The sequence below is a fragment of the Pseudomonas rhizophila genome (genome assembly GCF_003033885.1).
Taxonomy (GTDB): Bacteria; Pseudomonadota; Gammaproteobacteria; order Pseudomonadales; family Pseudomonadaceae; genus Aquipseudomonas; species Aquipseudomonas rhizophila.
On the sequence record NZ_CP024081.1, the window covers coordinates 4,700,376 to 4,815,718 of the forward strand.

Consider the following 115,343-nt stretch of genomic DNA (forward strand, 5'->3'; position numbering starts at 1 on the left):
GGATAAGGGTACTCGTGAGCAGAAAATTTCAGCATGGCAAAGACTCTTCAACACAAGGATTCATTGGCGGGACTCAGGGCGAACACCCTGGAACGGTCATAACACGCGACTGAGGAAAGCCCGAGTTCGCGGGTGCGTGGGATGGCTGAAGATCTGCTCCGGCGGGCCTTGCTCAATGAGTTCACCTTGGTCCAGCACCACCACACGGTCTGCCACTTCGCGGGCAAAGCCCATTTCATGGGTGACCACGACCATGGTCATGCCCTCCTCTGCCAGCGCTTTCATGACTTGCAGCACCTCGCCAACGGTTTCCGGGTCGAGGGCGCTGGTGGGTTCATCGAACAGCATGGCCTGGGGTTTCATCGCCAGCGCCCGGGCAATCGCCACCCGTTGCTGCTGGCCGCCGGAGAGCATCGACGGGTAGTGGTTGGCCTTGTCCGCCAGACCGACCCGCTCCAGCAGGTTGCGCGCCTCTTCCAGCGCTGCGGTGCGCGGTATCCCGAGCACCTGGATCGGCGCCTCGATGATGTTCTCCAGGGCCGTCATGTGGGGGAACAGGTTGAAGCGCTGAAACACCATGCCGATGTCCCGGCGCTGGCGGGCGATGTTGCGCTCCGACTCACGCACCAGGCTGCCGTCAGCCCGCTCGCGATAGCCCATGGCCCGGCCATTGACGCGGATGCGCCCACCCTGGATGTCTTCCAGCAGATTGATGCAGCGGATAAAGGTGGTCTTGCCCGAGCCGGAGGCACCGATCAGCACCACCACTTCGCCGCGCCGTACTTGCAGGGATATGCCCTTGAGGATCTGCAGCTCGCCAAAGGACTTGTGCACATCCAGCGCCTCGATGATCAGCTCTTCACTTTTGTGCGCCATGGCTAACGTGCCCTCAACAGGTTCAGGGTGCTGCGACCGAACATCCGCGTCGACGCCGGCGGTGGTGACGAGGGTCGGTCCGATTGGCCGAAACGGGCTTCCAGCCAGCGCTGGAAAAAGCCCCAGAGAGTGGTCAACAAGAGGAAATAGATCGCCACCACCAGGTACAACTCGAACACCCGGAACGTCGCCGACGTGACCATCTGGGTACTGAGCAACAGTTCCTGTACGCCGATCACGCTGACCAACGTGGTGTTCTTGAGCATCACGTTGAACTCGTTGCCCAGTGGCGGGACGATGACCCGGAACGCCTGGGGCAAGACAATGCGGCGCATCAGCTTGGCGAACGTCATGCCCAGGGAACGCCCGGCTTCGTACTGGCCCTTGTCCACCGCGCCGATGCCGGCCCGGATGATCTCGGCCATATAGGCACCTTCGTTGAGCCCCAGGGCAATGATCGCCGCCTGGATATTGCCGGGAATCACCAGGCCGAACAGATCGATGTCTTCGAAGCGGAAAATCCCCCCTGCCGCCAGTGCTGTATAGAGAAAGACAATCTGCACCAGCAACGGCGTGCCGCGCATCAGCCACACATAAAAACGCACCGGTAAATGCAGCAACGGATTGCTCGACAACCGTAGCAACGCCGCGGCCAGTCCCAGGAAGCAGCCCAGCAGCATCGCCAACACACTGATCACGCAGGTCAGCCAGAGCCCGGTGAGGTAAACATCACTGGGCTGCAACAGGTACTGCCAAAACACATCCCAATTGAAGTTCATCAACGCTCACCCCAATCAAGAGTGTCACTGGCGACATGCCATTTGCTGAGCAGTTGGCTGTAGCTGCCATCACTGCGCATGTCGTTGATCACCTGCTGCACTGCGGCGCTCAGTTGCGTGTCGTCCTTGCGAATACCCAGTCCGGTAAGAATCCGGCTGAAGGCAGGCACCCCTTCCTCAAACAAATCGGAGGCCATGGTGGCGTAATAACCGGCGGTTTCCACCGTGGTGCCGTAGGCATCGACCTGGCTGATGCGCAAGGCCTGGAATGCATCGGTGTCGGTGTTGTAGACCACCAGTTTCATTCCAGGCTTGCCAGCCTTGATCAGCGCTTCATTCTCGGCGTCGAGCAGCGTCTTGATGGTGGAGCCATTGAGCACCGCAACTTTATGCCCGGACAGGTCCGACAGCGTCTTGATTGCCTTCGGATTACCCTTGGGCACGACCACCGCCTGGCTGGAGTACATGTAGTTGACGATATCGATCACCTCACGGCGCTCGGGCTTGTCAAACAACTGGTCGACGATCATGTCGCACTGCTTGGCGAGCAAAGCCGGGAGCAGCCCGGAAAAGGGAATCACCCGCCACTCGACTTTCTTGTCGCCCACCCGCTTGGCGATTTCCAGGCCCAGGTCAACGGTCAAGCCCCTGGGTTTCTGCGCTTCATCGAAGGACACCAGGGGCGGCGAATCCATGCCTGAGCAATAGACGAGTTTTTCGACCTTGAGCAAGCGCTCCGGAACAACGGGCGCGGCAACCGCCCACTGAGCACAGAATCCCAAGGATAGGGCGGCAACCAACAGGCGAGGCTTATGCATGACCAGACACTCCAGTTCAGTTAGTAACGGGCAGTACTCAAAGTCAAAACAACGGCAGGCTCGGGGCCCGCACTGGTTATTTTTTCGATTGCAGAAATTGGATCAACTCAGGAACGGTGCCTTCGATGTGCGCACGCACCACTGCCTCGGCCTTATCGGCGTCGCCAGTACGAATCGCCTCGAGAATCACCGCGTGTTCCTGGCGCGCACTCAGCGGTTTTTCCACGTGCTCAAGCCATAGGCGCATGGGCGCCTCGATCAAGGAATAGAGGGCACTGATCTGCTTCAGCAACCGGGGACGACCGCTGAGGCTGCACAGGTATTCATGAAAGGCGCGATGCCGGCTGACCCACTCGGCGCTTTCCTCGCGGTAATCGTCCATCTCGTCCAGCAGACGCTCCAAGGCTGCCAATTGGCGCTCGCCTATCCTGGCTACCGCGACACGGATCGCCAGGCCTTCGAGGACGCTGCGCATCTCGAAGACTTCGTGCAGCTCATCGATATCCAGGCCACTGACAACGGCCCCGCGATTGGGTCTAAGGGTCACCAGGCCCTGGGCGTCCAATCGACGGAACGCCTCGCGCACCGGCATCCGGCTCATACCGATCTCGCTGGCGATGTCTTCAGCGATCAGCCGGTCACCCTTGCGCAATCGTCCCCCGCAAATGGCGTCCAGCAGGAAGTTGTAAGCCTCCTCCTCGGCCGTCATCGACGGGCGCCCAACGTAACTCGGAGCGAATTGCATGGCAGCACCTTTTGAATTTTTGTATCCAATTATCCATAAATTCAAAAAGCAGAATGCGTGCCAACTGAATGGATCGATGTGCAAGTGATTGATTTGAAGGAAAGGGTCTTGCTATGGGGCGTGCATGGGCCCGGCGTCAATTGGGTAGACGTGCTACCAAATGGCTCAAGCGACGCCCATTAGTGTGCACAGTGGTAGCCAGGTAACACTCAATCAGCCAGCCCTGGGAGTGTCCGAAGGTGACTCACCAAACAGCGCTCGGTAATGACCTTCCAAAACGGCCATAACCTACTAAGGTTTTAATCGCCTGCTGAATCGGCGCGATTGCGCCCCCAGATGACCACCGTGCGACTTCCAGGGAAGGAGAAACCGTATGAATGCCAGATCGGACCCGGGCGGTGACGGCATCGTCCTTATACTGGGGGCCACCGAAAGCGTCGACAGTGTGGCCTACGCCTACGGGCATGCGCGCGAGACACTCTGGGATCACCCGCGCAATGCCGATCTGCGCCGTCAACACCCGGACGGGACGGCGCTCGCGGCGGGTGATTCGTTGTTCGTCCCGCCGCGTGTGAAAGCGACCTTCGAACAGAACGCCACCGGGCAAAGACACACCTTCCGCGTACTGAACACCCCTGCCATGCTCAGGTTTCGCCCTTATGCCCTCGCCGGACAGGGCCTGGCCCGGCACTTTCAGGTACTGCGCGGTGACACGCTGCTGGGCAGTGGCGAAGCCGAAGCCAACGGCGATATCGTCTGGCCTCTGGAGCCCACCGCCGACGACATCACCGTGCGCGTAACCTTTGACGGCTTCTCCCGCGACTATCATCTGAGGCTGCGCGCGCTCGACCCGATCAGTACCCTCAAAGGCGTGCAGCAGCGTCTGCGTGGCCTTGGCTACTTCAACGGCGACTGCGATGGTCAGATGGATGACGCGACCCGTGTGGCCATCGGTGCGTTCAAGATGCAGGCCGGATTGCCCGACGACAATGAGTTACTCAGCGATGCCGTACGCACCGCGCTCCACGGCTACCACGGCGAGGCCCCCGTATGATCAGGGTTCGCAAAACGCCTACGGCCCCTCCCGCGCTACAGCGCTCGCACGATGCCATGAAAAACAACGTCCTGCAGGCTGTCCAGGCTGGCGCTTCGGTGGTCCTCTGCACCAAAGGCACCAACACCGCCAAAACAAAAAGTGTTCCCAAAGGCTCGGTGAAGGTCGTCATCGATGACGACCAATACAAACCGCCCCACGCCAAAGCGCTGCTCAAGGTCGACCAATATGGCAAGTGCGCCTTTTGCGAGGCACGCTTCATGGACACCGCAGGCGGGGATGTTGAACATTTCCGGCCGAAAAAACGCCACGACGGTTTCGTTCCAGTGAACGACAAGGCAATGGATAACCTCGGTTATTTTCAGTACGTGTACGACTGGAGCAACCACTTGTGGTCATGCAAGGAGTGCAACGAGACCTACAAGAAGAACTACTTTGACGTGATACCGGACAATCTGGCGCAACCGCCGCCGAGACTGGAAGACTTCAACACCGAGGATGAGTTCTGGGACGCCATTGGCGAATGGGGCCGGTTCAGGCCACCGCGCCACGACGCGTGGGACGACCCGCACAACGCCGAGAAACCGGTGTTGATCAATCCTGTCACCGAGAATCCCCGCGAGCACATCAACTTCAATTGCGCGACAGGACTGGCCATCCCCGCCCCTCTGAATGACCTCAACCAACAAATGCAGCCCACCAGCGACAGGGGTGGCAAGAATATCCTTGTGCTCGGTCTGAACCGCAAGGAGCTTGTGTTCGCCCGCATGCGGCATCTGACAATGTTGCGAGGGGTTTTTCTGGAGATGACCCACAGCCTCGACCTGACAATCGAATTCCTGAAATGGCAACGTGGAGAAGAGTGGTTCAAGACCTTGCAGGAACCGACATTGCGCCACCTGGTGAAATACCCCGACGCTTATCAGGTATCGGACAATCCAACGCGCTGCGCTATCGAGTTTTTGTTCTATTCGACAACGCCCCAGGCACCGTTCTCTGGATTGGCAATGGACGCCTTTGCCTGCTGGAGCCTGGAACTGGCCCGGCACGTGATGCAGTTGCGCGAGCACATCACTCAACTGCAGGCCGCACAAAGCGGGATAGCCCCGGCCACCCGCAGCGTCCACGAACTCCCCCGGCTCAGTCTGCATGCGACCATCCTCGCTACCTACAAGGCGGACATGAAGGCGCTGCAAGCATTGCGCGACACCCTTGAGGTGTATGCTCCGCTATGGAATGCCGGCTTTGAGCAAACGCACATCGAATACGTCTGCCGGGATCGCCTGGAAAAAGTCATGGCTGAACACGCCCAATTTTTCCTGTGGCAAAAGAACTATACCCGTTACGACCCGGCTTTCGTCGCCGGCTATCTGACCCACGAACGCAACTTCCTGGATGTCTACAACGCCCTGGAAACCTATGAGTGCGACAAGAGTACATGGAGCAATGCGATAGACGCGATGAGGCGAAACCTCAATAGATACGGGCCGGATCTCGCAGAAGACCTCACGCCCCATTGCAATCAGGTCGTCGCCCGACTCAAGGTGGTGACGCAAGCGTTCGACCAGGATCGAAACCTGACTCAGACAGCGCCCTGGTGCAACGAAGTGGTCAAGATAGGACAGGATGCTGAACAGCTTACCGCTGAGCTCGACCGCCGTTGCCAAGCCTGTGGGAACGAAGATGCCAGCAACAGCACCACTGAAATGCGCACCACGCTGACGAAAATCGCCAACGCCGTCGCCAAGCTGAAAGCGGGCGACATTCCCCGAGAAGTGACGCCACTTGAATTGCCAGCCCCGCCGAAGCCCTGGATCACGCCAAAGGCCACCGGGCTGCGCAAGCGCGCCGGCATGCCCCAAGACCTGGACGCCGCGTGGAAGCACATTCGTTTGCGATCCAATTCATGAGCCGCGGCATCGCTCGACGGCACGCTGATCGAGTTTGGGAAACGTCACCTGACAGTTGCCGGGATCAACCCCTTCCGCTCTCGCCCGGCCGAGTTCGTCAAGCACACCGCTGCGCTGGGTCCCATTGGGCAGCACAATGACGTAGGGCTCCCCGCTGACGGGCTGCCCCTGCATATCCAGTAACTCGATCTCCACAAAGGTCAGCGCAACCGGCTCAAGTGGATTGACGGACTCGGACGAGGCTTTTACCTGCGCACGCTTGTGAGCCGCGGCGGACACCGGTGCAACAACCGCTTCCACAGCGCCCGAGGCCGGTAGGCGAACGGGCATCGGTCGTTGATGTGGAGACACGTAAGCACACAACTCGCCACTCGACAGCTTGCCCGCGACCTGACGGCGAATCTCGTCATCGTCCAGCAGATGGACCAGAATCCCCTGGGCGGACAATAGCGCGCGCAGACGGGCTACTTCACCGCTCCCGGCAAAATGTCGGCGAATAAAGCGCTCTGCCTGCCACGGTTCACGCACATCGATCCTGGTCGCCGGGCTTGCCTCTCGCAGCGCGGACTGGCCATCAGCAAGGTTGGATCGAGTACCCAGCTCGATGCGATCGGCCCCGTCAAAAAAACAAATCCGCATAGGCTGCCAGTCCCGGGCAGGAGGATGAAAAGGCAGTGTAGATGATCCAGGCATCCCAACTCAGGGTGTGTTGCGAAACCCGGCGACCATTCGGAATGCCGCGCCAACCGGACAGGAGTTCCGGTCCAGGATGGCGCGCACCTTTGTACTGATCTTTTTCCGATAGATGTCCAGTAAACCGCTGCGAGATACAGCCGCTTATTTTCCCCCCTCGCAATTGACCATCCAGGCAATCCCGAAACGGTCTTCGAACATCGCAAAACGTTCCGCCCAAAAGGTCTTCGCCAGGGGCATCTGCACGGTGCCACCTGCACTCAAGCCATTGAACAGCCGTTCGGCCTCTTCCACGCTGTCGACGTTGAGGGAAACCGACACGCCTTGCGGTTGGCGATACGGCTGGCCTGGCGGGCAGTCGGAAGCCATCAGGCTGAAATTGCCCACGGTCAGGCAGGTGTGCATGATCAGGTCGGCGTCCTTGGGCATGCCGACGTCCTCCGGCGCCTCGGCAAAGGACATGGAAAACAGCTCGCCGCCAAGTACGTCCTTGTACAACGCAAAGGCTTCCTTGCAGCGGCCGTTGAAGGTCAGGTAAGGGATGATTTTCATGCTCGCAACTCCTGTAGTCGGCTCACGATTGATTGGACAACTGCGCCCGCAGACGCTCTTCCTGCTCGCGCAACTCGGGGGTAAAGCTCTCGCCAAAATCCTCGGCTTCGAAGATCTGGCGGATCTCGATTTCACTGTCACTGATCATCGGGTTCGGGCAGCGTTTGACCCAGTCGATGGCTTCCTGCAGCGACTGGACCTGGAAGATCCAGAAGCCGGCAATCAATTCCCTGGTTTGCGCAAAAGGCCCCTCGACGACGGTCCGGTTCTTGCCGGAAAACTGCACACGCACACCCTTGGCACTGGGATGCAGCCCCTCCCCGGCGAGCATCACCCCGGCCTTGAGCAATTCTTCATTGTAGGCGCCCATGGCGGCGAGCAATTCTTCGCTGGGCATCTGTCCGGCTTCCGATTCCGGGCTGGCTTTGACGATCACCATAAATCGCATGCGCTTGTCTCCTGAGAGTGGATGGATTAAGCCGCCCTTGTGGTGGCTCTGCGGACTAATCGAATGGCAAGGGTCGAAATCGACAGCCTGACGCAATTATTTTTTTGGCAGGCCGTTGCGGCTTCAGCCATGGATCACTCGGAGCAACGGCGCAGCCTTTCACACCATCCGAATGAACACTGCAAACCGCAGAAACGCTTAAACAGCCGTCATGCCCGACGATAGATGCTGGGCGTGACCCCCACTTCGCGGCGAAACACCTGGGAAAAATGGCTGGGGCTCGAATAGCCGACCTCCAACCCGACATCGATGATGCTTCGGTCCGTCTCCAGCAGCAGATGCCGGGCGCGGCTCATGCGCAAGCGAATGAAGTACTGCGAGGGTGAAAGCCCGGTGGCGCGTTTGAACATGCGGCTGAAGTGGTACTCGCTCAGTTGCGCAACCCGAGCAAGGTTCGCGAGGCTGAAATCGGCGGCAAGCCCCTCGGTCATTGCCTCGATAACGCGGCGCAGTTTGTAGGCCTGCAACGCGTTGTTGCGCCGGGCACTGCGGTTTGGGTCAAGGTAGCGCCGCACCAAATGCACGGCCAGCGCCTGAGCCAGGCTGTGGGCAAACAAGGGGCTGGGCTGGCGCTCGTCGATGAGTTCCTGGCGCAGTTGCTCCAACAGGAAACTGATTCGTTCATCCCGGTCACCGGAAACATCGAGGAAGCTGACCGGGTCGGCGTGTTCGCCCAGTACCTCGCGCGCGGCTTGATCAATCAATGGCAGGCCGAGATACAGGTGCATCACTTCAAAAGCGCCGCAGCCTTGGGTCTGCCAGCGCATCTCGTAGGGTTCGCCAGTGTTGGTGAGAAAGAAGTCGCCGGTCTTGACGTCGGACGCTACCCATTCCCCACCCAGAACGCGCTCCTCGACCCGAGCCGCGCCCGCCAGCACCCACACCAGCAGAGGCTCGACCACCGCAGGCACCAGGATGGGCTCGACGATGCTGTGATGGCTGAACCGCAACATCACCACGTCCTGCATCTGCGGGCGCGGCGGTAACGTCTGCGGCGTTCCCGGCAAATAGTGCAGCATCGATTCGCCCGTAATGCGTTGAGCATCGCTGGCGAGGTTTTGCGGATCGGGTTGGTGCACAGGATGCTCCATCGACAAAGCCCTCTGACGAGGGCTGGTGCCAACAGGATAACGCGGCGGCGGCCATGAGCAAGGTTGCGCGACAGACCGTGTGCGCCGGAGCCTCGCATGCTGGAGCAAAACCCCAACAGTCCAGGCAAGCCTGCGAAAGCCCGAACATGCACATTGAGAGACAGTGAAGCCGTCGATAACGACAGCGCCTCACGGGCGCGGAGCCGGCGAATGTCTCCTCGGCTCGCAACGCAGGAGAGCATCATGACTGATATCACCTACAGCATCCCCCACGAAGTCGCAGGCAAAGTCGCGCTGGTCACCGGCGCGGCCAGTGGCATCGGCAAAGCCATCGCACTGTTGCTGCACGCTCGTGGCGCCAAGGTCGTTGCTGAAGACCTGAACCCCGCCGTCGAAGAGCTCGCCCGTCCCGGGCTGGTGCCGCTGGTGGCGGACATCAGCGAAGACGGAGCCGCCGAGCGCGCGGTCGGCCTAGCCGTCGAGCAGTTCGGCCGGCTGGATATCCTGGTCAACAACGCCGGGATCATCATCAACAAGCTTGTCATCGACATGACCCGTGAAGACTGGGAGCGCATTCAGGCAGTCAACGCCACCGCGGCCTTCATGCATTGCCGCGAGGCGGTGAAAGCGATGATTCCCAACAGATCCGGGGCAATCGTCAACATCGCCTCTTACGCATCCTACTTTGCCTTTGCGACGATCGCGGCCTACACCGCGTCCAAGGGCGCGCTGGCCCAGTTGACCCGCACGCTGGCGCTCGAAGTGATCGAGCATGGCATCCGCGTCAATGCCATCGGCGTCGGAGATGTGGTGACCAACATCCTCAATGACGTGGTCGACGACGGCCCCGGCTTTCTGGCCAAGCACGGCGAAGCGGCACCCATCGGCCGCGCTGCGCAGCCGGAGGAAATTGCCGAAATCGTCGCCTTCCTCGCCTCGGACCGCGCGAGTTTCATGGTCGGCTCGGTGGTTATGGCCGATGGCGGCATGACCGTCACCGCGGGCTAATGCGGCGTTGTCGCTGCACACCCCGGGGCAAGGATGCCCTCGGCCGGCGTCTGTTGACTTTGGTCTTGATCGATAAGCCGGTTCGGTGTCGGTTACGCCATACAGGATCAGGCAAACCCGCGACATTTTTGACATAACGGCCAAGCGGATCCACTCCCTAATCTGGACTCACGAAACGGATGACACCGGACGGCCCGGACAGGGCCATCCGAACTCGCTGTTCAAATGTGAGGGCAGAACATGAAAAGCATCAGCCGATTGTTGATCGGTACCGCTTTGAGCGCCGTTGTCGTCTCGGCTGATCTAACCGCAGAAGGAGAATGGAACATGCGACGTATTCAACCTACTACCGCCAGTCACCCCTACACCGGCATGTGGATCACCGCTGATGGGAATATTCGCCATGAGCTGTTGCCAAATGGGCGCTACGACGAGGCTCGCGGAAATCGCGAAAGTGCTTATCAGGGGCGTTACGAGGTGGAAGGCGATTACATCCGCTACTGGGACGACACGGGCTTCACTGCCGATGGAACGTTTCGGGACGGCGTCCTCTACCACGCCGGGATGGTCCTCTATCGCAAGTAACAGAGACGCCCGGCTCCTTTTGGCCGGGCGTTTCTCGTCTCGCCAGCATGAAGGATGCATAAAACCACCCTCGAGCGGAGACTGGTCGTCCGTTTCATCGCCAGCGTTGCACCACCGGCTAAGAACGAAACGCATCAACCTTGAGCCCATACCGACTCATCTTGTTGTACAACCCCCCACGCGACACATTCAGCCGTTGAGCCGCCAGGCGGATGTTTCCGCGCGTGTCTGTGAGGGCGGCAATGATTGCATTCATTTCATGGGTGCCAAGGTCCGGCGCCGTCCGAGGTTCAGGGACGCTCGCCCACGTCGATAGTCGCCCTCGCTGCCTGATCTCCAGCGCAAGATCGCTCGGCTGGATCAGTTCGCTCATCGCCAGGTTGGTCGCCCGCTCAATGACGTTTTCCAGCTCGCGAACATTGCCCGGCCAATCGTAGGCGCCAAGCATATCCAGTGCCACGGGAGAAAGGTCCTGCGTCGATTTGCGGAGCGACCGGGCACAACGCGCGAGAAAATGCCGCGCCAGCAACGGCACGTCTTCGCGGCGCATCCGCAGTGGCGGCACGGTCAGGTTCAGGACGTTGAGCCGGTAGTAAAGGTCCTCACGAAAGGCGCCCTCGGCCACCGCCTGGCTCAGGTTGCGGTGAGTGGCGGCAATGATGCGAACGTTGACCCGCAACGATTTTTTTGCCCCCACCCGTGTCACCTCGCCTTCCTGCAGGACGCGCAGCAAGCTGACCTGGGCATCAAAGGACATGTCACCGATTTCGTCGAGGAAGATCGTCCCGCCATCGGCCAATTCGAACTTGCCTGCCGAGCCACCGCGAGCCGATCCGGTGAAAGCGCCTTCGACATGACCGAACAGTTCGCTCTGCACTAGGTCACGGGGAATGGCGCCGCAATTGACCGCCACGAAAGGACCGCGACAACGGTCGCTGGCATTATGGATCGCCTGAGCGAACAGCTCCTTGCCTGTGCCGCTCTCGCCGAGGATCAGCGTGGTCGAATCACTGCGACTGGCAATCCGTGCCAGGTGCACTGCATCCTGAATCGCCCGTGAATGGCCCAGGATGGTTTCGAAGGTGTAGCTGGCCTGGGTGCCCATGATCCGCCGGGTGATTTCCCGAATGCGTCGGTTTTCGCGCAACGAAACAATCCGCCCGCCTTGTTCCAGCGGGCAGACCGACACCAGGCATGCCAGATGGCTACGGTCGTGCAGTTCAAAGGTGCAGTCCAGGTCCCGTACGCCCTCCCCGCTGGCAAGCAGGACGGCATCGGTCAGCTCACTTTGTCCCAGGCTCTTGAACGGACTGCCGAGCAGGTCATGGCCCACTCGGAACAACTGACGAGCGTAATGGTTGAGCGCCTTGATGCAGCCCTGCTCATCCAATACCACCAAGCCCTCGTTGAGCACTTCAAGCACGGTTTGTTGCTCTTCCAGCAAGGTTTGCAGCGCCATCTGCCTCGAGACCGCCTCGGCCGCGGCCTGGACGGTGCCCAGCGTATGGAAGTGAAACCAGCCTGGTTCTGCCGTCAAGGTCAACATACCCAAGGTTCGGCCCTGGGCATCCCGGATAGGCGCGGCGGCGCAATGCATGCGGCGCTGGCGCAGGCCAAGCCCGAAGTTCTCCTCGGCCAGCACATAGACCAAACGGTCTTCGACGATCGCCAGCCCGGTGCAATTGGTGCCCTGTACCGACTCCAGCAGGCGACTGCCTATGGGGGTGAGATCCAGGCCACAAAAGTACAGAGTCGTGCCTTGGGTATCGGTCAGATTGATATGGCCCTTGGGGTTGTAGGCGAGCAAACCGCGCATGACCTGCGCCGCTGCGGCGATCAGCACCCGGTTGGCTGCCAGTGTCGCGGCGAGGTCGTCGGGCGCGACAAAACGGTACGCACCGTCTTCCGGATCAAGGCCGGCATGGACGCTGCGCAACCAGGACTCCCAAATCACCCGCCTGATTCCGGCAGGGCGAGCGATTACCCCCTGCAAGCACGCTCGCCAGGCCTCATCCAGCGCAGTGCTGGGCCCTTCGTTCAATGACGCCGGGCCAAGCGCGGTGAGGTAATCGCGGTCTTCGGCGCTCAAGGCGGCAGGTTGCTGATTCATTATTCGGCCATATGTTCATATTTTCGACATGTCAGTATAGACATGTAATCAAAATGAACATCAATGCAAACGACAATGAATAAAACCTGTTTAATATCAATGAGTTGATTATTGGCACAGCGCTTGCTCCCTGCTTATCCAGACGAGGACATTCTTAGCGCCGAGTCGTAAAAACAATAAAGGGAGTCATGCTCGTGAGTACATCCAGGATCATCCGCCTTGGCCTTATCGGCGCCGGCCGCATGGGCAGTTTCCACGGCCTCACCGCCGCCCGTCACATCCCCGGCGCGTGCCTCGCTGCCATCGCCGACCCTACTCCCGGCCAGGCCGCGCGCCTGGCGGCAGAACTGGACGTGCAGAAGGTCTATGCCGATCCACAGCAACTGCTCGATGACCCGGACATCGACGCCGTGCTGATTGCCGCCCCGGCGCGCAGCCATGCCGAACTGGTGATCAGTGCGGCCCGGGCCGGCAAAAGTGTGTACTGTGAAAAACCGATGGCGATCACCCTGGACGAAGCCGATCGCGCCATAGCTGCGGCTGCCGATGCACGGGTGACACTCCAGGTCGGCTTCAACCGGCGCTTTGCCAGAAGTTTCCGCACCGCTCATCTGGACGTGGTTGCCGGCCGGATCGGTACGCCACAACTGCTGCGCTCGCTGACCCGCGACCCGGCGCTGAACAACCCCGCCGCGTCACCGCAATGGGTGATCTTCCTCGAAACCCTGATCCATGACTTCGATACCCTGCGCTACCTGAATCCGGGCGCCGAGGCGGTTGAAGTTTTTGTGATGGCCGATGCCCTGATCGCACCGGCCTACAAAGACAAAGGATTTCTCGACACCGCGGTGGTCACGATCCGTTTCGACAACGGGGCCATCGCCACGGCCGAAGCGAATTTCCAGGCGGTCTATGGCTACGATGTCCGCGGCGAAGTGTTCGGCAGCGCTGGCATGCTGACCATGGGCAACGTCAACGACTCCGACCTGCTGCGGTACCTGGCCAATGGGGTTCAGGCCGACACCCAGCGCATGGACACCGACTTGCTGCGTGATGCCTATGTGGCTGAGCTCAACCACTTTGTCAGTTGCGTACGCAGTGGCGAAAAACCTCTGGCCAGCGGTGAAGACGCCCGGGCGGCACTGGCCATTGCTCGCGCTTGTATCGAGTCCTTCCAACTGGGCAAACCGGTGCGCGTACAAGGAGCTCATTCATGAGTTTCATACCGTTCAAACTGGCGATCAGCGCCGAGATGGTCTTTCTCGACCTGCCCTTTACCGAGCGGGTCAAACGCATCCACGCGCTGGGCTTCAGCGTCGAGATATGGAACTGGACGACCAAAGACATCCAGGCTCTCGTCGCGACTGGCGCGGATTTCACCTCCATGACCGGCTACATCTCGGGCAACCTGACCGATCCCGAGGATATCCAGCAATTGCTCGACAGCGCCCAGGAATCTCTAGCCGTCGCAGCCCAATTGGGTTGCCCGAGCCTGAACCTGCACGGCACCGGCCTGGGTGATCAAGGATTGCCAGTCAAACCCGTTGCCCAGACCACCGGCCGCATGTGGTTGAGCGCCTGCAAGACACTGGAAAAAATAGCCCGCCTGGGCGAAGACGCGGGCCGGGTATTCCTGCTGGAAAACCTCAACACTGAAGTCGACCACCCGGGCACGCCTTTCGCCCGCGCTGACGATACCCTGGCACTGATCGAGGCCGTGGGCAGCCCGCACCTGAAGATGAACCTGGACCTCTATCACGCACAGATCGGTGAAGGAAACCTGATCGAACTGATCCAGCGCGCCGGCAACGCCATCGGCGAAATCCAGGTCGCCGACGTTCCTGGCCGCATGGAGCCCGGCACCGGCGAAATCCACTATCGCGCCATTGCCAGGGCCTTGTTCGGCATGGGATACAGCGGTGTCGTCGGCCTCGAAGGCTGGGCCAGCGGTGACAGCGAAGTCGCGCTTGAGCGTTTCCGGCAGGCCTTCACGCTTGATGGATGAAGCCCGCGCCGAACTCAATACGTGCGGCAGATTTTCAGCTCTTGGTGACGTACCACTCATAACAACAAAAGGAAAACCATCATGCGTCGTTGCACACTGCTTTTCGCCACCCTGCTATTGCTCTTGAGCCAATGGGCCAGCGCCGACTATCGCATCGGCGTCAGCATCGCCAGGGTCGACGACAACTTCATGACCTACGTGCGTAACGGCCTGGACGAGGCCGCGAAAAAGGAAAACGTGCAGATTCAATTCGAGGACGCCCAAGGCGATGTAGTGCGCCAACTCAACCAAGTCCAGGGCTTTATCAACCAGAAAGTGGATGCAGTCATTGTCCTGCCGGTGGACACCTCCGCCACAGCCAACATCACCCGCGCCGCGGTCGAAGCGAAGACGCCGCTGGTCTACGTCAACCGCCACCCGGACGAGCGCACCCTGCCCAAAGGCGTTGTCACCGTGGCGTCCAATGACATTGAGGCCGGACAACTGCAGATGCGTTACCTGGCCGAAAAGCTCGGGGGCAAGGGCAACCTGGCGATCATCATGGGCGACCTGGCGCAAAACGCCACCCACGACCGCACCGAAGGCGTCAAACAGGTGCTCAAGGATTATCCCGGGATCAAGATTGTCGAGCAGCAAAGTGCCGAGTGGCAGCGCAGCAAAGGGATGGACCTGACCAGCAACTGGTTGCTGGCTGGGAGCCGTTTCGATGCCATCGTCGCCAACAATGACGAGATGGCCATCGGTGCGGCCATGGCACTGCAACAGGCCGGCAAAGCCAAGGGCGAGATCGCGATTGTCGGCATCGACGGCTTGCCTGACGGCCTGGCGGCAATCAAGCGCGGGATGCTGGTCGCCTCGGTATTCCAGGACCCCAAGGCCCAAGCGACCAGCGCGGTGCAAGCAGCACTCAAGATGATCAAGGGAGAGCCGGTGGAAACGGACGTCTGGGTACCCTTTCAGTTGATCAAGCCTGAGCAATTGGCGGTGTTTGAACAACATTACAAGTAGCGAAAAGCTCAACACTTCGCCGCGATCCCGGCAAGGGATCAGCGGCGATTCACAACCCCAAACCCTATTGAGCAACACAGCGCGTCATATAAAACCCGCCGAGTCACTGCCCCACCCTGGCCCAGAATTCTTCGGCAGATGGACTGAGTGGCGCTACTGGACGGGTCAGATGAATTTCCAGCGGTATATCCCAGCTTTCGTCGAGCGCTCTGACCAGGCGCCCATCCAGTATTTCTTGCTCGGTGAGGCTCCTGGGCAACCAGGCCACGCCTTTGCTTTCCAGGGCCATGGACATTAGCACCGCTGCAAGGTGGCTGCTAAAAAGTGGTTTGAGGTGAAGGTAATCTTCTTTGCCACGCAGTCTGTGCGCGACGATACGCCCCAAACCGGATTCATGGGTGTAAGCGAGGTACGGCAATGCCGCAGGCGAGGTGCCGAAGTTAGCGCAGGCACTCGCAAGAGGAACGAGAACATCTTCACCCACCTTCTTGCCGATGAACTGATCAGGGGCCAGTAGCGGTGGAACATCGGGATGGCGGTGGCAGAGCAGAAACTGAACCTGGCCATGTATCAGCATCTGCTCACAGGCAGCCATGCTGTCTGAGTGCAGTTGCACAGCCTCAATGGGGGCACCGTTCTCTGAGCTTCGCAGCCACTTGGGAAAAAATGTAAACGACAGGGAGTGAGTTGCCGCGAATTGAAGCGACTTGGCGGCCATTCCAGCAACCTCTTGAGCCTCGTTGCGCATTCTGTACAAGCGCCTGGCAGCCTCTTGGGCACTTGGCAAAATTTGCCTGCCAGCTTCAGTAAGCGTCGCTCCTTGAGGCGTTCGAACGAACAACTGCACCCCCATCCAACTCTCTAACGAGCGCACTCTGCGGCTGAATGCCGGCTGGGTAACGTGCCGCGCTTCAGCCGCCCGAACAAAGCTGCCGTACTCCGCAAGCGCTGAAAAATCTTCAAGCCAGACGAGTTCCAAGGGCCATGCCTCCTGTGCATAGGGTGCGGCATTAATAGCATTGGGCGGGTGCCATCGCAAAGCCTAACGTGGGCCTACAAACAACAAGAGGACCCCGTCATGCGCATCGTAGACATTCGTGAAAAAACTGTTTCCATTGCCTCCCCAATCGCTAACGCCTACATCGATTTTTCGAAAATGACCTGCTCGGTTGTCGCGGTCATCACTGATGTAATTCGTGATGGGAAGCCTGTCATTGGCTACGGTTTCAACTCCAATGGTCGCTATGGCCAGGGCGCACTGATGCGTGATCGTTTCCTGGCGCGTATCACGCAAGCGGATCCAGACACGCTCGTCGACCATGAAAACAACAACCTGGATCCGTTCGCCATCTGGAAAACCTTGATGACCAACGAAAAGCCAGGCGGCCATGGCGAGCGCTCTGTCGCCGTTGGCACCATCGACATGGCGGTATGGGATGCCGTCGCCAAGATTGAAGGCAAACCGCTGTATCGCCTGCTGGCCGACCGTTACCGTAACGGCGTGGCCGATGACAAGGTCTGGGTCTATGCAGCGGGCGGCTACTACTACCCTGGCAAAGACCAGACCAAGCTCAAGGTAGAAATGCAGAGCTATCTGGATCGTGGCTACGACGTCGTCAAGATGAAGATTGGTGCGGTACCGCTGGACGAAGATATCCGTCGCATCGAAGCGGTACTTGAAGTGGTTGGCGACGGCCGTCGGTTGGCGGTCGACGCCAATGGTCGTTTCGATCTTCAGACCGGTATTGCGTACGCTGAAGCCATCAAGAAGTACAACCTCTTCTGGTACGAAGAGGTTGGCGATCCGCTGGATTACGCACTCCAGGCCGAGCTTGCCAATCACTATGAACTGCCCATGGCTACCGGTGAAAACCTGTTCTCTCACCAGGATGCCCGTAACCTGCTGCGCCACGGTGGCATGCGCCCCGATCGCGACTACCTCCAGTTCGACTGTGCTCTGTCCTACGGGCTCGTGGAGTACATGCGCACCCTGAAGGTGATGGAAGAAATGGGTTGGTCTTCCCGCCGCGTAGTGCCCCATGGCGGTCACCAGATGTCCCTGAACATCGCAGCGGGTCTGCACCTGGGCGGCAACGAATCTTACCCGGATGTGTTCCAGCCGTTCGGCGGCTTCGCTGACGGCATCCGCGTGGAAAACGGCTATGTCGGTCTGCCGGATATTCCAGGTGTTGGCTTCGAGGCCAAGTCCGCTTTGTACGCAGTGATGCGTGAGTTGGGCGAAGGCTGATCAACCTCGATCTGCGGTCTCTTTGAAAGAGGCCGCAGCCCCCGGCGTCACCCACTGACGCCGAGCCACATGCCCATCACAACAATAAAATGAGGTGCTTCCGTGGAAATCTCCAAGTCCCGCTGGTATGGCCAGCTGTATGTGCAAGTGCTGATCGGCATCGTGATCGGTGCAGCAATCGGTTACTTCGTGCCTGATATCGGAGCCAAGCTGCAACCCTTTGCCGATGGCTTCATCAAACTGATCAAAATGCTGTTGGCGCCCATTATTTTCGGTACGGTCGTTGTGGGTATCGCAAAGATGGGCAATATCAAAGAAGTCGGCCGGATTGGCGTGAAAGCGCTGATCTACTTCGAGATTCTTTCAACCATCGCCCTGGTCGTCGGCCTCATTGTGGTCAACATCGTGAAGCCTGGCGTCGGTATGAACATCAACGCCAGCGCGCTTGATGGAGGTGCCATTAGCAAATACAGCCAAGCTGCCAGTGAGCAAGGCGGCACCATTGATTTCTTTCTCAATATCATCCCGCAAACCTTCATCGGCGCATTCTCCAATGGCGTCATGCTTCAGGTCATCCTGCTTTCGGTATTGATGGGTGTCGCCCTGGTTCAAATGGGTGAAACCAGCAAGCCACTGATCAACACCCTTGACCTGTTCCTGCAAGGCCTGTTCAAGATCGTTGCAATGGTCATGCGCTTGGCGCCGATTGGCGCGGGTGCCGGCATGGCTTTCACGATCGGCAAATACGGGATTGGCACCTTGCTGTCACTCGGCCAGTTGCTGGTCGCGCTCTACATCACGACCTTGTTTTTCATCGTGGTCGTGCTGGGTACGGTTGCTCGATGGTCGGGCATGCCGCTTCTGCAATTTCTTCGTTATTTCAAAGATGAAATCCTCATCACCCTTGGCACCTGCTCAACCGAAGCCGTGCTGCCACGAATGATGGTGAAACTTGAAAAGCTTGGCTGCAAAAAATCGGTAGTGGGCATGGTGTTGCCTACGGGGTACACCTTCAATGCGGACGGCACCTGTATCTATCTCACCATGGCCGCCATCTTCATCGCACAGGCGACCAATACGCCACTGACCTTTGTGGATCAGATGATTCTGCTAGGCGTGTTCCTGCTGACTTCAAAAGGCTCGGCTGGGGTGGCGGGTGCGGGGTTTGTGACACTGGCTGCAACGCTCACAACCATTCACTCCATTCCTCTGGTCGGCCTCGTTTTGCTCCTGGGCATTGACCGGTTCCTCAACGAAGCGCGAGCCGTGACCAACCTGATCGGTAACGGTATCGGCACCATCGCCATTGCCAAGTGGGACAACTCGTTCGATGTCGAGGCCTGCGAGCGTGAGATCGCCGCCATGAAACACCAAAAGGCGACAAGAAAGGCATTGCTGGCGCAAAAATAATCCGTAAGGCGCTCCGGTCATTCCGTTTAAACCACGGCATGACCGGTAGTGGTTTGCGTTTGGACGAAAGCTACACGTTATTCTTCAGGCTTTCAGGGCTACCTGCGCATAGACCATCCATCACCAAGTCCATCAATCTGGCGAGACGTGGGCGCCATTCGCTCTGGGAATCTATTTGCCATATTCCAGCAGTGGCTAGAAAAAAGTCGTCGTGGGTAACCCCGCTACGAATCGTTCCGGCCTTTTCATTAGCCCTCAAAAGCAACTCGGCGGCTGCCTGGACCGGCGCGTATCCCGACTTCCCAGGAAATTCGTAAGTAGAGGCTGCTTGCCGTATCGCGGTCGCAAGTCCCGCCTTGGTCATTGCATATTCAACGAGGCAGTCCATCCACTCTCGGAGGGCCTCCTTAGGGGGTTTTGTGGCGAGCAGCTGTTCGGCCAACGAGGCCACTTGCTGCATTTCGAATTGGTAGACCTCGAATACCAGCGCCTCTCTGTTGGCGAAATGGCGATAGAACGTGCCCTGTCCCACTCCAGCCTTCTTCGCAATCGCACTCAGCGGGACCGCAGGATCGAGCGTCAGCTCTGCCACAGCGACCTTCAGAATTCGTTCTCGATTTTTCTTGGCGTCAGAACGCATCGCCACTTCGTCATTCCTGGGCAAAGTTATTTCCTTCGCTGCATTGCAAAGCGGACAGTTGTCCGGTAATTTTTAACACAAGTGGACAGCTGTCCGCTTTTGTTCTCTTACTGGAGTTTACTATGAACAGCACGGGCAACACGATTCTGGTTACCGGCAGCACCTCAGGCATAGGCCTTGGTCTGGCGCTAAGGCTTCACCAGGCGGGAAACAACGTAATCATCGCGGGACGGCGCAAGGCTCTGCTCGACAAGATCGTGTCGGAACATCCAGGCATTGAATCGGTAGTGCTGGACGTCTGCGATCCACAATCCATCCAGCGCACCAGCGAAGCGCTTGCGATCAGTCACCCAAACCTGAACGTGCTCATAAACAACGCGGGCATCATGCACTGGGAGGATCTGACTGATTCCCAATACCTGAGCACAGCCGAAGATATCGTGACAACGAACTTGCTTGGCACGATTCGCATGGTGTACGCCTTGACTCCCCAACTGATCAAGCAGCCCAGTGCAACGATCATCAATGTCAGCTCGGCTTTGGCATTCGTCCCGCTGCCTGCGACACCGACCTACAGCGCAACCAAAGCGGCAGTTCATTCATTCACTCAAAGTCTTCGAGTGCAGCTGGAGAACTCATCAGTCGAGGTCATCGAGCTTGCGCCACCGGGAGTGCGTACCACTTTGCTTGGACAGGAAAATGACGAACACGCCATGCCCTTGGACGAGTTCCTGAATGAAATCTTCGCACTGCTCGAGATCGCTCCGACCCCACAAGAACTGGTCGTCGAGCGCGCCAAGCCACTACGGTTTGCTGAAGCGAGCGGTTCACATGCTGAGGTACTCGAAATGCTTGCGGGATACAAACCACCGGCAGAATGATCTCAACCGTGCGGATGACACCTGAAGTATTGCTGGATCTTCGCCACACGCTTACTTCGTTCGCACCCCCAGGCAACGGTAATTGAATATTGTTTGTATGCGAGGAGGTTATTGACATGAAAATCGGAATTATCGGCGCGGGCAACATTGGGGCTACTCTTGCCCGTAAGCTCGCTGCATGCGGCCATGAAGTGAAACTGGCCAACTCGAAGAGCCCTCAGAGTATTCAGGACCTCGCCAACGAAATCGGTGTACGGGCGGTGACCAAGGAAGACGCTGTGTCGGATGTGGATGCGGTTATCCTCTCGATCCCCTTCGCGAAGTACCCCGATCTGCGCCAAACGTTAAGTCATGTTCCCGAGAAGGTCGTCGTCATTGACACGTCCAATTACTATCCGGGACGAGACGGGGCGATCAAGGAGGTAGACGACGGCAAGCCCGAGAGCATCTGGGTAAGCGAGCAGATTGGTCGCCCGGTCGTCAAGGCATGGAACGCCGTTCTCGCAGCGACTCTTGCCGACAAAGGCCAACCAGCCGGGTCTTCAACACGCATCGCCTTACCCGTGGCTGGGGATGACCCCTATGCCGAGGCAATCGCGCAGGATCTTGTCGAGGATACCGGGTTCACCGCGCTTGCCGCTGGCAGCCTTGAAAGTTCATGGCATCAGCAACCAGGCACGCCTGCATACTGCACCGAACTAACCCTGCCGGAGCTAAAATCGGCCTTGTGTGCGGCTGATAAAATCAGGGCGCCTCAAAACCGGGACGCACTTCTGGCCAGATTCATGGCTCCCGGTGGTCAGTTTACACATGAGCAAATTGTTGCCACAAATCGTGCAATGACAGCCTGACTATCGAACTGCTGAATCGCGCGGCCACCGCCAGATTAGGCGGTAGCCGTCGCTCAATCTCAACGCCGGCAAAGCACAATCCGTTACGGCGGGCGCGCATCGGCGGATCAAATGATTATTGCGCGGAGCCTTCGCTGAGCATGCTTGCTGCCTGAAACAGGATCTGCCCCACAAAATCGATCTCCTGCTCAGTGATGATCAGCGGCGGCAAGAAGCGCACCGTCGCCCCATGGCGCCCACCAAGCTCGACGATCAAGCCGTGCTTCAGGCAAGCCTGCTGGAAGGCCTTGGCCCGGGCTGTGTCCACCGGCGGATGGCCCTGTACATCAAGGGTGCCCTGCGGGTCGACGATTTCCATCCCGAGCATCAGGCCGCGACCCCGCACATCGCCGATCCAGGCGAACTCGTTTTGCAGCGCCTGCAGTTGTTTTTGCAGGTAAGCGCCGACCTTTTCAGCGTGCTGGACCAGACCTTCATCGCGGATGAAACGCAAGGTCGCGGTACCGGCCGCCATCGCCAACTGATTGCCGCGGAATGTGCCGGCGTGGGCACCCGGCTGCCAGACGTCCAGCGACTCGTGGTAGACCATGACCGACAGCGGCAACCCGCCACCGATGGCTTTGGAGAGGGTGATGACATCCGGCGTGATCCCCGATTGCTCGAAGCCAAACATCCGGCCACTGCGGGCAATGCCGCACTGGATCTCGTCGACGATCAGCGGGATGCCGTGGGCCTGGGTCAATCGGCGCAGTTCCTGCAGCCAGCGGTCCGGCGCGGCAATGACCCCACCCTCCCCTTGAATCGGCTCCAGGATCAGCGCCGCCGGTGCGGTCACCCCGCTTTCCGGGTCGTTGAGCAAGTGCTCCAGGTAACGCACGTTCAACGTGACTGCCTGATCGCCGGCCACCCCGAACGGGCAACGATAGTCGTGCGGGAACGGCAGGCGCTGCACACCTGGCATCAATGCGCCGAGGGCATTTTTCGGTGACAGGTTGCCGCTGATGGCCAGCGTACCCAGGGTCATCCCGTGATAGGCCCCTTCGAACGCCAGGACTGAATGCCGCCCCGTGGCGGTGCGGGTCAGCTTGAGCGCGGCCTCGACCGCATCGGCCCCACTCGGGCCGCAGAACTGGATGCGTGCATGGCGAGCGAACTCGCTAGGCAGGCAAGCGAAAATCTCTTGGACGAATGCGTCCTTCACGGGGGTCATGAGGTCCAGGGTGTGCATCGGCACACCGGCTGCCATGACCTGAGTGATGGCTTCGATAATCACCGGATGGTTGTGGCCCAGCGCCAGGGTGCCGGCACCGGCCAGGCAATCGACAAACACTTGCCCCCGGCTGTCCTGCACATAAATGCCATGGGCCCTCTCAAGCACCAGCGGAATGCGTCGCGGGTAACTGCGGGCGTTGGATTCCTGCTGTTGCTGACGTTCCAGCAGTGGGGTCGAATCGAGGCAGTAAGGACTCGACAGGCCGGTGTGCAACAGGCGCAGCTGTTGCGCGCCACCCGCTGTGACATTCGAAAAAGCACTCATGATTTCCTCCATGGAGGCTGGGTTTGGAAGGGAACGAACAGCCTGGAAACAAACATCCGATACGTTGCAGGACAGGCGCGAGGAGATTGCCTCCCCGCGCCTTTGGGTTTACATGTCGTCGCTTACATATCGTAACGAAGGCTCATGCCCACCGTGCGCGGTGCGCCGACGTCGATGATGTCGTCGTTACGATTGTTGGTGACGTATTCCTTGTCGAAGGCGTTTTTGACGTAAGCGGACACAGCGACGTTCTTGGTGACTTTGTACTCGGTGTTGAAGTTCACCAGCACATAGGCGTCGCTCTTACGCTCACCAGTGACTTTGCCGTTTGAATCGAACTCATACTCCGAAGGCGCGGTGCCCTGATAGACAACGTCCGTGCCGAATATCAGACGGTCGTCGAAGCGATAGACACCCCCCACAGAGGCCTTGTATTTAGGCGAGAAGAGGAACGACTCACCACTCCTGTCCTGACCGCTGTCAGAGACGAAGTCCTTGTATTTGCTATCGGTCACGGCCGCGCCGACGTTCAGGGTCAGTTGCTCGGTGATGTCTTTTTCGACGAAGACTTCCAGGCCCTTGATGTCACTGCGACCGGCGTTGTAGATATCAATGACCGCGCTACCGTTCTGCCGCACGCTGACCTGCTGGTCTTTCCAGTCGGTGTAGTACAGGTTGGCGCGGGTACGCAGAGTTTTGTCGAAGAACGAACCACGATAAGACAGCTCGTAGTTGGTGGTGTATTCCGGGTCGTAGGCCTGGTGACCACTACCGGAGCGCAGGTTGACGCCGCCACCGCGATAGCCCTTCTGCACCATGAAACCGAGGTACTGGTCCGTTGCCAGTTCATAGTCGATGCCGAGTTTCGGCAGCACGGCATCAAACGACTTCTTGATTTTCTCGGGAACGAAGCGGCCGTCCTCTTCGATATCGGTATCGTTCGTCTCATGGTCGTAACGCAGACCGGTGATCAACGTCCAGCGCGGTGCGAACGTCCAGTTGACTTCACCGAACACCGCCTTGTTTTCAATCTTGGTATCACCTTTGACCGTACGAACCAGCACGTCATCGAAAAACAACCGGTCGTGGAAAGCGTTGGTGTTGTGGCCATAGTACGCACCCACAAAACTCTTCACTGTGTCTGAGGCGTAATTCAGGCGCAGCTCCTGACTGAACAGGTTACCGTCTTGCTTACGCAGCACGACCTCGTCAGCCAACGCCGTCTGGTCAAAGTCCAGACGGTTGCTGTAGTCGGTGCTGGTATTGGCGGTCATGCTCGTCAGCGACCAGGCATCGTTCAGACGATAATCCACCTTGGCGCTGAGGGTGTCCTGCTTGAGGTTGTCGAAAGCCTTGGTGTTGGACGCGATATCGTAATAGCTCGGCTTGCCGTTGACGCGCATGGTCGAACGGTCGCCCTGGCGGTGTTCGCTATGGGCGTAGGTCAGCAAGACATCGGTGTCGTCATTGGGCAGGATCAGCAATTTGCCGCGGGTGTTGCTGGTGCGACGCGGGTTGGCGTCGTCATTGAGCGTGGTGTTGCGGATGTAGCCGTCACCTTCGCCATAGTCCACAGCGATACGCCCGGCGATCTTGTCGTCGACGATGGAACCACCACCGGCCACCGCCGCCCCGCGCTCGCCGTAATTGCCCACATTGGTTTGTGCCGAGAAGCTCGGTTCGAAAGTTGGGTTCTTGGTCCGGATAACCACCGCGCCGGCCAGGGAGTTACGGCCCTGGGTGGTGGATTGCGGGCCAAGGAATACTTCGACCTGCTCGGCATCCCAGAGCGGGACCGGGCTGAGGGTCAGCGCACGGTTGGGCTGCACGGCACCGTCGACATACACCGATACCGCACCATTGAGGGCCGCCGGGCCCTGATCGTCAAAACCGGACACCGGAACACCACGGATACCCCAGTTCTCATTGCCGGCCTGGCTATAGACGCCAGGTGTGCGGGCAAACACATCCACCAGGTCCTTGTCGCCGTGCTCACGCAGATTCTTGTCGGTGACGACCACGACGCTGGACTGGGTCTGCTCAAGCGTGCGGTCGATTTTTTCACCTGTCACGGTGATCGGAGCAATCTCCATCGTGCCGGCTTCTTCGGCCGCCCATGCAGCGTTGCTCAGGCCTATGGCCGACCCTACAGCCAACGCAATTGTGTTCTTTTTGAAATTCACGCCCCGCTCCCCTGCGACAGATATTTTTAGGTTTTTTGAGCTGGCCGAAGGCTGTGTGGCGCCAGCGGAGCGGAGTCTAATCCAAAAAAAAAATTAAATAAATAGTATTGATAATCCATCTCATTTGTACCTAGTATGACGTCTTGTATTGATTTGAATACATTACAGACGAGTCCTACACAACCGACCGCTGCCCTGCTTTCAAGGTCTTGTGACTGGTCGAAGAAGACAAAAGAGGATGTACAAGGATGACCTCAATCGAACACCTGAACGGGCGTTCCGAGCTTTTTTCCATGGCGCCCACGGATGCAAGCGCCCAGTCGCTACCCCTGCTGGTGCAGGGGGCATCGGGACAGTCGATCCACGATCTGGACGCCTCGATTCGCGACAGCCTGGCTCATGCCCTGACCACGGTTGGCGGCGTGTTGTTTCGCGGTTTCACGGTCGCCACGCCCATCGATTTCAAGCGCTTCGCCGCCAGCTTCGGTACACCGCTGGCCAGTTACGAATTCGGCTCCACGCCACGCAGCAAGGTCTTCGCCGGGGTCTATAGCTCCACGGAATACCCGGCCCATCAATTCATACCCTTGCACAACGAGCAGGCCTACACCCGCCCTTGGCCTTCGCGCATCTGGTTTCACTGCATCAAGGCCAGTGAAACCGGCGGCGAGACCCCGATTGCCGACAGCCGCCTGATCTACCAGCGCATGCCCGCCGAGATCCGCGAGCTGTTCGCCAGCCGCGAGTTGCTCTATGTACGCAACTACAGCGGCGCCCTGGACCTGCCTTGGGAAAAAGTCTTCAACACCCAGGACCGTGCCCAGGTCGAACGCTACTGCCGGGACAATGACATCGAGTGGGAATGGAAAGCCGATGGCGACCTGCGCACCCGCCAGCGTTGCGCCGCCGTGCAGCAGCATCCCGATACCGGTGAATGGGTCTGGTTCAACCAGGCGCACCTGTTCCATGTCTCGGCCATCGAACCGAGCGTACGCGCCAGCCTGCTGGCAGCGGTGGGTGAAGAGAACCTGCCGCGCCATGTCTATTTCGGCGACGGCTCGGCCATTGCCGACGACATGCTCGACACCGTGCGCGAGGTTTACCGCGAGACTGCCATCAGTTTCCCCTGGCAACCGGGCGATATCCTGATGCTCGACAACCGACTGGTGGCACACGGTCGCAATCCTTTCACCGGTGACCGCAAAGTCATCGTGGCCATGGCGTGAATTGCACATGTTTTCATTCAAACATTGGATCGAGGTGCTGGAAGCCAACGCCCAGCACTTCCCTCAGCGTGCTGCCCTGCATTTCTTGCCGGACGGTGTAAACATCGGCGAAACCCTGACCTTTGCCCAACTGCACGAGCAGTCCCAGTCCCTGGCGGCCGCGCTGCAAGCGCGTTATGCGCCGGGTGATCGCGTGCTGTTGATGCTGCCCAGCAGCCTCGACTACGCCCGCGCCTTCTGTGCCTGCCTATATGCGGGCCTGATTGCCGTGCCGTTGTTTCCGCCACCGTCGCGCAAACCGCGCCACCTCGACCGCGTCCGCAACGTGGTAGTGGATGCCGAGCCGGCGCTGATTCTGGCACCGGCGGATCATTGCGAAAGCCTGCAGGAACTGGTGGAGGGCCGCGTCGATGTGCTGACCGTCCAGCACCTGGGCACACCACCGGCCAGCCAGTGGCAACGCCCGGCTATCGACGGTTCGACCGTAGCCTTCCTGCAATACACCTCGGGCTCGACCGGCTCGCCAAAAGGCGTCGAGGTGCGTCAGCGCAACCTGATCGCCAACGTCGAACTGATGCGCCAGGCGTACGATTTCGACGAGCACGGCGCCATGGTCAACTGGCTGCCGCTGTATCACGACATGGGCCTGATCGGCGGCATGTTGGCTCCGCTCTACAGCGGCATGCCGTGCTACCTGATGGCTTCCCAGACCTTCGTCAATGCGCCGTCGACCTGGCTGCAGGCATTGAGTCGCTACCGGGCCACCGCCAGCTTCGCCCCCAACTTCGCCTATGCCCTGTGCAACCGCGTGGTCAGCGACAACCTGATCGCACAGCTGGACCTGAGCAACTGGAAACACGCCATCAACGGCGCAGAGCCGATCCATCCCGGCACCCTGGAAGCCTTCGCCCAGCGTTTTGCCGCCTGCGGCCTGAACCCGTTGGCCATCAGCCCCGGTTATGGCCAGGCCGAAGCAACGCTGTGCGTCAGCGCCACGCCGGCCGATGCGCTGCCGGTGGTGCTGCGCCTGGACAAAGCCGTGCTGGAGAGCGGTCGCGTGGCCCTGGCCGCTGCCGATGCCGCCGCGGTGGAGTTCGTCGCCTGCGGTTATCCGCAAGCCTTGCACAGCATCGCCATCGTCGACCCGCACACCTTCGAACGCTGCGCCGCCGATCACATCGGCGAAGTCTGGCTCAAGGGTCCGAGCAACGCCGAATCCTACTGGAACAATCCCGAGGCCACTCGTGAAGCCTTTGAGGCACGGATAGTCGGCTCATCGGAACATTACCTGCGCTCCGGCGACCTGGGCTTCATGCACGAAGGCCAGGTGGTGATCTGCGGGCGGCTCAAGGACCTGTTGATTCTCAATGGGCGCAACCTTTACCCCCACGACATCGAATTCGCCATTACCGACGCCGAGCCGGGCATCCGTACCGGACGCATCGCCGCCTTCGCGCAAATGGACCCGGCACTGGGCCGCGAGAAACTGGTGATTGTCGCCGAGCCGCAACGCAAGTTCGTCGACCCGGCGCATCATCCGGCGCTGTTCGCGTCGATGCAAAACGCTGTGCGCGAAGCCGCCGACTGCGGCATCGACCAGATTGTGCTGGTGCAAGCCGGCACCATCCCGATGACCACCAGCGGCAAGATCGCCCGCCAAGGTGCGCGCAAACAACTGGCCGCCGGCACGTTGAGCATCATCGCCCAGAGCGGTGGAACGCTGGCCTCGAACGACGAGCCCCTTGACCTTGCCCAGCTCAAAAGCCTGGCGACCGAAACGTCGCAACAGGCCCAAGCCGCCTGCCGCCAATGGCTGGAACAGACGCTGCACGCGGTCAATCCGTATTTTTCCGCCGACTTCGACCTCAGCCTGATCGGCCAGGGCCTGGATTCCATCGGCGTGGCCGACTTTGCCGCGCGCCTGCACAGGGACCTGGGTTGGAACCTCGATACCCAAAGCCTGTTCGGGGAAACCACCCTGGGGCAATGGGCGCTGGACCTGCACGCTTTCCTCAATGATCCAACGCCAACGGCCGATGCTCCCACCGAGCAGACCAACCCCAGTCAGGGGCATCAGTCGTTCGCCCAGCGTCGCTTGTGGTTCCTGCGCCAACTGAACCCGGATGACACCCGCCACAACCTGGTACTGCACCTGCGCCTGCAAGGTCCGCTGGACATCGAGACGTTGGCCCTGCGACTGAACACGCTGGTCGAGCGTCACGGCGTGTTGCGCACGGTGTACCGCGACAGTGTCGATGGCCCGCAACAACAGGTGTTGCCGGCCACGGCTGTGGCGCTGGTCCATCATGATGTGCGTGAGCAGAACCAAGCGCAGCAACAGCAGACGTTGGACGAACGCCTGGCCCAAGAACACGCCACCCCGGTCGATCTGCAAGCCGGCCCAGTGCTGCGAGCGCAGTTGCTCAGCCGCCATGACCAACAGCATGACCTACTGTTGACGCTGCACCACATCGCCTTCGACGGACGCTCGGCGCAAATATTGTTGGCAGAACTGGCGGGTTCGGCGGACGCCGCGCTGCCGGGGCAATACCTGGCTTTCGCCCAATGGGAAGCCCTGCACTGGAGCGAACAGCGAATCGCCACCGAGCAAGGCTTCTGGCGCGAACACCTGGCCGGCATGCCGCAAACGTTGGAACTGGGTGGCAGCGGCCAGGCCCCGGGCGAATACAGCCTGGACTTCAACGTGCCGCAGACCGGCTGTGAGCGCTTGGCAGCGCTGGCCCGTGAACAAGGCATGACGTTGTTCATGTTGTTGCTGGCCAGCTACCAACTGGTCCTCAAGCAACTGGGCGGCCAGCCGCAGTTCCTGTTGGGCACCGACGTCAGCGGCCGACCGCTGGCAGAGCACAACGACGTCATCGGTTTCTTCGTCAACCAGTTGACCCTGCGCTGTGACTTGCGCGGCGAAGCGACCCTGGCCGGTTTCCTTGAGCAGGTTCGCGATGAGTCGCGCCTGGCCTATGCCCATCAAGGCCTGCCTTTTGATCTGGTGGTCTCGGCACTCGCGCCGCAGCGCCGCCCCGGTCACTCGCCGCTGTTCCAGGTCAAGCTCAACTATCAACCGTCACGGGTGACCCCGACCGCCATCGCTGGCGCGCAGTTGTCCGCGCTGGAGGTGGCCCAGGCACCGGGGGATTTCCACCTGGTGCTCGACCTGGTGCACGGCGACGAAGGCCTCGCCGCGACCCTCAAGTATCGCGGCGAATACTTCGACCGGGACCGTGCCTTGCGCCTGCGACACCTGTGGACGCGCCTGCTGGAGCAGATGCACAGCCTGCTGGACGAGCCGTTGCCGGCAGTGGCCGAGCGCATCGACAGCTGGGATCAGGCCTTTACCCGGGAGCGACAGCAGTCCCAGGCGCTGGCCGGTCGCAGCCAGATGATGCAAGCCAAACGTCGCTCCTTGTCCCTTTAACCGAGTCGGATGCCGTTATGTCTATCGTGCCCCCATCGCCACGTGCCCTTGGCGCCGTGCGTCGCAAAGCCATGAACGTCTCGGAACAACAGTTGGTCACCGAGCGCCTGCTCAGTCCAGACCACGCGCTGCCCCTGGTGATCGAACCGGCGGTCAGCGGCGTTGACCTGATCGCCTGGGCCGCCCGGGAACGCGAGTCGCTGGAAAAGAAACTGCTGCAGTACGGCGCCCTGCTGTTTCGCGGCTTCAACGTCGCGTCTGTCGAGCAGTTCGACCAGGTGATCGCCGCCCTCTCCCCCGGAGCGCTGGAATACATGTTCCGCGCGTCCCCCCGGACACGGGTCGGCGGCAACATCTACACCTCGACCGACTACCCGGCCGACCAGATGATTTTCCCCCACAACGAGCACTCCTACTCGCCGCGCTTCCCGCTGCGGTTGTTCTTCTACTGCCAACTGCCGTCCGAGACCGGCGGTGAAACACCGATCGGCTCGACCCGCGCCGTAAAGGCCAGGATCAGCCCGCAGATCGAAGCGCGGTTCCGGGAAAAAGGCGTGCTGTACGTTCGCAACTACGGCGACGGTTTCGGCCTGCCGTGGCAGAGCGTGTTCCAGTCCGAAGACCGCCGCGAAGTGGAAGCCTACTGCGCCAGCGTCGGCATCGAAGTGGAATGGAAAGACAACAATCGCCTGCGCACCCGCCAACGCGGGCCGGCCGTGGTGCGCCACCCGCGCACCGGCGAAGAGGTCTGGTTCAACCACGCCACGTTCTTCCACATCAGCACCCTGCCCGAGCGAATCCGCGATTCGCTGCAAAGCAACTTCAACGACCTCGACCTGCCCACCAACACCTTTTACGGCGATGGCGAACCGATCGAGCCGCAGGTCCTGGAATCGCTACGCGCGGCCTACCTCGACTCGCTGGTGCGCTTCAGCTGGCAGCAGGGGGACGTGTTGTTCATCGACAACATGCTCGCTGTGCACGGTCGCGAACCCTTTACCGGCAAGCGCGCCATCATGACCGGCATGGCTGAAGCCCTGCTGTCGAGCGACGTTGCCGTCTGACATTCAACGGGTCCACCCGCCGTTCGCAGGCGGCTTGCCTGACACGAGTCCAGCAAGCCCCGACGTCTGTGCGGTGATCCAGGCTCAAGCCCTTTTCCAGTCGAGATGAACATGAGCGGACTTCAAGGTTTTCGTATTTCCCCGCAACAGGCATCGGTTTACCCCCACACCCACGGCGCAGCGCAGCACCCGTTCAGCTGTCATTTGCAATGGTCGCTGTCACAACCGCTGGACGTCGATGCACTGAACAACCGCCTGCAGGCACTGGTGGCCGGCAGCGAGATCCTGCGCACACGCCTGATGCCCGTGCCAGGCCTGCGCCACCCGGTGCAGGTGATTGACGAAGCCGGCTCACTGGCGGTGAACCTCCAGGACCTGCGCCAGCACAGCCGCGCCGACCAGGACGCCGCACTGGCTCAGCTCGCCACCCAGCCCCGTGACTGGACAACCCCGCTGTGGGTGACCCTGGTGCGCCTGTCCGATGAGCAAGGCGTGCTGGACCTCGCGGCGGCCAGCAGCCACTTCGACCTCGCCAGCCTGAAATGGCTGGCCGCTGCATTGCTGCAAGACACTGCCACGGACCTGTCCGAAACCCTGCAGTACGCCGATTACGCCGAATGGCGCTGGAGCCTGGTGGAAGACGCACCGGATCATCCGGGCGTGAGCTTCTGGAAACCTGCGGGCGACACCGAACAGGCCACCTTGCAGCTGCCGCTGGAATCGCCCCTCGATGGTGGATTTGCGCCGACCCGACTGGAGCTGACGCTGCCGGCCGACCTCGCCCGTCACCCGGCCCTGACCCCGGAACTGCTGCTGGCGGCATGGGCAGCGGTCCTGGGACGACTGGCCGGCCAGCAACAGGTGCCACTCACTCTGATCCATGAAAGTCGCGGCGCGGAACTGGAGAACACCCTGGGCCTGTTCGAACAGTGCCTGCCCGTGAGCATCGAACTGGATGCCCAGGCGACTCTGCTGGAGCAAAGCACGCAAGTGGCCGCCACCCTGGAACGGCTGATTGGCTGGCAAGACTATTACACCGGCGACCACCACGCCGGATACGCTTTTGCCTGGCGCTCCGGCGATGCCCGGGAGCGCCACGCCAGTGCGGTCATGAACCCGTTGAAGGCTTGCCTGAACGTCCGCCAGTTGCCCGACAGCCTGCACGCGCAGGTTGTCTACGACCGCCATGTCCTCAGCGCCGACGCTGTGGGCTGCCTCGCCGAACAATGGCTGCAACTGCTGCACGGCGCCCTGGCCGAACCGCAACGGGGCTGGGCCCAATTGCCCCTGGGTGGCGCGCTGCAAGCGCAGTTGATCGGCGCCGGCGCGAGCGCACCCTCCATCGAACCGGTGACGCTGGTGGAATTGATTGCCCGTCAGGTTCGCCAACAACCGAACGCCATCGCCCTCAGCGACCAGGACGGTGACCTGAGCTACAGCCGCCTCGACGCCTGCGCCACGCAACTGGCCCATCAACTGGTCGCCGCCGGCATCGGTCCAGGGGTGCCCGTCGGCATCCTGTTCGCCCGCAGCAACGCAGCCATTGTCGCCATGCTCGCGGTCTTGAAAGCCGGTGGCGCCTATGTGCCCGTCGATCCGACCTACCCGGCCGACCGCCGCGCCTACATGCTCACCGACAGCGCCATCGCCCACATCGTGGTCAGCGCCGAACTGGCCGACAGCGTGCCGGCCAACCTGCAACGCTTCGTGCTGGATGAGCTGACAACACAGGACCTCGGCGACTGTCCGGCACTGCCCTTGCCGGACGCCAACGACCTCGCCTACCTGATCTACACCTCCGGCTCTACCGGTGCGCCGAAAGCCGTGGAAATCAGCCACGGCGCCTTGAGTTTCTCGACCCAAGTGCGCATGGCGGCCTATGAGACCCCGGTGCGCGCCTACCTGTTGTTGTCGTCGTTTGCCTTCGACAGTTCGGTCGCCGGGATTTTCTGGACCCTGGCCCAAGGCGGACGCCTGGTATTGCCCGCCCCAGGCGAAGAGCTGGAGATGGCCCGCCTGGCGCAGTTGATTGCCCAGCACCAGGTCAGCCACGGCCTGTCGCTGCCGTCGCTGTACCAGGCCCTGCTCGATCAATTGCAGCGCAGCGGGGGAACCGACAGCCTGGCCTGCTGGATCGTCGCGGGTGAGGCTTGCCCACCATCGCTGATCGCGCAACACAGCAAGACCCTGCCACGCGCACATCTGGTGAACGAATACGGTCCCACTGAGGCCACCGTCTGGGCCACCTATGAGGTGTTGGACCCAAGCCGGAACGTCAGCATCGGCCGTCCGATCGCCGGCATGGACCTGCGCCTGCTGAATGAATTCGACACGGCTTGCGGCATTGGCGAACCGGGTGAAATCGTCCTCGCCGGCCCCACCCTGGCCCGCGGCTATCGCCACAAACCCGAAGAAACCGCCAAGGCCTTCGTCACCCTGGCCGACGGCACTCGCGCCTACCGCACCGGCGACCTGGCGTGCTGGCTAGCCGACGGGCGCCTGGCATTCCTGGGGCGCAAGGACCATCAGGTCAAGGTGCGCGGCTACCGCATCGAGCTGGGCGAAATCGAACGCCAATTGTGCAGCCACAGCGATGTGCGCGAAGCCGCGGTGATCGTCCAGGAACACGCCGCCGGCAAGCGCTTGCTCGCCTATGTCCTGGCCGCCCACGGCTACGCACCGGACTCGGAGGCGATCAAGCGTTTCCTCGGCGAGCGTCTGCCGTCGTACATGGTGCCGGCCCTGGTGCTGACCCTGACGAGCTTTCCGCGCACGCCCAACGGCAAGCTCGACACCCGCCAGTTGCCCGACCCGGAGCAGCTCGACGAAAGCGCCCACGTGGCGCCGCGCAACGCCATGGAAACCACCCTGCAAGCCATCGTCGCCAAGGTCTTGAAACTCTCGACAGTGAGTGTCACCGACAACTTCTTCGCCATCGGCGGCGACTCGATCCTGAGCCTGCAAGTGGTGGCCCAGGCCCATGAGCAAGGCATCGCGCTGTCGGCCAAGCAAGTCTTCGAACGCCAGACCGTCGCGGCCATGGCCGAGGTCGCGCAACCGCTGCATCCGAGCGCCGCCGAGCCGCAAGCCGACAGCACCGAATTCAGCGCCTCGGGCCTGTCCGATGACGAAATGCAAGCGCTGATGGCCGAACTGGACGAGGCCAACCTGTGAGCGGTTCTTCTCGTCACCACGCCACCACCGTCGCCCCTATTTACGCAGGACCCTTTCAATGACCAGCGAAAAAACCACCGGCAACCCGATCGAAGACATTTACCCGCTGTCGCCGCTGCAACAAGGGATGCTGTTCCACTCCCTGCTGCACGAAGACTCCGGTGTCTACCTGATGCAGGATCGCTACCGCATCGGCGGGGCCATCGATGAAGGCGCGTTCCTCGAATCGTGGCGCCAGGTGGTAGCGCTGCACCCTTCCCTGCGCGCCAGCTTCCAGTGGAAAAGCCAGAAGCAACCGGTGCAGGTGATCCATCGTCAGGTCAAGGTACCGCTGGACACCCTCGATTTGCGCGGGCTCGCCCCCCATGAGCAGGAGGCACGGATCCGCACCCTGCTGGAAGACGAGCAGAAAGTCGGCTTCAACCTGTCCAAGCCACCGCTGATTCGCTTTCGACTGGTGCGCCTGGCTGACGAGTCCTACGAATTCATTCGCAGCTTCCACCACATCCTGATGGACGCCTGGTGCATTTCCCTGGTGACCGTGGACTTCCTCAAAGTCTACGAAGCACTGTGCAACGACCGCACGCCAGAGCTGAAAAGCCCTCGGCCGTTTCGCGATTACATCCAGTGGCTGCAACGCCAGGATGCGGGCAAGGCCGAGCAATTCTGGCGCGGCCAGTTGCAAGGGCTAAACGCGCCCACACCACTGACCGTGGACAACGGCGTGACCCGCGACCGCTACACCGATGCGGTGCTGGTGGACGACCAACTGATTCACCTGAACGAGCAGGAAACCCAGGCGCTGGCGGCGTTCTGCCGCAATCGGCGGATCACCCCGAACACGTTTTTCCAGGGCGTCTGGTCACTGCTGCTGGCGCGCTACAGCGGGCAACAGGACGTGGTCTTCGGCGTCACCGTGGCCGGGCGTCCGGCCGACCTGACCGGCGTCGCGCAAATGATCGGCCTGTTCATCAACACCCTGCCACTGCGGGTGTCGGTGGACCCGAATGCCACGCTCGGCAATTGGCTGGGCGACCTGCAAAAGCTCAACGTCGACATGCGTGACTTCGAGCACACGCCGTTGACCGACATCCAGGGCTGGAGCGATTTCCCCCGGGGCGAGACCCTGTTCGACAGCATCCTGGTATTCGAAAACGCGCCCATCGACGAACAGATCCTCGAAGGCGGCTTCCAGTTCAGCCTCGAAGGCATGGACCACAGCGTGCACACCCACTACGGCTTGACCGTGGTGATCCTGCCGGGGGAACAGCTGGGCATCCGCGTGTCCTATGACCGCGAACGTTTCGAGGCTGCCACCGTGCAGCGCCTGCTGGGCCACATCGCCAACCTGGTGCGCAGCATGCTCGCCGCCCCCGACGCGCCGTTGGCCAGCTTCGAACTGCTGGCCGCCGAGGAGCGCCAACAGTTGCTGGGCGAGTGGGCACTCAACCGCCACGATTTCCCGCTGGATCAAAGCTACGCCGAGCTGTTTGCCGCCCAGGTCGCCCAGCGCGGTGATCAGGTCGCCGCGATCTGCGCCGGTGAGTCACTGACCTACGCCGAGCTGGACCTGCGTTCCACGCGCCTGGCTCATGCCCTGCGCGAGGCCGGCGCCGGTGCAGATCAACTGGTCGCGCTGGTGGCCCCTCGTGGCCTGGCGCTGTTGACCATGATGCTGGCCGTGTTCAAGGCGGGCGCAGCGATGCTGCCCCTTGAGGTCAATCACCCGCCCGAGCGCCTGCGGGAAATCCTCGGGCTATCCCGCGCGCCTCTGCTGGTGGCGAGCGAAGCCTGCAGCGGCCTGCTCGATCAACTGCTCAGCGGCCTCGACCGGGGGCCTGAGGCGCTGTTCGCCGAGGCCTGCTGGACGTCGGGCAACGACGCGCCTCTGCCGGTGCTCGCCGGTCCGGACAGCCTGGCCTACGTGCTGTTCACCTCCGGTTCGACCGGCACTCCGAAGGGTGTGATGATCGAACAGCGCGGCATGCTCAACAACATCTTCGGCAAAGTACCGGCCCTGGGCCTCAGCGCCGCCGACCGGATTCCCCAGACCGCCTCGGTGGCGTTCGACATTTCGGTGTGGCAGTTCCTCGCCGCGCCGGTGCTCGGTGCCACCGTGCACATTCTCCCGGATGAGGTCGCCCACGACCCGCAACGCCTGCTGCAAGTGCTCGCCAGCGAGCGCCTGAACGTGCTGGAAATCGTCCCGAGCCTGATGCGCACCTTGCTCGCGCTGTGCCCGTGCGATTTGCAACTGCCGGACCTGCGCTGGGTACTGCCCACCGGTGAAGCCCTGCCGCCGACCGTGGCCCGCGACTGGTTCGCCCGGTTCCCCGACATTGCCTTGATGAACGCCTACGGGCCGGCTGAATGCGCCGACGACGTGGCCTTCCAGCCGATTTTCGAAGCACCGGGGGCCGAAGTCAGCCACATGCCCATCGGCCAGCCGACCGCCAACAACCGCCTGTATGTGCTGGACGAAGCCCTGCGCCCGGTGCCGGTCGGCGTGGCCGGGGAAATTTGTGTCGGGGGCGTCGGCGTCGGCCGCGGCTATCTGCACGACCCGCAACGCACCGCTGACGCCTTTATCGACCATCCTCAACTCGAAGGTCGCCTGTACCGCACCGGTGACCTGGGGCGCTGGCGTGCAGACGGGGTGATCGAATACCTCGGCCGCCGCGACCAGCAGGTCAAACTGCGCGGGCACCGGATCGAGCTGACGGAAATCGAACACCGTCTCGCGCAGCACCCGAACGTGCGGGAAGCCGCGGTCCTGCTGCGGGAAAACACCGCCGGCGAAGCCTGGCTGGTGGCGTACTGGGCGGCCCATGACGAGTCCTTGGGCAGCGACGACCTGAGCGAGCACCTGCGCGCGCAACTGCCGCCGTACATGGTGCCGGCGGCCTTCGTCTGCCTGGACAAGCTGCCTCTGAACAACAACGGCAAGGTCGATCGCAAGGCCCTCGCCGCCCGTGAGCTGGACTGGCAGGCCGACACCCAGCACAGCATCGCCCCGCGCAACGCGCTGGAAACCAGCGTGGCGTCTGTCTGGGCCGAGGTCCTGGGACGCGACACAGTGGGCGTGGAAGACAACTTCTTCACCCTCGGCGGGCATTCGCTGCTGGCGACCCAGATCGTTGCCCGCCTGCGCACCCAATTCAAGCTCGACCTGCCGTTGCGGGTGTTGTTCGAACAGCCGACCGTGGCCTTGCTGGCCGAAGCCATCGGCGCCCGCCAGGCCGAGGCCGCCGCACCGCAGAGCAGCACGCTCAACATGCACCAGGCCCGGCCACGCCCGACGCTGCTGCCGCTGTCGTTCTCGCAACAGCGCCTGTGGTTCATCGAGCAACTGACGCCGGGCACCACCCTGTTCAACATCCCGTTCGCCCTGCACCTCAAGGGCGAACTCGACATCGAGGCGCTGCACGCCAGCCTGAACGACCTGCTGGTGCGCCACGAAATCCTGCGCACCGGCATCCACAATAACAACGGCGTGCCCTGCCAGCGCATCAGCCCAGCGCTGGACATCTCGCTGCCCTTCGAAGACTTGTCGAGCCTGACCGCTACCGCGCGCGCCGGCGCGCAGTTCAATGCCTTGCAAGACACCTTCGAGCAACCGTTCGACCTGACCTGCCCTCCGTTGCTGCGGGCGCGCTTGCTGCGCCTGGCGCCGGACGAGCATGTGCTCGGCATCGCCCTGCATCACCTGGTCTCGGACGCCTGGTCGGCCACCATCGCCCTGCGCGAGCTGGCCCTGGGTTATGAAGCCCGTTGCAAGGGCGCCGCCGCCGAACTGCCGGCCCTGCCACTGCAATACGCTGACTTCGCCCTCTGGCAGCGCGAACATCTGCAAGGCGCGGAACTCAAGCGCCAACTCGATTACTGGACCACCACCCTGGACCGTCGCGACAGCGACGCCAGCCCGCTGCTGGCCTTGCCCACCGATCATCCACGGCCATCGGTGCAAAGCTACCGCGCCGGGATCGTGCAGCGTGAACTCAGCGCCGACCTCAGTGGTCGAGTGCAAGCCTTTGCCAGTCGCCTCGGCACCACGCCGTTCACCGTCCTGTTCGCAGGTTTTGCCGTGCTGATGCACCGTTTGAGCGGCGACGCCACGGTACTGGTCGGCACCCCGGTCACCCACCGGGAACAACCGGGCACCGAAGGCCTGCTGGGCATCTTGCTGAACAACCTGGCGATCCGCGCCGACTTCGAGCCGCAAGCCGACTTCACCGCCCTGGTCAAACAAGTGGCCGAGCGTCTGCGCAGTGGCTTGCTGCATCAGGACCTGCCGTTCGAACAATTGGTCGACAGCCTGCAACTGCCACGCAGCCTCAGCCATGCACCGCTGTACCAGGTGATGGTCGCCCAGCAACTGGCCATGGAGTCGCGGTTGCGCTTCCCCGGGCTGGAATTCGAAGCCCTGGACACGCCGCTGCGGCACTCCGAATGCGACTTGGACTTGCACGTGCTGTGCCCGGCCAATGCGCCGATCCAGCTGGAGCTGATGTTCGCCCTCGACCTGTTCGTCGCCGACAGCGCCCGCCAGACTCTCGCGCGCCTGGAGCATCTGCTCGAACACATGCTCGCCGAGCCACAGCGCCCGGTCGCCGCCTTGCCGCTGCTAATGGACGCGGAGTGGCAACGCACCGTGGTCGAGTGGAACCGCACCGAGATGGCGGTGCCGACGCACCTGACCTTTGCCCAGTTGTTTGAACAACAGGCCGAGCGCACCCCGGAACGCGACGCCCTGTGTTTCGAAGGCCGCAGCCTGAGCTACGGCGAACTGAACCGGCGCGCCAACCAGGTAGCGCATTACCTGCGCAACTGTGGTGTCGGTGCCAACCGCCCGGTGGCGCTGTGTGTCGAGCGTTCGCTGGAACTGCTGGTCGGCCTGCTGGGCATTCTCAAGTCCGGCGGCGCTTATGTACCGCTGGACCCGACCTACCCGGTGGATCGCCTGGCGTACATGCTTGAAGACGCGCAGCCGGCACTGTTCCTCGGCCAGCAGGGCCTGCTGGAACAGCTGGGCGCCGAACTGCCACGCTTGCGCCTGGACAGCGACGCAGCGCTGTTCGCCAACCAGCCGGACAGCAACCCTGCCCCGCTCGCCGGCCCGCAAGACCTGGCCTACATCATGTACACCTCCGGCTCGACCGGTAAGCCCAAGGGCACCCTGGTGACCAATGGCTCGGTGGTCAACCTGGCCTGGGCGCGCATCCATGGCTTGTATCGCCGCTACACCGACCAGCCGATGCGCACCAGCTTCAACTACTCGTTCGCCTTCGACAGCTCGGTGGCCGAGCTGATCCTGCTGCTCGACGGCCACAGCCTGTACCTGACCCCGGAAGACGTGCGCTACGACCCCGAGGCCCTGGCCGGGTTCTTCCGCGACACCCGTCTGGAAGCCTTCGAGTGCACCCCGGCACAGCTCAAGGCCTTGCTTGAAAGTGACGGCGTTCGTCGTGGCGAGGTGTACCTGCCGCGCTTCGTGCTGTTCGGTGGCGATGCGGTGGATGCGCAGCTATGGCAACGCTTGCCGTCAATTGCCGGCAGCCGCTTCTTCAACACCTACGGCCCGACCGAATGCACGGTCGATGCAACCGGTTGCGCGGTGGATGACTTTCCGCTGCGGCCGATCATTGGCCGGCCGATCGCCAACGTGCGCACTTACGTGCTCGATGCTTTCCTCAACCCGATGCCGGTGGGCGTCCCGGGGGAACTGCACATTGGCGGTGCGGGCGTGACCCTGGGCTATCTCAACCGTGCCGAGCAGACGGCGAAGGTGTTCATCGAAGACCCGTTCTCGTCGCAGCCCGGCGCTCGGATGTACAAGTCCGGCGATCTGGTGCGCTGGCTGCCCGACGGCCAACTCGAATACCTGGGACGCATGGATCATCAAGTGAAGATTCGTGGCTTGCGCGTCGAACTGGGAGAAATTGAAACCCTGATCGGCGCCCAACCGGGCGTGCGCCAGGCGGTGGTATTGGCCCGTGAAGACGTGCCCGGCGACAAGCGCCTGGTGGCCTACGTGACCTGCGATCAGCAGGCCGATATTCACGCCTGGCGCAAATCCATTGGCGCCGCCCTGCCCGACTACATGGTGCCCTCGGCATTCGTACTGCTCGATGAGTTGCCGCTGACCGACAACGGCAAACTCAACCGCAAGGCTTTGCCGACCCCGGACATCCATGCCGCGCCAGACGCTCTGCAGCCACCGCGCAGCGCCGCCGAACAGCAACTGGCCGCCCTGTGGGCCGAGTTGCTGAACGTGCCGTCGTCGCAGATCGGCCGTGACAGCCACTTCTTCTACCTCGGCGGCCACTCGCTGCTGGCGGCGGCGCTGTTTGCCCGCCTGCGTCAACAGTTCGCCAGCGTGCCACCGTTGCGCTCGGTGTTCGAACACCCGACCCTGGAAGCCTTGGCCGCGCTGCTGGGCGATCCCCTGCAAGCCCCGGCGGCGACCTTCGCTGCACCGGCACGTCCGGCGCGCCTGCCGCTGTCGTTCGAACAGCAACGCTTGTGGTTCCTCGAACAATTGAGCGCCGGCGGTGGTGAATACAACGTGGTCAGCGCCGTGCAACTGGACGGCGAACTCAATGTCCAGGCCCTGCAAACGGCCCTGGACGGCGTGGTCCAGCGCCACGAGATTCTGCGCAGCCGCATCGTGCGCGATAGCGACGGTGAGTTGGCGCTGATCGTCGAACCGCAAGTCGCTATCACCCTGCAAGTCACGCCACTGCAGGCCGCCAGCGACGAGCAGTGGCAACAACTGACCGACGCGGCGATCCACGCGCAAACTGGCCGCCGTTTCGACCTCGCCGCCGAAGTGCCCGTGCGTGCCACACTGCTGCAACGCAGCGGCGGCGCCCAGTCGCTGCTGTTGCTCAGCCTGCACCACTGCGCCACCGATGACGCCTCCAGCCAGAACCTGCTGGATGAACTGCGACAGTTCTACACCGCCCAGTGCCAGGGCACTCCGGCGGCACTCCCGGCGCTGGCGCTGCAATACCCCGATTATGCCCTCTGGCAACGCGAGCCCAGTCAACAGACCGCGTTCAGCAGCCAACTGGAATACTGGCGCAACCAACTGGAGGACGGCGACTACCTGCTGGACCTGCCGACCGAACAGGGCCGTCCGAACCAGCTCGCCCCAGCGGCCGGCGCAGTGCAACTGCAATTGCCGTCTGCCCTGGTGGCACGCCTGCGGCAGTTCGCCCAGCAACGCGGCGCCACGCTGTACATGCTCATGCTCGGTGCGGCGCAGTTGCTCTTGGGGCGCTACGCCAACCAGCGCGACGTACGGGTCGGCAGCCCGGTGGCCCAGCGTCCATTCGCCGAGCTGCAACCGCTGATCGGCTGCTTCGTCAACACCGTGGTCATGCGCGCCGATCTGGATCCGACGCTGGATTTCGAAGGTTTGCTGGGCCAGGTGCGCAACCGTGTGCTGGATGCCCAGCAGCATCAGGACGTGCCGTTCGACCAGGTCGTGGAACACCTGAAACCTTCGCGCAGCCTCGGCCAGACGCCGCTCTTCCAAGTGCTGTTCGCCATGCAGAACGCCGATTCGTCGAGCCAGCCATGGCCGCAGTTGCAGGTCAGCGAACGGGCGGTGACCGCCCAGGCCACCAAGTACGACCTGAACTGGGAAGTGCACGACGGCGAGGTGCTGTCTGTGTTGCTGGAGTACCGCGCCGCGCTGTTCAGCGAAACCACGGCCCGGCGTTGGCTGGAACAATGGCAACAACTGCTGGAAACCATGCTCGAAGCACCACAGACCCGTCTCGGCGACTGGTCACCGTTGCCAGCGGCAGAACGTCAGCGTCAACTGGTCGAATGGAACGCCACCGAGCGCAACTACAGCGGCCCGACCGACCTGCACACCGCGCTCAGTCAACAAGCCGCCCTGAGCCCTAACGCCCCGGCATTGGTGTTCGAAGGCCAGCGCCTGAGCTATGCCGAGCTGGATCAACGGGCGCAAACCGTTGCCCGGGCCCTGCGTGCGGCCGGCGTGGGCAGCGACAGCATCGTGCCGCTGTGCATGGAGCGTTCGGTGGAAATGGTTGTGGCCTTGCTCGGCATCGTCCATGCCGGCGCCGCGTGGTTGCCGCTGGACCCGGAATTGCCGGCTGCACGCCTGGCGTTCCTGATCGAAGACGCCGATGCCAAGGTCACCTTGACCCAGGCGCAGTGGCTGGCGCGCCTGCCCGCCGGGCATCAGGCCTGGACCCTCGACGCCCTGCCCCAGGCCCCAGCGTTCGAGCCGATCAACGTCGAAGCTCATGACCTGGCCTACGTGCTCTACACCTCCGGTTCCACCGGCCAACCCAAAGGCGTGATGAACGAACACGGCGCCTTGATGAACCGCCTGCACTGGATGCAGGACGCCTTCCCGATTGGCCCGAACGACCGTGTTCTGCAAAAGACCCCGTACAGCTTCGACGTGTCGGTGTGGGAGTTCTTCTGGCCGCTGATCACCGGCGCGACCCTGGTGGTCGCCCGCCCGGACGGGCATCGCGACCCGGCCTATCTCAGTCAGTTGATCCAGCAGGAGCGGGTCACGACCTTGCACTTCGTACCGTCGATGCTCCGTGCCTTTGTCGAAGAACCGAGCCTGATCAACTGCCATAGCCTGCGCCAGGTGTTCGCCAGCGGTGAAGCCCTGCCGGTGGATCTGGTGCGGCGTTTCATGGGCCAGCACCCAGCGGCCCTGATCAACCTGTACGGCCCGACCGAAGCGGCCATCGACGTCTCGGTCTGGCGTTGCTCGGCCAACGACGTGATCGTGCCGATCGGCAAGCCCATCGCCAACCTGCGCTTGTACATCCTCGACGAGGCCATGCAACCGTTGCCGATTGGCAGCATCGGCGAGCTGTACATCGGTGGCGTCGGCGTGGCCCGTGGTTACTTGAAACGTCCGGACCTGACCGAGGAACGCTTCCTCGCCAGTCCATTCGTGGCCGGTGACCGCCTGTACCGCACGGGCGACCGTTGCCGCTTCCTGGCCGATGGCAACATCGAGTACCTGGGGCGTCTCGACCATCAGGTGAAGTTGCGCGGCCAGCGCATCGAGCTGGGGGAAATCGACGCCGCACTGCTCGCGCAGGCCGGTGTTCGCGATGCCGCTACCTTGTTGCTCGACCAGCGCCTGGTGAGTTTCTGGTGCGGAGACGCCGATGAGGCGACCCTGCGTGCCGAGTTGAGCGACAGCCTGCCCGCGCACATGCAGCCCAGCCTGTTCGTGCAGCTCGACAGCCTGCCGCTCAACAGCAACGGCAAGCTCGACCGCAAGGCATTGGCCGCCACGCCGCTGCCACAGAGCCAAAGCGACCAGCCGCGCACAGCACCGCGCAACGCCACTGAAAGCGTACTCTGCGAACTGTTCGGCGAAGTGCTGGGTTGTTCGCCAGTCGGCATCGAAGATCACTTCTTCCAACTCGGCGGCCACTCCTTGCTGGCCACCCGCCTGGTCAGTCGGGTCCGTGAGCGCCTTGGGGTTTCCCTGCCCTTGCCGCTGGTGTTCGCCCAACCGACGGTCGCGGCCCTGGCCGAGCATCTGCGCGCGGCCATGCCCGGTGAGTCGATCAGCGCACAACCGCGCCCGGCGCAATTGCCCCTGGGTCTGGCCCAGCGCCGATTCTGGATGCTCAGTCGCCTGGTGCCGGAATCCCGCGAGTACCACATGCCGTTTGCCCTGACCTTGCGCGGTGAGCTGCAGGTCCAGGTCTTGCGCGAGGCCTTTGAGCAGCTCAGCCAGCGCCATCTGGTGCTGCGCAGCCGGATTGTCGAAGTCGACGGCGAGCCGCAATTGCTGATCGACGACCACGGACCGGCGCTCGCGGTCACTGAAGTCGCGACCCAGGACTGGGCCTCGGCCTGCGCCAACGCCCAGGACGAACTGATGACAGCGTTCGACCTGGCCGCCGCCGCACCTTGGCGCGCGCATCTGCTGCAACGTCAGGGCAGCGACGAAAACCTGCTGCTGGTGTGCCTGCACCACAGTGCCACCGACGGTTGGGCCATGCAGTTGCTCATCGACGAACTGACCCAGGCCTACGCCGCCGGCCTCAACGGGCAGTCGCCGGCCTGGACGCCGCTGGAGATCGACTACGTCGATTTCGCCCTGTGGCAACAGCACCCGGACACCCAGGCCCGACGCAGTGACAGCCTGGACTACTGGAAAAACCACCTGGGCCAGGAAGACTACCAACTCGACCTGCCCATCGACCATCCGCGTGGCGCCGAAGCAGATCGTCGCGCTCGGCAACTGACCCTCCGTCTCGGCACCCAGCGCGCCGAAGCCATCCGTCAGTTCGCCCGTCAGCGCGGCACCACCACCTATGTGGTGCTCGCCACGGCCTTGAACGCGCTGCTGGCGCGTTACAGCGGTCAACGGGAGATTCGCTTCGGCACCCCGGCGGACCAGCGTGATCAACCGCAAGCCCAGACACTGCTGGCCTGTCTGGTCAACACCCTGGTGATCCGCAGCGACGTCGACCAACGGGCTCCGGCCGAGCAATTGCTCACCAGCCTTGAGGCCGACCTGCGCGCAGCCCAGGCCCATGCCGACCTGCCCTTCGCCACCCTGGTCGGTGCTGTCGCGCAAAACCGCGACCTGAACCGTACACCGCTGTTCCAGGTGCTGTTCTCCCTCAACTATGGCCGGGTGGACAGCAGCCAATGGCCGGGGCTGAACGTCGAAGAGCAGATGCTGCCGGTGATCGACGCCAAGTTCGAACAGAGCTGGGAAGTCCAGGACGATGGCAGCGACATGACGCTGGCGCTGGAATACCAATCGGCCTTGTTCGACGAAACGACGATGCAACGCTGGAGCGCGCAGTGGTGTGCGCTGCTTGATGCCTTGGTGGCAACCCCTGGGCGCACGCTGGTCGAACTGTTCCCGCAACAGCAGGATCAGCAGCAACTGGATCGCTGGAACGCCACCGAACGTCACTACAGCGGCCCGACCAACCTGCACACCGCGCTCAGTCAACAGGCAGCTCTGAGCCCCAACGCCCCAGCGCTGGTGTTCGAAGGCCAGCGCCTGAGCTATGCCGAACTGGATCAACGGGCGCAAACCGTTGCCCGGGCCCTGCGCGCCGCCGGTGTAGGCACCGACAGCATCGTGCCGCTGTGCATGGAGCGTTCGGTGGAGATGGTCGTGGCCTTGCTCGGCATCGTCCATGCCGGCGCCGCGTGGTTGCCGCTGGACCCGGAATTGCCGGCCGCGCGCCTGGCGTTCCTGATCGAAGACGCCGATGCCAAGGTCACCTTGACCCAGGCGCAGTGGCTGGCGCGCCTGCCCGCCGGGCATCAGGCCTGGACCCTCGACACTCTGCCCCAGGCCCCAGCGTTCGAGCCGATCAGCGTTGAAGCTCACGACCTGGCCTACGTGCTCTACACCTCCGGTTCCACCGGCCAACCCAAAGGCGTGATGAACGAACACGGCGCCTTGATGAACCGCCTGCACTGGATGCAGGACGCCTTCCCGATTGGCCCGAACGACCGTGTTCTGCAAAAGACCCCGTACAGCTTCGACGTGTCGGTGTGGGAGTTCTTCTGGCCGCTGATCACCGGCGCGACCCTGGTGGTCGCCCGCCCGGACGGGTGAAGCAGGGCCAGACGCGCTGAACGCCTGACCCTGCGGTTGTTGCAGTACCACGAATCACCCTTCAGGTTTTGCGATAGCTGAACAACGGATGACGTGAACGGCCCACCGGCCTGACGAAGAACCTGACATAAAAATCGGCTTCAGAAGCCGCGGCATTTTTCAGGATCGTCAGGCGCGACTCTCATCGTGGCGCGGGGCATGCCCTGGATCGACGCCGGATAGATTTAAGCAAGCCAACCACTTCACCCATTAATCAGTATTGCAAAAATGGGGGTGACCATAGATTTTTTTGGGCTGTAGAAGTCGCCTACCTCGGGCTATCCTGAGGCGCTTGAACATACGACTCCAAGAGGGAAAGGCTTTGGGCATGGACATCGATTGCGTGGTGGTGGGCGCTGGCGTGGTCGGGCTCGCCGTGGCTCGGGAACTGGCCCAGGCCGGTCACGACGTCCTGTTGATCGAAGCCGGCGAAGCCATTGGCATGGGCACCAGCTCGCGCAATTCCGAAGTCATCCATGCCGGCATTTATTACCCTCCGGGAAGCCTCAAGGCGCAACTATGCGTCGAGGGTCGCCAGCGGTTGTACGCGTATTGCGCGAGTCATGGGGTCGCGACCCACAGGCTTGGCAAATTGATCGTTGCCAAGGATCAGTTTCAGGTGGAGGGTCTCAAGGCCTTGCTTGAGCGAGGATTGAAGAACGGTGTCGACGACCTGCGTCTGCTCGATCAGCAGCAGGCGCTGGAGCTGGAGCCCGCTCTGGCGTGCGTGGCCGCGCTGTATTCGCCTTCCACCGGTATCGTCGACGCGCACGCACTGATGCTGGCCTTGCAGGGGGATGCCGAAGCGGCCGGTGCCGACATCGTATTTCACACGCCCTTGCTGAGGGCACGGACCATCACCGGAGGTTTCATGCTGGAGCTGGGTGGTACGGCGCAGATGAGCGTGTCCTGCCGCCGACTGATCAACGCCGCCGGCCTCCAGGCGCCCGCCCTCGCCCGCCGTATCGAAGGCTTGGCGCCGCACTCGGTGCCCCGCGATTATCTGTGCAAGGGCAACTACTTCAGCCTGACTGGACGCGCGCCTTTTCGACATCTGATCTACCCCGCTCCGGAAGCTGCCGGCTTGGGCATTCACATGACCCTGGACCTGGCGGGCCAGGCCCGATTCGGTCCGGACACCGAGTGGCTCGAGCGCGAGGACTACCGCGTGGACCCGGCCCGCGCCGAAGTTTTCTACCCGGCGATTCGCAATTATTGGCCGGGCTTGCCGGACCAAAGCCTGCAACCGGGCTATAGCGGCATCCGCCCGAAAATTTCCGGCCCCGACGAGCCGGCCCGGGACTTCCTCATCAGCAGCCCCGCCGAGCATCAGGTCCCGGGGCTGATCAATCTGTTCGGGATCGAATCGCCAGGGCTGACCTCCTGCTTGGCGCTCGCCGGGCGGGTGCGGCAACTGATCGTCTAGCGGAGGGGGCAGCGCAAAGTGCAATGCATTTTTCCATGCCCTCATGCAGGCTGCACGACCCGCAAAAAACAGGCCGATATAACCTGCTGTTTTAAAACGAGTTTATATAAATCATTGGCTGGCACGACTGATGCAATTTCCCTGTAACGCGGCGTTGGCGCTTGAAGCCGGCCCGCATCCGTGAATTGCCAGGAGCTACATATGAACGCCATCGACCTGTTGAAAGCCGACCATGAACGCGTCAAGGCCATCCTTGCCCAGCTGAGCGAATCAACCAGCCGGGGCATCAAGAAACGCACCGACCTGTTGGCGAAGCTGGAAATGGAAATCTCCATTCATACCCGACTGGAAGAAGAGATTCTCTATCCGGCCTACAAGCAGGCCGGCGGCAAGGAGCAGGCCGAGATGTACTACGAGGCCAAGGAAGAGCACCGCACCGTCGACTCGCTGGTGCTGCCGGACCTGAAGAACACCGACCCGTCCACCCCAGAATTTGCCGGCCGGGTGAAAGTGGTCAAAGAGTTGCTTGAGCACCATATCGAAGAAGAGGAAACCGAGATGTTCCCTCAAGCCAAAAAGCTGCTGGGCAAAGCGACGCTGGAGTCGTTGGGCGAGCAGATGGAAGCCATGAAGGCGCAGTACAAAAAAGAAATGAGCAGCTCCAGCCTGGCCGCTTGATCAGGCGCTGCCGATGCGTTCAGCCGTTTGCCACGGCTGAACGCAGCCGGGCAGCTCACTGCATCTGTTCTCGCAAGAACTCCAACAGCGCCTGCACCGGGCGCGAACTTTGCCGATGTTGCGGATAGACCGCCGACAGCGCCAAGGCCTCTGTCTCGAAGCCTTCGAGCACCTTGATCAATCGACCGTCCTTCAATGCCTCTCCGACAATGAACGTCGGCAGATACGTGATGCCCATGCCCGCGATAGCCGCGTCCCTGAGTAAATCGCCGTTATTGGCACGCATGCGTCCGGCGACCTCCAGGGTCAGCGGTTTGCTGCGTCCACCGAACCGCCATTGCACCTGACGGCTATGCCCATAGGGCAGGCAATCGTGATTGCGTAGGTCTTCGGGCCGTTCGGGCGTGCCGCGTTGCGCCAGGTAGGCGGGGCTGGCGCAGTACACTCGCTCGATGGTCGCGATACGCCGGGCGATCAACGTCGAATCCTCCAGCACGCCAATGCGCAGCGCGATGTCGTAGCCTTCCCCCAGCAGGTCAACCGAGCGATCACTCAAATCCACTTCGACACTCACCTCTTGGTGGCGCTGCAAGAACAGCGGTAACAGGCTGCCCAGGTGCGCGACCGCGAACGAAAGTGGTGCGCTAAGACGAATGGTGCCGCGAGGCTCGCTGGTCTGGCCGCTGATGCCCTGCTCCACCTGTTCGACTTCACTGAGCAGGCGCAGCGCTGCTTCGTAATAGCGCTGGCCCAGCGGTGTCACATCCAGCCGTCGTGTCGAGCGATTGAGCAAACGCACGCCCAGTCGTTGCTCCAGCTCCATGAGCTTGCGGCTGACGAACTGCTTGGACAGCCCGAGCTTTTCCGCCGCCGCGGTGAAACTGCCCGACTCCATGACCTGGGCAAAAATGCGCATTTCTTCGAAGGGATTCATTGTCATTCCAGGGTGGACAGTCGGGATGTTCTGGTGGGTATTGTGGATAGGGTGAGACAGGTTGCATAGAGGGTGAAGGTGTAGCCGTCATCGCGAGCAAGCTTTGCTCCCACAAGGATCTTGTGGTCACCCTGAATAAATGTGGGAGCGAGCCTGCTCGCGATGACGGCCGATCAGCTTGCCTAAAAGTGGATGCCATGCACAAAAACGCCCGCACAAGGCGGGCGTCATCCAGCAGCAACCACTCAGCTTACTTGGCGGTCAGCGCCGAATAGCTGTTCATCAGGTTGCGGTAGTTGGGAATACGCTGGGACAGCAGATTGCCCAGGCCTTCGATGTCGTTGCGCCAGTCGCGGTGCAGCTCACAGGCCACCGAGAACCAGTTCATCATCTGCGCGCCGGCAGCCGTCATGCGCACCCAGGCCGCCTGTTGCACGGTTTCGTTGAACGTGCCCGAAGCGTCGGTGACGACGAACACTTCGAAACCTTCGGCCAGCGCCGACAGCGTCGGGAATGCCACGCAGACGTCGGTTACCACGCCAGCGATGATCAGTTGCTTGCGACCGGTGGCCTTGATCGCCTTGACGAAGTCTTCATTGTCCCAGGCGTTGATCTGGCCTGGGCGCGGGATGTACGGCGCGTCCGGGAACATTTCCTTGAGCTCTGGCACGATCGGGCCGTTAGGGCCGTCTTCGAAGCTGGTGGTCAGGATGGTTGGCAGCCCGAAGAATTTCGCCAGGTCAGCCAGGGCCAGCACGTTGTTCTTGAACTCGTTGGGCGAGAAGTCCTGGACCAGGGAAATCAGACCCGTCTGGTGATCGACCAGCAGAACGACTGCGTCGTCCTTGTTCAGGCGATTGTAAGCGTAAGCAGGAACGTTGCTCATGGGATGACTCCTTTGGATGGATGTATTGAAAAACAATGTGGGAGCGAGCCTTCTCGCGATGACGGTATGTCAGCTTGCGGCGACGTCGGATTTGCCGACGCCTTCGCGAGCAGGCTCGCTCCCACAGGGGAGAATCGGTGTGTCAGTCAGAAGGCAAAGCAGGAGCAGCCAAACGCGCCCCAGAAGCCCTGAAAATCGCTGACTGGAACGTTCGACAGCCGCGCCCGTTCATGGCTATGGGCGTGCACCGTGCACGGGCCGCTGCACTGGTGGACTTGCGCCTGCAACGGTGAAGTCGGACGCCAGTGGCCGGGCACCTTGACCACCGGCGACCAGTCCGGGAGTACCGGCACGCTGGCGGGGCCGAGTTTTTCGAAGTCGCCGGCGCCGTACACCACCTTGCCGTCGACCACTGTCAGCACCGACTCGATCCACTTGATGGCCTCTTCCTCGACGCTGAAGAAATCCGCGCTCAGTGCCGCCAGGTCCGCCAGTTGGCCAACCTTGATCTGGCCTTTCTTGCCCTGCTCCGAGGAGAACCAGGCGCTGCCATGGGTGAACAGTTCCAGCGCCGTCAGGCGCGGCAGGCCTTCTTCGTGCAACGAGAGGCCACCGACGGTGCGGCCGCTGACCATCCAGTACAGCGAGGTCCAGGGGTTGTAGCTCGACACCCGAGTAGCGTCGGTACCAGCCCCCACCGGCACGCCTTCGGCCAGCATGCGCTTGATCGGTGGCGTGGCCTCGGCGGCCTTGGCACCGTAGCGGTCGACGAAATATTCACCCTGGAAGGCCATGCGGTCCTGGATCGCGATACCGCCGCCCAGCGCTCGCACGCGTTCGATGTTCTTCGGTGTGATGGTCTCGGCGTGGTCGAAGAACCACGGCAGGCCGTTGAACGGAATGTCGCGGTTGACCTTCTCGAACACATCGAGCATGCGGCTGATGGATTCGTCATAGGTGGCATGCAGGCGGAACGGCCAGCGTTGCTCCACCAGGTGCCGAACCACCGGCTCCAGATCTTGCTCCATGCCCGGTGGCAGGTCCGGACGCGGTTCGAGGAAGTCTTCAAAATCCGCTGCCGAAAACACCAACATCTCACCGGCGCCGTTATGCCGCAGGAAGTCATCGCCCTGGTGCAATTTGACGCTGCCGGTCCAGTTCTTGAAGTCGGTGAGTTCTTCCTTGGGTTTCTGGGTGAACAGGTTGTAGGCGATGCGCACCGTCAACTGCTGCTCGCGTGCCAACTGCTCGATCACCGCGTAATCATCCGGGTAATTCTGGAAGCCGCCGCCGGCATCGATGGCGCTGGTCAGGCCCAGGCGATTGAGTTCACGCATGAACTGGCGCGTGGAGTTGACCTGGTACTCCAAAGGCAGCTTCGGCCCTTTGGCCAAAGTCGAGTAAAGGATCATTGCGTTGGGCCGCGCCACCAGCATGCCGGTGGGTTCGCCCTTGCTGTCGCGCACGATCTCGCCGCCCGGCGGGTTTGGCGTGTCCCGGGTGTAGCCGGCCACTCGTAGCGCCGCGCGGTTGAGCAAGGCACGGTCATACAGGTGCAAGACGAATACCGGGGTGTCCGGGGCTGCCTGGTTGAGTTCTTCAAGGGTCGGCATGCGTTTTTCGGCAAACTGGAATTCGTTCCAGCCGCCCACCACCCGCACCCATTGCGGCGTCGGTGTGCGATCGGCCTGGTCCTTGAGCATGCGCAAGGCATCGGCCAGGGACGGCACGCCTTCCCAGCGCAGTTCCAGGTTGTAGTTCAGGCCACCACGGATCAGGTGCAAGTGCGAGTCGTTGAGCCCGGGGATGACGGTACGGCCCTTGAGGTCGATAACCTGGGTGCCGCTGCCGCGCAGGGCCATGGCCTCGGCGTCGGTCCCTACCGCGACGAAGCGCCCCTGGCTGATGGCGACCGCACTGGCGCGGGGTTTCTCGCGATCGACGGTATGGAACTGGCCATTGAATAGAATCAGATCGGCGTTCATCAGACTTCCTTTGGCGATAAATGTGCAGGTGAATCAATCGGTGGTGGCATTTAGAAGGGGGCTGCTCCGCAGCCAGCGGGGATAAATCCCCTCGCCACAAAATCCCCTCGCCACAACAGTGTTTGTCACAACAGCTCGGCGCTGCTTAGGGCTCCAGGTGTTCGTGGGTTTGAGAGGCTTCTAGCCACGGCGCGAACAGGCGGGTGGCCAGCGGCATGCACACGTACACCACCGACAGCACGATGGTCAGGGTGATCAGGAATGTGGCGACTACGTAGTTGGAAAGAAATGCGTGAAGTTGCAGCACAGGCCCCCAGATCAGCGGTACCAGCAAGGTGTGGGGCAGGATGACCAACAGCGTCACCACCGCCTGTTTCCAGCGTGGCGGAGGAATGGCGGCATCGGCCAGCGGGGCGAACCAGAACTCCTTGTGGGGGGCGACTTCGGTCTGGTCGCCATCAGCCAGCAGCGGCGCGGCCTCTTCCACCAGCTCGCGGCGCTGGGGCGAATCCAGCCAGCGTTGCATCGCCTCGGTGGAGCAGAAACGCAGCACGCAGGTAAACAGCGACAGCCCGCCCAGCTTGCCCCGCACCACATCCACACCCAAGTGCCCAGGCCACTGACCAGCCACCCGCACGGTGCGGCGCAACCAGGCCTCATAAGCCGCGTCCTGGCCGGACTTGATCCGGTGCTTGATCACCAGGGTGACGATTTCGTCGAAGCCGGGTTTTGCAGGGCCGCTGGTGGATTCAACGGTTTGAGGTTCAGACATGACGTAGCACTCCAACAAAACGCGTGTTCATCGCCAGGCGCCCAGGCCCGGCAATCAACACGCTGGTAAATACAATCAGCAGCAGCCAGCCGAACTGCCCTTCTTCCAGGGTCCACTGCGGGTGTACCACCACAAGTGCGACGGCCAGCAGAAACAGGATGGGCACGCACGCCAGACGCACGAGGCCCCCGGCCATGATCAACAGGGGGCAAAGCACTTCGGCGAAAATCGCCAGCATCAGGGTGGGCGCGGCGCCCAGGTGAAACGGATCCTCGATGCGCGTCAGCTCAACGCTGTAATGCAACAGCTTGGGCAGCCCGTGGACCCACAGTAAAAACAGCCCACCGCTCAGGCGCAGAAACAGCAAACCCAGATCCTGCAGGGAACGTTCGTGCACATTGCTCATCGCTGTACTCCATCCAGATCCGCATAGGCGGCGGCCGGTAACGATTGAGACATGTGGGTGGCAATGCGCGAGCGCAGCCAGCGCTCGGCCGGATCGTTGTCATGCACACCGCTCCAAACCATCGACAACTCGGCGGCATTGATCTGGAACGGCGGATCCTCCGCGCGCAACGCGCAGCCTTCCACCAGCGCGCAGGCGGCGTAGTCAGGCACGGTGGCGATCAGTTCGGTGCCTGCCAGCAAGGCTCGCAGACCGCTGAACTGCGGCACCGCCAACACCACTTTGCGAGTTCGACCAATGCGGGCCAGGTCCAGGTCGATATTGCCGCTCAGGTCGCCCGAAAACGAAACCATGGCATGGGGCCGCGCGCAGTATTCGTCCAGGGTCAGCGGCCCAGGGCGCTGGTCGCCGCGCAAGACCTTGCAGGGAATGTCGCGCAACTTCTTGCGCTTGGCATTGGCCGGCAGGTCGGTGGTGTAACTCACGCCGACGCTGATTTCACCACTGGCCAGCAGCGAAGACATCAGCAGAAAATTGGCCCGGCGCACCACCACAATGATGCCGGGTGCTTCTTCGCGCAGTTGACTGAGCAAGGGTGGAAACAGGCCGAATTCGGCATCGTCGGACAAACCGATGCGGAATACGTCGCAACTGGTGGATGGATCGAAAGCCTTGGCCCGGCTGACCGCGCCCGAGATCGTGTCCATGGCCGGCTGCAGTTCCTGCAGGATCGCCAGGGCCCGCGGCGTCGGCTCCATGCCGCGACCGTTGCGGATCAGCAGCGGATCGTCAAACAGATCCCGCAGCCGTCCCAGTGCAGCGCTTACCGCCGGCTGGCCCATGAACAGCTTTTCGGCGACACGGGTCAGGTTCTTCTCGAACATCAGCGCCTCGAAGATCACCAGCAGGTTCATGTCGAGGCGGCGTAAATCATTGCGGTTCATGGGTGTTGTTCCTGTTGAATACCGGTCCTGTGGGAGCGAGCCTGCTCGCGAATGTGGTAACACAGTCGACATAAGTGCCAGCTGACCCACCGCTTTCGCGAGCAGGCTCGCTCCCACAGGCTTGCGGCTTGGTCAACCCTGGATAAACGCCAGCAGGTCCGCGTTCAGGCGGTCCTTGTGGGTATCGGTCAGGCCATGCGGCGCGCCGGGGTAGATCAGCAGCTGCGAGTTCTTGAGCAACTTGGCGGCGGCGATACCGGCGGTTTCGATGGGGACCACCTGATCATCATCGCCATGCACCACCAGGGTCGGCACATCGATATTGCGCAGATCTTCGGACAGATCCGTCTCCGAGAACGCCTTGATGCAGTCGTAGGTGTTCTTGTGACCGGCGAGCATGCCCTGCATCCAGAACCAGTCGATCATGCCCTGGGAGACCTTGGCGCCCGGCCGGTTGGCACCGAAGAACGAACTGGCCACATCTTTGTATAGCTGAGATCGGTCAGCCAGGGAGGCCTGGCGGAAACCGTCGAACACCTGCACGGGCAAGCCACCCGGGTTGGCCGGGGTCTTGAGCATCAACGGGGTCACCGCCGAAATCAGCCCGAGTTTGGCGACGCGGGCGGCACCATGACGACCCATGTAGCGGGCGACTTCGCCACCGCCGGTGGAGAAGCCCAGCAACACCGCTTCCTTGAGGTCCAACCGCTCGATCAGCTCGGCCAGGTCATCGGCATAGGTGTCCATGTCGTTGCCGTCCCAAGGCTGGCTGGAGCGCCCGTGCCCGCGGCGGTCATGGGCGATCACGCGGTAACCGTTGGACGCCAGGAACATCATCTGCGCCTCCCAACTGTCCGAGTTCAACGGCCAGCCGTGGCTGAAGACCACCGGTTGACCACTGCCCCAATCCTTGTAGTAGATCTCGGTGCCGTCGCGGGTGATGAAGGTGCTCATGACGTGACTCCTTGAGGTGGGTGGATTGCTCAATGGTCCGGTCAGAGGGGGCATTTGCGTGAGTTAAACGTTGTTAATTTTTTGGAACCGGCGTGTTAAGCCGCGATGAAGACGGCTTTTTTGTGGCGAGGGGATTTATCCCCGCTGGACTGCAAAGCAGTCCCGAGACTGACACCTGGGTGTGTCAGATTCATGGGGGATTGGGCTTTTGGGGCCGCTTCGCGACCCAGCGGGGATAAATCCCCTCGCCACAAGGTTCTAGCAACCAGAGGGTTGTGTGTTTGCCAGTGAGAAGGCCCTTCACCGTTGCGCTTGAAACAAAACCTGAGGAATATGCTCGGGAAAAGCCCCTGCACCGGGATCAGAACATTGAGAGCAACATGAGCCAATACCTCAACCTGCCTGTCGAACAGACGGTGCATTTCGGCCCCTACCGCGTCCATCCTCGCCAGCGGCTGGTGCTGGAGGCCGGGCAGCCGTTGCGCCTGGGACGCCGGGCAGTGGAGATCCTGCTGGTATTGCTCGAACACGCTGGAAACGTGGTGAGCAAGCACGAACTGATGGCCCGTGTCTGGCCCAAGAGCGTGGTGGAAGACACCAACCTGCGGGTGCACGTGGCGGCGCTGCGCAAGGCCCTGGGAGACGGCCAGTCCGGGCAGCGTTACATCATCACTGTGGCGCAGCGCGGTTACAGTTTCGTCGCACCGGTGTCCCTGGAGCCGGTCGAGCAACTGGCGCGCATCCCGCACCCTTCCCTGGCCCACAACCTGCCGCCGCGCCGCACCCGGCTGATCGGACGCCAGGGCCTGGTGGAAAACCTGGTGGCCCAGCTGCCGAGAAAACGTTTCATCACCCTGGTGGGGGCCGGCGGGATCGGCAAGACCACCGTCGCCTTGCGTGTCGCTGAGCGGTTGATCGGTCACTACCGCGACGGTGCCTACCTGCTGGACCTGGCGTCGCTCAACGATCCGTGCATGATTGCCCCAAACCTGTGTGCGCTGCTGGACCTGCCACTGCATGAAGGCGACCCGCTGGATGCCATCACCCGGCGACTCAAAGAGCGACACCTGCTGCTGGTCATCGATAACTGCGAGCACCTGATCGATGCCATCGCCCAGCTCAGTGAAACCCTGCTGCGCGGTGCGCCTCACTTGCACATCCTGGCCACCAGCCGCGAAGGTCTGCGGGCCGAAGGCGAGCACGTGCAGCATCTGGATTCCCTGGCGTTCCCCCCCCGGGAGATGCCCATCAAGGGGTATCCGGCCCTGGAGTTCCCGGCGCTGCAGTTGTTCGCCGAACGGGCAATGGCCAGTCATGACAGCTTCGAGCTGACGGATCAGGACATACCGCTGGTGGTCGACATCTGCCGTCGGCTGGACGGTATCCCCCTGGCCATCGAACTGGCCGCCGGTCAGATCGGGGTATTCGGACTGGAGGCCCTTCACCGGCAACTGCAAGACAGCGTCGCCCTGCTCCACAACGACACCAATGTCGCCGCACCACGCCAGCAAACCCTGCGGGCCACGCTGGACTGGAGTTTTGCGCTGCTTACCGACTGCGAGCAAACCTGCCTGCGACGGCTGGCGGTGTTCATGGGCAGCTTCAATCTGGCGTCGGCCGCAGCGGTGATCGTGGGTCAACATATCGCGCCGGACCAGGTGCTGATGTCGGTCAGCCAGCTGGTCGCCAAATCGCTGCTCAACGTCGAGGTCGGCGATGAAGAGGTGCGTTATCGCCTGCTGGACACGACCCGCAGCTATGCCCTGGAAAAACTGACTGAAGCCGGGGAACTGGCTGCCAGCCACCAGCGTCACGCCGAGCGCTGCCTGACGCTGATGGAGCATGCCGAAAAAGACTGGGAAACGACCCCCACGCGGCAGTGGATCGCCCGCTACGCCCTCTATCGCGACGACATCCGTGCCGCGCTCGACCGGGGGCTGGGCCCGCAGGGGTCGCACGCGGTAGCGATCCGCCTGACTGCCCGCACCCTGCCCCTCTGGCAGGAGTTGTCGCTGCTCAGGGAGCACGGGCTTTACGTGAGCAAGGCGCGGGCGTTATTGCGCCACAGCCCCGTGCCGTGCCCACGACTGACCCTGGCCCTGGAACTGGCCCATGCCAGTTTCAATTACCATACCCAAGGCGGCACGCCTGCCACTGTCGAAGCCTTCATCACGGCCCGGGGCCTGGCGCAACAATGCCAGGACCTGGCTGGCGAGCTGCGAGCCGTGTCGGGGCTCATGACCGTCAACCTCAGCTGCGGCAACTACCAAGAGGCGCTGGAGCAAAGCCTGGATTTCGACCGACTGGGCATGCACGGCGACCCGACCCTGTCCTTGAGCACCCAACGCCTGCGGGTGCTGGCGCAGCATTTCACCGGCGACCAGACGGCCGCCCGGCGTGATGCCGAACAAGTGATCCAGCGCCTGGCCCAGAGCGGCCACCTCAGCCGTTTCTCCCACGGCTTCGGCGTGCAATACGATCAGAGCGTGGCGGCACTGACCGTGCTGGCGCGCATTCTCTGGCTGCAAGGCTTTGCCGAAAAAGCCCGGCGCACCGCCGATCTTGCGCTGCAGATTGCCTTGCAGATCAACCACGGCATCTCGATCTGCTACACCCTGGCGCTGAGCGGTTGTGTGATTGCGCACTACAACGGCGATCATTCACGCGCCCGGGAAAGGCTCGAACTGTTGAAGCACCAGGCGAAAAAACATTCGGTCATGCTGTTCCATGACTGGGCCAGCCACTATGCCCGCGCTTTCGATGACGAAACCCTGGAAGCGAGTTCGACCAACGCCGGACTGATCCAGGACATCGTTGTCACCCTGCGCATCGATTGCGTCAACCAGGCACAGGTCGAACGCGCCCGCAACGGTGCGGCAGGCTGGTGTTCGGCGGAGATCCTGCGGGCCGATGCCGAAGCCCTGCTGGCGCAAAACGACCCCGCCCTTGAGCGCTGCGCCGAAGAGCAACTGCTGAGCGCCCTGACGGTGGCCCGGCGGCAAAATGCCTTGGCTTGGGAATTGCGCAGCGCCATGTCCCTGGCCCGGCTGTGGCAACGCCGGGGCATGGACCATGCCGCCCAGGATCTGCTCGGGCCGGTCTATCGTCGTTTCAGCGAAGGGTTCGACACCCCCGACCTACAGCAAGCTGGCGCGCTCCTGCAAAAACTGGCCCGACGGCTGGGGCCTTGAACGACGCACCTCCCAAGCTTCTTGCAACGCGTGGCGCCGACTGAAAACAGCCCACTGACCACTGCGCCGCAATTTTTCCAGGGCATAGGCGCGCGTGGTGTGGAGCAAGTGGAACCGAACCCCGTCCACGCACTGCTCAACCATGACCAGCGATTGGTTCGCCAGCCGTGACAGCAGACCAGGCAGTTGCCCTGCTTCCAGCTCGGCACAACTGATGACGGCCAGCGCAGCCTTGAGCGTAAACGGCCCATCGAAAACGGCCAGGCGCTGGAACACGGCTTGCTCATCGTCACTCAAACGCTCGAAACTCCAATCCAGCATGGCCTCCAGGCTTCGATGGCGCGCCACAGCCGTGCGGCGCCCATGGTTCAAGAGTGACAGCCCACAATCCAACTGTTCCAAGACCCCCGCCACGCCCAACACACCCACCTGGGCCGCCGCCAGTTCCAGCGCCAGCGGTAACCCGTCCAGGCGTTGGCATATCTGGACAATCACCGCCAGCTCACGGTCATTGGGCTCGAAACCCTGCTGCCGGGCAGCGACCTGATCGATCAACAACTGCACGGCCGGACACGCCAATATCTGGTGCGCCGGCTCACCGGGCGAGGCCACTGTCAGCCCCGGCAATTGTACGACGCGCTCATCCGTCAGACTCAAGGGCTCGCGGCTGCTGAACAACAGCGAGACCTGCGGGGCCGATGCGCCCAACGCCCGGGCCAGGTCCCGGCAGGCGTCGAGCAGATGGTCGCCGCCATCGAGCACCAGCAAAACCCGCCAGGATTTCAGTTGCTGGCCCAAGGCGCCATGTCCCAGGCCCAGGGTGCGGGAAACCTGCCTCGTCACCTGCGACGGGTCGCTGATGGCGGACAGGTCCACAAACCAGGCACCGTGGTCAAAGTGTTCCAGCAACAGTTCGGCCACCCGCAGCACCACGGTGGTCTTGCCGACCCCACCCGGTCCGGTCACGGTGGTCAGGCGCTGACGGGGCACCTCGCTGAGCAACCGGCCCAGCACTTTGTCGCGACCGATCACCGGGCTCAGGCGCGCGGGCAGGTTGTGGCGCTCGATCGGCTGCTCGACGTCAGCATCCACGACCACGGGCGCGGCAAAGCAATAGCCCTGCCGGGGATGATTGAGGATGTAGCGCGCTCCCTGCGCCGCGTCACCGAAAGCCCGCCGCAGCGCCGCGATGTGCACCCGCAGGTTGATGTCTTCCACCACGCTGTCAGGCCAGACGCGCGCGATAAGCGCTTGCTTGCTGACGAAGTGACCGGCGTTCTCCAGCAACACTTGAAGAATGTCCAGGGCGCGACCGCCCAATACCAGGGGCTCGCCGTCACGCGTGACAAGTCGCTGCTGGCGATAAAAGCTAAACGGGCCGAAGCACACCGCCGGCTCGGTGTCGGGTCTGGCGAAACTGTTCATGGGCGATCCAGCGCCGGATAACCATCGCGGGCATGACACTACGGCGATCCGAACGCGTCTGCCCTGGCTCCTGCGCATCCTTTCCAGAGGGTTCGCGGTTATCTTGGCAGCCATCGCCCAGAGGACAATGCTGGCACAGGGCGCATCACGGACATTGCGGTGCCCTGGACGGACACCGACGGCTCAACTGAACTGCTGGCGGTATTGCACGGGGGTCAGGCCAAGCTTTTCACTGAACAGCAAGCGCATGTGCCGCACACTGCCGAAGCCGCTGCGAAACGCCACGGTCTTGAGGGGCAAATCCGTGGATTCCAGCAACTGGCGGGCGCGGTCGATGCGCGCGCCTTGCAGGAATTCCATGGGCGTCATCTTCACTTCGCGAACGAACATCCGGGCGAAATGGCGCGAACTCATGGCGGCGATCGCGGCCATGCGTTCGATGGTGAACGGTTCCTCCAGGTGCTCCATCACATGATGCTGCACCCGGGTAATGGCAGACTCTTGAGCCGCCACCGCCGCCACCAGCGGGCTGAACTGCGCCTGGCCGCCCTGGCGCTTCATCACCACCAGCAACACCTTGGCCACATCCAGCGCGACTTTACGACCGTGGTCCTGAGCGACGATGGACAGCGCCAGGTCGATGCCGGCGGTGACCCCACCGGACGTAAACAAGCGTCGATCCTGCAGGAATATTTTGTCGGTCTCCACCCGTGCCTTGGGGAAACGCTGAATCAGGCGTTCGGTGTAGTGCCAATGGGTGGTGACGCGATAGCCGTCAAGCAGCCCTGCCTCGCCTAGCACAAATACGCCGGTGCAAATGGAACCGTAGCGCGTGGCCCGCGGCGCTGCCGCGCGCAACCAGGTGTGCAATCCCGGATGCTGGTCGTTATAGGCGCCCGGGCCACCCGGCACCAGCAACACGTCATAGGCCGCCCAAGCCTGGTCGATGTGAATATCGGCCTGTACCGCCACGCCATTGGACGCTCGCAACGCGCCGCGCTCGGTTCCCAGGGTCAGCAATTGATAACGAAGATCGGGTTCAAGGTAACGATTGGCGATGGAAAACACTTCAAGAGGCCCGGCCATGTCGAGCAATAAAAAATCCGGGAACAGCACCATTGCAACGGTTTTCATCGAAAATACGCCAAAATATTCAGGACCTGCAGATGCCACTTGTGGGAGCGAGCCAGCTCACGATAGCGCACTGGCAACCAACAAAGGGCCAAGCTGAAGCGGCTCTACGCACACAGGTTCGCTCCCACAGGGTTGTGTAGCCTGCAAAACCAACATTATGTCGAAGCCACGTGCCTGCGGGTAGGCACTGCTTATTGTCCACTTAGAACGGACAGTATTTCGTTTTCCACCTGCTTATTGAACAATTCAATAACCATTAACCTTCTTCTGAACCTGGCGAACGCCCAACGCCGCCGCCCATACACATCAGGAGAGCTACCATGCTGACCCTTCGCAAAGCTTCAGACCGCGGCATAGCCCGCCACGGCTGGCTGACCTCGTTCCATACCTTTTCCTTTGCCAGCTACCGCAACGTCAATGAACAAGGCTTCTCCGACCTGCTGGTCATCAACGACGACCGGGTCGCAGCGGCCAAGGGCTTCGGCCAGCATCCTCATCGGGACATGGAGATTTTTTCCTATGTACTTGAAGGCGCGCTGGAGCATAAGGACACCTTGGGTACCGGCTCCGTCATTCGCCCCGGTGATGTGCAACTGATGAGCGCCGGCAGCGGTGTGGCCCATAGCGAGTTCAACCACAGCGCCGAGGAGCTGGTGCACTTCCTGCAGATCTGGATCGTGCCCAACGTCAGTGGCGCCACACCGCGCTATCAACAGGAGCACTTCAGCGCCGAACAGAAACGGGGTCGCCTGCAATTGATCATTTCCCCGGACGGCGCCAACGGCTCGCTCCAGGTGCGCCAGGACGCACGGGTCTATGCCGGGCTGTTCGACGGCAAGGAAAACGCTACCTTGACATTGGCGCCTGATCGTTATGCCTACGTGCATGTGGCCCGCGGCAGCATCGAGCTCAATGGGGTGCCGTTACAGGAAGGTGATGGCGTACGGGTGCGCGAGGAACAGCTGCTGACGTTGAGCAACGGTCAGGATGCCGAGGTCCTGGTGTTTGATCTGCGGCCACAGGAATTGCCGCAGATGCCATGAGGGCAGGTCCTGTTCGCGATAGCGGTTTCCCATCCAGCATTCTTGTTGAATGGAACACCTATATCGCGGGCAGGTTCTCCTTCCGCCGCTTCTCATTGCCCACCACCATACCAACCTCAGTAGCTCCATTCATATAGGGCCGCAGGCTCAGTTTGAAATGTTTAATCAAAACATTGATGAGCCACATAACGATGAAACAAGTACCGAAGCGTTGCGACATATCATTTGGCCATCTTTCATGCTGCTCAGGGGTATATAGCGAAAGCATCTTTAGAAAATTAAACTGCATGAGCTGAGTGAAACAAATAGTGCGAAGCGACAGTTCTTTCCGACCGGTGGTGCACTGTCCTTATTAAAACTACAATATCGTCTTAACGTTACTGGCTATCGAAATGATTTCAATTGGCCATCAATTATCCTCACTCAGTTAATCATGGAAGAAGTATGAAAACGGTTATGTCTCTCGCTGTGCTTTCCGTTGCCTGCTACGCAACAGCAGACGTTCAAAAAATTCAATATGCCTACGACGATTCGAAGGCCGAATACTCCATCGTCTCGTTTACCGAGAGCGGTTCGACCCTCCAGGTTACCGTCCAATTCGACCCTCCAGGTTACCGTCCAAAGAGCGGGTCCCTACTTCACCAACTACACAAAACTGGCACTCGACTGCGTTGACCACAATGTTCGGCACATGGGCATGTACAACAGCCTCGAAAGGCTGGAAAAAGCTCAGTTCGACCCGATGCAGGAGCGCATCGTCGCAGGCTCGATCGCCGATGAAGTGCGCAAAGTACTTTGCCGCGGCACAAGCATGACCGCCTCACAGGCCGACGAAGTACCTGCCAAGGTAAAAGCTGACGATAAAATCTGATCTTAACGTCGCTAGCCTGCTATCCCCGAACGCCCTGTTTTCGCTCAAACGTCGAACGATAACTGCCGGGCGGAACGCCGAAGAAATCGCGAAAACGACGCTGAAAGTGCGGCGAGCTGACAAAGCCCGTCGCCACGGCGATTTCTGTGACGGATCGATTGGTCTGCTGGATAAGTTGGCGCGCACGGGTCAGGCGCAGTTCCAGGTAATAACGTGTCGGGGTTGCGCCGAGGAAACTGCAGAAGCGCCGTTCCAACTGCCGCTTGGAAATCTTCACGCATGCCGCCAGCTCATCGATGGTCAACGGCTCCTCGATGTTTTGCCACATCAACTCCAACGCCAGCTTGAGACTTTCTGGCAGCGTCGGATCGGTTTCGACGAAGACCGGCGGCAGATCCGACGCGTCGCCCGACTCATCACACCGCAGGATCTCCTCGATCGCCCCCACCAGCGCTTCGCCTCCCGTCTGGCGGATCAACTGAAGCATCATGCGCAGCGAGCTGTTGGCACCTGCGCAACTGACCCGCTGCCGGTCCACCACATAAGCGCGGCTGGAAACTTTCACATGGGGAAAAACCTCCGCCATCATGGCGCGACTTTCCGGGTGAACCGCGCACTCGAAACCATCGAGCAAACTGGCATCGGCGACGAAAAAAACGCCGTTCCACAACCCGCCCAGTATTGAACCGGACGCGGCGTTGGCGCGCAGCTTGCGTCGCAGCAGCGGCATGCCCTGCAACTTCACGCGAAAGCCACCGGCGACGATCAGGACGTCCTGGTTTTCCGGCAACTGCGCCAACTCGATATCGGCCGAGATGACGATCCCCAGGTCACTGGTCACCTGACTCCCCGAGGCCCCAACCGTCAGCACCTCATACAGAGGCCTGTCGCTCATCAGGTTGGCCGTCACCAGCGCATCCACCGCACCGGTAAAGGACATCATCGAGAAGTTGTCCATCAATACGAACGCGACACGAACCGGAGCCTGGTCAGCACCTGAGGATCCGAGCGGCCGGTAAGCCATGTTTTTGTTTTTAAGTACGCTCTCGAATGCGCTTGGCATAGGGCCTCGTCAATACATGAAGGCATCAGGACTTGCATCACGCTCGCGCTTTAAGCAGCAGAGCAATTGGCACATCTTCCAGATTAACCACGACGGCTGCAATCGACTCGCGACACCGCAGGGTCATCGCCCCCTCCTCGACCTCAAGTACCGTCGATTCTGGTCGATATCGTGTAGGTACGCATGGGCGCTTCCCCCGTTCCAGAAACTCGCAACGCGCACCGCTACTGTTTCCTGTTTCCGCCGTTTCAACACCTATAAATATCCGCGGGAGAAGTCATGAATATCAAACAGAAGCTGACATGGGCGTTCGCGGCCATCGCCTGCCTGCCAGTTATCCTGGTGGCGGTGCTGGTCGTGTTGAACCTGCGCGACGCCGCACAAACCAACTTCCTGGACAGCAGCGGCCGTGAAATCCGCCAGATCGACAACGGCATGAAGCAGTTCTTCGATGGCATCAGCCAGAACGTCGAGTTCTTCGCCAAGGACCCACGGATTATCGCGGCCAAGGATCTGAAAAATTATTCCGGTGCCGACGCTGCACAAATTCCGCTGCCTGAGAACAACAAACAGCTGCTGGACATATTCGACAGATTCGCCAAAAGCCATCCGACCACCGCCTATCTTTCTCTGGGGCTGGCCGACGGCGGTTACGCCAGCTGGCCTGACGACCCCAAAATTTCCAATTACGACCCCCGCGTACGCCCCTGGTACAAGGCCGCCATCGCTTCGCCGGGCACCACCGTGCGCACAGACGCCTATTACTGGGCACCGGACGACGTGTCGCTGATCGGCATCGTCCATACGGTCTCCGACGCCGCCGGCAAGCTGGTGGGTGTGGTGGGCCTGGACGTGTCGCTCAAGCAACTGACCGAACTGGTCAAGAACATCAAGCTGGGCGACAGCGGTTACCTGATGCTGGTCGAAGCCAATGGCAACGTCCTGGTCGATCCCAGCGATGCCAAGCACAACTTCAAGCCCATGGCAGAAATTGGCCCCAACTATGCCGAACTGGCCAAAAGCGGTGATGGCGTGACTCAGATCGAGATCGATGGCGTGCCCTACATGGCCAACGTCGTCAGTTCCAAAGGCCTGGGCTGGCGCTTCATCGGTCTGATCAAACGCGACGAAGTCATGGCCGAAGCCGCGAGCCTGACCTGGTTGATCGCCATCATCGCCGCCGCGCTGGCAGTGGTGTTCGCCATCGTCGGCGCCAGTTTCGCCAGCGTGATCGTGCGACCGATTCGCGGTGTTGCCAATGGCCTGCAGGAAATCGCCGAAGGTGAAGGCGACCTCACCCGCAAGCTCTCGGTGCAAGGCAAGGACGAAACCGCCACTCTGGCCAGTTGGTTCAACCAGTTCCTGGGCATGATCGCCCAACTGGTGCAGCGCATCGGCAGCGCCTCCTCCGACCTGCAAAGCGCCGCCGCCGATACCAGCGAAGTGGCGCAAAACATGAACGAAGCCGCCGGACGTCAACGCCAGGCCGTTGAACTGGTAAGCACCGCGTTCAACGAAATGGTCGCCACCGCCAATGAGGTCGCCCGCTCTTGCAGCCAGGCGGCCTCCAGCGCGGACGAAGGTTATCGCGACGTGCACGACGGCCAGCATCACATCGGCGAAGCCACGGGCAGTGTGCTGAAATTGAGCGAGGATCTGCAAAAGTCGACCCAGACCATGCAGGCGCTGGAGCAGGACAGCAAGAACATCAACACCATCCTCGACACCATTCGCTCGATTGCCGAACAGACCAACCTGCTGGCCCTCAACGCCGCCATCGAGGCCGCGCGGGCCGGCGATCAAGGTCGTGGGTTCGCCGTGGTGGCCGATGAAGTCCGCGCCCTGGCCCGGCGTACCGCCGACTCCACCGGCGAGATCGACAGCCTGCTGGGCAACCTCGCGCGCCGGACCCAGGAAGTCACCCTGCAGATGCAAGGCAGTCTGCAGGGCTCCAAAACCAGCGTTGAACGCATCCAGCAGGCCCGCGACAGCTTCGACAAGATCCGTATCTCGGTGGACTCGATTCGCGACCAGAACACCCAGATCGCCACGGCGGCCGAGGAACAGCACCAGGTGGCCGAGGACATCAACCGGCACATCTCGCAAATCCATACCGATGCACAACTGGTGGAAGAATATGCCCACTCGGCGCAGACGGGCTCGGGGCGCTTGACGGATATTTCCGGGCAGCTCAAAGGATTGGTGGGGCGGTTCAAGTTCTAGTTGTAGAGCCTGAGACAGCCCCCCAAATGTGGGAGCGAGCCTGCTCGCGATGGCGGTGGCTCAGCTTGCATTGATGTTGAATGTGCTGACGCTATCGCGAGCAGGCTCGCTCCCACACTTGCTGTGTCACCGAGTCATTGCGGCCCTGTTGTCACCGATGCGGTTTGCCCGCCAAACATGGCCTCGAAGCGCGGTTTGTTGGCTGCGTAGTACTCGGCGACCACCTTGTCTGCCGAACTGTCCCGCGCCGCCGCCATCAATCTCTCAAGGTCAGCTTGAGGAATATTGAAGTGAGTGAAGAAGCGGGCGACGTCGGGATACTCCGCGCTAAAACCTTTGCGGGCCACCGCGTGAATCTGCTCTGCGCCCCCAAAAATCTTCTTGGGATCATCCAGATAGCGCAGCGACCATTTGGAGAACATCCAATGCGGGCTCCAGGCGTTGACCAAAGACCATTTGTCACGCTTGAGGTTACGATCCAACTCACTCAACATCCCGGATTCGGACGAAGCAACCATTTTGTAGCCATCGAGTTTGTATAGCTCAATGGCTTTTTCTGTCAGCTTGTATTGGCCGTTGCCCACTTCTGAAGTGAGGATTTTGCCGCCGAGCTTTTCCCGCACATCTGGTTTGTTGAGATCCTCGATGCTGGCGATCTCACTGGCGGCAATGGAAGTTGGCACCGCCATACCGATCCGACCTTCATACAACACGCCAAGGTCTTCGAGCTTGTCGCTGTACTTGTCATAGAAGGCTTTGTGAGTGCTCGGCAGCCAGACCATCGGGATCAGGTCGATATTACCGTTAGCCAGCGCCTGGAACTGAATGCCGATATCGGCCAGCACCAGTTTGACCGGTTGCTTGAGGTGGTCTTGCAGGGCGGTGCTTGCCAGCTTTACAGCGATTTCCGTATCCGACCAATTCACCCATCCAATGCGCACAGGCGCAGGCTCCTCGGCATGGGCAAGCAAGCTGCAAAAGACCATACACAGGCCTGCAAGCCAGCCGCTAAAAGTCTTACTGGATAACGTAACCATAGTGCCTCTCCGCGTTCTGTGTGAGTTGTTGTTGGCAGGACAGCAGAAGCAATCACCTTCACTCATGAGCGCAAAAGCGCCCTCATCTTCAGGCGGTTTTGATCTCTACGTTCACGTTGGGGTCAATGGCGCCGTTCACTGCGGCAGACATTTTCAGTGCCTCTAGCCCTCTTGAGCCCAAGCCTGGAGTCCCTCACCCCGAGCAAGCCAAATCACCTCGCTGCGAGCCGATCTTAATCCTGGCATTTTGACGGCGCAAGAAAAATGTACACCACTGTCTGAATCATTGACACACATGAACATCCAACTTACCGTTATGTCAAAACCACGCCTGACGTTCTGCTCCGGAGCGCAACACCATGTCCAGCGACCCCTTGCTGCAGCCTTACAAGATCAAACACCTGACACTCAGAAACCGGATCATGACCACCTCCCATGAGCCCGCTTACCCCGTCGATGGCATGCCGAAGGACCTGTACCGGGCGTATCACGTTGAACGGGCAAAGGCCGGCGTGGCGTTGACCATGACCGCAGGTTCCGCTGCCGTTTCCCGTGACAGCCCGCCGGTGTTCAACAACGTGCTGGCGTACAAGGATGAGGTGGTCAAATGGATGAAGGACCTGACCGACGAGTGCCATGAACATGGCGCCGCGGTGATGATTCAACTGACCCACCTGGGACGGCGTACACGCTGGGACAAGGCCGACTGGCTCCCGGTCGTATCGCCCTCTCATCGCCGCGAAGCGTCCCACCGGGCCTTTCCGAAGAAACTGGAAGACTGGGACATCGACCGGATCATTGAGGACTACGTGGATGCCGCCGAACGCATGAAGGCCGCAGGCCTTGATGGATTGGAGTTACAGGCGTACGGGCACCTCATGGATCAATTCTGGTCGCCGCTGACCAACGACCTCGACGGCCCCTACGGCGGCTCGCTGGAAAACCGCTTGCGCTTCACTTTTGATGTGCTGCGTGGCATCCGCCAGCGCTGCGGCGAGGACTTCCTGCTGGGAGTGCGCTACACCGGCGATGAAAACCTGCCGGGCGGCTTCGGTGCCAAAGACGGCATCCAGATTTCCCACATGCTCAAGGACAGCGGGCTGGTGGATTTTCTCAACGTCGTTCGCGGTCACATCGATACCGATGCGGGCCTCACCGATGTGATTCCGATCCAAGGCATGCGTAACTCGCCGCACCTGGATTTTGCCGGCGAGATCCGCTCGGCCACCGGTTTCCCGACGTTCCATGCGGCCAAGATCCCGGACGTGGCCACGGCACGCCACGCCATCGCCTCGGGCAAGGTGGACATGATCGGCATGACGCGGGCGCACATGACCGATCCACACATCGTGCGCAAAATTATCGAAAAACGCGAAGAAGACATCCGCCCCTGCGTCGGCGCCAACTACTGCCTGGACCGTATCTATCAGGGTGGCGCCGCGTATTGCATCCACAACGCCGCCACCGGGCGCGAAACCACCATGCCCCACGAGATCCCCAAGGCACCCACCAAGCGCAAGGTGGTGGTGATCGGTACCGGCCCGGCGGGCCTGGAGGCAGCGCGGGTCGCCGGCGAGCGCGGCCACGACGTCACGGTGTTCGAGGTGGCTGACCAACCCGGCGGCCAGATCCGCTTGACCGCGCAGAGCGAACGGCGTCGCGAGATGATCAGCATCATCGATTGGCGCATGGCGCAATGCGAACGCTTGGGCGTGAAGTTCCATTTCAACACTTGGGCCGAAGCCGAGACCGTCATCGCCGAGGAACCGGACGTGGTGATCGTCGCCACAGGCGGCTTGCCGCACACCGAGGTGCTCAAGCAGGGCAATGAACTGGTGGTGTCGACCTGGGACATCATTTCCGGCGACGTCAAGCCTGGCAAGAACGTGCTGATCTTCGACGACGCCGGCGACCACGCGGCGCTACAGGCTGCCGAAATCATCGCCAACAGCGGCGCACAACTGGAGATCGTCACGCCGGACCGGTCGTTTGCGCCGGAGGTGATGGCGATGAACCTGGTGCCTTACATGCGCAGCCTGCAGGACCTGAACGTCACCTTCACGGTCACCTATCGCGTCGACTCCGTAGAGACGCGCGACGGTCAGCTGGTGGCCAGCTTCGGCAGCGATTATGGCCAAGTGCACAAGCAGCGCGTGGTCGATCAGGTGGTGATCAACCACGGCACCCTGCCCCTGGACGATCTGTACTTCGACCTGCGCCCGCATTCGAGCAACAACGGTGCGGTTGAACAGCACGATCTGATCGCCGGGAAAACCCAAAATATCGTGACCAACCCCGAGGGTCGTTTCCAACTGTTCCGGATCGGCGACGCGGTGTCGGCACGTAATACCCACGCCGCTATCTACGATGCACTGCGGCTGGTGAAAGACGTCTGAAGGTCATGCCCCTGACCCCATGAGTCAGGGGCATTTTTGAGACTTAACATTGACTTTCACCCCGTGCGAGCCTGCTGGCGATAGCGGTGGTTCAGCTACATGGATGCCGGATGTGCTGTTGTCATCGCGAGCCGGCTCGCTCCCACAGGGGGTCTGTGTTGGACATGAATTTTAGATCGACTGAAGATTGAATGTGGGAGTGAGCCTGCTCGCGATACGGTGGTAACTGCTACCCCAGCAACCGATACACACACGAGCCCCGATCGCGCAGGGGCTGCGTTTTTCAGGTTTGAAGCCCCTGACGAGCAACCGCTGCACCTGCCTGCAACGCCCTGCCCACCTGCTCCTCGAAGTGCCCATCGATCATCGCTTGCAAGGCGGCAGCCGTCACCCCACGGTAGGCCACCAGGGCGTCGATCATGTGTTGGGCATCGTGACTGGCCAACAACTGGCTGCTGCTTACCACCACATTTTTCGCGGCGAGTTGAGCGATGTCGCAAGGAATGCCGGCAGCCATCGCCTGATTGGCCAGCGTCGTCATCAACAAAGCAGGGAAAGCCGGGCCCGTACCCGAGAGCGCCGAGAGGTAATCGATGAAGTCTTCTTGCTGCACCTCTGCCGCCGTGCCTACACACTCGAACAAGCGCTGCACGAGGCTTTTCGTCGTTGCCGCTACCTCTGCAAAGCAATACCAAGGCGTAAAGGACTGCCCGATCTCCACCGCCGCATTGGGCATCGCCCGCACCACTGCCGCAGCCGAGGTCTGTGCAGCAATTGTCTGTGCGCCAATCCCAGCCATCAGGGAAATAACGATTTTACCCGTCGCGTTGATGTTCAGGCTGGCGAAATGCTCGGGGCGAACGGCGATGATCACGACGTCGCTGCGATCCACCAGGTCCTGGTTGTCCGCGACCAGGCAAGCACCTTGCTGAGCCAACGGGTGGTTTCCTGAACGATTGGAAATGACCAGGTTTGCCGCCGACAACAGTCCCTTCGCCAGCACCGCCTTGGCAATCGACCCGCCCAGCCAGCCGGTACCGCCAATGATCCCCACGGTCTCATTGATCATCGGTGCTGCCTTCGAAAGTGTCGGTCAAGGGAACAAAGATCCCAGGCTCCTTTTCGGCATAGCCGAACTTCCCATAGAAGCGATCCAGCTCGCGCTGCTTGGGGACTTTGCCGGTGAAAATACTCACGTAATGCGGAATGCGCTGGAAGCGCACAGTGATCAGCTCACTCGTATTCATGGTGATATAGCCGATCTGCGTCAGATAAATCGTTCGGGCCCGGGTATCAGCGCCTTGGCTGTCATAACCGAAGCGCTTGAACATGCTCGCCAGAGCATTCATCCGCTGCTCGTCTACGGCAGCGACCTCTTGAGCCACTTCAGCGGACTGTAGCGCCCAACTGCGCACGGCAAACTCGAACTGCGAGTCGAACAACTGCGGGTTGAGCCAGCACTCGAACACATTCAGGATCGCCTCGGAAATGCTTTCGGCATAACTTTCGCTTTGCCTGATCAAGCCCCCGGTATTGGTCTCCCGCCACCGAGACAACAAAGCCGCCAGCAACTGCTCGCGGTCCTCGAAGAACCAGTAGAAGCTGGTGCGTGACAAGCCCAGGCGCTTGGCCAGCGGCATGACCCGAACAGCATCGATGCCCGACTCCTTCAGAGCCTCGTAGGCCGCTTCCAGCCACCCCTCCGGCGAACCCCGCCAGCCTGCGTCTTGAGCCTTGCCACGTGCTTTCCCTAACTGGGACATCCCATGCCTCCTTCAAAATACATAAACCAATGTACCTCTACGACCCTAAAATGTACATGTGAGTACATTTTGTTGACATGAACAGACATATGTCTTGAAGTCGACCATCAGCCTTATCGCCATCGTTTCTCGGTCACACGAATTGCCTGAGCGGTATCTCTGGCAGGCAAAGCCTCCATTAGCATTTGTCCTATCCTTGCATTAACCACCCACCCGGAGAGTCGAAATGCCCACCTGCGAATCCGCCCTCCTCCAAAGCTGGCACCACAACGCCCAATCCTGGATCGAAGCCATCCGCACCGGCACCCTCGAAAGCCGTATCAAGGTCACCAACCAGGCCATCATACTGGCGGTGCTAGGCCGTCAACCCGAGCGTGTGCTCGACCTGGGTTGCGGTGAGGGCTGGTTGTTGCGTGCCCTGACTGAACGAGGTATCGAGGTGGTGGGTGTAGATGGCGATGCGACGCTGGTTGAGGCCGCGCGGGCCGCCGGTTCTTCGCGGGTATATTTGGCCAGCTACGAAGAGCTGGCGCAGGCCAAGGTGGACATCGGCAGCGACTACAACGTGATCTGCGCCAACTTCGCTCTGCTGCATCAAGACATCGTCCCTTTGCTCGCAGCCATGAACGCCCTGCTCGCCCCTGGCGGTACGCTGGTGATTCAGACGCTGCACCCGTGGGTCATGGCAGCGGACGACTACCAGGATGGTTGGCGGGAAGAGACTTTCACCGGTTTCAAGGGACAGTGGCAACCCATGCCGTGGTACTTGCGAACCTTGTCCAGTTGGCTCAACGCACTGGACATGGCCGGCTTTCGTCTCGCCGGCCTACAGGAGCCACAGCACCCGCAAAGTGCGATGCCGCAGTCGTTACTGTTAGTAGCCGAGCGGCGAGACTAAGGGCGTTTGCTACGGGGCAGACTTCAACCGCACGCCACTCATCAATAAACCTCAACAACACAAAAAAACTGCCGATACCCAAGGTAAGACCCCAGTGACTGGGTTTCAGGATTGAACGGCGGATCAGGTAATGACAGAGATTTATCTGCTGATAGCACACGGCACGGATCAGGGCGAAGCGTACGTCCTGGGTTGGTTCGATGACAGGACCAAAGCCAGGGAAGTGGCCGAGCAGAAAGAATGGGAAGCCTACCGGGCGAGCCTGAAGGCGGAGCATCCATGGTCAACCCACAAACCCCTGGCGCCGGACCAGACCGACTATCGACGCTACTGGATCAAGACCGTTTCGAAGTTTGATCAGGTGCCTGTTCCGAGGTCTTGGGCGGTTCATTGATCACTGCGGGTGAAATTCAACGAAACGAGCGTTGTCGAGGGTGGTCTAGAAAATTAAGCCCATCCGATGAGAGCATCATTATGTTGAAATTTCTTGGCGGCACCGTAGGTATCATTTTCATAATCGGCCTGATCGTGGTCATCGCCCTGTTCAAGCTGGTCTTCTGACGGCGACAGTGTCGACCACAAGCCTGGGAACGCCGTTTCTCAAGGCGTGAAAAAAGCCCAATCTTTGCAGATTGGGCTGAACCGCTCCGGGAATTCGCTAACGGGCAAATGCATAATAGCTCTTTGCCATTTATTTCACCCACCCCGCTTTCAATCGGGTGGTGTATTCACTACATTGAGTGCAACTCTGCTCTGTTGACACGGACTGTCATGACTACCCTATCCTCGATCACTTCCGCCATTCCCCTCCAGACTCGCTCCGCTGTCGCGGCATCGCCTGCAACAGCGATAGACAGTGCTGATGTCTTCCCGGCTCGACCGTCGGCAATCGTCAGCCTGGGCAGCCCGGTGGTCGATGTTGAATCACAGACCTATACCCGCCTCGGGCAACTGCCTGGCCAGGAGAATGTTCGTGTTTGGGAAAAGGAAGGTCAGGACGCTATCACCAACATCATGGGAACCAACCCCAGATCGCTGTCGATAGCCAACCGCTTTCACCGCCTGGGTGCGGTCTTGGTGGAGCAGTTCGCCAAGAATGGTTCGAGCATTTCCCAGTCAGTGCTCCATACCACCACGGACAGGGCTTACGACGTCGCCGGGATAAAATCCGAACAGACGCTACTGCACAATAAAGCCGACAACCTGATCAGTCTCAGCATCAAGACCGCCAGCGGCAAGACGGTCACCTTCAGCCTGACAAGCCAGGACGATGGTCTTGGCGTCCAGGCTACCGTGAATGGTGGCCCGCTGAGCGAGGAGGAACTCAAGGCGATTGGCGCTCTGAGCAGTGCCTTTCAGGCGGCTGTCGACGGGTTGACCGCCGAGCCACCCAAGCTCGACCTGAGCAAGCTGACGCAGTTTGACTCCAGCGTATTGGCATCCATTGACCTGAACGCCAAGCTTAAGGGCGTGGACGGTGAAGATCTGACCCTCGCCTTTAGCGCCGACAACCAACGCCGCACCACGCAAATGAGCGGTCCGGAGGGCAAACTGAACCTGAGCGTTGACCTGAAGAACAGCGCAATCCTGGGCGATGCCAAGCAACAGGCCAACGCACTGAACAGCTACCTTGCCCAGTTTGACCGAGTGCAGGAGCGTGGCAACGCCAAGGCGGCCCTGATGGAGATGTTCAAGGATGCGTTCAGCGCCATGAACAGCCACTACCCAGAGGGCATTACCCTACCTGACCGATTGACCCGTAATGCGGCGGACAAAGGCCTATTGACCGGACTGGCAGACTTCGAGGCGTCCATCACTCAGACTAACAAGGCGTCCAACCCGATGCACCTGTCTGAACTCGATAGCTTTGCCTATACCCTCTCGCAAAAGACTGTCGTCGCAGGCTCCATCATGCGTGACCGCAAGATCGATCAAACCCAGCAATCGAGTCTATCGGCCAGCTTTCACAAAAGCCTGAAGGGCGGGAAAGCACCTGCGCTGGGCAAAGATTACGAATCGCAGAACTATCTCTACGTACAAGTGAATGACAAGGCCAGCAGCTCGGCCAGCCTCGCCTACAAGGATGGCCGACTGACCAAAGCCTCCGTCACGCAACACGCCAGCCAGGACACACGGACACAGAAGTACGTCACGGGCAAACTGATTGAAGAGACCGTGGTGCCGAAGGAAGCTTCAGCCAGCCGCAGTCACTTGGTATTGCTGGAGTACGCCGCCAAGGAGAGCAAGAAATCCAAGGATGCGCAGGAGCAATCCTTACTCAAGGAAGCACTGGCTACCCTCCACAGTTCGGTGATGTTGCAGGAAAATCCTTTGGCGTTGATGCGTTGAACACAGTGCTTTGCGCTGGAACAACCGTGAGCCGGTTTGATTCGACCGTCGCAGTCATCTGCATTGCCTGCGGATGAGCCAGCATACACTCAGCGATCGCAGGCTCCAGCTCAACCCGCACTCGCCTTGTCAGAGCCCGAGCACCAAAGCGTGGGTCATGCTTTCGGCACAGCCAGTCGCTTGCCGCAACGTCCAGGACCAGCGTACGACGATGCTGACCGAGACGTTGGTTGAGTTTGTTCAGTTCGATCTGCAACAACGCTTCCAGCCATTGGGTTTCGATGCGCTGGAAAACCAGGATGCGATCAATACGGTTTAGAAATTCCGGTTCGAACCACGCGTGCAGCGCTTGCTCCAACATAGCCTGCTCACCTTGTGGGGCGATGCCGAGCCAGCGCCGCCAGCCGCGTGAAAAACGTTCCCTGTAGGTGGTCGCTTGCCGGGCTCCAATGTTGCTGGTCATGAAGATCAGGCTATTGCGAAAATCCAGCGTTCGGCTACCGCCCGCCAAGGTCAGTTGGCCGTTCTCAAGAATGCCCAACAAGCTGCGCACCACTTCCTTGCTGGCCTTTTCCAGTTCATCGAACAGCACGATGCCTGGGCGACTGTAGGTACCTTGAATCAATTCGCTATTGAACAGACTGACGCCCTCTTTACTCCCCACATAACCAGGTGGCGCTCCGGTGAGCGCCGCCGAGTAATGCTCCTGGGCCAGGGTGTGCATGTCGATGCGACAAAAAGCATCGGAGCGACCGTGTATGGCCAGTGCCAGCAGACGGACGATTTCGGTCTTGCCGACACCGGTCGGCCCCATGAACAGGTTCACCGTCAACGGCCTCTCACGTTCACCAATATCGACCTTAACCACGTTTAGCAACGCCTCGACCGCGCTCATGGCTTGTTCCTGGCCGACAATTCGACTGCGCAACAACGCCATGACCTGAGCGGGATTGAAGACGAAGCGTGAGGTCAACAAATCTGCTGCCGGTGATGCGTTGGTCAGGCTAGGCTGTGGGTGGTTTGGGTCGATGCGATCATTCACGAAAGGCATGGTTTAGCCTGCGTGTTTTTCTTTACCGTCGTGGGGAATCTCTCCCACCGGGCAATGAGCCACGCCGACGGTGCGACGGGTAAGTTTTTCGACGTTTTCCTGGGCTTTCTGCGCATCCAGTACCCAGGTGCGGTAAAAGTCGAACGGGCAGTCAGCCACTCCCTTGTCGCCGTCCCCGGAGTTATAGACCCCGGTGTAACCGCGATGCAGCAGCTTGAACAAATGATTCTGTGATTGGTCGTTCGCTCGCGCATCGCGGATTTGCGAAACGGATAATTGTGCGTACTGAATGCCCATTTCCTCTTCACCGCATTCGCCCAGAGTGCGACCGTCGAAGCCAATGATCGCCGAGTGACCAAAGTAGGAGTAAACCCCATCGAAGCCGGCGGCATTGGCCACTGCCACATAACAATTATTGGCCCAGGCCATGCTTTTGGACATCATCACCTGCTGCTCTTTGGCCGGGTACATATAGCCCTGGCAGCGGACGATCAACTCCGCCCCTTTCATTGCACAGTCGCGCCAGATCTCCGGGTAGTTACCGTCATCACAAATGATCAAGCTGATCTGCAAGCCCTTCGGCCCCTCGCAGACATAGGTCCGATCACCCGGATACCAGCCTTCTATGGGGCACCAGGGAATGCACTTGCGATACTTCTGGACGATTTCGCCCTGGTTATTGATCAACACCAACGTGTTGTACGGGGCTTTGTGAGGGTGTTCCTCATGCCGCTCACCGGTCAGGGAAAACACCCCCCACGTGTCTGCCGCACGGCACGCGGCGGAAAAGATCGCAGTCTCTTCGCCTGGAATGCTGGCGGCAGTCGCCATCATCTCATCGTGGTCGTACATGATGCCCATGGTGCTGTATTCAGGAAACACCACCAGGTCCATGCCGGGGAGACCGCTTTTCATACCAGTGATGATGTCGGCAATCTTGCGGGCGTTTTCAATGACCTCGGCTTTTGTATGCAGCCGCGGCATTTTGTAATTGACGACCGCGACACCCACGGTATCCGGGCTGCTGGAAATATCACCATGACGCATGAAATTTACCTCTGTTAATGGCTGATCATCCAAGGTCTGGAGCCGGTTTTACTCTTGAGCCCCTGAGGATTGGCTTTGGTCGGGGCCAGCGGTTTGCTCGGTGCGCAACAACTGCACCCACTGGGGTGACGACGGTTCTGCTGGTACTCACCAAGGGTCTGCGGTGAGTGGGCACTTCGCTCGTTGGTCGCCATGGCCTGGCGTTGACTGCTCGACAACGTCGTCAGCGCCGGCGCAGACAACAGCAACGGCCCTCCTGGGCCCGCGCAAAACGGGCACTGGCACGGCTCGTGCCGTTGGGCCATAGGCCGCAACATTGTGAAACAGCCACAGGTTTGGCATTCGTACTCATAGGTCGGCATGGCGCTCTCCGGACATTGATCGGGCTCGGGCGTGTCTCACAGGTCCGGGGCGATCGGCAGATCGATACTGCCGTCGAGGTGTTTGATGGGGCCGTTGGCGTTGGGGTTGATGTCGAACTCGAAGATTTCGGTGGGTAACCAGAGCGTCGCGCAGGCGTTGGGGATGTCGACCACGCCGCTGATATGCCCTTGCACCGGCGCAGAACCCAACAGTGCATAGCCCTGGGCGGGCGAATAACCAAACTTGGTCAAGTAGTTGATCGCATTCAGGCAGGCCTGGCGGTACGCGATATTGACGTCCAGGTAGTGCTGCTTGCCGGCTTCATCCACCGAGATACCTTCAAAGATCAGGTAGTTCTGGTAGGTCGGGATAATCGGGCTGGGTTTGAACACCGGGTTCTTGATTGCGTACTTGGCCATGCCGCCCTTGATCAGCTCGACTTTCATATGCACCCAGCCGGCCATCTCGATTGCACCGCAAAAAGTGATCTCGCCGTCGCCCTGACTGAAGTGCAGGTCTCCCACCGACAACCCGGCGCCGTTGACGTAGACCGGGAAGAAAATCTTCGAGCCCCGGGACAGGTCCTTGATATCGCAGTTACCACCATGTTCACGCGGCGGCACGGTGCGTGCGCCGGTGGCCGCGGCATCATCCCGGGCCTGGCCTTTGAGCTTGCCCATGTGCGCGGTGGCGGCCAGCGGGGCGTTGGCCAAGGGCGGCACGCGGGTCGGGTTGGTATCGATCAGCTCCTGCTCACGGCGGTTCCAGTCGGCGAGCATTACCGGGTCGGGCAGGCAACCGATCAATCCGGGGTGGATCAGGCCGGCAAAGTTGACCCCGGGAATGTGCCGCGAGCTGGTGAACATGCCTTTGAAATCCCAGATGGCTTTCTGTGCGCTGGGAAAGTGATCCGTGAGGAATCCGCCGCCGTTCTGCCGCGAGAAGAAACCGTTGAAGCCCCACATGGATTCGGCCTTGGCACCGATGTCCAACAGGTCGACCACCAGCAGATCCCCCGGCTCGGCGCCATGCACGCCCACTGGACCGGACAGGTAGTGCACGGTGGACAGGTCGACGTCACGCACATCCGAGGCGTCGTCGTTGTTCTTGATCGCGCCGGCGGTCCAATCGTAAGTCTCAAGAATAAAGTCATCCCCTGGCTTGACCCAGCAAGCCATGGGAATGTCCGGATGCCAGCGGTTATGGATCTGTTCGTTCTCGGTGGCGGGCTGGTTGAGGTCGACTTTGATCAAGGTATCGGTCATGGCGAAGCTCCTGAACATTGGGGGTGTACCGCGTTGGAACCAGTCTCGAATGGCGGCCCGAATCGGCCAATACGTTGGATGACGTACCCCTGTAGGAGCTGGCTTGCCAGCTGCAACAAAGGGGGCCGATAAACCATCGCGCCGCCCGGCCGCACCTACACAGAGAGGTAGCGACTGATGGTGGCTTCGTCGACCTTGTCCCGGGTCTCTTCAATCACGAAGCGGCCCTTCTCGATCACCAGGAAGCGGTCGGCGATTTCCAGGGTGAATGACAGCACCTGCTCGGAGACCACAATGGTCAGGTCGCGCAGGTTGCGGATCTCTTTCAAAGTGCGGGCGATGTCCTTGATGATCGACGGCTGGATGCCTTCGGTAGGTTCATCGAGCAACAACACCTTGGGATTGGTCGCCAGCGCCCGGGCGATGGCCAGTTGCTGCTGTTGCCCGCCCGAGAGATTGCCGCCCTTGCGCGAGCGCATGTCGTGAAGCACCGGAAACAACGCATAAAGATCTTCGGGGACCTGGCCCCGGGCCGATGCTGGCAGGCCGGTCTGAATATTTTCCAACACCGTCATGCTGGGGAAAATCATCCTCCCCTGGGGCACATAGGCGATGCCGAGTTCCACCCGCTCGTGGGTTTCCAGGTTCGAGACCTCCTGGCCATCGATGCTGACCTGCCCCCGCCACTGCGGAAGGATGCCCATCAAACTCTTGAACAGCGTGGTCTTGCCCATACCGTTGCGTCCCATCACGGCGACGATTTCGCGTTTGGCCACGGCCAGGTCGAGGTCGTGGAGGATCTGGCTCTGGCCGTAACCACAGGACAGCTTGTCTACGTTGAACATGCCTGCTTCCTCAATGGCCTAAATAGACTTCGATGACTTTCGGGTTGCTCTGCACCGACTCCATGCTGCCCTCGGCCAGGACCTTGCCCTGGTGCAGCACCGTGACCTTATGGGCGATGCTCTTGACGAATTCCATGTCGTGTTCGATCACCAGCACCGAGCGTCCCTGGCTGATGCGCTTGAGCAGTTCTGCGGTCTGGACGCGTTCGTTGACGCTCATCCCGGCGACGGGTTCATCGAGCATCAACAGGTCAGGGTTCTGCATCAGCAGCATGCCGATCTCCAGCCACTGCTTCTGGCCGTGGGACAGCAGGTCGGCCTGTTGCTGCAACAGCTCACCGAGAAAAATCTCCCGCGCCACCTCTTCAACCCGGGCAATCACTGCGGCACTGCGTTTGAAGAACAACGCGCCCAACACCTTGCGCCCCGCCGGGTAGGACATCTCCAGGTTCTCGAACACCGTGAGGTTTTCGTAGATCGACGGGTTTTGGAATTTGCGCCCGACACCGGCACGGACAATGTTGTACTCGCGCATCTTGGTCAGCTCCTGACCATCGAACTGAATGCTGCCGCTGGTGGCGCGGGTCTTGCCGCAGATCAGGTCGAGCACCGTGGTCTTGCCTGCGCCGTTGGGCCCGATTACCACCCGCACTTCATTGCGGTCGATGTACAGGTTGAGGTTGTCCACGGCCTTGAAACCGTCGAATGACACCGTCAGCCCCTCGATAACCAGCACCGGCTTGTTCATTTGAAAACCCACGGCGGTCATGGCTGCGTCTCCAGCGAAGGACGTTCAGGAGCCGAGGCTGGCGGCGCGGTGCGCGGCGCCTCTGGCAGGGGTTCGGCAACGGCAGCTTGCTGCGAGGGACGCCGCAATAGACGGCCAAGGGTCTGGCGGCCATGGCTGTCCCAGAGTCCGGCCAAGCCATTGGGGAAGTACATGACCACGGCAATGAACAGCCCGCCCATCAGGTACAGCCATAATTCGGGGAACGACTCGGAGAAATAGGTCTTGCCGTAGTTCACCAGTAAGGCCCCATACACCGCGCCGAGCAGCGACATGCGCCCGCCGACAGCGGCAAAGATCACCATCTCGATGGACGGCACGATGCCGACGAACGAAGGCGACATGAAGCCCACCTGCAAGGCGAACATGGCGCCGCCAATGGCCGAGAAGGCGGCGGCGATGCAGAACACGAAAATCTTGAAACTGGCTACGTCATAACCAGAGAAACGCACCCGTTCCTCTCTATCGCGCATCGCCATCAGCAGCCGCCCGAGCTTCGACGCGAGGACGAAACGGCCGATGAAAATGCAGCCGAACAACAAGGCCGCGTTGATGAAGTACAGCAGCAGCTTGGCGCTGTCGCTGCGCAGGTCCCAGCCGAGCAGAGTCTTGAGATCGGTGATGCCGTTGACCCCGCCGGTCAGGCCCTGCTGGCCGACGATCAGCACCGTGAGAATCAGCGCGATGGCCTGGCTGACGATAGAGAAATAAACATCCCCCACCCGCCGCTTGAACAGCGCCATGCCAATGATGAAGGCCAGCACCACCGGCACCAGGATCACCGCTAGCAGGGTGAAGCTGAAACTGTGGAACGGCACCCAGAGCCACGGCAGTTCGGTGATCTGGTTCCAGTCCATGAAATCCGGAATGCCCGGCGTCGACTGGATTTTGGTGCTCTGCGGGTCGGAGGCTTCGAGCTTGAGAAACATCGCCATGCAGTAGCCGCCGACGCCGAAGAACACCCCTTGCCCGAGGCTGAGAATGCCGCCATAGCCCCAACATAACACCAGGCCGACAGCGACGAAGGCATAGGTCAGGTACTTGCCCACCATGTTCAGGCGAAAGGCATCCAGGGTCAGCGGGAAGACCACGAAGATCAGCAGCGCCAACAGGGCCACGCCCAACAGGTTCTGCTTGCCCGCCAGCATCTTGTCTAAAAGCTTCATTGGCTCGCCTCTACTTGCGCACTTTGATGGAGAACAACCCTTGAGGGCGCAACATCAGGATCAGAATCACCCCGGACAGGGTCAGCACCTTGGCCATCGAACCACTGAGGAAAAACTCCGAAATCGATTGGGTCTGGGCAATGACGAACGCCGACGCAATGGTGCCGAACAGGCTTTGTGCGCCGCCGAAGACCACCACCAGGAAGGTGTCGACGATGTACTGCGAGCCCGCGGTGGGACCGGTGGAGCCGATGGTGGTAAAGGCCGCGCCGGCCACCCCCGCGACACCACAACCGAGGGCAAAGGTCATTCGGTCGACCTTGCGTGTATTGATGCCCACGGCTCGGCTCATCAGTCGGTTTTGCACCGTGGCCCGCACTTGCAGGCCCCAGCGTGAGCGGTAGAGCAAGAGAAAAATGGCCCCGGTGAGCAGCAGGGTCAGGGCCATCATGAACAGACCGTTGCGCGGGATCTCGATGGACTCAGTGAAGTTGAACGAGCCCATCAGCCACTCCGGCGGCGTCGCGCTGACTTCACGGGCACCGAACACCGAACGGAAGGTCTGCTGCATCACCAGGGACAGCCCCCAGGTCGCCAGCAATGTATCCAGTGGACGCTTGTAGAGCCGACTGATCATCGCCCACTCCACCAGCCAGCCGATGGCCCCGGCCATCAGGAACGACAGGGCGATGGCAATAAAAAAATAATAGGGTTGAAACCACGGGGCGAAATGACTGGTCAGGCTCGAGCAGACATAGGTGGTGTAGGCGCCGATCGTGAGGAACTCGCCGTGGGCCATGTTGATGACCCCCATCTGGCCGAAAATGATCGCCAACCCCAATGCCATCAACAGCAGCACGCAGAACACGGACAAGCCGTTGAACCCCTGCATCGCCGCGATGGCACCAAATTCCGATAGCCATTCCATGATGATGGACTCCTGCTTGGAGGGAGGATGTGGAGAAACGATGGAGCTCCATCGCCGGCAAGCCAGCTCCTACAAAGTGTTGGAGTCGGCTTGCCGCGATAGGCCCGGACCTTACTGATAGCCTTTAGGAAACGGATTCGGTTCGATCAGATCGGACTCGTACACCACTTTGAACTGGCCATCGGGTTGCACTTCACCGATGCGGGTCTTGCTCCACAGGTGATGGTTTTCATGCACTTTGACGTAGCCTTCAGGCGCGGTTTTCAACTCGATGCCCGGCGAGGCTGCAACCACTTTGTCGATATCGAAGCTGCCGGCTTTCTCCACCGCAGCCTTCCACAGCCATGGGCCCAGATACGCAGCCTGGGTCACGTCGCCGATCACCGAATCCTTGCCGTACTTGGCCTTGAAAGCGTCGACGAAGGCTTTGTTGTTGGGGTTGTCCAGGCTCTGGAAGTACTTCATCGAGGCGTAGAAGCCGGCCATGTTTTCGCCGCCGATGCCCAGCAATTCATCCTCGGTCACCGACAGGGTGAGCAAGGTCTGCTTGGCCGAATTGACGCCCGCCGCATTGAGTTGTTTGTAGAAGGCCACGTTGGAGCCACCTACCACGGCGGCGAACACAACGTCGGGCTTCTTCAGCTTGACTTTGTTGATCAGCGAGCCGAACTGGGTGTTGCCCAGCGGGTAGTAGTCTTCGCCGACCACGGTGCCGTGCAGCACGTTTTCAATGTGTTTGCGCGCAATCTTCATCGAGGTGCGTGGCCAGATATAGTCCGACCCCACCAGGTAGAAGGTTTTGGCGCCTTTGGTCTTGGCGATCCAGTCGAGGCTGGCGAGGATTTGCTGGGTGGCTTCCTGGCCGGTGTAGATCACGTTCTTCGACTGCTCCAGCCCCTCGTAGAAAGTCGGGTAGTAGAGCAGGCCATTTTCTTTCTCGAAAATCGGCAGCACAGCCTTGCGCGAGGCCGAGGTCCAGCAACCGAACACCGTTGCCACCTTGTCGTTGACCAAAAGCTTCTTGGCCTTCTCGGCGAAGGTCGGCCAGTCGGAGGCGCCGTCTTCCTGGATCACCTTGATCTGCCGACCGAGGATGCCGCCTGAAGCGTTGATCTGCTCGATGGCCAGGCGTTCGGCCTGGATCGAGCCGGTCTCGGAAATCGCCATGGTGCCGGTAGCCGAGTGCAACTGGCCGACCGTGACCTCAGTGGCGGTCACCGCCAGGCCGGTGCTGTTGGCCTCGTCCGCCCATACACCCTGGCTGAACACACTGGCAGCCAATAACGACAGGGCCGCCGCCCCCAGAGCCAGGCGGCGCGGCAACAGGCCTTTAGTGCGGATCAATCGTGGTTCCATGCTGCTACTCCTCTGCGGTGACGCTGACAGCTCGCCTTGAGGCGGCCGGCAACGGTGGTGGCATCAGCATGGCGGCGCGGATCGGTGACGGGTATACGCAGCCTGACGTAAGCGCATACGTCATTTGACGTAGGGAAAAATGCACCAAGGCGGCGCAGGCTATCGCCCCAGGCCCCGCCTGAACGGCATTGCGCGGACGCGTGCGCAGGCAACAGCTGGCGCGGCAAGACGGCGTGGTGCAGGGCATGAAAATTGCTCGGCTATCCGCCACGGGCACACCCGACAGGCACGGAGCGCCTTGACCCCAGGAGTCTTTCGCCGTGCTTCCACCTGGCACCCAGCGCATCGCCAAGATCCGTCGCGACTACAACAGTTGGGTCGCCGACGAAACCATGGAAGACTACGCCCTGCGTTACACACCAAAGTCCTTCCGCAAGTGGTCGGAGCTGCGCATTGCCAACACCGCCCTGGGAGCGGTGTCGTTCCTGGCCCTGGAGGCGATTGGCGGGGTATTGGCCCTGAGCTACGGCTTCACCAACACCTTCTGGGCGATCCTCGCCGTGAGCCTGATCATCTTCCTCACCGGCCTGCCCGTCAGCTACTACGCCGCCCGCTACGGCGTCGATATGGACCTGTTGACCCGCGGTGCCGGCTTCGGCTACATCGGCTCGACCATCACCTCGCTGATCTACGCCAGCTTCACCTTTCTGTTCTTCGCCCTGGAAGCAGCGATCATGGCCCTGGCCTTGGAGCTGTACTTCCATATCCCATTGGCCTTTGCCTATGTGATCTGCTCTGTGCTGGTGATCCCCCTGGTGGCCTATGGGGTGACCCTGATCAGCCGCCTGCAACTCTGGACCCAGCCACTGTGGCTGGTGCTGCTGGTGCTGCCCTATCTGTTTGTGCTGCTGAAAAACCCCGAGGCCTTCAGCGACTGGACCAGTTTCCGGGGCCGTGATGCCAGCGGCGACTTCAATCTGCTGGCGTTTTGCGCAGCCTGTACCGTGGCCCTATCCCTGGTGACGCAGATCGGCGAACAGGTCGACTACCTGCGCTTCCTGCCGGAAAAAACCGCGGCCAACCGCAAGCGCTGGTGGGCCGCCCTGCTCTGCGCCGGCCCCGGCTGGATCCTGCCCGGCGCCCTGAAAATGTTCGCTGGCGCCTTCCTGGCGTTTCTCGCCCTGCAACACGAGATCCCCATCGAGCGCGCTACGGAACCGACCCAGATGTACCTGGTGGCCTTCGGTTATGTGTTCGCCTCGCCGGAATGGGCCCTGGCGGCCATGGTGCTGTTCGTCTTCGTCTCGCAGATGAAGATCAACCTGACCAACGCCTACGCCGGCTCCCTGGCCTGGTCGAACTTTTTCGCCCGGGTCACCCACAGTCACCCCGGCCGCGTAGTTTGGCTGGTGTTCAATGTGGCCATTGCCCTGATGCTGATGGAGTTGGGGGTATTCGACGTCATCGACCAGGTGCTCGGTCTCTACGCCAACATCGCCATCGCCTGGATCGGCTCGGTGGTCGCCGACCTGGTGATCAACAAACCCTTGGGGTTGTCACCGAAGTACATCGAGTTCAAGCGCGCTCACCTCTACGACATCAACCCGGTGGGCGTCGGCTCCATGCTGATCGCCTCGCTGCTGTCGGTCCTCGCCCACTTCGGTCTATTTGGTGCACTGGCCCAGGCCGCTCCGCCCTTCGTCGCCCTCGGCACCTCGCTGGTCATGACCCCGCTGCTGGCCTGGGCCACCCGTAGCCGCTATTACATCGCCCGCACCAGCGATCCGTTACTGCTGCAACCGGTAGCTGCGAGCACGCAGATCACCTGCGGCCTGTGCAGCAACCCATTCGAAACCGCCGACATGGCTTTCTGTCCGGCCTACAGCACGCCCATCTGCTCGCTTTGCTGTTCGCTGGACGCGCGTTGCGGCGATCGCTGCAAACCCCACGGGCGTCTGTCGGCGCAATTCGAAGCGCTGTTGCATTGGTTGTTGCCCAATGCCACGGTGCCACGCCTGCACACCCGGCTAGTCCATTACCTGGGCCTGCTGCTCGCGCTGATCCTGATGCTCAGCGGCGCTCTGGCGCTGATCTATGGCCAGGCCTCCCAGGGGCTGCCCCACTCGCCGCAAGCCCAGGCGACGCTGTACCAGGCATTTTTCCAGGCCTTCCTGACGCTCTCGGTACTGGCGGCCATCCTCGCCTGGTGGGTGGTTCTGACGCGGGAAAGCCGCCGCGTGGCCCAGGAAGAATCGGACCGCCAGACCCTGCTGTTGATGCAGGAAATCGAAGCCCACCGCTTGACCGACCAGGCCCTGCAAGATGCCAAGGAGGCTTCCGAGGCGGCCAACGCGGCCAAGAGTCGCTACGTCACCGGACTGTCTCACGAACTGCGTACGCCGTTGAACAGCATCCTCGGTTTTACCCAGATCCTGCAGCGCGATGCGGCCATGCCGGAGCAGCATCAGGATGCCCTGGCGACCATCCTGCGCAGCGGCTCGCACCTGCTGTCGCTGATCGACGGCCTGCTCGATGTGGCCAAGATCGAGGCCGGCAAATTGCGCCTGGAATCGACGGAAATCCCCTTCCCGGAACTGATCCACGATCTGGAGCTGATGTTCACCCCACAAGCCCGGGACAAAGGGTTGCGCTTTCGCCTGGAGCTGATCGGCAAGATACCGGCGGTAGTGCGGGGCGACGAAAAGCGCGTCCGGCAGATCCTCATTAACTTGTTGGGCAATGCGGTCAACTTCACCGACAGCGGCGAGGTCTGCCTGCGGGTCAGTTACATGCGCGAGACGGCAACCTTCGACATCATCGACACGGGTATCGGCATCGACCCCGAGCACATCGAGCGAATCTTCCAGCCTTTCGAGCGCGGTGATCTGATGCGCCAGGACAAGGGCGTTGGCCTGGGCCTGACCATTACCCGCATGCTCACCTCGCTGATGGGCGGCGAGTTGCAGGTCAAGAGTCAGCAGGACAAGGGCACCTGTTTCCAGGTGCGCCTGTTTCTCTCGCAAGTACGGGTGCCGCAAGCGGTAATCCATGTCGAACACGACATCATCGGCTACCAGGGGCCGCGGCGTCTGGTGCTGGTAGTGGACGACCATGTGGACCATCGCAAGGTCCTCAGCGGCATGCTTACGCCCCTGGGCTTTGAAGTGATCCAGGCCAGCAACGGCCAGGAAGCGATTCGCCAGGTCGCCCTGCGGGGGCCGGACCTGATCCTCATGGACCTGTCGATGCCGACGATGGATGGCTGGGAAACCAGCCGACTGATCCGCCGCAATGCGTTGTCCACAGCACCGATCATCGTGATATCGGCCAATGCCTTTAACGACGAGCGCGAGCGCAGCCTGGCCAGTGCCTGCAACGACTACCTTGCCAAGCCGGTACACACCCCGGAGCTGCTCGAACGGATCCAGCAGCAACTCGACCTGCACTGGCTGCGCCGCGAAAAACCAGCCCCTGCGACATTCCCCGTACCGGGGGTATTGCCCTCACAGCCTGACCTCATCGCCCTCGGCGAACTCAGCGCCATTGGCTACGTACGCGGTCTGCACGAAAAACTTGACGCCATCCAGGCCGAGACGCCAGCCACCGCCCCTTTCATCAGTTCCCTACGCAAGCTGCTGAAAAACTTTCGCCTGGACGAAATCAACCGCGCCCTCAAGGAGGCAGAAGATGAATGTATTGACCACAGTCGCTGAACCCGGTGTCGTGCTGATTGTGGACGACACCCCGGACAACCTCGCCATGCTCTCCGACGCCCTCAACGATGCCGGCTACATGGTCCTGGTGGCCCTCGACGGGCTCAGCGCCCTGAACCGCATCGAACGCCGGCGTCCGGACCTGATCCTGCTGGATGCGATGATGCCGGGCCTGGACGGTTTCGAGACCTGCCGGCGGATCAAGGAGCAACCGGCCAACGCCGATATTCCGGTGCTGTTCATGACCGCGCTGACGGAAAGCAGGCATGTGGTCCAGGGCTTTGAAGTCGGTGGCAGCGACTACGTGACCAAGCCGATCCAGACCGACGAAGTGCTGGCCCGGGTCGCCGCACACCTGCGCACCTCGCGCATCCTGCTGTCGGCCCGAGCGGCGTCACAGCCAGCCGCGCCGAGCCTGGACGACGAGCCGGCGCAGAGGGTGCTGTCGGCACGCTTTCAGCTCACCGGTCGGGAAGTCGAGGTTCTGCGCTGGGTGGCCTGCGGCAAGACCAACCGCGACATCGGCACCATTCTTGATCTGAGCCCACGCACCGTGAACAAACATCTGGAGCATGTGTATGTGAAGTTAGGTGTAGAAACGCGCACAGCAGCGACCTCCGTGGCCTTGTCGGCCATGACCGATTCTCGCAACAGTGTTTCAAGGTAAGCCGCGATAACCAGACGTATTGCTGGATGAGCACTAGCTGGTGGATGAAGCAGGAACGTTGGAAACGGCTCTCGCCAAATTACGTTTGTATCGCGGCAATGTCTTTGATGATGTGCCGACGGCTTATCGGTCAAGCGGGTTCCTTTCAGAGTGCCTTGGCCCAGCCGCGCAGTACGTACTTCTGGATTTTGCCCGTCGAAGTTTTCGGCAACTCGCTGAACACGACGGTTTTCGGGAGTTTGAACCCTGCCAGATGCTCACGACAGAAGCGAATGATCTCGGCTTCCCGAGTGTCCTGGCAGTCAGCTTTGAGAGTGATAAAGGCACACGGAGTTTCACCCCATTTTTCGTCCGGACGGGCGACCACCGCAGCTTCCAGTACCGCCGGGTGACGATACAAAACGTCCTCAACCTCGATGGTGGAAATGTTCTCTCCTCCCGAGATGATTATGTCCTTGAGCCGATCCTTGATTTCGACATAGCCGTCCGGGTGACGAACCGCCAAGTCGCCGGTGTGAAACCAGCCGCCCCTGAACGCCTCACGGGTGGCATCGGGGTTCTTCAGATAGCCTTTCATCACTGTGTTGCCGCGCATGAAGATTTCGCCAACGCTGATCTCATCGCAAGGCACCGGCTCCATCGTCTGCGGATCGGCAACCATCAGGCCCTCCAGGGTCGGGTAGCGCACGCCTTGGCGTGACTTGATCTTCGCCCGTTCGTCGAGCGGGCGCTCATCCCATTGCGCGTGCCAGGCACAAACAGTCACAGGACCGTAAACCTCGGTCAATCCATAGACGTGGGTGATCTTGATGCCCATCTCCTCGACCGCACCGATGACCTTGGCCGGCGGCGCGGCACCCGCCACCATGGCGTTGACCGGGTGATCGAAAACGACCTTGGCCGAGTCTGGCAGGTTGACCAGCGCGTTGAGCACAATGGGCGCACCGCACAGGTGGCTGACCTGATGCTGGTTGATCAGGGTGAGAATTTTTTCCGGGTCCACGCGGCGCAAAAACACATGAGTACCGGCCAATGCGGTGACGGTCCACGGGAAGCACCAGCCATTGCAATGGAACATCGGCAGAGTCCAGAGGTACACCGGATGGTTGCCCATCGCCCAGGTCATCTGATTGCCCAGTGAATTGAGATAGGCACCACGGTGGTGGTAAATCACTCCTTTCGGGTTGCCAGTGGTGCCGGACGTGTAGTTGAGGGCGATGGCTTGCCACTCGTCCTCAGGCCATTGCCAGGCGAATTGCGGGTCGCCTTCAGCGAGGAAGGCTTCATAGTCCAGATTGCTGAGCGCTTGGCCTTCGCCATACTCCGGGTCGTCCACATCGACCACCAGGGGAGGATTGGACAGCAGGCTCAAGGCTTCACAGATCACCCCGTGGAATTCACGGTCGGTGATCAACACCCTGGCTTCACCGTGTTCCAGCATGAAGGCAATGGCTGGCGCATCCAGCCGTACATTGAGGGTGTTGAGGACTGCACCAATCATTGGCACAGCGAAGTGCGCTTCGAGCATGGCCGGGATGTTGGGCAGCATCACCGCGACCGTATCGCCCTTGCCGATACCCCGCCCGTTGAGCGCGCCGGCCAGGCGTCGGCAGCGCTCATAAGTCTGTTGCCAGTTGCGCCGTACCGCGCCGTGGATCACCGCCGGATACTCACCGTAGACCGAGGCCGTGCGCTCAATGAAGCTCAGTGGCGAGAGCGCGACATGGTTGACTGGCGAGGGCGCAAGGCCCGTTTCGAAAATCGACATAAGATATTCCTGTGAGGAAGTTCCCAGCCGCGTAGCACGGCTGGATACTTCCAATGGCTGATTGTTGGCTCTGCTCAGGTGTACATCACGCCCCTGGGACGCTGCATCAGTGCAACCGCTGGTTCAAACCGTGCGCTTATCGTTTTTGCGCACGTACGAGCGCCATGTCATGGCCCACTGCTGCGGGTCTTCCAACTGCGCGCTCTTGAGCCGGTGGATCGCCTGGTTATGCGGCGAGGTTTTGACAATCTCGGGATTAGAGTAGGCCTCGTCAGAGATCCGCGCGAGCACCTGGATCCAGGTGTCCAGCGCTTCCTTGCCATACATTTCGCCCGGCTCTGGGGTGAACGGCTCAGGTATCAGCCAAGGGTGGTGGCTGCTCCACATCGGATCAATACCGAAATCGCTCATGCGGTTCTGCACGTCGTGGACATCGACCCCGGTGTCCTCCTTGAGTTGCTCAAGGCTGTAGCGGGTCATCTCCATTCGCGCACTTGTGGCCTCGGGATGGGAACGGGTGACACCGCGAATGGCCAGCAGGCCTTTTTCCATGTAGTTGTTGGCCAGCACGGAAATATCCGAAGCCTCAGACATGCCCGCTGCACCCATGGCGCGGGACCAGGCGTAGGCCTTGAGAATCACTGGGACATTGCCCCAGAACTCGCGAATCTTGCCGCAGCTCTGTGGACGGTCGTGATCGAGGCGGTAGCGCTCACCGTCAAAGGCGACCACTGGCGCGGGCAAGAACGGCGCAAGTTCCGCCGAGCAGCCATACGCTCCAACAGCGGGCCCGCCGACACCACTCTTGGGCGCGCCGAAGGTCTTGTGCAGCATAAACATGCAGGCATCAAAACCGAGTTCGCGTGCACGGATTTTGGTCATCACGCCATTGAAGTTGGCGTGATCGTAGAAGCACAGGCCGCCGGCCTCGTGCACCACGCGCACCCATTCGCGGATCTCGGGATTGTAGACGCCCATGTCGTCGGGGTTGTTCACCATCAATGCGGCGGTGCGGTTGGACACGGCAGCCTTGAGCGACTCGAGCGACGGATAGCCATTCTCCTCAATCATCAGGGTGATGACTTTGAACCCCGCCGCAGCGGCCGTCGCGGCACTGCTGGGGTGTGTCTGGATGGTGGTGATGATCTCATCACGCTGGGCCAGTTCACCACGGGACGCATGGTAGGCGCGGGTCACGGCGCAACTGGTATAGGCCGCGTCGGCACCACCGCCCGCCTGGAAGATGAACTGATCCATCCCGGACAATTCACGCAAGATCGTGTCCATGCCGTGTACCACTTCCAGCGCACCTTGCAGGGTGTCTTCGTCCTGATACGGATGTACGTGGGTGATTTCCGGGCGCCAGGCCATGGCCTCGTTGATCTGCGCGTTGTACTTCATGGTGCAGGTGCCGAACAGGCTGATGTTCATCATGCCCAGGGTCTGCTGCGACAAACGCAGGTAGTGGTACAGCACCTCGGGCTCGGACATTTGCGGCAACGCCGGTTTGCGCGAGCGGCGCATAGTCGCGGGAATCAAATCAGCGGCGCTGCCGACAGCTGTTTGAACGTCGGCTTCGACATCGGAAAAAATCACTCCGCGACGGCCGGGATAGCCCATTTCCAAAATGACAGGTTCGCTCCAGACGGGGGCGTGGTATTCCCTGAGTGTGGTGCTCATTGTGCGATTACCTTCTTGAGTGCAGCGGTCAGACGCTCAAGGTCTGCCTGGGTGTGAATCTCGGTGACGCAATACAGGGCACTGGCGCCCAGCTCCGGGAAGTCCTGCGTCAGGTCTTTGCCGCCGAAGATCCCGAGTACGAGCAACTGCTTGTTGATGTCTTTCACACTGAGCCCGGTGGCGTCGAAATTGACCACGAACTCTTTGAAAAAACCGGACGCAAATGTCACGCCTACCCCTGGAATTTCAGCCAACAGCTTCGCGGCGTAGTGAGCCCGTTGCAGAATGACCTTGCCGACGTCTTCAAAACCTTGCGGCCCCATCATGGCCATGTACACGGCGTTGGCGATGGCCCACATGTACACCGAGTGGCCGGTCCAGTCGTTACCCTTGTCACGCAAGCCATAGGACGATTGCTCGAACAGGCTCAGGCCAAAACCGTATTCGCCGGGCTTGGTGGTCTCACCGATACTGATGAACAACGTCGGGTACTGGTGGGCGTAGAGTTCTTCATCGCGGGTTGCAATGAAGCCACTGACACCGCCGCCACAATTCATGTGCACACCGAGCGGCTGAGTGGTACCGACCACGATGTCCGCGCCGAAATCGATGGGCGCGGCCAGCACGCCCAGGGAGATAGGGTCGACACCGACGATCACTTCGGCACCCGCCGCGTGGGCAATCGCCGCAATCTCGGCACCTTGCTGTTCGATCACCCCAAAGTAGGACGGGGTTTCGAAATACACGGCGGCGGTTTGTGCACCGATTGAGGCGCGTAGGTGATCGAGGTCGAGCAAACCGGTGTTCGGGTCATAGTCGACGAGGCGCACGACGATGTGGCTCGGCATGTCGACCGGTTCGCAGTAGTTGCGAATAATCGACAGCCGCTCCGGGTCGATGGCGCGGACCACCGCCACTTCGTGACGCCCGGTGATGCGTGTGGCCATACGGATGGCGTGGCCGGCGGCGCAACCCCAACTGCGCACAGGCAAGCCGACCAGGTCCATATTCAGTAGCTCGCCGAGCTGGCTGCAGAATTCGAACCAGGCCTGGTTGCGCCCGTGATCGGAACTCGGTTCGCCGAACACCGACGTCAGCCATTCGTTGCGCCGTACCACCTCGTCGCAGGCCGCCGGGACGTGATGCTGCCAACAGCCGGCGCCGAGGAAGTTGAGGTTCTGCTCGCAGGTCTTGTTCTTCGACAGCGTACTGACCAGGTGTCGGCGCAGCTCACTCTCGTTCAGTGCCGGCGGCAGGTTGATCGGCCGCTGCAGGCGATGTTCCTCGGGGATTTGCTGGAACAGTGCCTCGATGCTGTCAACACCAATCGAGTCCAGCATCTCCTGCTTGAGGGCGGGGACGGAGTTCGCCATGTAGGGGTGGGCGACATGATTACTCATGGGGTTATCCTCGGTTTTTTCGGATGGAACAGATGGTCAGGATCGAACCCTGAAAAAGACGGACCGGTCAGGTCCTGTGTGCACGCGTATATGGCCGCTGAGCGCGGCGTCGACTTGGGCGTCGCCGGTGTCGACGCGCAAGCAACCGGCGTCGAGGGAGAGCAGCTTGTCCATCGAGGCGATCACGATGAGGTGCTCGCGTCCTGCCCGGCGGATGACCTCGGCGCTGATCTGCTGATTGCCACGGCCGAACAAGCTGCCATGCCCGCCAAGGACGCCGACGATGATGCGGATCTCATAGCCCTCCATCAGCCGGATCAACTGGTGTTCGTTGAGGTCAGAGCCCACCAGCGCGCCGTTCAGTACGGCATCGACACCCAGCAGCGTCGATGGCAGGCCGAGTTCGGTCATCACGCGCCGCGTGGTGGTGCCGGGCCCCAACAGGTACAGGCAGCCTGGCTGCATCTCTCGAACGACCTGCCGACAGGCGGCGTCCAGCGCCAAGCTGTCACTGGCGACAGACCCGGACTTGGCGTTTTGTACGAGGTGACGTTCATAAGGGCTGCGTGCATAGCCATAGAGTTGCGCAGACACCTGGTCATTTCGTGTGGCCGCTTCATCGATGTCCATCACCTCGGCCTCGCGAAAGCGCACTGAAGGCTCGCCAGCAATAAAGCGTGCGGCGAGGCTTCCGGCGTTTTCGGGATTGGTACCGAAGACGGCGGAATACATTTTCACGCCCGTTGGGATACCGAGGATCGGCACCCGGTCGCTGACCATTCCCAGCACATCCCGCGCCGTGCCATCACCGCCGGCGAAAAGCAGTAGATCAACGTTGGCGTAAGCCATGACAATCGCCGCGCTTCGCGTGTCATCAGCTTCGCTCGATTCGGATATTGAGCGGTAGACGACGATAGGATCGAGACCGGCGGCGCGTGCAACGTCTTCGCCCAACGCACCAGAGCCGGTGAGCAAGCGAAAAGGCATGGACGAGGCAGCCAGGCGTTTGAGCGCAAGCACGGCGCGCTCGCTGGAGACCGGCCGCGCACCACGGCGTCGCGCCTCTAGCAGGACATCGGGGCCATCGGTGCCCTTCAAACCCACCGGGCCGCCCATGCCCGCCACAGGATTGACGATCAGCCCGAGGGTTTTGCCCTGGCCGACGCTGGTGACTGAACTCTCGGGATCGCGCTGCTCACACATTGCTCGGTATCCTGTGCTGAAGAGCGGCGTCACCGGCACTGAAGAAACAGATCTCCATGCCGATTGCATACGCCGCGTATGTGAGCAACAATACGACATACGCAGCGTATGTCAACTGACATACGCCATGCATGTTGAATTTTTGATGAGGAAAACGATCGATGGCGCAGAAGCGTGCGGACATGATTTCGGAGACCCGCGGCAAGCTGATCAAGGCAGCACGGGAAGCCTTCGCGACGAAAGGCTATGCGGACAGTTCGATGGACGATCTGACCGCGCAAGCGGGGCTCACCAGGGGCGCGCTATACCATCACTTCGGTGACAAGAAAGGGTTGCTGCAGGCAGTCATCACCCAGATCGACGAAGAAATGATGGCGCGCCTGTCCGTCATCATCGATGAGGCGGCCACGATCTGGGACGGCTTCATTGATGAATCCATCGCGTACATCAAGATGTCCCTGGAACCTGAAATCCAACGCATCGTGTTCCTAGACGGGCCATCGGTGCTGGGCGATCCTTCGCAATGGCCCAGCCAGAACGCCTGTATCCGCAGCACCCAACGCAGCATCCAACGGCTGATCGATGAGGGGACGATTCGCAAGGTCAACACCGAAGCGACGGCGCGCCTGATCATGGGCGCCCTGCTCGGCGCGTCCTTGTGGATCGCCAACGCCGATGATCCGCACACAGCGTCCGAGCAAGTGGTGGAGAGTTTTGTCGCATTGGCGTCGGGATTGTTGCTGGTGTCTGAAACGGCAGGTCAGTAGTGGGGCTGGGTCAGACGGATGCCGAAATCGGAGAACTCAAACAACTCAACCATCGACGCAGGAGGTACTGGTCTGTCCATTTGCGCTCCTGTACTGCCGAGTTGCCATCACTGCATGCAGTCATTGAGAATGAGCGATTTCATTTGAAGGAAAGACATGGAAAGGCAACAAAGACCGCCGAACAATACATTTTGGTCGAATGTTAAGAAGCTCGCATTGATCGTGCCGATCGCCGGACTGGTGGGAGCCGGTCTGTCTCAATTGTTAGTAGGCGGCATCGATTACGGTGAGCTCAGAAGCTCTCTAAAGACAGCAAATAGCCGTAACGAATCACTTGAAAAAACGCTTGGTGAGTTCCGGCAAGCAAACGAAGAGTGGCGCAATGCCTACACGAAACTGAACGCTGACCTTTCAGCCGCCAGGGCAAGTGTGGCCGATATGCAGAACGATCAATGCGAATCGATTCGGAGCGTCATCTCGAACTTGCAATACAAAATTGAGAATGCCTACGGATATGGTGAAACTGAGGAAAAGCGTATGAACCTTCAGATAATAATGAAGCAGCATCAAGAGTCTTTACGCGCATGCTTCGCCTCTAGGAAGTGAGACCAGCCATACTCGTCGCCCCGCTATCAGCCTGTCCTGAACGGCAGAGCTTTGATTTGGTCTAAAGGCAGCCCGCCGCCTTGAAGGCGTCGATTGAATCGCGATGGTACTCAAGTCGGTCGGGACTTTGTTGACGTCTTTGGCTCATAATGAGGCACGTGGCGCTGGCAGGATACGTTGGTCACGCCGACCTGAATGTAGCGACGCAATTTGCTGATACGCAAAACGTGTCGCGCTTTACTCGGGCTTCCGGCCAGGAAGCTTGAAGTCATTCACCCGATCAGCAATGGATCGGATCTTCTCCACCCCGAGGAAGCCAACCCAGCCGCCCACGAAGGTAGCCATGCTCTGGGGCAGCGAGAAGAACTCAAGGCCGCTGATGATGGTGAGAGGCAGAACACCACAGATGGAGCCCTCTTCGATCGTGTGCCGCCGCCGTACGTGATTCGCAGGACGGCCATAGCGCAGGACAACGCAGCCGCGTAGAGGATTTGCGAATTCTGGCTCAACCACGCAAGCGCTATCGCCCAGGTGTCTGGTTTGTCTGCATGTTGGACATCTCTGTTCCTCCCCGTCAGGGACAGGAATACGACAGACCGCAACCTGCGGGATAGATCAGCTCCAGCCACACTCCCAGCTCGGAGCGATGGGCGTGCTGAGCCGAAAACTAAAGAGCCCCGGCAAATGCCGAGGCTCTGTGAACGTAGAAAGCCAAAAAACCCAACACTGGATCGGGCTTTGCTCGCAAAAAAAACACAAAGTAACGGAAAAACTAAAAACTCAAATCGATTCCGTCAGGCATTCTCCGCGCCTCCATTTGCATCAATTCTGCTTACTTCAACAGCTCGCAATCTTCGAACATAGGAGTTTTGACGACATCCCCTTTACCAGTGCAAATGACTTTGACGGTGGCACCCTTCTTCAACGTTGCCATAACGGCCAAGTCGGATTTTTCAAACTTAAAATGCGGCCCCATGAACTGGTTCGTGCCGGCCAGCACCAGGTAAGGCTTTCCGAGGAAGTCAGTATTGATGTCGGTGATCCGGCCGGTCACCTGAACTCGTTTATCCTTGAACTGGACGTCTGCGGCAACGGTGTTGTCCTCATAACTCGACGCTACTTGTGCGGCGGTGTAGGCCTTAAGAGGTTCGGCAGGAGCAGTTGCAGCAGCAGGGGCTGGCGACGATGCGGATGTCTTGGAAATCTGAGAACTGGTGTTGTGGCTTGACGTTGAGGACGGCGCCCCGGCGACAATAAGAATGGACAGCACAAGCCAGCCGAACCCAATGATTCGAGCGAGAAGCGAATGCCCGTTCCGCAGCAGAAACCATACAAATACAAAGGGCAGGAACAAAATCCCAAGCCCGAGAAGAAAACCGACATTGCGTTTAGTTGGCGCGGTCACTGCAGTCATATCGCTCTCCGTGGCGATCGATGGGGGAGAGCATTTTGTACGCAGCGACATCAAAATGCTACCAGCGCATAAAGGAAGCCTTTAAAGCTTAAGGAATGCAATCCTAGCAACGGCCCAGCGCTCTTCACTCATTTCCTCCAGTCTCGAATAAGCAAGAAGGTTTTTCGTTCTTTCGCTTGGCATCTGGCCATAAAAAAGCCCGACTCAATGGCCGGGCTGTAAAACAGTTGTGAATCGTGATACCTAGATTTTTTGAACCACCGCCTGCAAGGCGCCACCATGGAAAAGGAGCTTCACAATGTTAGTAGATATCTACCGAGACCGGGCGCTTGAAAAGATCCTGATCGTCGAGGACGGCAAAGGCATTCCAAGAATATCTGACTCCGGCTCTGAATTTCTGGATGGCTTGGCGTTTCATCGCCAAACAGATATCAGCACAGACGATCTGCCGACAGGACTTAACAAAAATGAGGTCCTCACATCTCTAAAGAAGCACGGGTTTTACGTGGCAAGTAACGCTGCAACAATCAGCGAGGTTGAGATCCTGGACTAGCCCTGAAACGAAAAAGCCCCGCACGGTGGCGAGGCTGGCAACTGGTGCAGGAGGCGACAGGGTCTTGCGTGAGCACCCGATAAACTTGCGTCCATGTCCCAGAGGATCGACCTAGCCATGCTTCGAAGCATGTTTAGCTTTCTTCCTTCGCCCCGGGAAGGGAGCGACAGCTATGCTTTAATGCTATGGCCAGTTTGTAAATATTGTCCGGGTCCGACTCCGCTCGCACTTCGTTTGCTCTCGCGATAATCAGAGAGGCTATACCATCGCGCTCTCGCATAAATGCCGCTGGAGCCAAAGGACCTTTTTCGGCGCTACCCAAAGTAATGCTTGCAACGCCCGCAAGCCCCGCCGTGATAGCGGGAGCAAAACCTCCAGTTCCAGCAGCAGCCAACATGGCACCTGTAAAGCCCATCACGCCTCCACCAGCACCCACACCAAGCCGCCAGAACTCTGCGTTCTTGGTTCTAATTTCATAATTGTTCGAACGGGTCCAGCAATACTCTGCGACGGTATCGAAGTCCTTGAGCGCCGCGACCATCGGGGCTTTTGTTGAGTCGGATTTAACAAAGCTCTCATATGCCGTCAACGCTGGAGGGCTTACTTTGGTCACGTGATAGCAACCTGACAAAAGAAGAGCGCCGACTACGACAAAGTTTCCTTTAGTCATACCTACCTCCAATTACCCAAAATAGGGCACTTGTGATTGTAGATACGAATTCAATTATGCGAGTGGCATTTTGATATGGGCGACTGGGCTGATAGCCAATCTTAAAACATCACGCTGCTTGATCAATTTAACGAAGCCAGCCGTGCAGATTGAGAGGTGCGATCAAGAATTGACGGCCCGCATGATCGCCGGGCACTTCATTCAACGTGTCTCTGTGTCGCGCTGGATTCGCCCCGCTCACCCTGGGTATGCATCCATAAGGGTGCACGACTTGAAACACACGTTTGGCCGTCGCCTTCGGGCGGCAGGTGTCACGCAGGAAGACCGAAAGGCTTTGCTGGGGCACAAGAACGGCAGCATCACCAGTCACTACTCGGGCGCCGAGCTCGGGCATCTGATCGAAGCTGCGAATATGGTATCAGCAAACGACTCTAGGGGACCGGTGCTGACAATCTTGAAGAGGAAAACAGGATGAAGTCCCGAAAAACTCCCCACCAATGAAAAAGCCCAACTGGCTAGAGTTGGGCTAAATCATTGAAAAATATGGTCGGGACGGAGTGATTCGAACACTCGACCCCTAGCACCCCATGCTAGTGCGCTACCGGACTGCGCTACGCCCCGACTAGGCGTGAATCTTGTTCCGTCTCTCAACGGAACGCTCAGGAATATATCGCAAGCTTTTGAAAACTGGAAGATTTAAAAGCAGAAATTTATTTCTTGAGCACCACCAGCACATCTTCAAGCTCGGCGATCATCTGGCGGATCATCTGTTTGTACTGGGTTGTATCGTCTTTGGCCTCATCACCGGAGAGGCGCAAGCGCGCTCCGCCGATGGTGAACCCCTGGTCGTACAGCAGCGCGCGGATCTGCCGGATCATCAGCACGTCTTGTCGCTGATAATACCGGCGGTTTCCGCGGCGCTTGACCGGGTTGAGTTGAGGAAACTCCTGCTCCCAATAGCGCAGCACATGCGGTTTTACCGCACACAGCTCGCTGACTTCACCAATGGTGAAGTAGCGTTTGCCTGGGATGACGGGTAGCTCGTCGTTATGACTTGGTTCCAGCATAAGCCTCAACTCGGGCCTTCAACTTCTGCCCTGGACGAAAGGTGACCACACGGCGAGCCGTGATCGGGATTTCTTCACCCGTTTTCGGATTGCGGCCAGGCCGCTGGCGTTTGTCCCGCAGGTCGAAATTGCCGAAACCGGACAATTTGACCTGTTCGTTGTCTTCCAGAGCGTGCCTGATTTCTTCGAAAAACAGTTCGACCAATTCTTTGGCCTCCCGTTTATTCAGGCCCAGCTCCTCATACAGACGTTCCGCCATCTCAGCTTTCGTCAGAGCCCCCATACGTCACTTCCTTAACGTGGCGTTCAACCTGTTTTCGAGCGAGGTGAGGATATTCTGCGTTGCGGTATTCACCTCATCGTCATTAAGAGTGCGCGATGGATGCTGCCAGGTCAAGCCGACTGCAAGGCTTTTTCTATGCGGATCAATGCCTTTACCCTGATACACGTCAAATAGCCTGAGGTCCGTGAGCCATTCGCCTGCATTTTCACGGATTACATCCAGTACGGCGCTGGATGCAACGTCGCGATCGGCCAGCAGCGCAAGGTCACGCCGCACTTCAGGAAAGCGCGATAACTCCTGGAATTTCGGCATTTTCCCCAGTGCCACTTCGCCCAGAACCAGCTCGAAAACAAACACAGGACGATCAAGCCCCAGGGTCTTGGACAGTTCAGGGTGAATCGCGCCGACATAGCCGACTTCACGCCCGTCACGCTCAATGCGTGCCGTCTGGCCCGGATGCAGCGCCGGATGCTTGCCCGGCACAAAGGTGAACGCATCGAGCGCGCCGGCGAAGCCCAGCACCGCTTCCACGTCAGCCTTGACGTCGAAGAAGTCGACGACATCGCGACCTTGCGCCCAGCCTTCCGGCAAACGACTGCCGCAAACGACACCGGCCAGCATTGGCTCTTGCTTCAAGCCTTCCAGCTGACCAACGAAACGCAGACCGCTTTCGAACAGACGTACGCGGTCCTGTTGGCGGTTCAGGTTGTGCTGGAGCGACTTGACCAGGCCCGGCCACAGGGACGAGCGCATGGCGGCCATGTCGTTGGAAATCGGGTTGGCCAGCAACAGCGGCTCGACACCCGGATTGAACAGCTCGAACTGACGCGGATCGATGAAGCTGTAGGTGATCGCTTCCTGATACCCACGAGCCACCAGCAGACGGCGCAGTTCCGGCAGGTCGCTACGGGCTTCGGCCTTGGCCTGTGGGGCCAGGCGCGCCTGCGGGTAGCGAACCGGTAAACGGTTGTAGCCGTACAGACGGGCCAGCTCTTCGATCAGGTCGACTTCCAGGCTGATATCGAAGCGATGGCTTGGCACTTCGACACGCCACTGCCCTGCCCCGTCGGCGCTGATGTTCAGGCCCAGGGCGCTGAGCAGGCGCTCGACTTCAGCCGGGTCCATTTCCATGCCGAGCATCTGCGTAATGCGCTGGGCACGCAGGGTGACCGGTGCGATTTTGGGCAGGTGCTGTTCGCTGACGGTTTCGATGATCGGGCCAGCTTCGCCGCCAGTGATTTCCAGCAGCAGGCCAGTGGCGCGCTCCATGGCTTCACGGGCCAGTTGCCAGTCCACGCCGCGCTCGTAACGGTGCGAGGCGTCGGTGTGCAGGCCATAGGAACGGGCCTTGCCAGCCACCGCAATCTGGTCGAAGAACGCACTTTCAAGGAACACATCACGGGTCGTCGTGGAGACGCCGCTGTGCTCGCCGCCCATTACGCCGGCAATCGCCAGGGCACGGGAGTGGTCGGCGATGACCAGCGTATCGCTGCGCAGGGTCACTTCCTGGCCATCGAGCAGTACCAGCTTCTCGCCTTCCTCAGCCATGCGCACGCGGATGCCGCCGTTGATTTCGGCAAGGTCGAACGCGTGCAGCGGCTGACCCAGCTCCAGCATCACGTAGTTGGTGATGTCGACGGCAGCGTCGATGCTGCGCACGTCGGCGCGACGCAGGCGCTCGACCATCCACAGCGGGGTCGGCTTGGACAGGTCGACATTCCGGATAACGCGCCCCAGGTAACGTGGGCATGCCGCCGGCGCCAGCACTTCAACCGAGCGCACTTCATCATGCACCGCGGCAACGGTCGCGACCGCTGGACGTGCCACTGGGGCGGCATACAACGCGCCTACTTCACGAGCCAGACCGGCCAGGGACAGGCAGTCGCCACGGTTCGGGGTCAGGTCGACCTCGATGCTCGCATCGTCCAGGCTCAGGTACTCACGGATGTCCTGGCCGACTGGTGCGTCAGCCGGAAGCTCCATCAGGCCATCGTTGCCTTCGCCAATCTGCAGTTCAGCCTGGGAGCACAACATGCCGTTGGACTCGACGCCACGCAGCTTGGCTTTCTTGATCTTGAAGTCGCCCGGCAGTTCGGCACCGATCATGGCGAACGGGATCTTCAGGCCCGGGCGCACATTTGGCGCGCCGCAGACCACCTGGAAGGTTTCCGCGCCATTGCTGACCTGGCACACCCGCAGCTTGTCGGCGTCCGGGTGCTGCTCGGTGCTCAGCACCTCGCCCACCACCACACCACTGAATTCACCGGCGGCCGGCGTCACGCTATCGACCTCAAGACCGGCCATCGACAGACGAGCAACCAGCTCGTCCCGGCTTACCTGCGGGCTTACCCAGCCGCGCAGCCATTGTTCACTGAATTTCATCCTGCTCTCCTATTAGATTCGTTACGGGTCTGCGGCTTAGCGAAATTGCGCAAGGAACCGCAAGTCGTTGTCGAAGAACAGGCGCAAGTCATTTACACCGTAACGCAGCATGGCCAGACGCTCGACGCCCATGCCGAAAGCAAAACCCGAGAACTCTTCCGGGTCGATCCCGGACATACGCAGCACGTTCGGGTGAACCATGCCGCAGCCCATGACCTCCAGCCAGCCGGTCTGCTTGCAGACGCGGCAGCCTTTACCGCTGCACATCACGCATTCCATATCGACTTCAGCGGATGGCTCGGTGAACGGGAAGTACGAAGGACGGAAACGCACCGCCAGTTCTTTCTCGAAGAACACCCGCAGGAACTCTTCGATAGTCCCTTTCAGGTCGGCGAAATTGATGTCGCGATCCACCAGCAGGCCTTCGACCTGATGGAACATCGGCGAGTGGGTGATATCGGAGTCGCTACGGTACACACGGCCTGGGCAGACAATGCGGATCGGCGGCTGCTGCGATTCCATGGTGCGGACCTGTACCGGCGAGGTATGGGTGCGCAACAGCATGTTCGCGTTGAAATAGAAGGTGTCATGCATCGACCGGGCCGGGTGATGGCCTGGGATGTTGAGCGCCTCGAAGTTGTGATAGTCGTCTTCGACCTCAGGGCCTTCGGCAATGCCGTAGCCGATGTGGGTGAAGAACTGCTCGATACGTTCCAGGGTCCGGGTAACCGGATGCAGACCGCCGGAAGTCTGGCCGCGGCCAGGCAGGGTCACGTCGATGGATTCGGCGGCGAGCTTGGCAGCCAGATCCGCTTCCTCGAACAAGGCCTTGCGCGCATTAAGGACTTCTGTAACACGCTCCTTGGCAACGTTGATCAGCGCACCGACCTGCGGACGCTCTTCGGCCGGCAGGTTCCCCAGGGTCTTCATCACCTGAGTCAACTCGCCCTTCTTGCCAAGGTAGTGAACCCGGATTTGCTCCAGGGCATTGATATCTTCAGCGCTTTGCACAGCCTCTAGTGCTTGAGAGACCAGCGCGTCCAGGTTTTCCATGTACAGACTCCAGATACAAAATAGGGGAAGAGCTTGAAGGCTCTTCCCCTATTTATGACGTTTAACACCTGGCCCCACAGAGGTGAGGCCGGGTGACTGTCGGGGGTACTTAAGCCAAGGTGGCTTTAGCTTTCTCGACAATCGCAGCAAACGCCGCTTTTTCGTTCACTGCCAGATCAGCCAGAACCTTACGGTCGATCTCGATGGACGCTTTTTTCAGGCCGGCAATGAAACGGCTGTAGGACAGACCGTTAACACGAGCACCAGCGTTGATACGAGCGATCCACAGAGCGCGGAACTGACGTTTTTTCTGACGACGGTCACGGTAGGCGTATTGGCCTGCCTTGATTACCGCTTGCTTGGCAACACGGAATACGCGGGAACGCGCGCCGTAGTAGCCTTTAGCAAGTTTCAGAATTTTTTTGTGACGCTTACGGGCAATGACGCCACGCTTTACACGAGCCATGAGTTACTTCCTCTATTCTTGATCCAAAAATTAACGAAGGCGCAGCATGCGCTCGACTTTTGCCACGTCAGACGGATGCAGCAAGCTGCTACCGCGCAGTTGACGCTTACGCTTGGTCGACATTTTGGTCAGGATGTGGCTCTTGAAAGCGTGCTTGTGCTTGATACCGTTAGCAGTTTTCAGAAACCGCTTAGCAGCACCACTTTTAGTTTTCATCTTTGGCATGTTCGGATACTCCGCATTCAGTTGATAAACATAATCGCAAGGCCTGCCGTGCCCTGTTGATTACTTCTTCTTTTTCGGGGCGATGACCATGATCAGCTGGCGTCCTTCCATCTTAGGATGCTGTTCGACCGAACCGTACTCGAGCAGGTCTTGTTCAACCCGCTTGAGGAGTTCCATCCCCAGCTCCTGGTGGGCCATCTCACGGCCGCGGAATCGCAAGGATACCTTGGCCCTGTCCCCGTCACTCAGGAAACGTACCAGGTTGCGCAGTTTTACCTGGTAATCCCCTTCCTCCGTCCCTGGACGAAACTTGATTTCTTTTACCTGAATCTGCTTCTGGTTTTTCTTCGCCGCGGCAATCTGCTTCTTCTTTTCGAAGATCGACTTGCCGTAGTCCATCACCCGGCAAACCGGCGGGACTGCGTCTGCGGAAATTTCTACCAGATCAAGCTTGGCTTCTTCAGCAATACGAAGCGCTTCATCAATCGAGACGATGCCAATCTGCTCGCCGTCAGCGCCAATTAACCGAACCTCGCGTGCCGAGATATTCTCGTTGATCGGGGCTTTCGGTGCAGCTCGTTTATCTTGTCTCATTTCACGCTTAATAATAATTACTCCAAATCTGGGCGACCACGCCGGGAAACCGCTTGCGCGAGGAACTCAGCGAATTCGGCGACGGGCATCGAGCCCAGGTCAGCACCTTCACGAGTACGCACAGCGACAGTCTGCATCTCGACCTCCCGATCTCCAATAACCAAGAGAAAGGGAACCTTGAGCAAAGTATGCTCGCGGATTTTAAAGCCGATCTTTTCATTTCTCAAGTCGGACTTGGCACGAAATCCGCTTTGGTTGAGAGTTTTTTCGACCTCGGCGGCAAAATCTGCCTGTTTATCAGTGATATTCATGATCACTGCCTGGGTCGGCGCCAACCACGCGGGGAACGCACCCTCGTAGTGTTCGATCAGAATCCCGACGAAGCGCTCGAACGAACCGAGGATCGCGCGGTGAAGCATGACCGGGTGCTTGCGGCTGTTGTCTTCGGACACGTATTCGGCGCCCAGACGGATCGGCAGGTTAAAATCGAGCTGCAGGGTACCACACTGCCACACGCGACCAAGGCAATCTTTGAGCGAGAACTCGATCTTCGGCCCGTAGAAAGCCCCTTCGCCCGGTTGCAGATCGTACGCAAGGCCCGCGCTATCGAGGGCAGCGGCCAGCGCTGCTTCGGCGCGATCCCACAACTCATCGGAGCCGACGCGTTTTTCCGGACGAGTGGACAGCTTCATCTCGACTTCGGTAAAGCCGAAGTCCCGGTAGACGTCCATGGTCAGCTTGATGAAGGCAGCGGATTCGGCCTGCATCTGCTCTTCGGTGCAGAAGATATGCGCATCGTCCTGGGTGAAGGCACGCACGCGCATGATGCCGTGCAGCGCACCCGATGGCTCGTTACGGTGGCAGGCACCGAACTCGGCCAGGCGCATCGGCAGCTCGCGGTAGCTTTTCAGGCCCTGGTTGAACACCTGCACGTGGCAAGGGCAGTTCATCGGCTTGATGGCGTAGTCGCGGTTTTCCGACTGGGTAGTGAACATGTTGTCGGCATAGTTGGCCCAGTGCCCGGATTTCTCCCACAGGCTACGGTCAACCACTTGCGGCGTCTTGATCTCCAGGTAGCCGTTTTCACGCTGGACCTGGCGCATGTACTGCTCGAGCACCTGGTACAGGGTCCAACCGTTCGGATGCCAGAACACCATGCCCGGGGATTCTTCCTGGGTGTGGAACAGGCCCAGGCGCTTGCCGATCTTGCGATGGTCACGCTTCTCGGCTTCCTCGATACGCTGGATGTAAGCCGCCAGTTGCTTCTTGTCGGCCCAGGCAGTGCCGTAGACGCGCTGCAACTGCTCGTTCTTCGCATCGCCACGCCAATAGGCGCCGGACAGCTTGGTCAGCTTGAAAGACTTCAGGAAGCGGGTGTTCGGCACATGCGGGCCACGGCACATGTCGACGTATTCTTCGTGGTAGTACAGGCCCATGGCCTGCTCGTCCGGCATGTCTTCCACCAGACGCAGCTTGTAATCCTCGCCACGCGCCTTGAACACTTCGATGACTTCGGCACGCGGGGTCACTTTCTTGATGACGTCGTAATCTTTCTCGATCAGCTGCTGCATGCGCTGTTCGATGGCCTCCATGTCTTCCGGCGTGAAAGGACGCTCAAAGGCGATGTCGTAATAGAAGCCTTCGTCGATGACAGGCCCGATGACCATCTTCGCGCTCGGGTACAGCTGCTTGACCGCGTGGCCCACCAGATGCGCGCAAGAGTGGCGAATGATCTCCAGCCCCTCTTCATCCTTTGGCGTGATGATTTGCAGCGTGGCGTCGCTGTCGATGACATCGCTGGCATCGACCAGTTTGCCGTTGACCTTGCCAGCCAGGGTGGCCTTGGCCAGGCCCGCGCCGATGGATGCTGCAACCTCGGCTACGGAAACCGGGTGATCGAATGAACGTTGACTGCCGTCGGGAAGAGTAATAGTTGGCATGGCGCCTCCTCTCCTAGTGGTGACCCCTACCAAAGGTCACGTGGGTTGGGATGAGCCAGTACAAGATCCAGTCCAGGCCATTCAATGACGAACGCCTGCCTTACAGCGGCAGGAGCCTTGCGGCCAACCGGGAAAACCGAACCAGAGTGACTGGGATTCAAATCAGGGTTAATCGAACATTTGCCGCAGCCGGGACCTGTTGTCCTCCGGAGCCTGAAAATACCCGAGCCCGGCATGCTAGCACAGATGAACGGTCATCGCCGCGCCCGGATTGAAGCGGACGTAAATCCTCGGTTTTTATGCCAGAGTGCTGAACTGTACCGCCCGCTACGCCTCAGATAACAAGACATCGACCCGAAAGGAGCATCTTCGCATGCGTCTGAACACATTATTTGCAGTAGTCGCCCCCCTCGCCCTGCTGCTCCCGCTGACCGCCCACGCCGAATGGCCCAAGGGGGAGCGTGAAAAATATATGGCCCAATGCACCGAGGCGGCCACGCCACAGATCGGCGCGGCAGCGGCCAAATCCCATTGCGCCTGTGGCGCCGATGCGATCAAGTCCTACCCGGCAGCCGACATTCAAGCCTTGATGGACAATAAGGCGACACCGCAGCTGCAGCAAAAAGCACTGGGGCAGATTGCAAAATGCAAGGCCGATAACAAGGCCAAAAAGTAAGAAAACAGGTCTTTGCACGGAGCCGTGCATCGATAAAAAACGCTGATTTCGGGCCTTTTTGACCGATTTATTCAGGTTTTACAGCTTTTTTTATCGTCTTTACGTTCGGCTGAAAGCCTTTAAAACCGGGCCTTTCAGCCGGATCAGGCAGTAAAGAAAACACGACTGATTGGCAAACAGCGCGTGCGGGGGGCTCCCAAATCGAACATTTCGACTATGATACCCCGGTGTGCCCAGTTGGCCTGAGCAGCACAGTACACTGAAAATATATGTTTCTTGGAGATACACCATGTCTAATCGCCAAACCGGCACCGTTAAATGGTTCAACGATGAAAAAGGCTTCGGCTTCATCACTCCTACAGGTGGCGGTGACGACCTGTTCGTACACTTCAAAGCTATCGAAAGCGACGGTTTCAAAAGCCTGAAAGAAGGCCAGACCGTTTCCTTCGTGGCTGAGAAAGGCCAAAAGGGTATGCAAGCTGCACAGGTTCGCCCAGAGTAATTACTCGGCGAGCACAAAAAACCCCGTCCATGTGACGGGGTTTTTTATGGGCGATTGAAAAATCAATCAGCCGCAGTTCACCCGATTGATGATCAGATTGGCGTCAGTGTTGAGATTCAGGCGATCCGAGCGGTACTCAAGCGTCATCATATCGTTGGGCTTGAGGATCCGCGCATATTGCGCACCGGCGCGGGTGCGGGCTTGTTCCAGCAGTTGCGGCGAGGCCTTCTTGCCGATGGCGAACTCGGCAGCTGTTGCTTCGCAGCGGCTGTAGCCTGTTTCTGTTGCTACCGGATCAGGGGTCGATTCAGAGGTGCTGCTGCAACCGCTCAAGAGCGCGACGGCCAGCAAAGTACCCAATGACGCGAGCTTCCAAGGCATGAAGCCTCCTTTTGTTGATGATTAAACAGAGAGCGTGCGACAGCCCAAACGAAGCTTGGTTTCAACCCAAGGGCTATCATGGTGCCCTCATCAGGAAAACAGGCAGTTTGCCTGAGCCGACATCCCGCTTCAGGGGTGAATCGTGACTGAATATGAATCGTGCTCAGTAAACGTCGATGTAGTCAAAGGGCGGATTCGGCCAGTTGTCTTTCAACGCATTGTAGATCTGCATGACCCAGACCTCGTCGCTGGCGGCGACCCGCCCGACGTAGCCTGAACCTTTTGCCCACGTTTCCAGCCGAAACGATAGCCCGTCGATGTCCACACCGCCCACCACGCCCGAAGACAAATAGGCGATACCCGCCTTGGTCACGCGCAGTTGGGTGTGCTCGTCATCACTGGCCGAAGCCAGCAACTGACGAACCGCGTCGAGGGTCAACCCGTCAGGAGCGTTCAAATCGATCTGCACGGCGGGGGCCTCTTCAGAAAGTCAAAAAGCAAGTGTCGCACAGCCCTTCCCTGATGCCTAAGTCGCAGTGCAAAACCCCAGGCAAAAATGGTTAACTCACCCTACAGACCTCCCAACTCGCGAGCCCGACCATGAGCACCGTCAGCATCGAAGCCACCATCAATGCCAAATGGTCGGAGGGCCACAGCTCCTATAGCCCTGGCAGCCCCGAAGAACTGGCAATCATCGGTATAGAACTGTTGGTCAAGGAGCTGGGAACGAAGGCGGCCCTGAACTTTATCCAGCAAGCGTTCGAACGATACCCCAGCAGCATTGAAGCGGTGGATTGAAACACACCCGCAAGCCCTGACCTGCGGGTGTTCGACAAGACCGATTACTTCAGACGCGCCAGGCGCTCGGTCAGCAGGTCAAAAAAGCCCTGAGCGTCGCCATCCTGCACCCAGTAGGCATTTTTGGGTGCCTTCAGGCCGTCGTACCAGTCAACGATGGTCTGTCCGAAAGTCGGCCCTTCACGGCTGTCCACCACGACGTTGACTGAACGCCCGGTAAACAACTCTGGCTTGAGCAGGTAGGCAACCACCGTGGCGTCGTGCACCGGCCCACCCGTCATGCCGTAGTGCTCCATATCACCTTTGACGTATTCGTTGAGAATGTCGCCGACGATCTTGCTGGCCTTGTTGTTCACGGCAGCGATCTGCTTCAGGCGTGCTTCGCTGGTGAGGATCTTGTGGGTCACATCCAGCGGCAGGTAAGTGAGCTTCACACCGCTCTTGAGCACCACTTCTGCGGCCTGTGGATCAGCGTACAGGTTGAACTCGGCCACCGGAGTGATGTTGCCGCCATTGAAGTGCGCACCGCCCATGATCACCACTTCCTTGATGCCCTGGACAATTTCGGGCTCCTGTATCAATGCCAGGGCCAGGTTGGTCTGCGGGCCAAGCATGGCAATGGTGATGCTATGGGGCTTGGCAGCCTTGAGGGTATCGATCAGGTAGTTGACGGCGTTGCCCTTGGCCAGCCCCTTCTTCGGCTCATACACCTCGACACCTGACAGGCCTTCCTTGCCATGGATGTTTTCCGCGTAGATAGGCGTGCGCATCATCGGCTTCGGCGCACCGGCATACACCGGCACGTCTTCGCGCCCCGCCCATTCCCGGGCCAGGCGAGCGTTGCGCGATGTCTTGTCCAGACGCACGTTGCCAGCGACGGTGGTCAACGCGCGGATATTCAGCTCTTCGGGGGAAGCCAGGGCAAACAACAGGGCAACCACATCGTCGGCCCCCGGATCAGTGTCGATGATCAGGTCGATTTTTTCCGCCGCCTGGGCGCTCGTAGCAGTGATCAGTGACAAAAGCAGCAGACTCCGGAACAGTTGACGCATTTTCTGAGCATAGCGGTGCATGGCGCATTCCTTGTGCAGGGTTGAGAAGGTTAGAACGTTACTCCGGCAATCAACACGATGTTGCAATACGGGGAGCATTCTCCCGTGCGAATAATCGCCCGAGCTTGCCTGCTGACCGCCTTGAATTGTTCATGGCTGACCAGCTCCCGCGCCCCCAGCGCGCCATCGGCATGCAGTGCCTCCAGTGTCGCCAGGGCCGCAGGTTGTTTATCGAAAATCTCTTCAGCGAGTACGTGGCTTTCCACCTGCATTTCGCTGAGCAGCACTTTCAGGGTGCTGACAAAATCCGGGATGCCGTGGGTCAGGGCCAGGTCGATCAACTCGACCTGTGGGGGCACCGGCAAACCCGCATCACCGATGACCACCTTGTCGCCGTGGCCAAGGGAAGCGATCAGTCGCGACAGCGCGATATTCAACAACGGCGTCTTTTTCATGATTTGAAAGCCTGTACTTCCAGCAAGGTGGGAATGGAGGGCTGTGCCCCCGCACGGGTGACCGACAACGCGGCAGCGACCTGACCAAAACGAATCGCCTCGACCTCGCTTTTGCCGTCAGCCAAGGCTGCGGCGAAGCCGCCGACAAAGGTGTCTCCGGCCGCCGTGGTGTCAACCGCCTTGACCAACGGCGCCGGGAAGTGCTGGAAACTCGCGCCGTTGGCGAACATCAGACCCTGGGCGCCCAGGGTCACGATCACCTTGCCGGCACCAGCGGCGAGCAATTGCGTCGCGGCCGCTTCGGCGGTTTCCAGAGAGTCCACCGCCAGCCCGCTCAGCACGGCGGCTTCGCTCTCATTGGGAATCAGATAGTCGATACAGGCGTACCAGTCGGCCGGCAAGGGCCGGGAGGCCGGCGCCGGGTTCAGGATGACGGTCTTGCCCAGTTCCCGGCCGCGCTTGAGTGCATGCCCGACGGTCGCGTCCGGCACCTCAAGCTGGCAGATAATGACGTCGGCGCTGCGCAGCACCTCATCGAACTGGTCCAGGACATCAGGGGTAAGCACGCCGTTGGCCCCGGCGACGATCACGATCGCATTCTGGCTGTTGTCGTCGACAACGATCAGCGCTACGCCGCTGGAGCCGGCCACGACACTGACCGACTGGCAATCGATGCCCTCGGCCAGCAGCGCCCCGCGCAATTGCTGGCCATAGGCATCACTGCCCACGCAACCGACCATGGACACCTTCGCCCCCAGGCGCGCCGCGGCCACGGCCTGATTGGCGCCCTTCCCGCCCGGGATGGTGCAGAACGATTCACCAATCAGCGTTTCACCGCCCCTGGGAAGACGGGGTGCACGGGTCACCAGGTCCATGTTCAGGCTGCCTACTACCACTACTTTTGCTGGCATACGTCTTCACTCATCAATTCGGTTCAGCGGTATTGGGCGAATGTACCTGACAGCGGTGCAGTCGACTCTCGCAAGACAATGCTGGGTGTCACGATGCGCTGATCGGTGGCCAGCCCCGGCGTTGCGATCCGCCGCAACAGCACTTCAGCGGCCATCTCACCGAGCTGCAGGATCGACTGCCCCACCGTGGTCAGCGCCGGATAGACATAACGGCTCATCTGAATGTCATCGAAACCAATGACCGACAGTTCACTGGGCACGCGCACGTTGCGCTCGGCGGCGGCGCGCAGCACACCGATTCCGATCATGTCGTTGGCCGCAAAAATCGCACTGGGCGGCCGTTGTTCGAGCAGCCTGGCCGCCGCCTGATAACCACCGGTGCTGGTGAAATCGCTTTCGAGCATGCGTTCGACGGGCAGCTCGACCCCGGCTTCTTTCAGGGCGCGGCAGTAACCGGCCAGACGCATCTGCGCCACGCTGGTGTCCGCCGGGCCACCGATAAAGGCGATATCACGGTGGCCAAGCTCCAGCAGGTGCCGGGTGGCGAGGTAGGCGCCGTGCTCATGATCGATGCGCACCAGGTCCGCGTCGACACCGTCGAGCCCACGGTCGACGATGACCATGGGCGTACGCACGCTGGTCAGCCCCTGGGCGAGACCGGCATCGCCGCCGGCGGAAGCGACGATCAGACCGTCGATGCGTTTTTCCAGCAGCACCCGCAGATAACTGCGCTGCTTGTCCGGGTTGTCGTCGGAGTTGCACAGGATCACGCAGTAGCCGTTGCGCTCACAGTAATCCTCGATCCCCCGGGCCAGTTCGGCAAAGTAGGGATTGAGGCTGTTGGGCACCAGCAAGCCAATGGTTGCAGTGGTCTTGGCCTTGAGCGAGCGGGCCACCGCGCTGGGCACGTAGTCGAGCTGCTCGATGGCGGCCTCGACCTTGCGCCGCACCTCTTCGCTGACCGGTCGCGTCTTGTTCACTACGTGGGAGACGGTCGTGTAGGAAATTCCCGCGAGCGCCGCCACATCCTTGATCGTCGCCATGGTTCAGGCCCGCCGACTGGCGCGCTGACTGCGGTAAGTATCGAGCACCACCGCAACCACAATCACCGCGCCGGTAATGATGCGCTTGGTCGGTTCGGTGGCGCCAATCTGCGCCAGGCCCGCGGCCAGCACGGAGATGATCAGCACGCCAAAGAAGGTGCTGATGACCGAACCGCGCCCGCCCATCAGGCTCGTGCCGCCGATGACCACAGCAGCGATGACCTGCAGCTCGAGCCCCGAACCAGCGTTCGGGTCGGCCGCTTCCAGACGGGAAATCTGGAACAGCGCGGCCAGACCGGCCAGCAACCCCATCAGGCTGAACACCAGGATCTTGTATGGTTTTGGATTGATACCCGCCAATCGCACGGCTTCTTCATTGGTGCCGATACCGATCAGATAACGGCCAAACACGGTGCGGGTCAGCACAGCCTGGGCGATGAAGATCACCAGCAAGGCAATGATGAATGACGGCGAAATACCGAAGGCGATTGGATTGGATAGCCAAGCGAAGGAATCCCCGATGTAGGCCGTCCGCGAGCCGGTCATCTGGTACGCCAGGCCTCGGGCCATTTCCAGCACGCCGAGGGAAACGATGAACGATGGGATCCGCCACGCCACGGTAATCGAACCGGTAACGGTGCCGGCCAGGGCCGCCACGGCCATTCCCAACAACGCCGCCGGCCCGACGCTCCAGCCCCAGCCCAACACCGCCACGCTCACCGTCGATGCGGCCAGGGCCAGCACCGACCCCACCGATAGATCGATACCGCCGATGATCAGGATGAAGGTCATGCCGACCGCCAGCACCATGAGGTCTGGAATCTGGTTGGCCAGGGTGCTGAAGGTGTCATACGAAAGAAAATGGCTGCTCAGGACCGAGAACAACGCGATCATCGCCAACAAGGCCCCGGCCAGTCCCAGGTAGGTGCCCAGGCCATAGAAGTTGCCACTCGGTTTGCCGACGGCCGATACGGTTTTCATGAGAAGTCCCTAGGCGCTGCTTCGTTGAGCAACGCATCACGTTTCTGGTAGCCGGCGAATGCGGCGGCAAGCAAGTCATCCTGGGTCCAGCTGTCGCGCTCGAAGGTGTCAATCAGGCGGCCGGCGGACAGCACGCCGATCCGGTCACAGATCAGCATCAATTCCCGCAGGTCGCTGGACACCACAATCAACGCCTTGCCCTGGCGCGTCAGCTCACCGAGCAGCGCATAGATGTCGAATTTGGCGCCGACGTCGATGCCTCGGGTCGGCTCGTCGAACAGCAATACCGAGCAATCGCGTTCCAGCCAGCGACCGATCACCACCTTCTGTTGATTGCCGCCCGACAGTTCGGACACCAACTGTGTCGGACTGGAGCTGCGGATTCGCATGGCGTCGATCTGTCGCTGCGCCAACGCGAACTCTTCGCTGCCATTGACGAAGCCGCCGCTGGAGATTTCCGGCATGTTGCCCAGGGCAATGTTGGCGGCGATGGATTGAGTCAGTAGCAGGCCTTCGCCCTTGCGGTCCTCGGTGATCAGCGCGATGCCGTGGGCCACCGCATCGGACGGCGAGCGAATGCTGACGACATTGGCCGGCGAACCCAGCGCCACCGTGCCGCTGTCGGCCGCATCGGCGCCGAAGATCAACCGCAGCAGCTCGGTGCGCCCTGCCCCGATCAACCCGGAAATACCGAATATCTCGCCGCTGCGCACCTCGAAGGACACATCGCGGACCTTGTCCGAACGGCTCAAGCCGTTGACGGTCAACGCCGGCGCGCCGATCTGGCGCGGGCCCAGGTCGATGTGCTCGCCCAGCTCCCGCCCGACCATCAGCGTCACCAACTGCTCGCTGTTGTAGTTGGCCATCGGCTCGACGCAGACCAGGTTGCCGTCGCGCAGTACCGCAATGCGCTGGGCCACCCGAGCCAGTTCTTCGAGGCGATGGGAAATATAAATGATCGACACGCCCCGCGCCTGCAGACGCGTGATCTGCTCGAAGAGCATCTCCACCTCACGAGCGGTCAGCATCGCAGTCGGCTCGTCGAGAATCAGCACATGGCAATCGCCGATCAGGTTGCGGGCGATTTCGACCATCTGTTGGTGACCGATGCCCAACTCACTGACCAGTGTGTCAGGGTCGATCGCATCGAGCCCCACCTGGGCCATGGCCTCGACCGCCGCTTTGCGCAGTTGCTTGCGACTGATCCAGCCGCCACGACTGGGCAGGTTGTGGAGGAACAGGTTTTCGGCCACGGAAAGTGTCGGCAGCAGGTTGAGCTCCTGCATCACCATGCGCACGCCCAGCTCTTCAGCCTGGGTACGACTGCCAGGGCGATAATCCTGCCCCTGGAATTGCATCTGCCCGGTGGTCGGCGTCACCAGCCCGCCGATGATCTTGGACAGGGTGCTCTTGCCGGCGCCATTTTCGCCGGTCAGCGCCAGCACTTCGCCGCGCATCAACGTCAGGTCGATGTCGCTCAGTACCGGTTGGGCATAGGTCTTGCCGATGCCGCTGACCGAAAGGACAGCGTTCGGGTCGCGAACGGACATAAAAAACTCTCCAATACGCTCGCCGGCAAGGGCGAGCGTCGTTGTGTCGCCAGGATAACTACTGGGTCACCAGCTCGACCGGAGTTTCGATAACGCCGTTAGTGCCGCTGTCGACGGCTTCGCCCTTGAGGATCTTCAGGGCCGTCTCGATGCCGAAAACAGCCTGTTTGGCGGCGAACTGGTCGGCAGTCGCCAGGACGCGACCGTCCTTGAGCATAGGCTTGATGGCGTTGATGTTGTCATAACCGACCACTTTTACCTTGCCCGCCTTGCCGGCAGCGCGAATGGCCGATACCGCGCCGACCGCCATGCTGTCGTTACCGGCCAGCAGTGCCTTGATGTTCGGGTATTCGCTGAGCATCGAGGCGGCAACCTGATTGCCCTTGTTGATTTCCCAGTCGCCCGATTGCAGGGAAACGACCTTGATCTGCGCCGCTTCCATTGCATCCTTGAAGCCGGCGGTGCGTGCCTGGGCATTGGTGGTGGTGGACACGCCTTCAATGATACCGACCTCATCACCAGCCTTGAGCTGCTTGGCCAGGTACTCACCCACCAGGCGCGCGCCCTTGCGGTTGTCCGGGCCTACGAACGGCACAGTGATGTTTTTGCTTTTGACCACGTCCGGATCGAGCTGGTTATCGATGTTGATCACGGTGATGCCGGCGTCGACGGCTTTCTTGATCACCGGCACCATGGCCTTGGAGTCGGCTGGTGCGATGATGAGGGCATCGACCTTGGACACGATCATCTGCTCGACAATGCGGATCTGGTTGGCGGTGTCGGTTTCATCCTTGATCCCATTGGAGATCAGGTCGAAATCGGCGGAGTGTTCCTTCTGATAGGCCTTGGCGCCATCTTCCATGGTCAGGAAGAACTCGTTGGCCAGGGATTTCATGACCAGGGCAACCTTGGGTTTTTCCGGGGTCTGGGCAAATGCCGAAGAGAAAGGCAGCGCAGCGGATGCGGCCGCGAGCATGGCGACGGCGAGAAGGCGTCCAGCGAATGGCAACTTCATGGGTTCACTCCGATTTTATGATTATTTTGAGCAAAATCGTTGCACGGGAAGTCGTTCCACAGGCCGTCGCCAAGCATCAACGAAGGCTGCGCAAACGTTTGCGTGAAGGGAACTATGGTAAAGCTTCCGGGTTTTGTCAACGTGCGGATTTCACCGCAAGGCTGGGGATCAGACGGTCGTGTTGACCAGCGCACCCGAACCGGAGCCCTTGGCCAGCTCTGTGATCAGATGGCCAGTGACTTCCAGCAATGCACCGCTGGTGTCGGCAATTTGGCCTTGTATCGCCATGACCGCAGTGGT

General features: G+C 60.5%; 95 protein-coding genes, 1 tRNA gene and 3 pseudogenes (2 of these 99 cut by a window edge). 37 read left to right on the plus strand and 62 right to left on the minus strand.

The genetic code is table 11. From position 1 onward, the window contains the following. The 5 genes from CRX69_RS21840 to CRX69_RS21860 form a co-directional block, all read right to left on the minus strand. On the minus strand, positions 1 to 35 hold the beginning of the coding sequence (locus CRX69_RS21840) for a gamma-glutamyltransferase family protein (RefSeq protein WP_047225543.1). It extends 1,576 nt beyond the left edge of the window; only the first 35 of its 1,611 coding nucleotides appear in the window; its start codon is at positions 33 to 35; its stop codon lies off the left edge, out of view. Positions 36 to 96: 61 nt separating this feature from the next. Further along, positions 97 to 876 carry an amino acid ABC transporter ATP-binding protein gene (locus tag CRX69_RS21845; RefSeq protein WP_107322847.1) on the minus strand — a complete coding sequence of 260 codons (780 nt, stop codon included), beginning with the start codon at positions 874 to 876 and terminating at the stop codon, positions 97 to 99. Between the two features lie 2 nt (positions 877 to 878). Further along, positions 879 to 1,655 carry an amino acid ABC transporter permease gene (locus tag CRX69_RS21850; protein ID WP_047225541.1) on the minus strand — a complete coding sequence of 259 codons (777 nt, stop codon included), beginning with the start codon at positions 1,653 to 1,655 and terminating at the stop codon, positions 879 to 881. Beyond that, positions 1,655 to 2,473 carry an ABC transporter substrate-binding protein gene (locus tag CRX69_RS21855; RefSeq protein ID WP_107322848.1) on the minus strand — a complete coding sequence of 273 codons (819 nt, stop codon included), beginning with the start codon at positions 2,471 to 2,473 and terminating at the stop codon, positions 1,655 to 1,657. Before CRX69_RS21855 ends, CRX69_RS21850 begins: the two co-directional genes overlap by 1 nt. A 76-nt stretch (positions 2,474 to 2,549) precedes the next feature. After that, positions 2,550 to 3,218 (minus strand): GntR family transcriptional regulator, encoded by a 669-nt coding sequence (locus tag CRX69_RS21860; protein ID WP_047225539.1) that lies wholly within the window; start codon positions 3,216 to 3,218, stop codon positions 2,550 to 2,552. A gap of 373 nt (positions 3,219 to 3,591) precedes the next feature. On the opposite strand from CRX69_RS21860, the gene CRX69_RS21865 reads away from it, so the two are divergent. Continuing rightward, positions 3,592 to 4,272, plus strand: a complete 681-nt coding sequence (locus CRX69_RS21865; protein ID WP_107322849.1) for a peptidoglycan-binding domain-containing protein — start codon at positions 3,592 to 3,594, stop codon at positions 4,270 to 4,272. A 56-nt stretch (positions 4,273 to 4,328) separates the two neighbouring features. After that, on the plus strand, positions 4,329 to 6,182 hold the full coding sequence (locus tag CRX69_RS21870) for an HNH endonuclease family protein (protein WP_240539568.1): 1,854 nt from the start codon (positions 4,329 to 4,331) through the stop codon (positions 6,180 to 6,182). Here CRX69_RS21870 and CRX69_RS21875 read toward each other — a convergent pair. From CRX69_RS21875 to CRX69_RS21890, 4 genes are all read right to left on the minus strand, one after another. Next, positions 6,177 to 6,821, minus strand: coding sequence for a hypothetical protein (locus CRX69_RS21875; protein ID WP_107322851.1), 645 nt, complete (start codon positions 6,819 to 6,821; stop codon positions 6,177 to 6,179). The genes CRX69_RS21870 and CRX69_RS21875 overlap by 6 nt on opposite strands. A 198-nt stretch (positions 6,822 to 7,019) precedes the next feature. Then, positions 7,020 to 7,427: a VOC family protein gene (locus tag CRX69_RS21880; protein WP_047225536.1), complete on the minus strand. Its 408-nt coding sequence runs from the start codon at positions 7,425 to 7,427 to the stop codon at positions 7,020 to 7,022. A gap of 22 nt (positions 7,428 to 7,449) precedes the next feature. Continuing rightward, entirely contained in the window at positions 7,450 to 7,875 is a 426-nt protein-coding gene (locus CRX69_RS21885) for a YciI family protein (RefSeq protein WP_107322852.1), read from the minus strand. A gap of 209 nt (positions 7,876 to 8,084) precedes the next feature. Then, positions 8,085 to 9,026: a helix-turn-helix domain-containing protein gene (locus CRX69_RS21890; protein WP_420821196.1), complete on the minus strand. Its 942-nt coding sequence runs from the start codon at positions 9,024 to 9,026 to the stop codon at positions 8,085 to 8,087. A 243-nt stretch (positions 9,027 to 9,269) separates the two neighbouring features. On the opposite strand from CRX69_RS21890, the gene CRX69_RS21895 reads away from it, so the two are divergent. Then, entirely contained in the window at positions 9,270 to 10,034 is a 765-nt protein-coding gene (locus CRX69_RS21895) for an SDR family NAD(P)-dependent oxidoreductase (RefSeq protein WP_107322853.1), read from the plus strand. Positions 10,035 to 10,361: 327 nt separating this feature from the next. Further along, positions 10,362 to 10,619 (plus strand): Atu4866 domain-containing protein, encoded by a 258-nt coding sequence (locus CRX69_RS21900; protein WP_218277731.1) that lies wholly within the window; start codon positions 10,362 to 10,364, stop codon positions 10,617 to 10,619. 118 nt (positions 10,620 to 10,737) lie between these two features. Here CRX69_RS21900 and CRX69_RS21905 read toward each other — a convergent pair whose 3' ends face one another. Further along, positions 10,738 to 12,729: a sigma-54 interaction domain-containing protein gene (locus CRX69_RS21905; protein ID WP_047225531.1), complete on the minus strand. Its 1,992-nt coding sequence runs from the start codon at positions 12,727 to 12,729 to the stop codon at positions 10,738 to 10,740. Between the two features lie 194 nt (positions 12,730 to 12,923). Here CRX69_RS21905 and CRX69_RS21910 point away from each other — a divergent pair, with 194 nt between their 5' ends. The 3 genes from CRX69_RS21910 (at position 12,924) to CRX69_RS21920 (ending at position 15,742) form a co-directional block, all read left to right on the plus strand. After that, complete coding sequence (locus CRX69_RS21910) at positions 12,924 to 13,946, plus strand: Gfo/Idh/MocA family oxidoreductase (RefSeq protein WP_107323301.1); 1,023 nt, start codon at positions 12,924 to 12,926, stop codon at positions 13,944 to 13,946. Continuing rightward, positions 13,943 to 14,734, plus strand: a complete 792-nt coding sequence (locus tag CRX69_RS21915) for a TIM barrel protein (protein WP_107322854.1) — start codon at positions 13,943 to 13,945, stop codon at positions 14,732 to 14,734. Before CRX69_RS21910 ends, CRX69_RS21915 begins: the two co-directional genes overlap by 4 nt. An 81-nt stretch (positions 14,735 to 14,815) precedes the next feature. Then, positions 14,816 to 15,742, plus strand: coding sequence for a sugar ABC transporter substrate-binding protein (locus CRX69_RS21920; protein ID WP_107322855.1), 927 nt, complete (start codon positions 14,816 to 14,818; stop codon positions 15,740 to 15,742). Positions 15,743 to 15,845: 103 nt separating this feature from the next. On the opposite strand, the gene CRX69_RS21925 is transcribed toward CRX69_RS21920, so the two are convergent. Beyond that, complete coding sequence (locus CRX69_RS21925) at positions 15,846 to 16,721, minus strand: LysR family transcriptional regulator (protein WP_047225528.1); 876 nt, start codon at positions 16,719 to 16,721, stop codon at positions 15,846 to 15,848. Positions 16,722 to 16,820: 99 nt separating this feature from the next. On the opposite strand from CRX69_RS21925, the gene CRX69_RS21930 reads away from it, so the two are divergent. Together CRX69_RS21930 and dctA are read left to right on the plus strand one after the other, a co-directional pair. Beyond that, on the plus strand, positions 16,821 to 17,990 hold the full coding sequence (locus tag CRX69_RS21930) for a mandelate racemase/muconate lactonizing enzyme family protein (protein ID WP_107322856.1): 1,170 nt from the start codon (positions 16,821 to 16,823) through the stop codon (positions 17,988 to 17,990). A 102-nt stretch (positions 17,991 to 18,092) separates the two neighbouring features. Then, positions 18,093 to 19,400 carry a C4-dicarboxylate transporter DctA gene (dctA, locus tag CRX69_RS21935; protein WP_076384140.1) on the plus strand — a complete coding sequence of 436 codons (1,308 nt, stop codon included), beginning with the start codon at positions 18,093 to 18,095 and terminating at the stop codon, positions 19,398 to 19,400. Between the two features lie 70 nt (positions 19,401 to 19,470). Here dctA and CRX69_RS21940 read toward each other — a convergent pair whose 3' ends face one another. Continuing rightward, positions 19,471 to 20,040: a TetR/AcrR family transcriptional regulator gene (locus CRX69_RS21940; protein WP_047225855.1), complete on the minus strand. Its 570-nt coding sequence runs from the start codon at positions 20,038 to 20,040 to the stop codon at positions 19,471 to 19,473. A 122-nt stretch (positions 20,041 to 20,162) separates the two neighbouring features. On the opposite strand from CRX69_RS21940, the gene CRX69_RS21945 reads away from it, so the two are divergent. Both CRX69_RS21945 and CRX69_RS21950 read left to right on the plus strand, forming a co-directional pair. Continuing rightward, positions 20,163 to 20,921, plus strand: coding sequence for an SDR family oxidoreductase (locus CRX69_RS21945; protein ID WP_107322857.1), 759 nt, complete (start codon positions 20,163 to 20,165; stop codon positions 20,919 to 20,921). A 110-nt stretch (positions 20,922 to 21,031) separates the two neighbouring features. Beyond that, a complete protein-coding gene (locus CRX69_RS21950; protein ID WP_257220704.1) occupies positions 21,032 to 21,772 on the plus strand; it encodes an NADPH-dependent F420 reductase in 741 nt (246 codons plus the stop codon). A gap of 115 nt (positions 21,773 to 21,887) precedes the next feature. On the opposite strand, the gene CRX69_RS21955 is transcribed toward CRX69_RS21950, so the two are convergent. Further along, the gene (locus tag CRX69_RS21955) at positions 21,888 to 23,309 is read right to left on the minus strand and encodes a diaminobutyrate--2-oxoglutarate transaminase (RefSeq protein WP_107322859.1); all 1,422 of its coding nucleotides are present in this window, start codon (positions 23,307 to 23,309) and stop codon (positions 21,888 to 21,890) included. Positions 23,310 to 23,431: 122 nt separating this feature from the next. Then, positions 23,432 to 25,492, minus strand: a complete 2,061-nt coding sequence (locus tag CRX69_RS21960; protein WP_107322860.1) for a TonB-dependent receptor — start codon at positions 25,490 to 25,492, stop codon at positions 23,432 to 23,434. Positions 25,493 to 25,740: 248 nt separating this feature from the next. Between CRX69_RS21960 and CRX69_RS21965 the strand changes: the two genes are divergently transcribed. The 7 genes from CRX69_RS21965 (at position 25,741) to CRX69_RS21995 (ending at position 48,146) form a co-directional block, all read left to right on the plus strand. Beyond that, a complete protein-coding gene (locus CRX69_RS21965) occupies positions 25,741 to 26,718 on the plus strand; it encodes a TauD/TfdA family dioxygenase (protein WP_107322861.1) in 978 nt (325 codons plus the stop codon). Positions 26,719 to 26,725: 7 nt separating this feature from the next. Then, on the plus strand, positions 26,726 to 30,154 hold the full coding sequence (locus tag CRX69_RS21970) for a condensation domain-containing protein (RefSeq protein ID WP_107322862.1): 3,429 nt from the start codon (positions 26,726 to 26,728) through the stop codon (positions 30,152 to 30,154). Positions 30,155 to 30,171: 17 nt separating this feature from the next. Continuing rightward, a complete protein-coding gene (locus CRX69_RS21975; RefSeq protein ID WP_076384134.1) occupies positions 30,172 to 31,218 on the plus strand; it encodes a TauD/TfdA family dioxygenase in 1,047 nt (348 codons plus the stop codon). A 111-nt stretch (positions 31,219 to 31,329) separates the two neighbouring features. Beyond that, on the plus strand, positions 31,330 to 34,392 hold the full coding sequence (locus CRX69_RS21980; protein WP_047225520.1) for a non-ribosomal peptide synthetase: 3,063 nt from the start codon (positions 31,330 to 31,332) through the stop codon (positions 34,390 to 34,392). Positions 34,393 to 34,450: 58 nt separating this feature from the next. Further along, positions 34,451 to 46,003: a non-ribosomal peptide synthetase gene (locus tag CRX69_RS21985; RefSeq protein ID WP_240539569.1), complete on the plus strand. Its 11,553-nt coding sequence runs from the start codon at positions 34,451 to 34,453 to the stop codon at positions 46,001 to 46,003. Positions 46,004 to 46,364: 361 nt separating this feature from the next. Further along, a complete protein-coding gene (locus CRX69_RS21990; RefSeq protein ID WP_047227743.1) occupies positions 46,365 to 47,468 on the plus strand; it encodes an NAD(P)/FAD-dependent oxidoreductase in 1,104 nt (367 codons plus the stop codon). A gap of 201 nt (positions 47,469 to 47,669) precedes the next feature. Then, a complete protein-coding gene (locus tag CRX69_RS21995; RefSeq protein WP_047227744.1) occupies positions 47,670 to 48,146 on the plus strand; it encodes a hemerythrin domain-containing protein in 477 nt (158 codons plus the stop codon). Positions 48,147 to 48,201: 55 nt separating this feature from the next. Here CRX69_RS21995 and CRX69_RS22000 read toward each other — a convergent pair whose 3' ends face one another. The 7 genes from CRX69_RS22000 to CRX69_RS22030 all read right to left on the minus strand — a co-directional run bounded on the left by CRX69_RS22000 (position 48,202) and on the right by CRX69_RS22030 (position 55,027). Further along, positions 48,202 to 49,080 (minus strand): LysR family transcriptional regulator, encoded by an 879-nt coding sequence (locus tag CRX69_RS22000; protein ID WP_047227745.1) that lies wholly within the window; start codon positions 49,078 to 49,080, stop codon positions 48,202 to 48,204. A gap of 250 nt (positions 49,081 to 49,330) precedes the next feature. Continuing rightward, complete coding sequence (gene ycaC / locus CRX69_RS22005; protein WP_076385491.1) at positions 49,331 to 49,966, minus strand: isochorismate family cysteine hydrolase YcaC; 636 nt, start codon at positions 49,964 to 49,966, stop codon at positions 49,331 to 49,333. A 146-nt stretch (positions 49,967 to 50,112) separates the two neighbouring features. Next, on the minus strand, positions 50,113 to 51,951 hold the full coding sequence (locus CRX69_RS22010) for an amidohydrolase (RefSeq protein WP_047229368.1): 1,839 nt from the start codon (positions 51,949 to 51,951) through the stop codon (positions 50,113 to 50,115). 145 nt (positions 51,952 to 52,096) lie between these two features. Then, complete coding sequence (locus tag CRX69_RS22015) at positions 52,097 to 52,723, minus strand: antibiotic biosynthesis monooxygenase (RefSeq protein ID WP_047229367.1); 627 nt, start codon at positions 52,721 to 52,723, stop codon at positions 52,097 to 52,099. Next, positions 52,716 to 53,129 carry a DoxX family protein gene (locus tag CRX69_RS22020; protein WP_047229366.1) on the minus strand — a complete coding sequence of 138 codons (414 nt, stop codon included), beginning with the start codon at positions 53,127 to 53,129 and terminating at the stop codon, positions 52,716 to 52,718. Before CRX69_RS22020 ends, CRX69_RS22015 begins: the two co-directional genes overlap by 8 nt. After that, positions 53,126 to 54,073 carry a LysR family transcriptional regulator gene (locus CRX69_RS22025; protein ID WP_047229365.1) on the minus strand — a complete coding sequence of 316 codons (948 nt, stop codon included), beginning with the start codon at positions 54,071 to 54,073 and terminating at the stop codon, positions 53,126 to 53,128. The genes CRX69_RS22020 and CRX69_RS22025 overlap by 4 nt, the downstream gene beginning before the upstream one ends. 132 nt (positions 54,074 to 54,205) lie before the next feature. Then, the gene (locus CRX69_RS22030) at positions 54,206 to 55,027 is read right to left on the minus strand and encodes an alpha/beta fold hydrolase (RefSeq protein ID WP_047229364.1); all 822 of its coding nucleotides are present in this window, start codon (positions 55,025 to 55,027) and stop codon (positions 54,206 to 54,208) included. 380 nt (positions 55,028 to 55,407) lie between these two features. Here CRX69_RS22030 and CRX69_RS22035 point away from each other — a divergent pair, with 380 nt between their 5' ends. Continuing rightward, complete coding sequence (locus CRX69_RS22035) at positions 55,408 to 58,218, plus strand: ATP-binding protein (RefSeq protein WP_047229363.1); 2,811 nt, start codon at positions 55,408 to 55,410, stop codon at positions 58,216 to 58,218. Here CRX69_RS22035 and CRX69_RS22040 read toward each other — a convergent pair. Continuing rightward, positions 58,165 to 59,643 (minus strand): ATP-binding protein, encoded by a 1,479-nt coding sequence (locus CRX69_RS22040; protein ID WP_047229362.1) that lies wholly within the window; start codon positions 59,641 to 59,643, stop codon positions 58,165 to 58,167. The two genes, CRX69_RS22035 and CRX69_RS22040, sit on opposite strands and share 54 nt — an antisense overlap. A gap of 183 nt (positions 59,644 to 59,826) precedes the next feature. Then, positions 59,827 to 60,777: a GlxA family transcriptional regulator gene (locus tag CRX69_RS22045; RefSeq protein WP_076385495.1), complete on the minus strand. Its 951-nt coding sequence runs from the start codon at positions 60,775 to 60,777 to the stop codon at positions 59,827 to 59,829. 320 nt (positions 60,778 to 61,097) lie between these two features. On the opposite strand from CRX69_RS22045, the gene CRX69_RS22050 reads away from it, so the two are divergent. Together CRX69_RS22050 and CRX69_RS28000 are read left to right on the plus strand one after the other, a co-directional pair. Beyond that, positions 61,098 to 61,820 carry a pirin family protein gene (locus CRX69_RS22050; protein ID WP_047229360.1) on the plus strand — a complete coding sequence of 241 codons (723 nt, stop codon included), beginning with the start codon at positions 61,098 to 61,100 and terminating at the stop codon, positions 61,818 to 61,820. A 691-nt stretch (positions 61,821 to 62,511) separates the two neighbouring features. Beyond that, positions 62,512 to 62,691 (plus strand): hypothetical protein, encoded by a 180-nt coding sequence (locus CRX69_RS28000; protein WP_240539570.1) that lies wholly within the window; start codon positions 62,512 to 62,514, stop codon positions 62,689 to 62,691. Between the two features lie 19 nt (positions 62,692 to 62,710). On the opposite strand, the gene CRX69_RS22065 is transcribed toward CRX69_RS28000, so the two are convergent. Further along, on the minus strand, positions 62,711 to 63,754 hold the full coding sequence (locus tag CRX69_RS22065) for a GlxA family transcriptional regulator (protein ID WP_076385497.1): 1,044 nt from the start codon (positions 63,752 to 63,754) through the stop codon (positions 62,711 to 62,713). 279 nt (positions 63,755 to 64,033) lie between these two features. On the opposite strand from CRX69_RS22065, the pseudogene CRX69_RS28315 reads away from it, so the two are divergent. After that, positions 64,034 to 65,116: pseudogene (locus CRX69_RS28315) on the plus strand (HAMP domain-containing protein); the annotation flags it as partial. A 93-nt stretch (positions 65,117 to 65,209) separates the two neighbouring features. Beyond that, on the plus strand, positions 65,210 to 65,977 hold the full coding sequence (locus CRX69_RS28320) for a methyl-accepting chemotaxis protein (RefSeq protein ID WP_372241386.1): 768 nt from the start codon (positions 65,210 to 65,212) through the stop codon (positions 65,975 to 65,977). A 134-nt stretch (positions 65,978 to 66,111) separates the two neighbouring features. Here the strand turns inward: CRX69_RS28320 and CRX69_RS22080 are convergent, their stop codons facing one another. Then, positions 66,112 to 67,014 carry a glycine betaine ABC transporter substrate-binding protein gene (locus CRX69_RS22080; RefSeq protein WP_076385501.1) on the minus strand — a complete coding sequence of 301 codons (903 nt, stop codon included), beginning with the start codon at positions 67,012 to 67,014 and terminating at the stop codon, positions 66,112 to 66,114. 359 nt (positions 67,015 to 67,373) lie between these two features. On the opposite strand from CRX69_RS22080, the gene CRX69_RS22085 reads away from it, so the two are divergent. After that, the gene (locus tag CRX69_RS22085) at positions 67,374 to 69,410 is read left to right on the plus strand and encodes an NADH:flavin oxidoreductase (protein WP_107322864.1); all 2,037 of its coding nucleotides are present in this window, start codon (positions 67,374 to 67,376) and stop codon (positions 69,408 to 69,410) included. Between the two features lie 283 nt (positions 69,411 to 69,693). Here CRX69_RS22085 and CRX69_RS22090 read toward each other — a convergent pair whose 3' ends face one another. Then, the gene (locus tag CRX69_RS22090) at positions 69,694 to 70,479 is read right to left on the minus strand and encodes a pyrroline-5-carboxylate reductase family protein (protein WP_107322865.1); all 786 of its coding nucleotides are present in this window, start codon (positions 70,477 to 70,479) and stop codon (positions 69,694 to 69,696) included. After that, positions 70,469 to 71,173 carry a TetR/AcrR family transcriptional regulator gene (locus CRX69_RS22095; RefSeq protein ID WP_107322866.1) on the minus strand — a complete coding sequence of 235 codons (705 nt, stop codon included), beginning with the start codon at positions 71,171 to 71,173 and terminating at the stop codon, positions 70,469 to 70,471. Before CRX69_RS22095 ends, CRX69_RS22090 begins: the two co-directional genes overlap by 11 nt. A gap of 226 nt (positions 71,174 to 71,399) precedes the next feature. Between CRX69_RS22095 and CRX69_RS22100 the strand changes: the two genes are divergently transcribed. The 4 genes from CRX69_RS22100 (at position 71,400) to CRX69_RS22110 (ending at position 74,420) form a co-directional block, all read left to right on the plus strand. Next, entirely contained in the window at positions 71,400 to 72,071 is a 672-nt protein-coding gene (locus CRX69_RS22100; RefSeq protein WP_047229357.1) for a class I SAM-dependent methyltransferase, read from the plus strand. A 130-nt stretch (positions 72,072 to 72,201) separates the two neighbouring features. Beyond that, positions 72,202 to 72,465 (plus strand): hypothetical protein, encoded by a 264-nt coding sequence (locus CRX69_RS22105; RefSeq protein WP_047229356.1) that lies wholly within the window; start codon positions 72,202 to 72,204, stop codon positions 72,463 to 72,465. An 80-nt stretch (positions 72,466 to 72,545) separates the two neighbouring features. Then, positions 72,546 to 72,632, plus strand: a complete 87-nt coding sequence (locus tag CRX69_RS28355) for a small membrane protein YohP (protein ID WP_442793071.1) — start codon at positions 72,546 to 72,548, stop codon at positions 72,630 to 72,632. Between the two features lie 210 nt (positions 72,633 to 72,842). Further along, on the plus strand, positions 72,843 to 74,420 hold the full coding sequence (locus tag CRX69_RS22110) for a lactate dehydrogenase (RefSeq protein WP_240539571.1): 1,578 nt from the start codon (positions 72,843 to 72,845) through the stop codon (positions 74,418 to 74,420). On the opposite strand, the gene CRX69_RS22115 is transcribed toward CRX69_RS22110, so the two are convergent. The 9 genes from CRX69_RS22115 to urtA form a co-directional block, all read right to left on the minus strand. Continuing rightward, on the minus strand, positions 74,365 to 75,471 hold the full coding sequence (locus CRX69_RS22115; protein WP_047229354.1) for an AAA family ATPase: 1,107 nt from the start codon (positions 75,469 to 75,471) through the stop codon (positions 74,365 to 74,367). The two genes, CRX69_RS22110 and CRX69_RS22115, sit on opposite strands and share 56 nt — an antisense overlap. Positions 75,472 to 75,474: 3 nt before the next feature. After that, positions 75,475 to 76,518: an aliphatic amidase gene (locus tag CRX69_RS22120; RefSeq protein WP_047229353.1), complete on the minus strand. Its 1,044-nt coding sequence runs from the start codon at positions 76,516 to 76,518 to the stop codon at positions 75,475 to 75,477. A gap of 14 nt (positions 76,519 to 76,532) precedes the next feature. Further along, positions 76,533 to 76,880 (minus strand): FmdB family zinc ribbon protein, encoded by a 348-nt coding sequence (locus tag CRX69_RS22125; RefSeq protein ID WP_047229352.1) that lies wholly within the window; start codon positions 76,878 to 76,880, stop codon positions 76,533 to 76,535. Between the two features lie 36 nt (positions 76,881 to 76,916). Then, entirely contained in the window at positions 76,917 to 78,146 is a 1,230-nt protein-coding gene (fmdA, locus tag CRX69_RS22130; RefSeq protein WP_047229351.1) for a formamidase, read from the minus strand. 155 nt (positions 78,147 to 78,301) lie between these two features. After that, a complete protein-coding gene (gene urtE / locus CRX69_RS22135) occupies positions 78,302 to 78,991 on the minus strand; it encodes an urea ABC transporter ATP-binding subunit UrtE (protein ID WP_047229350.1) in 690 nt (229 codons plus the stop codon). Positions 78,992 to 79,001: 10 nt separating this feature from the next. Further along, positions 79,002 to 79,760 carry an urea ABC transporter ATP-binding protein UrtD gene (urtD, locus tag CRX69_RS22140; protein WP_047229349.1) on the minus strand — a complete coding sequence of 253 codons (759 nt, stop codon included), beginning with the start codon at positions 79,758 to 79,760 and terminating at the stop codon, positions 79,002 to 79,004. Beyond that, a complete protein-coding gene (gene urtC / locus CRX69_RS22145) occupies positions 79,757 to 80,944 on the minus strand; it encodes an urea ABC transporter permease subunit UrtC (protein ID WP_047229348.1) in 1,188 nt (395 codons plus the stop codon). Before urtC ends, urtD begins: the two co-directional genes overlap by 4 nt. 10 nt (positions 80,945 to 80,954) lie before the next feature. Then, a complete protein-coding gene (urtB, locus tag CRX69_RS22150) occupies positions 80,955 to 81,872 on the minus strand; it encodes an urea ABC transporter permease subunit UrtB (RefSeq protein WP_047229347.1) in 918 nt (305 codons plus the stop codon). A gap of 111 nt (positions 81,873 to 81,983) precedes the next feature. Continuing rightward, positions 81,984 to 83,228 carry an urea ABC transporter substrate-binding protein gene (gene urtA / locus CRX69_RS22155; protein ID WP_047229346.1) on the minus strand — a complete coding sequence of 415 codons (1,245 nt, stop codon included), beginning with the start codon at positions 83,226 to 83,228 and terminating at the stop codon, positions 81,984 to 81,986. A 320-nt stretch (positions 83,229 to 83,548) separates the two neighbouring features. On the opposite strand from urtA, the gene CRX69_RS22160 reads away from it, so the two are divergent. Together CRX69_RS22160 and CRX69_RS22165 are read left to right on the plus strand one after the other, a co-directional pair. Beyond that, complete coding sequence (locus CRX69_RS22160; RefSeq protein WP_107322868.1) at positions 83,549 to 86,941, plus strand: ATP-binding protein; 3,393 nt, start codon at positions 83,549 to 83,551, stop codon at positions 86,939 to 86,941. Continuing rightward, on the plus strand, positions 86,916 to 87,608 hold the full coding sequence (locus CRX69_RS22165; protein ID WP_047229344.1) for a response regulator: 693 nt from the start codon (positions 86,916 to 86,918) through the stop codon (positions 87,606 to 87,608). Before CRX69_RS22160 ends, CRX69_RS22165 begins: the two co-directional genes overlap by 26 nt. A gap of 145 nt (positions 87,609 to 87,753) precedes the next feature. Here CRX69_RS22165 and CRX69_RS22170 read toward each other — a convergent pair whose 3' ends face one another. The 4 genes from CRX69_RS22170 to CRX69_RS22185 all read right to left on the minus strand — a co-directional run bounded on the left by CRX69_RS22170 (position 87,754) and on the right by CRX69_RS22185 (position 93,659). Continuing rightward, positions 87,754 to 89,376: an acyl-CoA synthetase gene (locus tag CRX69_RS22170; RefSeq protein ID WP_107322869.1), complete on the minus strand. Its 1,623-nt coding sequence runs from the start codon at positions 89,374 to 89,376 to the stop codon at positions 87,754 to 87,756. Between the two features lie 123 nt (positions 89,377 to 89,499). After that, positions 89,500 to 91,056, minus strand: coding sequence for an aminomethyl-transferring glycine dehydrogenase subunit GcvPB (gcvPB, locus tag CRX69_RS22175; RefSeq protein ID WP_076385518.1), 1,557 nt, complete (start codon positions 91,054 to 91,056; stop codon positions 89,500 to 89,502). Then, a complete protein-coding gene (gene gcvPA, locus CRX69_RS22180; RefSeq protein ID WP_107322870.1) occupies positions 91,053 to 92,456 on the minus strand; it encodes an aminomethyl-transferring glycine dehydrogenase subunit GcvPA in 1,404 nt (467 codons plus the stop codon). Before gcvPA ends, gcvPB begins: the two co-directional genes overlap by 4 nt. 36 nt (positions 92,457 to 92,492) lie before the next feature. Next, positions 92,493 to 93,659, minus strand: a complete 1,167-nt coding sequence (locus CRX69_RS22185) for an ATP-NAD kinase family protein (protein ID WP_107322871.1) — start codon at positions 93,657 to 93,659, stop codon at positions 92,493 to 92,495. A 161-nt stretch (positions 93,660 to 93,820) separates the two neighbouring features. Here CRX69_RS22185 and CRX69_RS22190 point away from each other — a divergent pair, with 161 nt between their 5' ends. Both CRX69_RS22190 and CRX69_RS22195 read left to right on the plus strand, forming a co-directional pair. Beyond that, positions 93,821 to 94,426 carry a TetR/AcrR family transcriptional regulator gene (locus CRX69_RS22190; RefSeq protein ID WP_107322872.1) on the plus strand — a complete coding sequence of 202 codons (606 nt, stop codon included), beginning with the start codon at positions 93,821 to 93,823 and terminating at the stop codon, positions 94,424 to 94,426. A gap of 156 nt (positions 94,427 to 94,582) precedes the next feature. Next, positions 94,583 to 95,032: a hypothetical protein gene (locus CRX69_RS22195; RefSeq protein ID WP_107322873.1), complete on the plus strand. Its 450-nt coding sequence runs from the start codon at positions 94,583 to 94,585 to the stop codon at positions 95,030 to 95,032. Between the two features lie 237 nt (positions 95,033 to 95,269). Here the strand turns inward: CRX69_RS22195 and CRX69_RS22200 are convergent. Continuing rightward, positions 95,270 to 95,661: pseudogene (locus CRX69_RS22200) on the minus strand (phage holin, lambda family). Between the two features lie 203 nt (positions 95,662 to 95,864). Continuing rightward, complete coding sequence (locus CRX69_RS22205) at positions 95,865 to 96,446, minus strand: OB-fold protein (protein WP_177513927.1); 582 nt, start codon at positions 96,444 to 96,446, stop codon at positions 95,865 to 95,867. 298 nt (positions 96,447 to 96,744) lie between these two features. On the opposite strand from CRX69_RS22205, the gene CRX69_RS22210 reads away from it, so the two are divergent. Further along, complete coding sequence (locus CRX69_RS22210; RefSeq protein ID WP_107322875.1) at positions 96,745 to 96,999, plus strand: hypothetical protein; 255 nt, start codon at positions 96,745 to 96,747, stop codon at positions 96,997 to 96,999. Between the two features lie 133 nt (positions 97,000 to 97,132). Here the strand turns inward: CRX69_RS22210 and CRX69_RS22215 are convergent, their stop codons facing one another. Beyond that, positions 97,133 to 97,669, minus strand: coding sequence for a hypothetical protein (locus CRX69_RS22215; RefSeq protein WP_107322876.1), 537 nt, complete (start codon positions 97,667 to 97,669; stop codon positions 97,133 to 97,135). Between the two features lie 226 nt (positions 97,670 to 97,895). On the opposite strand from CRX69_RS22215, the pseudogene CRX69_RS22220 reads away from it, so the two are divergent. After that, positions 97,896 to 98,144 (plus strand): annotated as a pseudogene (locus CRX69_RS22220) (tyrosine-type recombinase/integrase); the annotation flags it as partial. A 69-nt stretch (positions 98,145 to 98,213) separates the two neighbouring features. Here CRX69_RS22220 and CRX69_RS22225 read toward each other — a convergent pair. From CRX69_RS22225 to thrS, 9 genes are all read right to left on the minus strand, one after another. Continuing rightward, a tRNA-Pro gene (locus CRX69_RS22225) sits at positions 98,214 to 98,290 on the minus strand. 89 nt (positions 98,291 to 98,379) lie between these two features. Beyond that, positions 98,380 to 98,736, minus strand: a complete 357-nt coding sequence (locus CRX69_RS22230) for a MerR family transcriptional regulator (RefSeq protein ID WP_003179985.1) — start codon at positions 98,734 to 98,736, stop codon at positions 98,380 to 98,382. Then, complete coding sequence (gene ihfA, locus CRX69_RS22235) at positions 98,717 to 99,019, minus strand: integration host factor subunit alpha (protein WP_002553164.1); 303 nt, start codon at positions 99,017 to 99,019, stop codon at positions 98,717 to 98,719. Before ihfA ends, CRX69_RS22230 begins: the two co-directional genes overlap by 20 nt. 3 nt (positions 99,020 to 99,022) lie before the next feature. After that, a complete protein-coding gene (pheT, locus tag CRX69_RS22240) occupies positions 99,023 to 101,401 on the minus strand; it encodes a phenylalanine--tRNA ligase subunit beta (RefSeq protein ID WP_047229333.1) in 2,379 nt (792 codons plus the stop codon). A 36-nt stretch (positions 101,402 to 101,437) separates the two neighbouring features. Further along, entirely contained in the window at positions 101,438 to 102,454 is a 1,017-nt protein-coding gene (pheS, locus tag CRX69_RS22245) for a phenylalanine--tRNA ligase subunit alpha (RefSeq protein WP_047229332.1), read from the minus strand. Positions 102,455 to 102,563: 109 nt separating this feature from the next. Then, positions 102,564 to 102,920 carry a 50S ribosomal protein L20 gene (rplT, locus tag CRX69_RS22250; protein WP_002553161.1) on the minus strand — a complete coding sequence of 119 codons (357 nt, stop codon included), beginning with the start codon at positions 102,918 to 102,920 and terminating at the stop codon, positions 102,564 to 102,566. 30 nt (positions 102,921 to 102,950) lie between these two features. Next, the gene (rpmI, locus tag CRX69_RS22255; protein ID WP_002553160.1) at positions 102,951 to 103,145 is read right to left on the minus strand and encodes a 50S ribosomal protein L35; all 195 of its coding nucleotides are present in this window, start codon (positions 103,143 to 103,145) and stop codon (positions 102,951 to 102,953) included. A gap of 60 nt (positions 103,146 to 103,205) precedes the next feature. Next, entirely contained in the window at positions 103,206 to 103,757 is a 552-nt protein-coding gene (gene infC, locus CRX69_RS22260; protein ID WP_169432615.1) for a translation initiation factor IF-3, read from the minus strand. Continuing rightward, the gene (gene thrS, locus CRX69_RS22265) at positions 103,757 to 105,679 is read right to left on the minus strand and encodes a threonine--tRNA ligase (protein ID WP_107322877.1); all 1,923 of its coding nucleotides are present in this window, start codon (positions 105,677 to 105,679) and stop codon (positions 103,757 to 103,759) included. Before thrS ends, infC begins: the two co-directional genes overlap by 1 nt. 373 nt (positions 105,680 to 106,052) lie before the next feature. Here thrS and CRX69_RS22270 point away from each other — a divergent pair, with 373 nt between their 5' ends. Both CRX69_RS22270 and CRX69_RS22275 read left to right on the plus strand, forming a co-directional pair. Continuing rightward, on the plus strand, positions 106,053 to 106,355 hold the full coding sequence (locus CRX69_RS22270; RefSeq protein ID WP_047229331.1) for a hypothetical protein: 303 nt from the start codon (positions 106,053 to 106,055) through the stop codon (positions 106,353 to 106,355). Positions 106,356 to 106,644: 289 nt separating this feature from the next. Further along, positions 106,645 to 106,857, plus strand: coding sequence for a cold-shock protein (locus CRX69_RS22275; RefSeq protein ID WP_047229330.1), 213 nt, complete (start codon positions 106,645 to 106,647; stop codon positions 106,855 to 106,857). A 66-nt stretch (positions 106,858 to 106,923) separates the two neighbouring features. On the opposite strand, the gene CRX69_RS22280 is transcribed toward CRX69_RS22275, so the two are convergent. Both CRX69_RS22280 and CRX69_RS22285 read right to left on the minus strand, forming a co-directional pair. Continuing rightward, positions 106,924 to 107,238: an I78 family peptidase inhibitor gene (locus tag CRX69_RS22280; RefSeq protein ID WP_107322878.1), complete on the minus strand. Its 315-nt coding sequence runs from the start codon at positions 107,236 to 107,238 to the stop codon at positions 106,924 to 106,926. A gap of 163 nt (positions 107,239 to 107,401) precedes the next feature. Beyond that, on the minus strand, positions 107,402 to 107,707 hold the full coding sequence (locus CRX69_RS22285) for a hypothetical protein (protein WP_107322879.1): 306 nt from the start codon (positions 107,705 to 107,707) through the stop codon (positions 107,402 to 107,404). Between the two features lie 131 nt (positions 107,708 to 107,838). On the opposite strand from CRX69_RS22285, the gene CRX69_RS22290 reads away from it, so the two are divergent. Further along, positions 107,839 to 108,036, plus strand: coding sequence for a hypothetical protein (locus CRX69_RS22290; RefSeq protein WP_047229327.1), 198 nt, complete (start codon positions 107,839 to 107,841; stop codon positions 108,034 to 108,036). Positions 108,037 to 108,080: 44 nt separating this feature from the next. Here the strand turns inward: CRX69_RS22290 and CRX69_RS22295 are convergent, their stop codons facing one another. The 8 genes from CRX69_RS22295 to CRX69_RS22330 form a co-directional block, all read right to left on the minus strand. Next, complete coding sequence (locus CRX69_RS22295; protein ID WP_047229326.1) at positions 108,081 to 109,109, minus strand: nucleoside hydrolase; 1,029 nt, start codon at positions 109,107 to 109,109, stop codon at positions 108,081 to 108,083. Between the two features lie 29 nt (positions 109,110 to 109,138). Beyond that, entirely contained in the window at positions 109,139 to 109,543 is a 405-nt protein-coding gene (gene rbsD, locus CRX69_RS22300) for a D-ribose pyranase (RefSeq protein WP_092399306.1), read from the minus strand. Further along, entirely contained in the window at positions 109,540 to 110,454 is a 915-nt protein-coding gene (gene rbsK / locus CRX69_RS22305; protein ID WP_107322880.1) for a ribokinase, read from the minus strand. Before rbsK ends, rbsD begins: the two co-directional genes overlap by 4 nt. A gap of 23 nt (positions 110,455 to 110,477) precedes the next feature. Continuing rightward, on the minus strand, positions 110,478 to 111,497 hold the full coding sequence (locus CRX69_RS22310; protein ID WP_076385530.1) for a LacI family DNA-binding transcriptional regulator: 1,020 nt from the start codon (positions 111,495 to 111,497) through the stop codon (positions 110,478 to 110,480). 3 nt (positions 111,498 to 111,500) lie between these two features. Continuing rightward, on the minus strand, positions 111,501 to 112,478 hold the full coding sequence (locus tag CRX69_RS22315; protein WP_076385532.1) for an ABC transporter permease: 978 nt from the start codon (positions 112,476 to 112,478) through the stop codon (positions 111,501 to 111,503). Then, positions 112,475 to 114,028: a sugar ABC transporter ATP-binding protein gene (locus tag CRX69_RS22320; RefSeq protein WP_107322881.1), complete on the minus strand. Its 1,554-nt coding sequence runs from the start codon at positions 114,026 to 114,028 to the stop codon at positions 112,475 to 112,477. The genes CRX69_RS22315 and CRX69_RS22320 overlap by 4 nt, the downstream gene beginning before the upstream one ends. A gap of 58 nt (positions 114,029 to 114,086) precedes the next feature. After that, positions 114,087 to 115,043 carry a sugar ABC transporter substrate-binding protein gene (locus CRX69_RS22325; RefSeq protein ID WP_047229320.1) on the minus strand — a complete coding sequence of 319 codons (957 nt, stop codon included), beginning with the start codon at positions 115,041 to 115,043 and terminating at the stop codon, positions 114,087 to 114,089. A gap of 168 nt (positions 115,044 to 115,211) precedes the next feature. Then, a protein-coding gene (locus tag CRX69_RS22330) for a hypothetical protein (RefSeq protein ID WP_107322882.1) crosses the window boundary here: on the minus strand, positions 115,212 to 115,343 show its end. It continues 315 nt past the right edge of the window; 132 of the gene's 447 nt are visible here — the last part of the coding sequence; its start codon lies off the right edge, out of view — the gene reads right to left on this strand; it ends in the stop codon at positions 115,212 to 115,214.

What these genes read in the sequence shown, in the direction of transcription:
- CRX69_RS21845 (WP_107322847.1), bottom strand. Translation starts at nt 876, where the DNA reads ATGGCGCACAAAAGTGAAGAGCTGATCATCGAGGCGCTGGATGTGCAC.
- CRX69_RS21850 (WP_047225541.1), bottom strand. Translation starts at nt 1,655, where the DNA reads ATGAACTTCAATTGGGATGTGTTTTGGCAGTACCTGTTGCAGCCCAGT.
- CRX69_RS21855 (WP_107322848.1), bottom strand. Translation starts at nt 2,473, where the DNA reads ATGCATAAGCCTCGCCTGTTGGTTGCCGCCCTATCCTTGGGATTCTGT.
- CRX69_RS21860 (WP_047225539.1), bottom strand. Translation starts at nt 3,218, where the DNA reads ATGCAATTCGCTCCGAGTTACGTTGGGCGCCCGTCGATGACGGCCGAG.
- CRX69_RS21865 (WP_107322849.1), top strand. Translation starts at nt 3,592, where the DNA reads ATGAATGCCAGATCGGACCCGGGCGGTGACGGCATCGTCCTTATACTG.
- CRX69_RS21870 (WP_240539568.1), top strand. Translation starts at nt 4,329, where the DNA reads ATGAAAAACAACGTCCTGCAGGCTGTCCAGGCTGGCGCTTCGGTGGTC.
- CRX69_RS21875 (WP_107322851.1), bottom strand. Translation starts at nt 6,821, where the DNA reads ATGCGGATTTGTTTTTTTGACGGGGCCGATCGCATCGAGCTGGGTACT.
- CRX69_RS21880 (WP_047225536.1), bottom strand. Translation starts at nt 7,427, where the DNA reads ATGAAAATCATCCCTTACCTGACCTTCAACGGCCGCTGCAAGGAAGCC.
- CRX69_RS21885 (WP_107322852.1), bottom strand. Translation starts at nt 7,875, where the DNA reads ATGCGATTTATGGTGATCGTCAAAGCCAGCCCGGAATCGGAAGCCGGA.
- CRX69_RS21890 (WP_420821196.1), bottom strand. Translation starts at nt 9,026, where the DNA reads ATGGAGCATCCTGTGCACCAACCCGATCCGCAAAACCTCGCCAGCGAT.
- CRX69_RS21895 (WP_107322853.1), top strand. Translation starts at nt 9,270, where the DNA reads ATGACTGATATCACCTACAGCATCCCCCACGAAGTCGCAGGCAAAGTC.
- CRX69_RS21900 (WP_218277731.1), top strand. Translation starts at nt 10,362, where the DNA reads ATGCGACGTATTCAACCTACTACCGCCAGTCACCCCTACACCGGCATG.
- CRX69_RS21905 (WP_047225531.1), bottom strand. Translation starts at nt 12,729, where the DNA reads ATGAATCAGCAACCTGCCGCCTTGAGCGCCGAAGACCGCGATTACCTC.
- CRX69_RS21915 (WP_107322854.1), top strand. Translation starts at nt 13,943, where the DNA reads ATGAGTTTCATACCGTTCAAACTGGCGATCAGCGCCGAGATGGTCTTT.
- CRX69_RS21920 (WP_107322855.1), top strand. Translation starts at nt 14,816, where the DNA reads ATGCGTCGTTGCACACTGCTTTTCGCCACCCTGCTATTGCTCTTGAGC.
- CRX69_RS21930 (WP_107322856.1), top strand. Translation starts at nt 16,821, where the DNA reads ATGCGCATCGTAGACATTCGTGAAAAAACTGTTTCCATTGCCTCCCCA.
- CRX69_RS21940 (WP_047225855.1), bottom strand. Translation starts at nt 20,040, where the DNA reads ATGCGTTCTGACGCCAAGAAAAATCGAGAACGAATTCTGAAGGTCGCT.
- CRX69_RS21945 (WP_107322857.1), top strand. Translation starts at nt 20,163, where the DNA reads ATGAACAGCACGGGCAACACGATTCTGGTTACCGGCAGCACCTCAGGC.
- CRX69_RS21955 (WP_107322859.1), bottom strand. Translation starts at nt 23,309, where the DNA reads ATGAGTGCTTTTTCGAATGTCACAGCGGGTGGCGCGCAACAGCTGCGC.
- CRX69_RS21965 (WP_107322861.1), top strand. Translation starts at nt 25,741, where the DNA reads ATGACCTCAATCGAACACCTGAACGGGCGTTCCGAGCTTTTTTCCATG.
- CRX69_RS21970 (WP_107322862.1), top strand. Translation starts at nt 26,726, where the DNA reads ATGTTTTCATTCAAACATTGGATCGAGGTGCTGGAAGCCAACGCCCAG.
- CRX69_RS21975 (WP_076384134.1), top strand. Translation starts at nt 30,172, where the DNA reads ATGTCTATCGTGCCCCCATCGCCACGTGCCCTTGGCGCCGTGCGTCGC.
- CRX69_RS21980 (WP_047225520.1), top strand. Translation starts at nt 31,330, where the DNA reads ATGAGCGGACTTCAAGGTTTTCGTATTTCCCCGCAACAGGCATCGGTT.
- CRX69_RS21985 (WP_240539569.1), top strand. Translation starts at nt 34,451, where the DNA reads ATGACCAGCGAAAAAACCACCGGCAACCCGATCGAAGACATTTACCCG.
- CRX69_RS21995 (WP_047227744.1), top strand. Translation starts at nt 47,670, where the DNA reads ATGAACGCCATCGACCTGTTGAAAGCCGACCATGAACGCGTCAAGGCC.
- CRX69_RS22000 (WP_047227745.1), bottom strand. Translation starts at nt 49,080, where the DNA reads ATGAATCCCTTCGAAGAAATGCGCATTTTTGCCCAGGTCATGGAGTCG.
- ycaC (WP_076385491.1), bottom strand. Translation starts at nt 49,966, where the DNA reads ATGAGCAACGTTCCTGCTTACGCTTACAATCGCCTGAACAAGGACGAC.
- CRX69_RS22010 (WP_047229368.1), bottom strand. Translation starts at nt 51,951, where the DNA reads ATGAACGCCGATCTGATTCTATTCAATGGCCAGTTCCATACCGTCGAT.
- CRX69_RS22015 (WP_047229367.1), bottom strand. Translation starts at nt 52,723, where the DNA reads ATGTCTGAACCTCAAACCGTTGAATCCACCAGCGGCCCTGCAAAACCC.
- CRX69_RS22020 (WP_047229366.1), bottom strand. Translation starts at nt 53,129, where the DNA reads ATGAGCAATGTGCACGAACGTTCCCTGCAGGATCTGGGTTTGCTGTTT.
- CRX69_RS22025 (WP_047229365.1), bottom strand. Translation starts at nt 54,073, where the DNA reads ATGAACCGCAATGATTTACGCCGCCTCGACATGAACCTGCTGGTGATC.
- CRX69_RS22030 (WP_047229364.1), bottom strand. Translation starts at nt 55,027, where the DNA reads ATGAGCACCTTCATCACCCGCGACGGCACCGAGATCTACTACAAGGAT.
- CRX69_RS22035 (WP_047229363.1), top strand. Translation starts at nt 55,408, where the DNA reads ATGAGCCAATACCTCAACCTGCCTGTCGAACAGACGGTGCATTTCGGC.
- CRX69_RS22040 (WP_047229362.1), bottom strand. Translation starts at nt 59,643, where the DNA reads ATGAACAGTTTCGCCAGACCCGACACCGAGCCGGCGGTGTGCTTCGGC.
- CRX69_RS22045 (WP_076385495.1), bottom strand. Translation starts at nt 60,777, where the DNA reads ATGAAAACCGTTGCAATGGTGCTGTTCCCGGATTTTTTATTGCTCGAC.
- CRX69_RS22050 (WP_047229360.1), top strand. Translation starts at nt 61,098, where the DNA reads ATGCTGACCCTTCGCAAAGCTTCAGACCGCGGCATAGCCCGCCACGGC.
- CRX69_RS28000 (WP_240539570.1), top strand. Translation starts at nt 62,512, where the DNA reads ATGGGCATGTACAACAGCCTCGAAAGGCTGGAAAAAGCTCAGTTCGAC.
- CRX69_RS22065 (WP_076385497.1), bottom strand. Translation starts at nt 63,754, where the DNA reads ATGCCAAGCGCATTCGAGAGCGTACTTAAAAACAAAAACATGGCTTAC.
- CRX69_RS28320 (WP_372241386.1), top strand. Translation starts at nt 65,210, where the DNA reads ATGAACGAAGCCGCCGGACGTCAACGCCAGGCCGTTGAACTGGTAAGC.
- CRX69_RS22080 (WP_076385501.1), bottom strand. Translation starts at nt 67,014, where the DNA reads ATGGTTACGTTATCCAGTAAGACTTTTAGCGGCTGGCTTGCAGGCCTG.
- CRX69_RS22085 (WP_107322864.1), top strand. Translation starts at nt 67,374, where the DNA reads ATGTCCAGCGACCCCTTGCTGCAGCCTTACAAGATCAAACACCTGACA.
- CRX69_RS22090 (WP_107322865.1), bottom strand. Translation starts at nt 70,479, where the DNA reads ATGATCAATGAGACCGTGGGGATCATTGGCGGTACCGGCTGGCTGGGC.
- CRX69_RS22095 (WP_107322866.1), bottom strand. Translation starts at nt 71,173, where the DNA reads ATGTCCCAGTTAGGGAAAGCACGTGGCAAGGCTCAAGACGCAGGCTGG.
- CRX69_RS22100 (WP_047229357.1), top strand. Translation starts at nt 71,400, where the DNA reads ATGCCCACCTGCGAATCCGCCCTCCTCCAAAGCTGGCACCACAACGCC.
- CRX69_RS22105 (WP_047229356.1), top strand. Translation starts at nt 72,202, where the DNA reads ATGACAGAGATTTATCTGCTGATAGCACACGGCACGGATCAGGGCGAA.
- CRX69_RS28355 (WP_442793071.1), top strand. Translation starts at nt 72,546, where the DNA reads ATGTTGAAATTTCTTGGCGGCACCGTAGGTATCATTTTCATAATCGGC.
- CRX69_RS22110 (WP_240539571.1), top strand. Translation starts at nt 72,843, where the DNA reads ATGACTACCCTATCCTCGATCACTTCCGCCATTCCCCTCCAGACTCGC.
- CRX69_RS22115 (WP_047229354.1), bottom strand. Translation starts at nt 75,471, where the DNA reads ATGCCTTTCGTGAATGATCGCATCGACCCAAACCACCCACAGCCTAGC.
- CRX69_RS22120 (WP_047229353.1), bottom strand. Translation starts at nt 76,518, where the DNA reads ATGCGTCATGGTGATATTTCCAGCAGCCCGGATACCGTGGGTGTCGCG.
- CRX69_RS22125 (WP_047229352.1), bottom strand. Translation starts at nt 76,880, where the DNA reads ATGCCGACCTATGAGTACGAATGCCAAACCTGTGGCTGTTTCACAATG.
- fmdA (WP_047229351.1), bottom strand. Translation starts at nt 78,146, where the DNA reads ATGACCGATACCTTGATCAAAGTCGACCTCAACCAGCCCGCCACCGAG.
- urtE (WP_047229350.1), bottom strand. Translation starts at nt 78,991, where the DNA reads ATGTTCAACGTAGACAAGCTGTCCTGTGGTTACGGCCAGAGCCAGATC.
- urtD (WP_047229349.1), bottom strand. Translation starts at nt 79,760, where the DNA reads ATGACCGCCGTGGGTTTTCAAATGAACAAGCCGGTGCTGGTTATCGAG.
- urtC (WP_047229348.1), bottom strand. Translation starts at nt 80,944, where the DNA reads ATGAAGCTTTTAGACAAGATGCTGGCGGGCAAGCAGAACCTGTTGGGC.
- urtB (WP_047229347.1), bottom strand. Translation starts at nt 81,872, where the DNA reads ATGGAATGGCTATCGGAATTTGGTGCCATCGCGGCGATGCAGGGGTTC.
- urtA (WP_047229346.1), bottom strand. Translation starts at nt 83,228, where the DNA reads ATGGAACCACGATTGATCCGCACTAAAGGCCTGTTGCCGCGCCGCCTG.
- CRX69_RS22165 (WP_047229344.1), top strand. Translation starts at nt 86,916, where the DNA reads ATGAATGTATTGACCACAGTCGCTGAACCCGGTGTCGTGCTGATTGTG.
- CRX69_RS22170 (WP_107322869.1), bottom strand. Translation starts at nt 89,376, where the DNA reads ATGTCGATTTTCGAAACGGGCCTTGCGCCCTCGCCAGTCAACCATGTC.
- gcvPB (WP_076385518.1), bottom strand. Translation starts at nt 91,056, where the DNA reads ATGAGCACCACACTCAGGGAATACCACGCCCCCGTCTGGAGCGAACCT.
- gcvPA (WP_107322870.1), bottom strand. Translation starts at nt 92,456, where the DNA reads ATGAGTAATCATGTCGCCCACCCCTACATGGCGAACTCCGTCCCCGCC.
- CRX69_RS22185 (WP_107322871.1), bottom strand. Translation starts at nt 93,659, where the DNA reads ATGTGTGAGCAGCGCGATCCCGAGAGTTCAGTCACCAGCGTCGGCCAG.
- CRX69_RS22190 (WP_107322872.1), top strand. Translation starts at nt 93,821, where the DNA reads ATGGCGCAGAAGCGTGCGGACATGATTTCGGAGACCCGCGGCAAGCTG.
- CRX69_RS22195 (WP_107322873.1), top strand. Translation starts at nt 94,583, where the DNA reads ATGGAAAGGCAACAAAGACCGCCGAACAATACATTTTGGTCGAATGTT.
- CRX69_RS22205 (WP_177513927.1), bottom strand. Translation starts at nt 96,446, where the DNA reads ATGACTGCAGTGACCGCGCCAACTAAACGCAATGTCGGTTTTCTTCTC.
- CRX69_RS22210 (WP_107322875.1), top strand. Translation starts at nt 96,745, where the DNA reads ATGTTAGTAGATATCTACCGAGACCGGGCGCTTGAAAAGATCCTGATC.
- CRX69_RS22215 (WP_107322876.1), bottom strand. Translation starts at nt 97,669, where the DNA reads ATGACTAAAGGAAACTTTGTCGTAGTCGGCGCTCTTCTTTTGTCAGGT.
- CRX69_RS22230 (WP_003179985.1), bottom strand. Translation starts at nt 98,736, where the DNA reads ATGCTGGAACCAAGTCATAACGACGAGCTACCCGTCATCCCAGGCAAA.
- ihfA (WP_002553164.1), bottom strand. Translation starts at nt 99,019, where the DNA reads ATGGGGGCTCTGACGAAAGCTGAGATGGCGGAACGTCTGTATGAGGAG.
- pheT (WP_047229333.1), bottom strand. Translation starts at nt 101,401, where the DNA reads ATGAAATTCAGTGAACAATGGCTGCGCGGCTGGGTAAGCCCGCAGGTA.
- pheS (WP_047229332.1), bottom strand. Translation starts at nt 102,454, where the DNA reads ATGGAAAACCTGGACGCGCTGGTCTCTCAAGCACTAGAGGCTGTGCAA.
- rplT (WP_002553161.1), bottom strand. Translation starts at nt 102,920, where the DNA reads ATGGCTCGTGTAAAGCGTGGCGTCATTGCCCGTAAGCGTCACAAAAAA.
- rpmI (WP_002553160.1), bottom strand. Translation starts at nt 103,145, where the DNA reads ATGCCAAAGATGAAAACTAAAAGTGGTGCTGCTAAGCGGTTTCTGAAA.
- thrS (WP_107322877.1), bottom strand. Translation starts at nt 105,679, where the DNA reads ATGCCAACTATTACTCTTCCCGACGGCAGTCAACGTTCATTCGATCAC.
- CRX69_RS22270 (WP_047229331.1), top strand. Translation starts at nt 106,053, where the DNA reads ATGCGTCTGAACACATTATTTGCAGTAGTCGCCCCCCTCGCCCTGCTG.
- CRX69_RS22275 (WP_047229330.1), top strand. Translation starts at nt 106,645, where the DNA reads ATGTCTAATCGCCAAACCGGCACCGTTAAATGGTTCAACGATGAAAAA.
- CRX69_RS22280 (WP_107322878.1), bottom strand. Translation starts at nt 107,238, where the DNA reads ATGCCTTGGAAGCTCGCGTCATTGGGTACTTTGCTGGCCGTCGCGCTC.
- CRX69_RS22290 (WP_047229327.1), top strand. Translation starts at nt 107,839, where the DNA reads ATGAGCACCGTCAGCATCGAAGCCACCATCAATGCCAAATGGTCGGAG.
- CRX69_RS22295 (WP_047229326.1), bottom strand. Translation starts at nt 109,109, where the DNA reads ATGCACCGCTATGCTCAGAAAATGCGTCAACTGTTCCGGAGTCTGCTG.
- rbsD (WP_092399306.1), bottom strand. Translation starts at nt 109,543, where the DNA reads ATGAAAAAGACGCCGTTGTTGAATATCGCGCTGTCGCGACTGATCGCT.
- rbsK (WP_107322880.1), bottom strand. Translation starts at nt 110,454, where the DNA reads ATGCCAGCAAAAGTAGTGGTAGTAGGCAGCCTGAACATGGACCTGGTG.
- CRX69_RS22310 (WP_076385530.1), bottom strand. Translation starts at nt 111,497, where the DNA reads ATGGCGACGATCAAGGATGTGGCGGCGCTCGCGGGAATTTCCTACACG.
- CRX69_RS22315 (WP_076385532.1), bottom strand. Translation starts at nt 112,478, where the DNA reads ATGAAAACCGTATCGGCCGTCGGCAAACCGAGTGGCAACTTCTATGGC.
- CRX69_RS22320 (WP_107322881.1), bottom strand. Translation starts at nt 114,028, where the DNA reads ATGTCCGTTCGCGACCCGAACGCTGTCCTTTCGGTCAGCGGCATCGGC.
- CRX69_RS22325 (WP_047229320.1), bottom strand. Translation starts at nt 115,043, where the DNA reads ATGAAGTTGCCATTCGCTGGACGCCTTCTCGCCGTCGCCATGCTCGCG.